The sequence below is a fragment of the Porphyromonas sp. COT-239 OH1446 genome, from assembly GCF_000768875.1.
Lineage (GTDB): Bacteria > Bacteroidota > Bacteroidia > Bacteroidales > Porphyromonadaceae > Porphyromonas.
This window is the reverse complement of record NZ_JRAO01000016.1, coordinates 1-93,247: the sequence shown is the minus strand read 5'-3', so window position 1 is coordinate 93,247 and position 93,247 is coordinate 1. Positions and strand designations below refer to the sequence as shown.

Annotated in this window: 76 protein-coding genes and 1 pseudogene; 25 read left to right on the top strand and 52 right to left on the bottom strand. The window is 55.5% G+C overall.

Annotated elements, in window-relative coordinates:
* The first annotated feature begins 402 nt into the window (after nucleotides 1–402).
* The 13 genes from nspC to HQ37_RS04615 are packed head-to-tail and all read left to right on the top strand — an operon-like array spanning nucleotide 403 to nucleotide 14,202.
* Nucleotides 403–1,542, top strand: coding sequence for a carboxynorspermidine decarboxylase (nspC, locus tag HQ37_RS04675; RefSeq protein ID WP_036881103.1), 1,140 nt, complete (start codon nucleotides 403–405; stop codon nucleotides 1,540–1,542).
* A 29-nt stretch (nucleotides 1,543–1,571) separates the two neighbouring features.
* Nucleotides 1,572–2,522, top strand: a complete 951-nt coding sequence (gene ftsY, locus HQ37_RS04670) for a signal recognition particle-docking protein FtsY (RefSeq protein WP_036881101.1) — start codon at nucleotides 1,572–1,574, stop codon at nucleotides 2,520–2,522.
* Nucleotides 2,519–3,826: a 30S ribosomal protein S12 methylthiotransferase RimO gene (gene rimO, locus HQ37_RS04665; protein WP_036881099.1), complete on the top strand. Its 1,308-nt coding sequence runs from the start codon at nucleotides 2,519–2,521 to the stop codon at nucleotides 3,824–3,826. Before ftsY ends, rimO begins: the two co-directional genes overlap by 4 nt.
* A 36-nt stretch (nucleotides 3,827–3,862) precedes the next feature.
* Complete coding sequence (locus tag HQ37_RS04660) at nucleotides 3,863–5,224, top strand: hypothetical protein (RefSeq protein ID WP_036881097.1); 1,362 nt, start codon at nucleotides 3,863–3,865, stop codon at nucleotides 5,222–5,224.
* 46 nt (nucleotides 5,225–5,270) lie between these two features.
* The gene (locus HQ37_RS04655; RefSeq protein ID WP_036881095.1) at nucleotides 5,271–6,263 is read left to right on the top strand and encodes a MoxR family ATPase; all 993 of its coding nucleotides are present in this window, start codon (nucleotides 5,271–5,273) and stop codon (nucleotides 6,261–6,263) included.
* 14 nt (nucleotides 6,264–6,277) lie between these two features.
* On the top strand, nucleotides 6,278–7,162 hold the full coding sequence (locus HQ37_RS04650; protein ID WP_036881092.1) for a DUF58 domain-containing protein: 885 nt from the start codon (nucleotides 6,278–6,280) through the stop codon (nucleotides 7,160–7,162).
* Between the two features lie 33 nt (nucleotides 7,163–7,195).
* Nucleotides 7,196–8,176 (top strand): hypothetical protein, encoded by a 981-nt coding sequence (locus HQ37_RS04645; RefSeq protein WP_152566794.1) that lies wholly within the window; start codon nucleotides 7,196–7,198, stop codon nucleotides 8,174–8,176.
* Nucleotides 8,173–9,159: a VWA domain-containing protein gene (locus tag HQ37_RS04640; protein WP_036881088.1), complete on the top strand. Its 987-nt coding sequence runs from the start codon at nucleotides 8,173–8,175 to the stop codon at nucleotides 9,157–9,159. The genes HQ37_RS04645 and HQ37_RS04640 overlap by 4 nt, the downstream gene beginning before the upstream one ends.
* Nucleotides 9,159–10,190 carry a VWA domain-containing protein gene (locus HQ37_RS04635; RefSeq protein WP_036881085.1) on the top strand — a complete coding sequence of 344 codons (1,032 nt, stop codon included), beginning with the start codon at nucleotides 9,159–9,161 and terminating at the stop codon, nucleotides 10,188–10,190. Before HQ37_RS04640 ends, HQ37_RS04635 begins: the two co-directional genes overlap by 1 nt.
* Nucleotides 10,180–10,929, top strand: coding sequence for a tetratricopeptide repeat protein (locus tag HQ37_RS04630; protein WP_036881083.1), 750 nt, complete (start codon nucleotides 10,180–10,182; stop codon nucleotides 10,927–10,929). Before HQ37_RS04635 ends, HQ37_RS04630 begins: the two co-directional genes overlap by 11 nt.
* A gap of 41 nt (nucleotides 10,930–10,970) precedes the next feature.
* On the top strand, nucleotides 10,971–12,701 hold the full coding sequence (locus HQ37_RS04625; protein ID WP_160215067.1) for a BatD family protein: 1,731 nt from the start codon (nucleotides 10,971–10,973) through the stop codon (nucleotides 12,699–12,701).
* The gene (locus HQ37_RS04620; protein WP_036881079.1) at nucleotides 12,702–13,469 is read left to right on the top strand and encodes a tetratricopeptide repeat protein; all 768 of its coding nucleotides are present in this window, start codon (nucleotides 12,702–12,704) and stop codon (nucleotides 13,467–13,469) included.
* Between the two features lie 19 nt (nucleotides 13,470–13,488).
* Entirely contained in the window at nucleotides 13,489–14,202 is a 714-nt protein-coding gene (locus HQ37_RS04615) for a phosphatase PAP2 family protein (RefSeq protein ID WP_052080764.1), read from the top strand.
* 133 nt (nucleotides 14,203–14,335) lie between these two features.
* Here the strand turns inward: HQ37_RS04615 and HQ37_RS04610 are convergent, their stop codons facing one another.
* The 4 genes from HQ37_RS04610 to mfd all read right to left on the bottom strand — a co-directional run bounded on the left by HQ37_RS04610 (nucleotide 14,336) and on the right by mfd (nucleotide 20,248).
* Entirely contained in the window at nucleotides 14,336–15,178 is an 843-nt protein-coding gene (locus tag HQ37_RS04610) for an FKBP-type peptidyl-prolyl cis-trans isomerase (protein WP_036881077.1), read from the bottom strand.
* A 63-nt stretch (nucleotides 15,179–15,241) separates the two neighbouring features.
* A complete protein-coding gene (locus HQ37_RS04605; protein ID WP_036881075.1) occupies nucleotides 15,242–16,042 on the bottom strand; it encodes an FKBP-type peptidyl-prolyl cis-trans isomerase in 801 nt (266 codons plus the stop codon).
* 10 nt (nucleotides 16,043–16,052) lie between these two features.
* A complete protein-coding gene (locus HQ37_RS04600) occupies nucleotides 16,053–16,637 on the bottom strand; it encodes an FKBP-type peptidyl-prolyl cis-trans isomerase (protein WP_036881073.1) in 585 nt (194 codons plus the stop codon).
* Nucleotides 16,638–16,906: 269 nt separating this feature from the next.
* Nucleotides 16,907–20,248: a transcription-repair coupling factor gene (mfd, locus tag HQ37_RS04595; RefSeq protein WP_036881071.1), complete on the bottom strand. Its 3,342-nt coding sequence runs from the start codon at nucleotides 20,246–20,248 to the stop codon at nucleotides 16,907–16,909.
* A gap of 586 nt (nucleotides 20,249–20,834) precedes the next feature.
* Between mfd and HQ37_RS04590 the strand changes: the two genes are divergently transcribed.
* The 4 genes from HQ37_RS04590 to HQ37_RS04575 all read left to right on the top strand — a co-directional run bounded on the left by HQ37_RS04590 (nucleotide 20,835) and on the right by HQ37_RS04575 (nucleotide 28,718).
* Entirely contained in the window at nucleotides 20,835–22,334 is a 1,500-nt protein-coding gene (locus HQ37_RS04590) for a Do family serine endopeptidase (RefSeq protein WP_036881069.1), read from the top strand.
* Between the two features lie 236 nt (nucleotides 22,335–22,570).
* Entirely contained in the window at nucleotides 22,571–25,582 is a 3,012-nt protein-coding gene (locus HQ37_RS04585) for a tetratricopeptide repeat protein (RefSeq protein WP_036881066.1), read from the top strand.
* Nucleotides 25,582–27,456, top strand: a complete 1,875-nt coding sequence (locus tag HQ37_RS04580) for a hypothetical protein (protein WP_036881064.1) — start codon at nucleotides 25,582–25,584, stop codon at nucleotides 27,454–27,456. The genes HQ37_RS04585 and HQ37_RS04580 overlap by 1 nt, the downstream gene beginning before the upstream one ends.
* A 23-nt stretch (nucleotides 27,457–27,479) precedes the next feature.
* Nucleotides 27,480–28,718 carry a Cof-type HAD-IIB family hydrolase gene (locus tag HQ37_RS04575; RefSeq protein WP_036881057.1) on the top strand — a complete coding sequence of 413 codons (1,239 nt, stop codon included), beginning with the start codon at nucleotides 27,480–27,482 and terminating at the stop codon, nucleotides 28,716–28,718.
* Between the two features lie 100 nt (nucleotides 28,719–28,818).
* On the opposite strand, the gene HQ37_RS04570 is transcribed toward HQ37_RS04575, so the two are convergent.
* The 16 genes from HQ37_RS04570 to HQ37_RS04500 all read right to left on the bottom strand — a co-directional run bounded on the left by HQ37_RS04570 (nucleotide 28,819) and on the right by HQ37_RS04500 (nucleotide 47,646).
* Nucleotides 28,819–30,594 carry an OmpP1/FadL family transporter gene (locus tag HQ37_RS04570; protein ID WP_152566793.1) on the bottom strand — a complete coding sequence of 592 codons (1,776 nt, stop codon included), beginning with the start codon at nucleotides 30,592–30,594 and terminating at the stop codon, nucleotides 28,819–28,821.
* A 100-nt stretch (nucleotides 30,595–30,694) separates the two neighbouring features.
* The gene (locus tag HQ37_RS04565; RefSeq protein ID WP_152566792.1) at nucleotides 30,695–31,888 is read right to left on the bottom strand and encodes a hypothetical protein; all 1,194 of its coding nucleotides are present in this window, start codon (nucleotides 31,886–31,888) and stop codon (nucleotides 30,695–30,697) included.
* Between the two features lie 510 nt (nucleotides 31,889–32,398).
* Entirely contained in the window at nucleotides 32,399–33,727 is a 1,329-nt protein-coding gene (locus HQ37_RS04560; RefSeq protein ID WP_036881051.1) for a UDP-glucose/GDP-mannose dehydrogenase family protein, read from the bottom strand.
* Between the two features lie 9 nt (nucleotides 33,728–33,736).
* The gene (locus HQ37_RS04555) at nucleotides 33,737–34,141 is read right to left on the bottom strand and encodes an HIT family protein (RefSeq protein WP_036881049.1); all 405 of its coding nucleotides are present in this window, start codon (nucleotides 34,139–34,141) and stop codon (nucleotides 33,737–33,739) included.
* 11 nt (nucleotides 34,142–34,152) lie between these two features.
* Nucleotides 34,153–34,623, bottom strand: coding sequence for a transcription elongation factor GreA (greA, locus tag HQ37_RS04550; protein ID WP_036881047.1), 471 nt, complete (start codon nucleotides 34,621–34,623; stop codon nucleotides 34,153–34,155).
* A gap of 344 nt (nucleotides 34,624–34,967) precedes the next feature.
* Nucleotides 34,968–36,122, bottom strand: a complete 1,155-nt coding sequence (locus tag HQ37_RS04545) for a sodium ion-translocating decarboxylase subunit beta (RefSeq protein WP_036881045.1) — start codon at nucleotides 36,120–36,122, stop codon at nucleotides 34,968–34,970.
* A gap of 4 nt (nucleotides 36,123–36,126) precedes the next feature.
* Entirely contained in the window at nucleotides 36,127–36,603 is a 477-nt protein-coding gene (locus HQ37_RS04540) for a biotin/lipoyl-containing protein (RefSeq protein WP_036881043.1), read from the bottom strand.
* A 32-nt stretch (nucleotides 36,604–36,635) separates the two neighbouring features.
* A complete protein-coding gene (locus HQ37_RS08420; protein ID WP_200879451.1) occupies nucleotides 36,636–36,806 on the bottom strand; it encodes a hypothetical protein in 171 nt (56 codons plus the stop codon).
* 22 nt (nucleotides 36,807–36,828) lie between these two features.
* The gene (locus HQ37_RS04535; RefSeq protein WP_036881041.1) at nucleotides 36,829–37,329 is read right to left on the bottom strand and encodes an OadG family protein; all 501 of its coding nucleotides are present in this window, start codon (nucleotides 37,327–37,329) and stop codon (nucleotides 36,829–36,831) included.
* A gap of 21 nt (nucleotides 37,330–37,350) precedes the next feature.
* Complete coding sequence (locus tag HQ37_RS04530) at nucleotides 37,351–38,904, bottom strand: acyl-CoA carboxylase subunit beta (protein ID WP_036881039.1); 1,554 nt, start codon at nucleotides 38,902–38,904, stop codon at nucleotides 37,351–37,353.
* Between the two features lie 139 nt (nucleotides 38,905–39,043).
* Complete coding sequence (gene mce, locus HQ37_RS04525; RefSeq protein WP_036881037.1) at nucleotides 39,044–39,454, bottom strand: methylmalonyl-CoA epimerase; 411 nt, start codon at nucleotides 39,452–39,454, stop codon at nucleotides 39,044–39,046.
* 227 nt (nucleotides 39,455–39,681) lie between these two features.
* The gene (locus HQ37_RS04520) at nucleotides 39,682–40,584 is read right to left on the bottom strand and encodes a DMT family transporter (RefSeq protein ID WP_036881035.1); all 903 of its coding nucleotides are present in this window, start codon (nucleotides 40,582–40,584) and stop codon (nucleotides 39,682–39,684) included.
* A gap of 88 nt (nucleotides 40,585–40,672) precedes the next feature.
* Nucleotides 40,673–42,361 carry an AMP-binding protein gene (locus HQ37_RS04515; RefSeq protein WP_036881033.1) on the bottom strand — a complete coding sequence of 563 codons (1,689 nt, stop codon included), beginning with the start codon at nucleotides 42,359–42,361 and terminating at the stop codon, nucleotides 40,673–40,675.
* A 181-nt stretch (nucleotides 42,362–42,542) separates the two neighbouring features.
* Nucleotides 42,543–43,289 (bottom strand): type II CAAX prenyl endopeptidase Rce1 family protein, encoded by a 747-nt coding sequence (locus HQ37_RS04510; RefSeq protein WP_152566791.1) that lies wholly within the window; start codon nucleotides 43,287–43,289, stop codon nucleotides 42,543–42,545.
* A 16-nt stretch (nucleotides 43,290–43,305) separates the two neighbouring features.
* Nucleotides 43,306–46,362, bottom strand: a complete 3,057-nt coding sequence (locus HQ37_RS04505) for a glycoside hydrolase family 3 N-terminal domain-containing protein (protein WP_052080762.1) — start codon at nucleotides 46,360–46,362, stop codon at nucleotides 43,306–43,308.
* 84 nt (nucleotides 46,363–46,446) lie between these two features.
* On the bottom strand, nucleotides 46,447–47,646 hold the full coding sequence (locus HQ37_RS04500) for an aminopeptidase C (RefSeq protein WP_036881029.1): 1,200 nt from the start codon (nucleotides 47,644–47,646) through the stop codon (nucleotides 46,447–46,449).
* A 455-nt stretch (nucleotides 47,647–48,101) separates the two neighbouring features.
* On the opposite strand from HQ37_RS04500, the gene HQ37_RS04495 reads away from it, so the two are divergent.
* The 3 genes from HQ37_RS04495 to HQ37_RS08080 are packed head-to-tail and all read left to right on the top strand — an operon-like array spanning nucleotide 48,102 to nucleotide 50,235.
* Nucleotides 48,102–48,458, top strand: coding sequence for a PadR family transcriptional regulator (locus HQ37_RS04495; RefSeq protein WP_036881027.1), 357 nt, complete (start codon nucleotides 48,102–48,104; stop codon nucleotides 48,456–48,458).
* Between the two features lie 25 nt (nucleotides 48,459–48,483).
* Nucleotides 48,484–49,119, top strand: coding sequence for a PspC domain-containing protein (locus tag HQ37_RS04490; RefSeq protein ID WP_081951763.1), 636 nt, complete (start codon nucleotides 48,484–48,486; stop codon nucleotides 49,117–49,119).
* 27 nt (nucleotides 49,120–49,146) lie between these two features.
* Nucleotides 49,147–50,235, top strand: a complete 1,089-nt coding sequence (locus HQ37_RS08080) for a PspC domain-containing protein (RefSeq protein ID WP_052080761.1) — start codon at nucleotides 49,147–49,149, stop codon at nucleotides 50,233–50,235.
* Here HQ37_RS08080 and coaE read toward each other — a convergent pair.
* Genes coaE through nusB form a run of 4 tightly spaced genes read right to left on the bottom strand, consistent with a single transcriptional unit; the run spans nucleotide 50,232 to nucleotide 53,340 of the window.
* Nucleotides 50,232–50,852, bottom strand: a complete 621-nt coding sequence (gene coaE / locus HQ37_RS04480; RefSeq protein ID WP_036881020.1) for a dephospho-CoA kinase — start codon at nucleotides 50,850–50,852, stop codon at nucleotides 50,232–50,234. The genes HQ37_RS08080 and coaE overlap by 4 nt on opposite strands.
* A gap of 13 nt (nucleotides 50,853–50,865) precedes the next feature.
* The gene (locus HQ37_RS04475) at nucleotides 50,866–51,879 is read right to left on the bottom strand and encodes a YbbR-like domain-containing protein (RefSeq protein ID WP_052080760.1); all 1,014 of its coding nucleotides are present in this window, start codon (nucleotides 51,877–51,879) and stop codon (nucleotides 50,866–50,868) included.
* 55 nt (nucleotides 51,880–51,934) lie between these two features.
* Complete coding sequence (gene yajC, locus HQ37_RS04470; RefSeq protein ID WP_036881018.1) at nucleotides 51,935–52,234, bottom strand: preprotein translocase subunit YajC; 300 nt, start codon at nucleotides 52,232–52,234, stop codon at nucleotides 51,935–51,937.
* A 56-nt stretch (nucleotides 52,235–52,290) separates the two neighbouring features.
* Nucleotides 52,291–53,340: a transcription antitermination factor NusB gene (nusB, locus tag HQ37_RS04465; protein WP_036881016.1), complete on the bottom strand. Its 1,050-nt coding sequence runs from the start codon at nucleotides 53,338–53,340 to the stop codon at nucleotides 52,291–52,293.
* 777 nt (nucleotides 53,341–54,117) lie between these two features.
* On the opposite strand from nusB, the gene HQ37_RS04460 reads away from it, so the two are divergent.
* The 3 genes and pseudogenes from HQ37_RS04460 (at nucleotide 54,118) to HQ37_RS04450 (ending at nucleotide 56,387) form a co-directional block, all read left to right on the top strand.
* Nucleotides 54,118–55,041 carry a magnesium transporter CorA family protein gene (locus HQ37_RS04460; protein WP_036881014.1) on the top strand — a complete coding sequence of 308 codons (924 nt, stop codon included), beginning with the start codon at nucleotides 54,118–54,120 and terminating at the stop codon, nucleotides 55,039–55,041.
* Nucleotides 55,042–55,069: 28 nt separating this feature from the next.
* Nucleotides 55,070–55,708: pseudogene (msrA, locus tag HQ37_RS04455) on the top strand (peptide-methionine (S)-S-oxide reductase MsrA); the annotation flags it as partial.
* A 118-nt stretch (nucleotides 55,709–55,826) separates the two neighbouring features.
* On the top strand, nucleotides 55,827–56,387 hold the full coding sequence (locus HQ37_RS04450) for a nitroreductase family protein (RefSeq protein ID WP_036881012.1): 561 nt from the start codon (nucleotides 55,827–55,829) through the stop codon (nucleotides 56,385–56,387).
* An 83-nt stretch (nucleotides 56,388–56,470) separates the two neighbouring features.
* Here the strand turns inward: HQ37_RS04450 and HQ37_RS04445 are convergent, their stop codons facing one another.
* The 18 genes from HQ37_RS04445 to HQ37_RS04360 form a co-directional block, all read right to left on the bottom strand.
* Entirely contained in the window at nucleotides 56,471–56,896 is a 426-nt protein-coding gene (locus HQ37_RS04445) for a hypothetical protein (RefSeq protein ID WP_152566789.1), read from the bottom strand.
* 37 nt (nucleotides 56,897–56,933) lie between these two features.
* The gene (gene bioA, locus HQ37_RS04440; protein WP_036881008.1) at nucleotides 56,934–58,220 is read right to left on the bottom strand and encodes an adenosylmethionine--8-amino-7-oxononanoate transaminase; all 1,287 of its coding nucleotides are present in this window, start codon (nucleotides 58,218–58,220) and stop codon (nucleotides 56,934–56,936) included.
* 11 nt (nucleotides 58,221–58,231) lie between these two features.
* Nucleotides 58,232–59,224: a biotin synthase BioB gene (bioB, locus tag HQ37_RS04435; protein WP_036881006.1), complete on the bottom strand. Its 993-nt coding sequence runs from the start codon at nucleotides 59,222–59,224 to the stop codon at nucleotides 58,232–58,234.
* Nucleotides 59,221–59,664 carry a hypothetical protein gene (locus HQ37_RS04430; RefSeq protein ID WP_036881003.1) on the bottom strand — a complete coding sequence of 148 codons (444 nt, stop codon included), beginning with the start codon at nucleotides 59,662–59,664 and terminating at the stop codon, nucleotides 59,221–59,223. Before HQ37_RS04430 ends, bioB begins: the two co-directional genes overlap by 4 nt.
* 22 nt (nucleotides 59,665–59,686) lie before the next feature.
* Nucleotides 59,687–61,669, bottom strand: coding sequence for a peptide MFS transporter (locus HQ37_RS04425; protein WP_036881001.1), 1,983 nt, complete (start codon nucleotides 61,667–61,669; stop codon nucleotides 59,687–59,689).
* 75 nt (nucleotides 61,670–61,744) lie between these two features.
* Complete coding sequence (locus HQ37_RS04420; protein ID WP_036880999.1) at nucleotides 61,745–62,818, bottom strand: DUF4831 family protein; 1,074 nt, start codon at nucleotides 62,816–62,818, stop codon at nucleotides 61,745–61,747.
* 168 nt (nucleotides 62,819–62,986) lie between these two features.
* On the bottom strand, nucleotides 62,987–63,607 hold the full coding sequence (locus HQ37_RS04415) for a YigZ family protein (protein ID WP_036880997.1): 621 nt from the start codon (nucleotides 63,605–63,607) through the stop codon (nucleotides 62,987–62,989).
* A gap of 31 nt (nucleotides 63,608–63,638) precedes the next feature.
* Nucleotides 63,639–64,991 (bottom strand): chromosomal replication initiator protein DnaA, encoded by a 1,353-nt coding sequence (dnaA, locus tag HQ37_RS04410; RefSeq protein WP_036880995.1) that lies wholly within the window; start codon nucleotides 64,989–64,991, stop codon nucleotides 63,639–63,641.
* Nucleotides 64,992–65,746: 755 nt separating this feature from the next.
* On the bottom strand, nucleotides 65,747–66,658 hold the full coding sequence (ribF, locus tag HQ37_RS04405; RefSeq protein WP_036880993.1) for a riboflavin biosynthesis protein RibF: 912 nt from the start codon (nucleotides 66,656–66,658) through the stop codon (nucleotides 65,747–65,749).
* Entirely contained in the window at nucleotides 66,643–68,097 is a 1,455-nt protein-coding gene (locus tag HQ37_RS04400; protein WP_036880991.1) for a murein hydrolase activator EnvC, read from the bottom strand. Before HQ37_RS04400 ends, ribF begins: the two co-directional genes overlap by 16 nt.
* A 1-nt stretch (nucleotide 68,098) precedes the next feature.
* Nucleotides 68,099–68,965: a DUF4292 domain-containing protein gene (locus HQ37_RS04395; protein WP_036880989.1), complete on the bottom strand. Its 867-nt coding sequence runs from the start codon at nucleotides 68,963–68,965 to the stop codon at nucleotides 68,099–68,101.
* Nucleotides 68,962–70,749 (bottom strand): tetratricopeptide repeat protein, encoded by a 1,788-nt coding sequence (locus HQ37_RS04390; RefSeq protein ID WP_036880986.1) that lies wholly within the window; start codon nucleotides 70,747–70,749, stop codon nucleotides 68,962–68,964. Before HQ37_RS04390 ends, HQ37_RS04395 begins: the two co-directional genes overlap by 4 nt.
* Nucleotides 70,750–71,145: 396 nt before the next feature.
* On the bottom strand, nucleotides 71,146–71,772 hold the full coding sequence (locus HQ37_RS04385) for a fumarylacetoacetate hydrolase family protein (protein WP_036880984.1): 627 nt from the start codon (nucleotides 71,770–71,772) through the stop codon (nucleotides 71,146–71,148).
* A 16-nt stretch (nucleotides 71,773–71,788) separates the two neighbouring features.
* Nucleotides 71,789–72,454 carry a redox-sensing transcriptional repressor Rex gene (locus HQ37_RS04380; protein ID WP_036880981.1) on the bottom strand — a complete coding sequence of 222 codons (666 nt, stop codon included), beginning with the start codon at nucleotides 72,452–72,454 and terminating at the stop codon, nucleotides 71,789–71,791.
* Between the two features lie 11 nt (nucleotides 72,455–72,465).
* Nucleotides 72,466–73,191 (bottom strand): superoxide dismutase, encoded by a 726-nt coding sequence (locus HQ37_RS04375; RefSeq protein WP_081951761.1) that lies wholly within the window; start codon nucleotides 73,189–73,191, stop codon nucleotides 72,466–72,468.
* A gap of 183 nt (nucleotides 73,192–73,374) precedes the next feature.
* Nucleotides 73,375–74,190, bottom strand: a complete 816-nt coding sequence (locus tag HQ37_RS04370) for a purine nucleoside phosphorylase I, inosine and guanosine-specific (protein WP_152566795.1) — start codon at nucleotides 74,188–74,190, stop codon at nucleotides 73,375–73,377.
* Nucleotides 74,191–74,237: 47 nt separating this feature from the next.
* Complete coding sequence (locus tag HQ37_RS04365; RefSeq protein WP_052080765.1) at nucleotides 74,238–75,545, bottom strand: amidohydrolase; 1,308 nt, start codon at nucleotides 75,543–75,545, stop codon at nucleotides 74,238–74,240.
* 87 nt (nucleotides 75,546–75,632) lie between these two features.
* Entirely contained in the window at nucleotides 75,633–76,997 is a 1,365-nt protein-coding gene (locus HQ37_RS04360; protein ID WP_036880977.1) for a dipeptidase, read from the bottom strand.
* Between the two features lie 547 nt (nucleotides 76,998–77,544).
* On the opposite strand from HQ37_RS04360, the gene HQ37_RS04355 reads away from it, so the two are divergent.
* Nucleotides 77,545–78,399, top strand: a complete 855-nt coding sequence (locus HQ37_RS04355) for a DUF3575 domain-containing protein (protein WP_052080758.1) — start codon at nucleotides 77,545–77,547, stop codon at nucleotides 78,397–78,399.
* Nucleotides 78,400–78,483: 84 nt separating this feature from the next.
* Here the strand turns inward: HQ37_RS04355 and rfbB are convergent, their stop codons facing one another.
* The 8 genes from rfbB to HQ37_RS04315 all read right to left on the bottom strand — a co-directional run bounded on the left by rfbB (nucleotide 78,484) and on the right by HQ37_RS04315 (nucleotide 86,884).
* The gene (gene rfbB / locus HQ37_RS04350; protein ID WP_036881107.1) at nucleotides 78,484–79,551 is read right to left on the bottom strand and encodes a dTDP-glucose 4,6-dehydratase; all 1,068 of its coding nucleotides are present in this window, start codon (nucleotides 79,549–79,551) and stop codon (nucleotides 78,484–78,486) included.
* Nucleotides 79,551–80,429 carry a glucose-1-phosphate thymidylyltransferase RfbA gene (gene rfbA / locus HQ37_RS04345; RefSeq protein WP_036880975.1) on the bottom strand — a complete coding sequence of 293 codons (879 nt, stop codon included), beginning with the start codon at nucleotides 80,427–80,429 and terminating at the stop codon, nucleotides 79,551–79,553. Before rfbA ends, rfbB begins: the two co-directional genes overlap by 1 nt.
* An 11-nt stretch (nucleotides 80,430–80,440) precedes the next feature.
* Nucleotides 80,441–81,580, bottom strand: a complete 1,140-nt coding sequence (locus HQ37_RS04340; protein ID WP_036880973.1) for a glycosyltransferase family 4 protein — start codon at nucleotides 81,578–81,580, stop codon at nucleotides 80,441–80,443.
* Complete coding sequence (locus HQ37_RS04335; protein ID WP_152566788.1) at nucleotides 81,577–82,764, bottom strand: hypothetical protein; 1,188 nt, start codon at nucleotides 82,762–82,764, stop codon at nucleotides 81,577–81,579. Before HQ37_RS04335 ends, HQ37_RS04340 begins: the two co-directional genes overlap by 4 nt.
* Before the next feature lie 100 nt (nucleotides 82,765–82,864).
* A complete protein-coding gene (locus HQ37_RS04330) occupies nucleotides 82,865–83,884 on the bottom strand; it encodes a glycosyltransferase family 2 protein (RefSeq protein WP_235264636.1) in 1,020 nt (339 codons plus the stop codon).
* Between the two features lie 32 nt (nucleotides 83,885–83,916).
* Nucleotides 83,917–84,294 carry a MerR family transcriptional regulator gene (locus HQ37_RS04325; RefSeq protein WP_052080757.1) on the bottom strand — a complete coding sequence of 126 codons (378 nt, stop codon included), beginning with the start codon at nucleotides 84,292–84,294 and terminating at the stop codon, nucleotides 83,917–83,919.
* A gap of 28 nt (nucleotides 84,295–84,322) precedes the next feature.
* On the bottom strand, nucleotides 84,323–85,309 hold the full coding sequence (locus HQ37_RS04320; RefSeq protein ID WP_036880967.1) for a type I phosphomannose isomerase catalytic subunit: 987 nt from the start codon (nucleotides 85,307–85,309) through the stop codon (nucleotides 84,323–84,325).
* Nucleotides 85,310–85,345: 36 nt separating this feature from the next.
* Nucleotides 85,346–86,884 carry a GH3 auxin-responsive promoter family protein gene (locus tag HQ37_RS04315; RefSeq protein ID WP_036880965.1) on the bottom strand — a complete coding sequence of 513 codons (1,539 nt, stop codon included), beginning with the start codon at nucleotides 86,882–86,884 and terminating at the stop codon, nucleotides 85,346–85,348.
* Nucleotides 86,885–87,413: 529 nt separating this feature from the next.
* On the opposite strand from HQ37_RS04315, the gene HQ37_RS04310 reads away from it, so the two are divergent.
* A complete protein-coding gene (locus tag HQ37_RS04310) occupies nucleotides 87,414–89,915 on the top strand; it encodes a TonB-dependent receptor (RefSeq protein ID WP_036880962.1) in 2,502 nt (833 codons plus the stop codon).
* Between the two features lie 94 nt (nucleotides 89,916–90,009).
* Here HQ37_RS04310 and HQ37_RS04305 read toward each other — a convergent pair whose 3' ends face one another.
* Complete coding sequence (locus HQ37_RS04305; protein ID WP_036880960.1) at nucleotides 90,010–91,401, bottom strand: DUF5723 family protein; 1,392 nt, start codon at nucleotides 91,399–91,401, stop codon at nucleotides 90,010–90,012.
* Nucleotides 91,401–92,981 carry a hypothetical protein gene (locus HQ37_RS04300; protein ID WP_036880958.1) on the bottom strand — a complete coding sequence of 527 codons (1,581 nt, stop codon included), beginning with the start codon at nucleotides 92,979–92,981 and terminating at the stop codon, nucleotides 91,401–91,403. Before HQ37_RS04300 ends, HQ37_RS04305 begins: the two co-directional genes overlap by 1 nt.
* Nucleotides 92,982–93,247: the final 266 nt, after the last annotated feature.

The following is a 93,247-nucleotide window of genomic DNA, read 5'->3' as shown; positions in this document are numbered from 1 at the left end:
TGTATCTGCTCAAAATGATAAGCGAAAAGCTAAGCGAGGGGTCATCCATGAATGACTCCTCGCTTAGCAATGCTTTTTAAGGGACGACTAAGTAGGATCTCACTCGAGGCTCAGATAGGACTTCACTTGAGCTCCTACTTGAGTCTCGGTGGAGGTATAAGTAGGAGCTCGACGGAGATCCTACCGAGGTCCTCGATGGTAATCTCCTAAGGATCTCAACAGAGAGCCTCCGAGGACGCACTAAAAGGCCTACCGAGATCTCAGCACCAGCAAACAGCCCCTCACCCCCACCCTCGAGAGACGAGGGTAAGCTACCGACAAATGCGAAGCATAGATGGCGAAGATATTGTGTAGGGTAACTCTTTCTCATTATCTTTGCATAATTACAAAGAGAAAATAAATATGAGCAAACATATTCCCTCCCCCTGCTACGTGCTTGAGGAGCGACTCCTGCGTCGAAACCTAGAGCTCATCCGAAGCGTTAGCGAACGCTCCGGAGCAGAGATCATCTTGGCATTCAAGGCCTATGCCTTGTGGCGCACCTTCCCCATCATCCGCGAATACATCTCGCACAGCACTGCTAGCTCCATCTACGAGGCACAACTAGCCTACGAAGAGATGGGAGCGGCAGCGCATACCTTCAGCCCAGGCTATACACTGGACAACTTCCCCACGATCCAACGCTACAGCAGCCATATCACCTTCAACTCCCTCTCCCAAATCGAGGCCATGCGTCCGCTGATGCATCGAGGTGAGGGGATCTCCTATGGCCTGCGCATCAACCCCGAATATTCGGTCGTAGAGACAGACCTCTACAACCCCTGTGCCCCAGGCTCTCGCTTTGGGGTAACGGCTAGCGAACTGGGCGACCGCCTCCCCGAGGGCATCGAGGGCCTACACCTACACGTGCTCTGCGAGGGCCATGCGGAGAACCTCGAGGAGGTACTCGGCATCGTGGAGCGTAACTTCCCCAAAGCCCTGGCCTCGGCCAAGTGGCTCAACATGGGCGGCGGACACCTGATGACCCGCAAGGGCTACAATGTAGAGCTACTGGTAAGCACCCTACGCAGTTTCGGCGAGCGACACCCTCACCTCAAGCTCATCCTCGAGCCAGGGAGTGCCTTTGCTTGGCAAACGGGCTACCTGCGTACGAGTGTCATTGACCTCGTAGAGCATCATGGCATTCGCACGGCGATCATCGATGCCTCCTTCACCTGTCATATGCCCGACTGCCTCGAGATGCCTTACCAGCCAGCCATTAGGGGGGCTCGTATGGCAGAAGCCCCAAGGGCCGAAGCCCATAGCTACCGCATTGGGGGCAATAGCTGCCTGAGTGGGGATTTCATCGGCTACTGGGAGTTCGACGAACCACTGAGCATCGGCCAGGAGATTATCTTCGAGGACATGCTACACTACACCACGGTCAAGACCAATATGTTTAATGGTATCCCCCACCCCTCGATCGCACTCGAAAGGCTGGATGGCTCTCTCGAGATGCTACGCACCTATAGCTACGAGGACTACAAGGGACGCATGGACTGATTACGACATAGATATTAAGGTAGGAAGTTATGGGTATATTTAGCTTTTTCTCCAAGAAGAAGGAGACACTCGACGATGGGCTCTCCAAGAGCAAAGAGAATGTATTCTCCAAGATCACCCGAGCCGTTGCAGGTAAGAGCAAGGTAGACGACGAGGTACTTGACGACCTGGAGGACGTCCTCGTAACCTCCGACGTAGGGGTAGAGACCACGCTCAAGATCATCCGCCGCATCGAGGAGCGAGTGGCTCGAGACAAATATGTTACCACAGCAGAGCTCACCCGCCTGCTGAGAGAAGAGATCGCTGCTCTACTGGCAGAGAACGGCGTTGAGGATGGCGAGAGCTTCTCTATTCCCGAGGGTACACGACCCTATGTAATCATGGTCGTGGGGGTCAATGGCGTGGGCAAGACCACAACCATTGGCAAGCTGGCACATCAGTTCACCAAGGCAGGCCTCAAGGTTGTCCTCGGAGCTGGAGACACCTTCAGAGCCGCTGCAATTGACCAGCTCGAGATATGGGCCGAGCGTGTGGGTGTCCCCCTGGTCAAGCAGCGCATGCAGGCAGACCCAGCTTCTGTGGCCTACGACACCCTCTCCTCGGCCGTAAGCTCCTCGGCCGATGTGGTGATCATCGACACTGCTGGCCGACTGCACAATAAGGTCGGCTTGATGAACGAGCTGAGCAAGATCAAGCGCGTGATGCAGAAAGTCGTCCCCGATGCTCCGCACGAGGTACTCCTCGTCCTGGACGGCTCTACGGGGCAGAATGCTTTCGAGCAAGCCAGGCAATTCACGGCTGCCACCGAAGTCAATGCCCTGGCAGTAACCAAGCTCGATGGCACAGCCAAGGGGGGGGTCGTCATTGGTATCTCGGATCAATTCAAGATCCCAGTCAAGTACATTGGCCTGGGTGAGGGAATGGACGACTTACAACTATTCCACAAGAAGGACTTCGTAAACTCTCTATTCGGCGAATGAGAAAAAATCAAGTAGATGTGATCACGCTGGGCTGCTCGAAGAACCTCGTAGACTCGGAGCACCTCATTCGCCAATTCCTCGCCAATGGCTACACCGTACGCCACAATCCAGACAATGTCAATGGAGAAATTGTCGTTATCAACACCTGTGGCTTCATCGGCGATGCCCAGCAGGAGTCGATCAATATGATCCTAGAGGTTGTCGAGAGGAAGAAGAGGAGACGTGTGGGGGCGGTCTATGTGATGGGCTGCCTGACAGAGCGTTTCATGGATGAGCTTCGGGCCGAGATCCCCGAGGTGGATGGCTACTATGGTAAGTTCAACTGGAAGAAGCTCATCAGCGACCTCGGCAAGGCCTACTACAACGACCCCATGGGAGGCAACCGAAGCCTAACCACCCCACCACACTACGCCTACCTCAAGATCTCAGAGGGTTGCGACCGAACCTGCTCCTACTGCGCTATTCCACTGATGACGGGCAGACATCGCTCCCGAGAGATGGACGAGATCGTCCAGGAGGCCCAGACCCTCATCGCCTCTGGGGTCAAGGAGATCCAGCTTATTGCCCAGGATCTTACCTACTATGGGCTCGATAGATATCATGAGCATCGCCTGCCCGAGCTGGTGGAGCGTCTAAGCGACCTACCAGGACTCGAGTGGCTGCGCCTACACTATGCCTACCCCAATGCTTTCCCCACCGATCTGCTGCGTGTCATGCGAGAGAGAGACAATGTATGTAAGTATCTAGACATCGCCCTACAGCACATCAGCGACCCCATGCTTAGGGCCATGAGGCGTAATATCACTAGTGCAGAGACTCGAGAGCTGCTTCAGCTCATGCGTAGAGAAGTACCAGGCATTCACCTGCGCACCACCATGATCGTAGGCCATCCAGGCGAGACAGAGGCCGATGTAGAGGAGCTGATCGACTTTGTCCGAGAGGTGCGCTTCGAACGCCTCGGGGCTTTCGTCTACTCACACGAGGAGGGCACCTACGCTTACAAGCACTACAAGGACAACATCCCCATCGAGATCAAGCAGGAGCGTCTAGATCGCCTCATGCACGTCCAGCAAGGCATCGCTAGCGAGATCAACGACAGCAAGATAGGTCAAACCCTGCGTACGATCATCGACCGCAGAGAGGGCGACTACTATATCGGTCGCACCGAATTCGACTCTCCCGAGATAGACCAAGATGTTCTCATCAAGGCCGATGAGACTGCCCCTCTAGCAACAGGGCAGTTCTACTGTGTAGAGATCACCTCAGCAGACATTTTTGACCTCTATGGTCGCATCATCAGATAAACTAAGTAGTTCCAACACACAAACACTTAAACGCTTATGGTACTCAAAGAAGAACTATGGATCGCTCGCCTGGCCGAGGAGGCACAGATCGAGACCGAGAGCAGTACAGCACTTTGGCGAGCATTATGCAACCAGATCGAGGCTAGGCTCTCTATAGGAGAAGCTGTAGCCATCGCTGGACTAGGACTACTACATCTCTCAAAAATCGAAGAGTACATCGGAGTACTACCTTCTGGAGATGAATGGCTTATTCCTCCTCGGATGAAGCTCTGCCTCGAGCCTATATCTGGCGAGCAGACAGCGACTTCCCTCGATGACTTGCAAAAGGCTCTCTCCCAGGCCACCTCTATCCGCCCCAAGGCCGTACAGCGATGGACTAGGTCCATCCCCAAAGTCCTGGGCGAACTCCTCGAGCAAGGGGTGGAGGTGCACCTCAGCGGGCTGGGCAACATTGAGCCCAAGCGAGACAGGAAAGGACGCCTACAGGGCTACCAGCTACATCTAGCACAGGAGCTAGAGCAGGCACTCAATAGACCATTCGCCATGTTCGTCCCCGTATCTCTACACCAGCGACAAGTCTATGAGCAACTCGATCGCATCCCCATAGCCTCTATCGAGGAGCTCCAGGAGAGCAGCAGGCTTCCTCTACCCTCTAAGCGAACAGCTACCCTCGCTACTGTAGTGGGGACAAAGCCAGCCTCCGCAGCAGAGCCAACCCCTGAGTCCCTCACCGAGGGGAAGCCTAAAGCCGAAGAGCAGCTAGAGGCGACCCCTGAGACAAAGTCTGCCGCCAGACACAGCAGCGAGCGTAGATCCTCAAGGCGTTGGGGGATCGTCCTGCTCATTGTCCTCATCCTAGGTGTTGCCCTCGGAGCTTACTACTGGGAGCAGTCCAGTCGCCAGACTGGTGCTCCAGCAATAGCCAAGGCAGAGTCGGTTCGTATGGTGAAGCAGACTACCTCGCAGGAGCAGGAGAGTGAGGCCGAGAGCATCGAGGATACAGAGCTTGTCGAGGAAGAGGTCGGCCAAGAGGAGGTCATAGAGGAGCAGGTGCAGCCAACAAGGCCAACCCCCCCTACCCCTCGTGCCCAGAGAGGACTAGACATCGCCCCTATTGCCTCGGGAGCAATCCCAGCGCATGCCAATGAGGCTGAGACCAAAGTAGTTCAATCGGGAGAGCGGCTAACTCTCTATGCCAAGCGTAAGTATGGGCACAAGGTCTTTTGGGTGTACATCTACGAGGAGAATAAGGACATCATCCGCAATCCTGACAATATCCCCATAGGCACGGAGCTGCGCCTCCCCCCCGCCAACAAATACGAGATCGACGCCTCGAATACTAATTCGCTCGAGCGTGCGTTTGCACTACATCAGGCCTTCAAGGACAAGATCCGTTAGGCCTCGAACGAGAAGCGACAACATACATACTTTTTACACAGAATAAATGGAAGCAGTAGACATCAAAGCCCTTACGCAAAAGATTGAGCAAAAGAGCTATATCGTAGACAAACTCCGCACGGGGATGAGGCAGAGCATCGTCGGGCAGGAGCACCTCGTCGATGCCCTCATGATCGGGCTCTTGGCCGACGGGCATATCCTCCTCGAGGGTATGCCTGGGCTTGCCAAGACGCTTGCCATCAAGACGCTCGCCCAGCTGATCGATGCCGACTACAAGCGCATACAGTTCACCCCCGACCTGCTCCCTGCGGACGTCGTCGGGACGCTGATGTACTCGCAGCGCCATGAGGAGTTTCAGGTCAAGCAGGGGCCTATCTTCTCCAACTTCATCCTAGCGGACGAGATCAACCGTGCACCGGCCAAGGTGCAGTCTGCTCTGCTCGAGGCCATGCAGGAGCGGCAGGTTACCATTGGCGAGACTACCTTCAAGCTCCCCACCCCCTTCCTCGTCATGGCCACGCAGAACCCCATCGAGCAGGAGGGAACTTACCCCCTGCCAGAGGCTCAGGTAGACCGCTTCATGCTCAAGGTGCTCATCTCCTACCCCAAGCGAGAGCAGGAGCAGCAAATCATCCGAGAGCAGATCGCAGCCGAGCGTCGGGAGATCCGCCCACTCCTCTCCATAGACGACCTGCTAGAGGCTAGAGAGACCGTCCGGGAGATCTACATAGACGAGAAGATCGAGCGGTATATCGTAGACATCGTCTTTGCCACCCGAGACCCCAAGGCTGCAGGGCTGGAGCGTTTGTCCAGCTTCATCTCCTTCGGAGCTTCTCCTCGTGCCTCCATCTCACTAGCATTGGCCGCTAGAGCCTTCGCCTTCATGCGGGGCAGAGGCTACGTCATCCCCGAGGATATCAGAGCCACATGTCACGATGTGCTACGCCACCGCATCGGCTTGAGCTACGAGGCTGAGGCCAGTGAGATCACAACGGAAGAGATTATCAAGGATATCCTCAACACCATTGAAGTACCCTAGAGAGGTAGCAACCTATGAAGCAGGCAACAAGCTCGACAGAGTTATCTGCTAGAGTAAGACGCATCGAGATCAAGGCCAAGGGCCTATCTGAGCAGGTCTTCGCAGGGCAATACCACTCGGCCTTTAGGGGACGAGGGATGGCCTTCAGTGAGGTGCGTAGCTATCAGGTCGGGGACGATGTACGAGACATCGACTGGAACGTTACAGCCCGCTATGCCTCCCCTTTCGTCAAGATCTTTGAGGAGGAGCGAGAGCTCACCGTGATGCTCCTGGTAGACCTGACAGGTAGCAGTACCTTCGGGACGCAGCGAGAGACCAAGAGAGAGCTGATGGGAGAGCTGGCTGCTACCCTGGCTTTCTCAGCTATTCAAAACAATGACAAGGTGGGGGCTATCTTCTTCACCGACCAGATCGAGCTCTTCATCCCAGCCCGTAGCGGACGCAAGCATATCCTCTACATCATCAGAGAGTTGCTGGGCTTCGAGCCCAAAAGTCGAGGGACGGATCTCTCCATCCCCCTAAGCTACCTCCACCGAGCTATGCGCAGACGCTGTACAGCCTTCCTCATCTCCGACTTCCTGCACTGGGGCGAGAGCTATCAGCTCCCTCTAAGCCTAGCTGCACGCAAGCACGACCTCGTGGCCATCCGAGCCTATGACCGAGGCGCAGAGGAGCTCCCTCGCATGGGACTCGTCCAGCTGGAGGATGCCGAGAGCGGAGGTAAATGTTGGGTCGACACCTCCTCGGAGCGAACCCGATCGGCTTATGCCCGTGCATTTCAGGAGCGTATCGAGCTCTCCCGAGATCTCTGTCGCCGCTCGGGGGTCGATGCCGTAGAAGTCGCCACGGGACAAGACTTCACCCCTGAGCTCATCAAGCTCTTCCGCAGACGTAGCTAAGAAGACCGACAAGGCTCTCACCGCTGTACTATCATGATGAAAATCAATCGCTATACGATACTTTCACTCCTCGTCCTTCTCCTGGGCACAAGCTCCCTAGAGGCACAAAGGCTCTCCATACAAACTCGCATCGACAAGACTGAGATGAAGACCGGAGAGCAGGCAGCCATATCGGTCATCATCCGCACCGATGACCTGGCTGGGACGCAGTATTACCTCCTACCCGACAGCACAGGGAGGGGATACCCCTTCAAAGTGCTTGAGTTTGCCGCCATCGATACAATAGATATCGACGAGCGGCTGAAGGAGCTTACGGCTAGGCTCTTAATCACCTCTTTCGACTCGACACTCATCACCATCCCCCCTATCGTAGCTGAGACAGCCACGCACCGAGAGCTCTCCCGCCCGCTAGCCCTCAAGATCATCCAACCAGAGGTAGACCTCTCCGACCCCACTCAGATCGAGGACATCAAAGCCCCATGGGACGAGGAGCTTACCTTTACTGATCTGATGAGCCTCATCTTTCAGAGTCCCATCACCTGGGCTATCGGCGGACTCCTACTGGCACTACTAGTCGCTTGGCTAATCTATCGAGAGATCAAGAGGAGGCAAGCTCTGCCTCCAGCTGAGCCTGAGCGTATCCTAAGCCCTCTAGAGCAGGCCCTCGAAGCCCTCAAAGCCCTAGAGCGAGAGGGCTATGCCACCCGAGGGCTCTACAAGGAGCACTTCACCCGTTTGACAGACATCCTTCGCCTTTACATAGAGCAGAGGCAAGCTATGCCAGCAATGGAGATGACCTCCTACGAGCTACTTGTGCTACACAGAGAGCGAGGGCTGACCTCTGCCCTATACAGACAGCTGGAGGAGATCCTGCGGCAGGCAGACCTCGTCAAGTTCGCCAAGTATAGCCCCGAGCAGGAGGATGCCTCAGAGGCTCTCGAGACAGTCCGAGTCTTCGTCCGAGCCTATGACCTCAACGAGGAGGAGAATATTAGACGTAATACAGAGCAATGACCTTCTTACACCCCAAGATACTATACCTACTGTTACTCCTGCCTGCCTGCCTAGCATGGTACATCTACCGCAGGCGAGAGGGGTATGGGACCCTACTTAGCCCCTCGATCACACCTCTTGAGGGCCTAGCTCCTGGCCCTAGGGTTTGGCTACGGCATCTGCCCTTCGCCCTAAGACTAGGGGCACTCACACTAGTCATCCTAGCTCTAGCGAGACCTCAGAGCCACAACGCCTGGAGTGAACAGGATGTCGAGGGTATAGACATCATGCTCACGATGGATATATCGACGAGTATGGAGGCGATGGACTTCGAGCCCAACCGTATGGAAGCCGCCAGGGCGGTCGCCCTAGAGTTCGTCAAGCATCGTACCTCGGACAATATTGGCCTAGTTGCCTTTGCGGGAGAGAGCTTCACAGCCTGCCCACTGACGACAGACCACGCAAGCTTGATCAATAGGCTTCAGGAGATAGCCCCTGGGATGATCGAGGACCGCACCGCCATTGGGCTAGGGCTCGTAACGGCGATTAACCGCCTCAAGGACAGTCCAACCAACAGCAAGGTCATCATCCTGCTCACCGACGGGGTGAACAATGCAGGGGAGATCTCCCCCCGCACAGCTGCAGAGCTGGCCGTTCCCTATGGCATTGTGATCTACTGTGTAGGGATGGGCTCTGCTACTGGAGCAGCCCCAGTACCCATGCCCTCTATCTTTGGGCCAGTAGTCCGCAATCAGCCCGTAGAGCTAGACGAGGACACCATGCGGCAGATCGCTGAGCTCACTGGCGGGGCCTACTTCCGAGCGACTGACAATGAGAGCCTAGGGGAGATCTACACGAAGATCGATACCCTAGAGAAGACCAAGCTGCGTACTCGCAGCTACCAAGCCGTTTACGAGCAGTACCAGCTCTTCGTACTGCTGGCTCTTGCTCTGCTATTGCTCGAGCTGGTTCTGCGCAATACGATCCTAAGAATACGCCCGTAATGAAGATCGAGTTCCAATCCCCCGAGGCCCTCTACCTACTGCTCCTCGCCCTCCCTCTACTGCTGCTCTCTCTCGGGGCACTGTGGCAGGGGCGTCGCTTGATGAAGCAGTATGCGACACGCAACCTTTGGCAGATACTAACGCCCGAGTATAGTGGGCGTAAGCACCTCTGGCGAGACCTCATCCTGCTACTGGGTATGGGCCTACTTGTCGTAGCACTGGCTCGCCCTCGCATTGCCAGCTCAATAAACTCGAGCGAGGAAGACCGCCTCGGCATCGAGACAATGATCTGCGTCGATGTCTCGAACTCCATGCTCAGCAGAGACCTAAGCCCTAGCCGCATAGACTTCGCTCGGCAAAGCGTCTCCAAGCTCCTTGAGCGTCGTCCCAACGACAAGAGTGGGCTCATCGTCTTCGCAGCCAAGGCCTATGTCCAGCTACCTATTACAACCGATCTCAAGACAGCCCAGCAGTATGTAGCCGATATCCATCCTCGAATGCTGAGTGCTCAAGGGACGGCCATCGCAGAGGCTATTCGACTGGCCAAGCAATCATTCTCCGAGCGTCGAGACATCGGCAAAGCCATCGTTATCTTGACCGATGGTGAGAGCCACGACTCAGATGCAGTAGAGGCTGCCCAAGAGGCTGCAGACCTCGGGATCAGGATCTACGTCATGGGCATAGGCAGCACAGATGGAGGGCCGATCCCGATGGGGAGTAGCTACCTCAAGGACGAAGAGGGCGAGACCGTCATCACACGCCTCAACTCAGAGATGTGCCGTTCAGTAGCCTCAGCAGGATCAGGGGCATTCATCCATGCCAGCAGCCTAGAGGAGGCACAGGAGGCCCTCTCAGCAGAGCTGGACAAGCTCCCCAAGGCTGCCCTAGAGCAGGTGCAGGGCTCAGGCTATATAGAGAAATATGAACTATGGGTTTGGGTAGCCCTAATGCTCCTCTTGGCTGAACAACTAATCTCTCGACGTAAGAACCGCTTCCTCTCGAAGCACAACATCTTCGGTAATGAACGCTAAGTACATCCTCCTCTCCCTCTCACTATGCCTCCTCGGGGCAAGCAGGCAGGGGCTACAGGCACAGGGGATCAAGTCCGACCTAAGAGAGGGCTTCGAGGCCTACAGTCAGAAGAAATATAAGCGGGCTGAACGCAGCTATCGCAAGGCTTTCCTCCAAGATAGCCTCTCAGTAAAGGCCAACCTAGGCCTAGGGAACTCACTCTACAAAAGGGAGCTCTACGACAAGGCCCTCCCCTATTATCGTCGTGCTGCAGAGCATGGCAAGCTGGAGGCCGAGCAGGCAGCGGCCTTGATGCATAATTTGGGCAATGCACTCTTCAAGCAAAAAGACTATAAGCAGAGCATCGAAGCCTACGAGCAGGCCCTCATACTCAACCCCAATGATGACGAGACTCGCTACAATCTAGTCAAGGCCCAAAAGCTACTGTCCAAAGAGCAGCAGCCCCCACAACCCCAACAGAAACCCGAGCAACAAAACGACTCTCAGCAGCAGAAGCCCGAGCAGCAACAGCAGCAGGGGGAGCAGCCCCCCAAGCAGGATCAGAAAGGACAAAATAAGCCTAAATCCCAAGATGCGAAAGCCCCTCCTACAGAGGCAGAAGGGAAGATCAGTAAGGAGCAGGCAGAGAAGCTACTCGAAGCTTTCAAGCAAGCAGATGACGATACCCGCAGACGTGTCGAGCAAATGAAGCGTCAGGCAGAGCAACAACAGAATAACAACAACAAACGCAAATGGTAAAGGACTGGAGGCCTCGTACGAGGCCTATACTTCGGCTACTATTGATCGCTACAATATGCCTTGTCGCCTCGCCCTCGCTCTGGGGACAGGCGATAGAGATAGATGTGCCGCCAAGTGTCGAGCAGGGCAAGCGTTTTAGGGTTGTCTATGCCGTCGAGAGCGAGCAAGTGCAGCTGACCCGAGGGCCTGAACTCACGGGTCTAGAGCTACTCTACGGGCCTGTAGAGGGCTACTCTCAATCCACCGTGATTACTAATGGTCGGATGGTGCAGAAGAGCTACTCTACCTACACCTACACCCTCGTAGCCCTCGGCTCGGGGACGGCCAAGCTATCGCCCATAGTCCTACTCGTCGATGGGAAGGAGGTCAAGTCCAAGGGAGTGAACATCAAGGTACTGCCGCCAGAGACAGCTGCCTCAAGCGATGCCCACTTCATGTACCAGGTCTCCACCCCCAATCGCTCGACCTATTACGAGCAGGAGGCTATACCTGTGAGCTATCGCTTCTATGGCTCTAGGGGGTATGAGTTCTACCGAGAGGTAAAGGCTCTAGAGTTTGAGGGCTTCCTCTCGCTAGACCTTAGAGACAATCAGAGTGTAACGCAGCTGGTGCACGAGCAGATCAAGGGGCGTAACTACCTCATGGCAGAGCTCAATAAGCTGCTCCTCTACCCTCAACGAACAGGAGAGCTAACCATCCCCAGCCATGGAATCCTCTTCCGTACACCCAAGCCCCCTACCCCGAGCGACCCCTTTGGCTCGCTAGAAACTAGACAGATCGCCAGCCAAGAGCAGAAGATCAAGGTCGTCCCCCTGCCCTCGGAAGGTCGCCCAGAGGACTTCACTGGTGCTGTAGGGCAATTCACCCTAAGCAGTCAAGTCAATACGAAGACCCCTCGCACGGGGGAGATCCTTGCCATCAAGCTCATCATCGAGGGCTCGGGTAACCTCAAAATAGCTCAGATGCCACGCCCCTCATTTGATCGAGCCTTCGAGAACTATGATCCTGAGGATCAGTATGAGTTTCAGATTGATGGAGGGAAGCTTCGCGAGCAGCGTACGATCACCTATACGCTCATCCCCCGCAAGGTGGGGGAATATATCATCCCACCGATCAAGTTCTCCTACTTCGACCCCTCAAGCGGACGCTATATAACCCGCTCGGGCGAAGGTTACCGCATTGAGGTCGCTCAGGGGAAAGAGACGCAGCAGACAGTCATCTCTACAGGCACAGATGCTGCAAGCGGAGTATCGGCTATAGCACTGCCACTCGACAGAGAAGAGGGGTCAAGGGTGTGGGCTGGAGAGATCCTCCTAAGGCTGATGATCTACCCTCTGCTCTATCTCGTACTGGCTCTCCTGGGCTATGTGGTCTACCTCCTGCTACGCAGACGAGATGCCTTCAGGGCTGATGGTGCTCGCTACCATGCCTCTCGGGCCAACGCTGTCGCTCTGAAGCGGCTACGCAGGGCCAAGCAGCTCCTCGATGTGGGTAGCGAGGAGTCCTTCTACCAAGAGCTACTCGCGGCCCTATGGGGCTATCTAGGGGACAAACTACAGCTCCCTCTCTCGGAACTGAACCGAGAGAGCATTGCCCAGATCCTATCGGCTCGGGGAGTACCCGAGGAGACGATCGCTGCCTGTACGGAGGTGCTGGACATGGTCGAATTCGCCCGCTTCGCCCCTGGCAGCGCAACGGACAAGATGCAGGAGGCCTACGCTCACGCTACTGAGGCCATTGCCTCGATCGAAGACTATAAATTTACCCTATAAATGAAGACCATTCGTCAGATAGCACTATTCTGTTGCCTCTATATGCTCATGCCCCTCGTGCTCAAGGGCCAAGTGCAGGCCACTGGGCAGCAATATTATGACCTAGGAGACTGGGTTCGCTCGGCTGAGAGCTTCGAGCTAGAGATCCGTGAGAGGGGGGCACGCTCAGATCTCTACTACAACCTTGCTCGGGCCTACCATCAGCAACCCCAGCTGGGGCCTGCTATCTTGGCCTACGAACGCTGCCTCGTCCTCGAGCCGACCCATAGTAAGGCTAGAGAAGGGCTTCGCCTGGCTAGAGCCGCCACCCGAGACGGCCTAGGCTCAGGGGGGAGCATCTTCCGCTCCATGGGCGACACGCTGGCCTACCAGCTGCCACTCGCAGGGTGGATCGTCGTGGCACTCTCAGCCTTTGTCGGGTGGATCGTGCTGATGATCTCCTTCGCCCGAGCCCGGGGGAGAAGGTGCAAGCGTCGTAGCTTCTACCTAGCTATGGGCTCTCTAGGGCTCTGCCTCGTGGCCAATGCCATGATCCTACACCAGTATCACTATCGCTCTGAGGCCCTACATCGTGGGGTACTGATGCGCTCGGTCGTGCCTGTGTATGAGCAGCCCAGCATTGGGGGGCTACCGATCTTCGTTCTACACGAGGGCACTAGCTGTTACCTCGACGGAGAGGCAGAGGATGGAGTCCAGCGTATCGTCCTGATTGACGGCCGACAGGGCTGGATAGCAGACGAGGCTATCACTCCTATTGCTTTGAACTAAATACAGACCTATCCTCATCATGTCTATAGACTTCGTCCCCGGAGAGCTGGATCTACTAGTATGGCTCAACTCGCTGCATACCCCGACGCTCGATGCCTTTATGTATATGATCTCGAATGTGCCAGCCTGGATCCCCGTTGTCCTCGTGCTGCTGTGGTATCTCTTCTACCGCCGTCCCTGGCAGGAGGGGGTGCTGCTCCTGCTGGCCGTAGGGATCTGCATCCTCATTTGCGATAGGCTCAGCTCGGGCATTGCCAAGCCCTACTTCGCTCGCCTCAGACCTACTCATATCGAGGAGATCCGAGACCTGCTGCACATAGTCTACGACTACCGAGGCAGACCCTTTGGGTTCTTCTCAGGGCATGCCTCCAACTTCTTCGCTGTCGGGACACTGCTCTCGCTCATCGTGGGCAATAGACGCTTCTCTATCCTCGTCTATATCCTGGTCTCCCTCGTGGCCTACAGCCGCCTCTATATGGCTGTCCATGCCATAACGGATATACTCGCCGGTGTGGCCATAGGCCTCTGCGTCGGCTACCTCGTCTATAAGCTCTACAGCTGGGTACGTAGACGCTATCTAGCCCCCAAGATCTATGGGGTATTGGGCAAGAAAAGCTCGGAGGTCTTCGCTGCCCGTCGAGAGGTCATCGAATGGGTGCTCATAGCCTATCCGTTGGTGCTGCTCTGCTTCTCTTGGCAGACGGCTCTTATCCTTGAACGAGTTGTGGCCTAGGCTGTCCAGGGAGGGGGCTGCTATAGAGCCTCTATTGCAGTCTCGATAAAGTACAGACCAAGCCCCTTATACGATCGGCGGCATCCTCCACCCAGGGGGATGCCGCCGATAATGTTTGAGAGCAGAGGGTCAATTACTTTGCCTCGCCCTTCTTGACTGCAAGCAGCTCGATCTCGAAGATGAGCGTGCTGAAAGGCTCGATCGAGTAGCTACCGCTGCTGCCATAGGCCAGGTCGTAAGGGATGGCTACCTTCACCTTGTCCCCTACCTTCATGAGCTGAAGCATCTCCGTCCAACCCTTGATCACGCCATTGAGCTGGAACTCTACACCGTCCGTATCCTTGTCGAACTCGCTGCCATCGACACGAGTTCCGATGTACTTCACCTTGACAGTATCCTCAGCCTTAGGGCTCTCACCCTTACCTCTATGGAGCACCTTGTAGGCGAGACCGCTCTCGGTGGTCTGTACGCCTTCTTCCTTCTTGAACTCTTCGATGAACTCAGCACCCTTCTTCTTATTCTCTCCGAAGCGTTGCTCGGCGAGGATCTCTCTGCGCTTCTGCTGGAAGACTTGAGCGATGTCGCGGGCAACCTCTTCAGTCATCATACGGCTTGCAGAGTCTCCCTGGATAGCAGCACGCAGACCAGCCATATAGAGCTTGGCATTGAGGGAATCCTGCTTGACCTGTGCGGCTATACCGACACCAGTCTGTCCTCCGGCATAGAAGGCGAAGCGAGTAGAGTCTGCCATGCCCTCCTCAAGACCCTTGATGAAGTCCTTGGTGTCGATCTTGTTTTCGCTCTGCATATTGAAGCTCTCGATGTTCTGAGCGATCTCACTTCCCTGGATAAGGCCTAGGGCATAGGCTGCACTATCGGCCTCATTCTTGGGTGTTGCACTGCCACCCGTAGGGCTGCAGGAGAAGCTGCCAAAGACTAGTGTAGCGGCAGCCAGTGTCATTGAAATCTTTTTCATTGAATGATTGAGTTAGTAAGAATAGTTAATATCTCTATTGTTTCTTCTCTTTTGACCAGGGGTTTACCTCATCTTTTTCTTAGCACGTCGCTTGGGTTGAGGTTTCTCTTCAGGCTTCGTCTCTATCTCTGCCTTGGGCTCTTGATAGGGACGGATCTCGAGCAGCTCAATCTCGAAGATGAGGGTCGAGTACGGGGCAATAGCCTCACCTGCCCCTCGCTCGCCGTAGGCTAGATGGCTGGGGATCATCAGTTCGTACTTAGCCCCAGGGCTCATCAGGGCAAGCCCCTCTGTCCAGCCCTTGATCACTCGACCGAGTGGGAAGCTGGTCGGCTCACCCCTCTTATACGAGCTGTCGAACTCTACACCATCGATCGTTAGTCCCCTATAGTGGACGACAACGGTGTCTACGGCCCGAGGCTTCGGGCCCTCTACAGGCGTGAGGATGCGATACATCAGGCCACTCTCGGTAGCCTGCGCTCCTGGGCGGTTCTTATACTCCTCGAGGGCAGCCTCGTTGCGCTGGCGACGCTCCTCGGTGAGGCGTTCATCCTCGGCCTTGAGGTATGCCATGTAGTACTGTCGAGCCTCGTCGATGCTCATCTCGGTGGGTTCGCCACTCAAATGGGCTGCGAATGCCTTGAGAATCATCTTCTTGCTGAGCTCCTTGGTACGAGGCGAAGCCTCGAGGCTCTGTCGGAAGCCCTCTGCATTGAGCAGGCCGAAGGCATAGGCCACCGAGTCTGCCTGAGAGGCCAGTAGCGAGACGGGAGCTTCTTGAGCGGGCGAACGCTTAGCTCCACAACCTGCGCCGAGGAGCACGAACCCCAGGGTCGCCATAGAGCGAACAAATAGGTGCTTCATCGCCTACAGCCTAGAGAATATCGAGCAATTCGATGATGAAGACGAGGGTGCTACCTGGCTGGATCATCTGCCCTGCGCCGCGGTCTCCATAGGCTAGGTCTGAGGGGATTGTAACACGCCACTTAGACCCTACGGGCATCAGCTGCAGTACCTCAGTCCAACCCTTGATCACGCCACTTAGGGGAAACTCTGCTGGCTCGCCTCGATCCATCGAGCTGTCGAAGACCACACCATTGATCAGCGTACCATGATAGTGGCAACGCACCGTCTGCTCGAGGGTAGGCTTAGCTCCAGTACCCTGATTGATGACCTCGTACTGTAGGCCACTCTCGGTGGTAACTACTCCACTCTTGTGTCCGTTGATCTTGAGAAACTCCTCGCCAGCCTCCTTGTTCAGACGCAAGTTCTTGGCCTGTAGCTCGACAAAGTACTGGTTCACGGTCTGCTTAGCCTCGTCGAAGGTCATGCTGGGGGTCTCGCCCTGCATGATGGTCCTGAAGCCTGCGAGGAAGTCTTCGAAGTTGATGTTGTCAAAGCCAGAGGTTACGAAGTTCTGGCCGACACTGAGCCCGAGGGCGTAGCTTACTTTATCCATTTGTTTTGATGTTGATGCGATTAGCTATCGAGTGATCGTCGCCCCGGCTCTAAGGCCGCAATTCTCTTAGGGGCAACTCGGCGCAAAAATAGCTATTTTCCACCGAATTAACACCCCCATACACTCCAGTTCGTTTTTTGCCCTTGGGCTTCTAGAGACCGACACTCTCGGGGCATACCCCTTAGCCCCTCTCTTGACGGTCTCTAAGTCTCTCTGCAGTGCCCCGAGGGGGGCTTGGTCGATCCCTCCTCGGGAGCTAAGCTATATCCCTAAGGCTCCACTGAGAGGATCTGCTGGCAAACAGCGATAGCACGTTCGAGGCTGGGGGTATCCTTGATCAAGATGATATGACGCCCCTGCCGCTGACGAAACTCACACTGCTTGTTGTGGTGCGCCACATAGTTCAGAAGGCGGCCAAAGACGGGAGACTTGAAGTAGGGGCTCTGCTCGTCGGCGATGAGGAAGAGGCTCATACGCCCAGCCTTGAGGATGATGCGCTCTACCCCGAGATGCTTACCCAGACGTCTCAAGCGAGGCACTTGGATAAGCCCAAGGGCTTGCTCGGGCAGAGAGCCGAAGCGATCCTCCAACCTCGAGCGATAGGCCTCGAGTTCCTCATCACTCTCCAGGTTGTCCAGCTCTCGATAGAGCAAGATGCGCTCGCTGTCTTGGGGGACATAGTCCTCGGGGAGACAGAGATCCAGATCGCTCTCGATCTGCGTGTCCGAGACGAAAAAGTCTGCCACCCGATTGACCTCGGCCTCCTCGGCATAGAGGTCAGCGAACTCGCTTGCCTTGAGCTCTCGGACAGCCTCCTCAAACACCTTCTGATAGGTCTCGTAACCCATATCAGTGATGAAGCCACTCTGCTCTGCCCCCAGGGCATTGCCTGCCCCTCGAATGTCCAAGTCTTGCAGAGCAATGCGCACCCCACTACCCAGATCACTAAAACTCTCAATCGCTCGCAGGCGACGGCGAGCATCCTCGGGTAGGGAAGCCAACGGAGGGCTGAGCAAATAGCAGAAGGCCTTACGATCGCTGCGGCCGACGCGCCCACGCAGCTGATGCAGCTCACTGAGCCCATAGCGATGGGCATCGTTGATAATAATGGTATTGGCATTGGGGACGTCGATCCCATTCTCGATGATGGTCGTAGCTACGAGGACATCATACTCATGGTTGCTAAAGTCAAGCAATATCCGTTCGATGTCCTTGGGGGACATCTGTCCGTGCCCGACAGCGACACGGGCGTCTGGCACCTCTCGGCGTACGAGGGAGGCGATCTCCTCGATATTCTGTACCCTGTTGTGTAGGAGGTAGACCTGCCCATTGCGGCTCATCTCGAAGTTGATAGCCTCTCGGATGTGCTCGGCGGAGAAACGCTGCGAGATGGTCTCGACAGGTCTACGATTGGGCGGAGGGGTGTTGATGTTCGAGAGGTCTCTAGCCCCCATGAGGGAGAACTGTAGCGTTCGGGGAATGGGTGTGGCACTCATGGTCAACGTATCGACATTGACCTGTAGCTTGCGTAAGCGTTCCTTGACGGCTACTCCAAACTTCTGCTCTTCGTCGATGATCAGTAGGCCCAGGTCTCGGAAAGCAACCTCCTTGCCTGTGAGCTTGTGCGTGCCGATGATAATATCGATCTTGCCCTCTTTGAGTTCGGTGAGAATGCGTTTGGTTTCCTTAGCACTCCGGGCACGAGAGAGGTACTCCACACATACGGGCAGGTCTCTCAACCTACGCTCGAAGGTGCGATAGTGCTGATAGGCCAGCACCGTCGTGGGGACTAGGACAGCGACCTGCTTGCCATCGGTGGCTGCCTTGAAGGCAGCCCGCACAGCAACCTCCGTCTTGCCGAAGCCCACATCGCCGCACAGCAATCTATCCATCGGATAGGGACGCTCCATATCGGCCTTGATGTCTGCCGTGGCCCGAGCCTGATCGGGTGTATCATCGTAGACGAACGAGGCCTCGAGCTCATGCTGTAGATAAGTATCGGGCGAGAAGGCGAAGCCCTCACTCTCCCGACGCTTGGCATACAGGCGGATCAGATCTCGGGCAATGTCTTTGACCTGCCGCTTGGTACGCTCCCTCAGACGTTGCCAGGCCCCCGAGCCCAAGGCACTGAGCTGTACCTGTTCGTTAGCATCCTTGGTTCGGTAGTGGGAGAGCTTGTGCAAACTATGCAGATTGACGTAGATCGTATCTCCATGGCGGTAAGAGATCTTGATGACCTCTTGAGTGCGTCCGCCTAGATCCATCGTGAGCAGCCCACCGAAGCTCCCGATACCGTGATCGGTGTGCACGACGAGGTCTCCGACAGAGAAGCTCTGTAGCTCCTTGAGCGAGAGGCTCATCTTACCACTGCGAGCCTTGTCGCTACGCAGGTTGTATTTATGGTATCGCTCGAAGAGCTGATGCTCAGTAAGGACAACCAAACGACACCGTTCAGAAACGAAGCCTGCGTGCAGCGTCTGCGCAACATGCTCAAGGGGGGCAAGACGCTCCCGACGCTCGGAAAGGATCTCCTCGATACGTTCGTACTGCGTCGGGACGTGGGTCGCCACACAGAGGGTATAACCCTCGTACTGCCACTGGGCCACTTGGGCGGCGAAGGCATCGAAGTCTCGGCGAAACTCTGGCTGCGCCCCAAGGCCCAGCTCCCACGACTGCCCCACTCGCTCGATGAGCAAGCAACGGGCCAGCCCTCCGAGAGCCTCGGCCAACACCTCGGGGCGTATGAGCTGCTGGCGTAGCTCATCGAGGCTCGTGAAGCCCTCTCCATCGTCGAGCAGAGGGGCTTCGTCGTAGATGAGGTGCGCCCGCTCGAGCGTGTAATGGCGGTCTCGGCTCAAGAGGAGAGTCTCTCGAGGCAGGAGCTCGAGGAGGTGGCTTCCCTGCTCACTGGTGCTCGTGGAGAGGTTCGGCACGAGGCGAGCCTCTGACACGAGGCGGATGGAGAGCTGTGTCTCTATGTCGAAGAGGCGAATGCTCTCGATCTCATCGTCGAAGAAATCCAAGCGGTAGGGATACTCCTGGGCGAAGGAGAATATATCGAGTATGCTCCCTCTCTGAGCATATTGTCCAGGTTCGTAGACATAGTCCACCCGCTCGAAGCCCCATCTGTAGAGCTGCTCCATGATCTGAGTCTGCTCGATCACCTCACCCTGCCTCAGAGGCAGGGACTCATGCTCGACAAGGGTGCTGCTGGCCACACGCTCACAGAGGGCCTCGGCAGTGGTGATGATGATGGGTGGATGCTTGCCCTGCTCCTTGGCCAAAGAGAGAGCCCCGAGTGTCATCGAGCGAAGGAGCTGCTGCGACTCATCTCTGTGTCCGTACTTGATCGCCCGACGATAGGACGAGGGGAAGAGCATCACCCGCTCTGCCCCAACGATAGCCTCCAAGTCGGAGTACAGATAGCCAGCCTCATCGACTTCGTCGGCGATGTAGACCACGGGGCGCATAGGAGAGAGTGCTGCCAGGATGAGGGATAGAGACGAGCCCTCACAGCCCAAGAGGCTACACTCACCCTGCAGCTGAGTGAGGGCCATGAGCTCGCTCCGATACCCCTCGGCAAAGCGACTACATATATCTGTCAGTGTCATTATCTAGCGTTATGAACCCTGCAAAGATACTTCAGTGAGGGCAAACGAGAGGTGCATTTGCCCACCGAATACCCCACAACTGCTCGCCCCGGCCTCCATTAGGGGAGGATCACTCGCAACCCAAGAGAGCCTAAAGAGCCAATCCATGCTGCAAGCGACAGGCAGCTCCCCTCAGAGACACTCGAGAGAGGCCCTCCAGAGTCTCGTGGAGCTCATATCTAGATCTCCATGTAGATTCAAATAGGAGTTCGACTGCGCTCCTACTTATGTCTCGACCGAGATCCTATCTAGACCTCTAATGAGGGTCTATCGAGCTCTCACTAGAGAGATCGTCTAGCAGCTCGGTCGAGCCTCTATCGAGGGCTCAAGCGCAGAGCCAATAGACCTAGAGCAAGGGGTGCAGGGGGGAATAGGCAGAGGCTGGCATGGTATTTGTATTAGCTTTTATCAGCACGGTCTATCTGGCCTAGCATAGCAGCACAATAATCTATCACGGAGCTGCGTTATAAGAGCAAACAGCAGCAGAGGGGTGGCCTCAACCCTCCCCGAGCCGCTTGGACAATATATTATACACAAACAAAATACAATGAACAGAATTTGGAAGAGAGTTGCCACCGCAAGCCTTGTCGTGGCTATGAGTGTAGCAGCAGCTGCTACCACCGTACATGTGATGCTGCCCCGAGGGGGCGAATATAGAGCCGAGGGCGTAGAGCAGGAGGGCTCTGCCTCGACGGGAGAATATGGCTTTCAAAACACTGCCCTTGCAGCTGTGGTCAAGCAGGTAGGCTCTGCCCCCGACCTGACTATTGCCGCCGAAAGCAGCATCAAAGCCGTCGTACATATCAAGACTCAGGGCGTGCGTCAGTCGAGCCGAGAGCAGATGATCGACCCATTTGAGCTCTTCTTCGGACGTGGTGGGATGCGCCAGGAAGCCCCTCGCCCCGTAGTGGGCTATGGCTCTGGGGTGATCATCAGCGAGGACGGATACATCATCACCAACAACCACGTCATTGACAACAGTCAGGAGATCAGCGTTACCCTCAACGACAACCGCACCTTCACGGCCAAGCTCATCGGCACAGATGCAGACAGCGATATTGCCCTGCTCAAGGTCGAGGGCAAGAACCTGCCCACCATCCCCTTCGGCAATTCGGACGCCCTACGCCTGGGCGAGTGGGTATTGGCCGTGGGCAACCCCTTCAACCTCAACAGCACCGTAACGGCAGGCATCGTGAGTGCAAAGTCTCGCTCGGCAGGGGGACGCAATCGTGTCGAGGCCTTCATCCAAACAGATGCGGCCATCAACTCGGGTAATAGCGGTGGCGCACTGGTCAATGCCTCGGGCGAGCTGGTCGGCATCAACACGATGATCTATTCGGATACGGGCAACTTCGCCGGTTACTCCTTCGCCGTGCCCATCAACATGGCTGCCAAGGTCGTCTCCGACATCAAGAAGTATGGGGCTGTGCAGCGAGCCTTCCTCGGCATCGGGGGGAGAGATATGGACGCAGAATTCGCCCAGCAGCAGGGGCTCAAGGTCAATAGTGGGGTCTATGTAGGCGAATTCTCCGAAATTAGTGCAGCCCTAGCCGCAGGTGTAGAGATCGGGGACGTCATCGTCGCCATTGGCAATACCCCTATCAACAACTTCGGGCAGCTGCAGGAACAGCTCAGCCGCTTCCGCCCTGGCGACGTCGTAGAGATGAAGATCGATCGCAAGGGCACAGAAAAAATCCTCAAGGTCAAGCTCAAGAACAAGACTGGTGGCTCGGGACTCATTCGCAATGAGGCGGGCAACTCCGCCAGCCTCGGAGCTGTAGTCAAGCCCCTCGACGAGGGCAAGCGTCGTAGCTACGGCATCTCCTATGGCCTCTTGGTCGAGCGAGTGAACTCGGGGGCTATGAAAGAGGCTGGCATCCGTGCAGGCTTCATCCTACTGACCATCAACGACACCCCCATACGCAGCACCAACGACCTCAGCCGCATTCTCGCCCAAGCTAAAGCTTCGGGAGCTAGGCGCATCGCCCTGAGAGGCTTCTACCCTCAGGAGGGAGAGATGTACACCTACTACGTAGAGGTTAAGTAACCCATCGCCTCACTAGAGGCTATCCAAAAACAGCGAGGGTGTGTCGTCCAAAGGCTATTCGCCTGGATGACACACCCTCGCTTCGCTAAGAACTTGCTATCTTTGTCCTACTGTCTTCCGCTATCCTCGGGATAGCCTCTCAAGGCCCTGCGGACACCTCCCCCGAGCCTCGGAGACAACAATAGGCTCAACCCAATAAACGACGTAGATCAAGCTACATCATGCACCCAACAAATATGAAACACCTCATCCTGTGCCTAGGGCTATCGGGCGCACTCTCATTGCCCACCCTAGCACAGCAGACAGCCCCCTCTGGCTCTGCCCTCATCATGACGCAGGCTCGGCACGACATCCTCGGGGGCAACTTCGTGGGCTATCAGCAGCAGGCCCTTCCGCTGCTGCCTCGCCTCCTGCCCCCCAGCTCCAGGGCTGCCTATGACCAATTGCTTGCAGGGCTCATCACCACGGGCCTAGAAGCCCCCGAGGAGGTACTCAACACCTTCCTCGAGCAGCATCCCAGTTCGCTCGATCGAGAGCGGGCCCAGCTGCTCATGGCCTCAGCCTATATCTCCAAGGGGCAGCTACTCCAGGCCAGAGGGCTACTCGAGCGCATAGACCTCAGGGGGCTCTCCGAGGCTGAGCAGGCCGAGAGAGAGGTTTACCTAGGCTACATTACCCTCTGCAAACCGACCCCACGACACCCCATCAGAGAGGCTCGCCCCCATCTAGAGCGGGCGATCATCAGCAACTCCCTCTGGGGCGAGCAAGCACTCCTGCTCATCGCAGCCCTCGAATGGCACGAGGACAATACCCCACAGGCTCAGCACCTCCTCTCCGAGAGGCGATGGAGCAAGGCCTTAGCTCCCGAGGTTGCCTACCTCAAGGCCCTCATCGGCTTCCAAACAAAATCGCCCGAAGAGGCCATCCAGCAGACCCTGCTGGCAGGGCTCAAGTACCCAGAGCTCCTCAAGCGTCCTCGCCTCATGGGCACACTAGGGCGAGCATACGAGCACGAGGGCGACGAGGCTGCAGCCCGAGAGTATCTGCTCCCCCTCTTGCAGCAAGGAGACCTCCTGCCCGAAGAGGCATACACCCTGGCTACCATTCTCTACAAGAGCAAGGACTACGACGGGGCTCGTAAGGCCCTCGCCCTAGCCACCAGCTCCACACACGAGGTCGGAGCTCTAGCACACATCCTACAAGGGAATATGCGCCTCGAGGCCGGAGAGCGATCGCAGGCTCTACTCGCCTTCGGCGCAGCAGCAGGCCACCCAGGGGCAACCCCACAAGCTAGAGAGTATGCCATCTACAACAGCATAAAGGCCTCCAGCGGAGGGGCTGCCTCGGACTTCGGGCACAGCCTACGCCTCTACGAGCAGTATCTCAAGGAGTTTGCAGACTCTCCTCGCCATAGAGAGGTCTACGACGAGCTAGCGGATCAACTGGCACTGAGCAAAGACTATGCAGCCTCGCTCGACGTGATCAAACGCCTCGACAACCCTCCGGCCTCCATCCTACACACCCAGCAGTACATCCTCTGCCGCCTAGGCGAGCTCTACATACAGCAGGAGAAGCCCGAGCTCTGGCAGCGGTATCTCAACGAGGCTATCAAGCTCGGTGATCAAGGCCTCTATTATACGGAGGCCCTTGCACTCTCGGCACGGATGCATCTCTCCCGAGGGGCTTATACCGAGGCGAGGGATGCGGCCCGCCTCGCCCTAAAGAAGGCACAGGCTTCTTCCCTCGGTCGAGGCATCCTCCACTACATCCTAGGCTATGCACAATATAACCTCGGGGCATACCCCGAGGCCGACAGAGCCTTCGCCCAATTCGAGACCCTAGCCACCGACCCCGCTCTGCGCTCCGACGCTCAGCTACGTCGAGGCGACTGTGCCCTCGTAGCCCTCGGCCCCTCGGCCGAGGCGATCCAGCACTACAGCAAGGCCAATGACCTCGTCGAGGGGGGCAATGCCGAGGCCCTTTACCGCTTGCAGCACCTCTACGGCCGCCGCTCCGACTATGCCCAGCAGATCTCGACGATCAATCAGCTCCTGAGCAAGCACCCTCGAGCCCCCTTCGTCGCCGAGGCTCTATACGACAAGGGGAGGGCACAGATACTCAGCGGGCAGAGCAATTCAGAGGCCGAAGAGAGCTTCAGAGAGATCGAGCGACGCTTCCCCCATAGCCGAGAGGCACGTCTTGCCAGCCTCGAGCGAGCCATGCTCCACTACAATGCCTCTAGAGCGGAGGAGGCCATCGCTATCTACAAGAGGGTCATCGCCGATCACCCCACGACCGCAGAGGCTCGGACAGCCTTGGCTGACCTCAAAAACATCTACACCGCACAGAGCCGCATGGATGAGTACATGAGTTATGCCGAAGCCCTCGGGGCTGGACTCAAGCCCTCGGACGAGGAGGCTGGACATCTACTCTTCCTCTCGGCTCAGAACCAGCATCTGCAGGGGCATGCCTCCTCGATCAGAGCCCTACAAGGCTTCGTCCAACGCTTCCCTTCGCATCAAGACACCGACAAGGCTCGACTGATGCTTGCCAAAGACCTGCTAGCTACAGGCCAAGCTACCGAAGCTCTCCCCCTACTCAGCCAGCTAAACCGAGCCGAGACCGAGGCAGCCCTCCGCCTCGAGGCCCTCGAGCTCTTGGCAGACTACCAATACAAGCAGGAGCAGGGCAGAGAGGCTCTAGCCTCCTATCGTGCACTCTATGCCTTCCCCGACCTCAGCCTGGGCGAGCGGCAGCGTGCAGGGCTGCTCGTAGCCCGACTGGCCCTCAAAGAGGGAGATCCAGCCCTCAGCGCACAAATGGCCGAGCAGACCCTAAACCTCAAACCACTCTCCCAAGAGATGCAGGACGAGCTCACCCTCATCCGAGGCAAGGCCTCCGAGGCACAAAACAAATCCAACGAAGCTGCTAAGATCTACTCGAGCCTAGACAAACGACTCGATAGCCCTTATGGGGCCGAGGCTTACCACAGCAGGGCACGTATAGCCTACGCTTCGGGGCGTGTCTCCGAGGCCAAGAAGCTCCTCGAGCAATTCATCGCCCAGGGCTCGACCCAGCAGTACTGGATGGCACGCTCCTTCATCCTACTCTCTGACTGCTACATGATGCTGGGGGATCGATACGCTGCCGAGCAATACATCTCCAGCCTCAAGGAGAATTACCAAGGAGACGAAGAGGACATCGCTCAAATGATCAATCAACGAATGCAACTATTTAACAAGCAATAATGAACACCACCCTCCCCCCCCTAGGCCGACTCCTCTGCCTCCTAGGGCTCATACTCCCCATCGCCCCTCACCTCGAGGCCCAATCACCACAGCGTCAGAGGGTCGATACCCTGCGCCGAGAGCTCACAGTCCACACAGACGAGGCCGTGAAGCTCGGCAAGCAAACCCCTCTACCCTTGAGCTTCGAGATAACGCCCATGCAAGCCATGCCTTCCTCTCGTGGTCATATGAGTGCGGCTCCGAGGCTATCTGAGGGCTTTGGCCTCTCCCCCCTCTCGTCTCTAGGCAGGCTAGTTGGGCAATTCGCCCCTAGTCCTATGCGGGGGTATATCAACCTCAGGGCAGGCATTAGCCCTCACTTAGGTCTGAGAGCAGGCTATCGGCCTATAGCCAGCGAGAGGGAACGTCTAGACCTCAGTCTCTCGACCCTCTTCTCGAGCTACACGCCCTATCAAGGACTCTTCAACGACCTGCATGCACGGGAGAATGACTTCCGTATCCATGGAGACTACAAGCGAAAGGCCACCTCTAGTCTATGGAGCATCGCGGCAGACTACCGCCACCATGGTTATAACTATTATGGGGCGGTGATAGAACCTCGGTTCTACACAGACAACCCGAACGGCCTAGACCGAGAGAAGCAACATCTGCTGGGCAAGGAGCACCTCTTCGGCCATTATCTCTCCACCTCTGTAGGGCTCAGTTCACTACCCGATCAGGGCAGTTCGTTCGCCTATGACCTCAGAGCAGGGCTAGACTACTCGAGCATCTCTCGCCGTAAGCTCCTCGGCAGTCCTGCCGTGAGCATCGGGGAGATCCGTCCCAGCTTGGAGGCGAATGCCCGTGTGGGGATCGGGGGCGACCACTCACTCGGGGCACACCTCGAGGTATCAGCTCTGCTCTATAGCCGCAATCTTCCTCCCGTCCTCATGGCTACACCCAGTGGGGAGAGGATCAATAAGACCCAAATCAGCCTCGCTCCCTACTGGCAGGTCGAGGGACAAAGCTGGCAAATTCGAGCAGGTGTAGGGCTATCGAACGACTCGTCGGTAGAGGGAGGCAGCCTCTTCCTCTGGCCCTACCTAGACGCTGAGCTCACCTTCGCCGAGACATGGTGCATCAGAGCTCAGGCCGACGGAGGCGTCGAAGAGAACCACTTGGCTCGTCTGGCTCAGCTGATGCCCTATCGTACCCGAGGGGTGATCGGAGGTAGCACTCAGGTGCGCCACCAAAGTCGTCTATCCCTCTCGGGCTCTATCGCTCGGGCTCTATCCTTAGAGCTCTATGCGGGCTACAGCCTACGTCAGAGGGATCTCAACTTCGCTGCTCAGACGCATGAGCATCTGACACCATATTACTCCTCCCCTACACTGATCGAGGGACTACCTCCGTATGAGATCTCTGGCGTCTCGCCACTGGATAGCCGCTCGATCTATGCGATCGAGTTCTCCCCCTACTATACCGATGTGCGCCATCTGAGCCTAGGAGGTCATCTAGGCTACAGCCATCATGGCCTCTGGAGAGCTCAGCTCTCGGCTTCCTACCACAACTACCAAGGTAAGAACGATGAGGTCGTATCGGGAAGGCCTAGCTGGGTCATAGATGCCTCGTATGAATACATGCCCGTCAAGGACTTCAGCCTCAAGGTCAGCTATGAGCTACGCTCGGGCATCCTCTACCGCTACCTCCCGAAGAAGAGCACCGAGGAGCTCGAAGCCATGCATCTGATCCATCTAGGCCTCGTCTACAAGGCCAACTCTCATATCTCCCTACAGGGTCAACTCAGCTGGATGCCTAACTCCAAGAGCACCCTCTACTATGGCTACCGCATGCAGCAAACCATGGTCTCGGCAGGGATCAACGTCAATTTCTAACCCCTAAAAACTACGACTAGAGTATGAAGTACAAGCTCATGGCCATCGACGTCGATGGCACCCTCGTCAATGACTCGGGCGAGCTAACAGAGCTCACCCGAGTAGCCCTGCTGCGTGCTCAGGAGGAGTTTGGCATTCGGCTCATCATCGCCTCTGGCAGGCCTCTAGCAGGTCTCAGGGGCATTGCTCAAGAGCTGCAGCTGGAGCGGTATAGCGGCTACCTGATGCCCTTCAATGGGGGCGAGGTCTACAACTGCCGCCTAGCCAACCCTATTGCTCAGGCAAGCCTAGGGAGCGAGACCATCGCCTCACTCTATGACCTAGCCCAGGAGCACGGGCTCAACATCTTGACCTACACCTCAGAGGATGAGATCATCTCTGAGTGCATTGATGACCCTTACTTGCAGCTCGAAGTGGGGATCACAGGGATGAAACCTAGACAAGTAGTGGACTTCGTTGCAGCCAATCCCTCGAGCCGCCCCAAGTGCTTGATCGTCGGCCCTAGCGAACGGATCGAGGCCCTTGAACCGATCGCACAGGAGCGACTAGCAGGGCGAGTCAACGTTTTCCGATCACACCCCTCTTTCCTCGAGCTAGTACCCTGGGGGGTGCACAAGGCTTCGAGTATCTCTCAGCTAGTCGATCGTCTCGGCTACACGGCTGAGGAACTAATTGCTGTAGGAGATAGCTTCAATGACCTGGAGATGATCCAGTATGCAGGCCTCGGTGTGGCTATGGCCAATGCCAAGGAGGCTATCAAAAGCTGTGCCGAGTACGTTACCCTAAGTAACAATGAGGATGGCATAGCCCACCTGCTGAACAAGTATATCTTCACCCCTCGAGAGGACGTCCCCTACACGATCGAGGAGATCAACTCGATCGTCCCCGGTACACTGATGGACTCGCTCGGCATCCGCTGCACAGCGATCTCCCGAGGCTATGTAGAGGGGACAATGCCCGTAGATAAGCGTACCCGCCAGCCCATGGGCATCCTGCACGGAGGGGCGAATCTAGCCTTTGCCGAGACTATGGCAGGCCTAGGCTCTGTGGCTCTGCTGGAGGAGGGAGAGATACAGGTCGGGATGCAGGTCAGTGGCAATCATATCTCCTCAGCCATTGAGGGGGATATGATGCGTGCCGAAGCTCGTATCATGCACCAGGGACGCAGTACGCACCTCTGGAGCGTGGAGATCTATTCGCTCAAGAGTGGTAAACTCATCCACACAGCACGCATCCTCAACAGCATCCTCAAGCGACGCTAAGGGATGAGGGTAGGCAAAGCCTGACAAAAAGGAACAAAGTAACGAGGGTGTGGCAGACAATCTGCCACACCCTCGTCGTATCACGGGATCAACCCTGGAGCTAGAAACGATAGCTCACAGAGAAGAGCATCTGACTGCGATCCTGTCGGTAATCAATTCCCTTGAGCCCCTTGAGCCAAGTAGCCCCAGTCTCTCGGGCGAGATCTGCATCGATTACATCAAAACCATCACGCAAGCCTCGAGCAATAGCATTTCGCTTAGCAGGATCGAGGATAGGGCCAAGATCAGCCATAGGGCTGAAGGCATAGACCTTGTCCCGAGACATCTGATGCACATAAGCTACATCGAGAGACCAAGAGGGCGAGAGCTTGTAGCCGAGCCCGAGGGAGAAGCTCTCCCGAGTGCCAGGTAGGGTAAAGTGCAGTACAGTGCTGGGAGTAAGGAATTCGACTGTAGGGCCAGAGATCCCCGAGAGGCGAGGATTCTTGAGCTTCTGCTCGGCTCTCGTATAGCCCGCTCTGAGCGAGAGGCGACGTGTAGCCATCCACTCAGCCCCGAGGCGTAGGGTGCTCTTGCCACCGAAGTCCTGGCTGATAGCATCGTTGTCCACCTCGTAGGGGTTGGTCTTGGAGGGTCGTACGCCGTAGGCATCCCTCGCCTCGTCGAGACGAGTCCCCCCGAGGCTACTATACTCATAGTCCACGCTTACGAAGCCCTTATGTGCGAAGACGTAGGCTGCGCTCAGACCAAACCGCCAGGGAGTGCGCAACTCGAAGCTATTGGCTGCATTCTCAGGCCGCTCGCTCTGATAGAATTTGCCGAACGAACTTAGCCCATTGGCCAGCGGGGCAAAGTCATGCTTGAGGCTATAGACCGTAGGGCTGTAAACCGAGGCTCCGAGGCGTAGACCTCTCAGGGGCTCGACGAGCACTCCCAGTCCAATCCGTGCGCCACCGCCCGAGATAGAGACAGAGTTGTGCAGACCTAATCCGTGGCGACGGCCATCAGTGAAGCGATCGTAGCCCTCTGAGTAAGTGGAGGAGAGCTCGTAATCAAGATGCACCAGGGTAAGCGTTGCCCCGAAATTGAATATATCATTGACTCGCATCCCGAAGGCAAAGTCGAAGTCCGACACTGCCCCACGCTCGTCAATGCGCAACCCTGCATCGTAGGGGCTATAGGTTTCGAGCCCCCCCCCTGCTGTGGGGTAAGTGAAGGCCGAGTAATATCTCCCGCCTAGTGGGTCATTGGAGGTAATCCAACCCGCTTGATAACCCAAGATCCCAAGCCAAGGTAGATGACCACGGCCATAGGCAGCGACTCCATCCATTTGGGAGTGTGGGATGAGGGGTGGCTCTTGCGTCCCTCCTCGGCCGTACTGCATCCGGTTGAGTACGGCGGCACTGATGTCGGCCAGCGAGGTAGCTCCTAGCCCCTCGAGAGCTGCATGTGCCTGTAGGCTTCGGTGAAATCGCCCGCCACTGCGCATCCCCACGCCAGCCGTAAAGCCGAGCTTGCTGCCAGTATTCCAGCTGGACATGAAGCTCAGCTCATCGAAGTTGAAGAGGTTGCCTTGGGTGGTTAGTCGTTCGTTGTACCAGTCGGAGCGACCACGCTGACGGGTATAGCCCATCGTGGTGCTGACCTTATTGCCTCGGCGAAAGAGGGCTAGACTGGCGGGGTTCTGATTGACTGCAGAGAACTCTGCCCCGACAGCACCCATAGCTCCTCCGAGGGCCTGATAGCGGGCCGAGCCACGCTGCTCGTGCGCATCGGCTAGAGAAACGGCGGTAGACTCGGACTGAGCCCAGAGATCAGGGACGGAGAGGAGGGCTAGGCTCAAAAGCCCAGCTCCTAGGACTATCTTCTTTCTCATGATCGTATATATCTATTAGACGACTAGGGGAGCGATGGGGGCAGGATCGTGCACACATCACCCCTCCAGTCTATACTGATGAAAACTATATCTGCACCTATCAGCGTCTACGTGTAGGAGCATCGTAGCGTCCAGAGCCCGATGAGCCTCCACCGCTACTACGGCTGGGAGAGGAATAACTTCCTCCACCGCTGCGAGAGCTTGATCCGCTCTCTTGAGAGGAGCGGCTGCGGCTCTCGGAGCCATAACTATCGAATGAGGAGCGGCTGCGACTCTCCGAGCCCCTGCTCGAATCATAGCTACTGCGAGAGCTTCCCTGACTCTGGTAGCCGTCGTAAGAGGAGATGCCCCCTCGAAGCGGACGCGAGCGATCGTAGCTAGAGCGACTGCGTCCTCGACCCTCGAGAGTCTGAGCACTCTTGTAAGCCCCATAGGCTGTACGCTCGGACATATAACCTCGGCCTTGGCTGTACGATGAACGCCCCCCATGGCCGTAGGGATTGCGGTAGTAGTGATCGTCGTAGGCACGGGCATGACGGCCATCGTAGTAGCCAGTCCCATAGCCTCCATAATAGCCCCCATAGTAGCCTCCGCCATAGTAACCCCGGTAATAACCTCGATAGTAGGGATCGAACCAAGGATCATAGAAGCCGCCACCCCACCAATAGTCGGGGTAAGGCCTCCAGGGGCGATAATGCCAAGAGGGATAATACCCGTAGCCATAGTACCAGGGGGCATAGTGATGCCCATAAGAGTACCAGGGATACCAAGAGTCGTACCACCAGGGATTACCTATGGTAAGCCACATACGGCTAGAGCCCCACGAGTCATGGTAGCGTAGCTGACCATTGATGTAGACTGCATCGGGATCGTTGATGATGACCGTCCCATCAGTATGGAAGCGCAGGAGGCGATCCGAATAAGGGCCATAGACAGACACCTCTACATCACCTTGTTTTCGAGACGAAGTAGCGTTCAGTAATTGTGCTATCTCCTCATCGAGCAAAGCATTCTCTTCACTCTCGTGCCCATTGTAAGCATCTATCTCTCTCTGTCTCTTCTTGCGCTTATACTCGGCCATGAGGGCAGCCTGCTTGGCCTCCCACTCTCGGCGGGCCTTGATAGCAGCCTCACGACGTATCTGAGCCTCATGACGCTCACGCTCACGCAGACGCTCCATGTCTCGGCTTGAGAGATAAGCATCGTCGAGATACTTATCATCGTTTTGTGCCCACGCTCCAGAGCTAGTCGCCAAGACCAGGATGCCCAGGAGCAAAGCTTTGTTTCGTTTCATAGCCCAAAATGTATTAACTATTGAACATATGGCCTCCGCCCTCAGCCAGCAAGTCTTCACTTGCCTGGTGTGCTTCGTCGAGAGGCCTACTCTCGTTAAGCAAAAATAATGAATTAATATATTATTACAAAATTCTCTACTCACCATCCTCAGCATTGCCAGGGTCAGGAGGGCAGTGGCCAAGAGCCTCTGCAACGATCCCAGTAAGATCTCGATCGAACTCCTATCTGAGCCTCGAGTGAGATCCTATTAGGATCACACTTGAGACCCTATCTGGACCTCGAGCGAGGTGCTACGGGGGAGATCGATCGGGCTACTACCGAGAGCTCATCGCACCTGCTACCGAAGGATCTCTTCTCCCACCTCTATCTATATAATGCAGGGAAAGACAATATATTGCATCCCTCCTCCCTCTCTACGAGCAGACAGCTATGGGCTAGATACAACAAAGGCTGTATCAGAGTATCAACTCTGACACAGCCCTATCGCAAAGATCTCAACCCTGAGGTTCTAGAGCCCATCTCGCTCCGCGACACCGATGCTGAGCTTGCGGATGCCAGCCTCCTCGGGAGCTTGGTCGAAGACGTTACGCCCATCGATCAAGAGAGGCGAACGCATGGCTTTTTGGATGACTTCCCAGGCAGGCATTCGGTACTCCTTCCACTCCGTTACATGAAAGAGGACATCCGCCCCGAGAGTGCTCTCATAAATATCTCGTGCATACGAGACCCGATCTCCCAGCACACGGCGAGCCTCGGGCATCGCCACGGGGTCGTAGACCGAGACCGTACAGCCAGCCTCCAGGAGACGATCGATCAGCACCAGCGAGGGAGCTTCTCGGATGTCATCCGTACCAGGCTTGAAAGCCAAGCCCCAAACGGCGGCATGCCGCCCCTTGACCTGACCGTTGTAGAAACGGGAAAATCGCTCGAAGAGCACCTCCTTCTGCGCCCTATTGACCTGCTCGACAGCCTCAAGGATGCGCATCTGACAGCCATGACTATGCGCCGTATGGATCAGGGCCTGCACATCCTTGGGGAAGCAAGAGCCCCCATAGCCACAGCCAGCGTAGAGGAATTTGCTTCCGATACGGGTGTCTGTACCGATACCCATGCGTACCATACCGACATCCGCCCCCACACGCTCGCACAGGAGGGCGATCTCGTTGATGAAGCTGATACGCGTAGCCAGCATGGCATTAGCCGCATACTTGGTCATCTCGGCCGAAGCGATGTCCATGAAGAGCACCCGAAAGTTACTCAGCAACATAGGTTTATATAGACGAGTCATCAGTTCCCTTGCCCGAGGGCTGTCCACCCCGACAACGACACGGTCGGGCTTCATGAAGTCATCTATGGCATTGCCCTCCTTGAGGAACTCGGGGTTCGAGGCCACATCGAATTTGATGCTCACACCCCGCTCCTTCAACCCCTGCTCAATGGCCTCCCGCACCAGTCGAGAGGTACCCACCGGGACGGTGCTCTTGGTAACGACCAAACAGTATCGCTCTAGGTGGCGACCAATGCTATGGGCAACCTCGAGGACATAGCTTAGGTCTGCAGAGCCATCCGCCCGAGCAGGCGTGCCAACAGCGCAAAAGGCAATCTCAACCTCGGGCAGTACCCGTGCTAAATCGGTCTCGAAGATCAGGCGGCCACCCTCGAGCCCTCGGCGCACAAGCTGCTCAAGGCCTGGTTCATAGATAGGGATGCGCCCCTCTCTTAGCCCCTCGATCTTGTCTCGATCTACATCGACACAGTAGACCACAGCCCCCAGCTCTGCAAAGCAGGCTGCGCTCACCAGGCCTACGTACCCGATCCCAACGACGGCAATATTCATCCCTCAGATCTATAGGTACTCCTTGGGGACGAAGGCTCGTATGCGTACAGCCATCTCCTGCAGCTCCTGGCCACTCATCTCCACCTTGTGCTTGAGGTTCATGTCTCCCAGCTCGTTGAGGGGGATCAGGTGCACATGAGCATGGGGCACTTCGAGGCCCACAACCGAGACACCGACCTTGATGCAATGGGTAGCAGACTGTATCGCAGAGGCGACCATACGGGCAAACTCCATGATCCCCGAGAGGCTCTCGGGGCTTAGATCGAAGAAGTAATCGACCTCCTGCTTGGGCACAACCAAGACATGCCCTGCCTGCACGGGGTTAATATCGAGGAAGGCATAGTAGGCCTCACTCTCAGCGACACGATACGAGGGGATCTCTCCCGAGATAATGCGACTAAAGATCGTAGCCATAGTCCCTCCCCTTAGAAGGTAATCTCTAGGATCTCAAAGCTCACCAGCCCACCAGGGGTCTGTACCTCAACGACATCGCCAACCTTCTTGCCCATGAGGCCCTTGGCGATGGGGGTATTCACCGAGATCTTAAACTCTCTGAGATTAGCCTCAGAGTCTGATACGAGGGTATAGCTCATCTCAGCTCCGTTCTTAGTATTGCGGATCTTGACCTTATTGAGGATCTGCACCGAGTCCGTACCCAGTCGGCTCTCGTCTATGATGCGGGCATTGCTCAGAATCCCTTTGAGCTGAGCGATCTTGCTCTCGAGCAGCCCCTGAGCCTCCTTAGCTGCATCGTACTCGGCATTCTCAGAGAGGTCGCCCTTGTCTCTAGCCTCAGCGATCTGTCGAGAGATCTCCGGACGCTGCACCGACTCTAGCTCGGTGATCTCGGCTACTAGCTTGTCGTAGCCGGCCTGGGTCATATAGTTATATGCCATAGTGAGGTAATTGTGTTTGATGTTTCGTCTGTAAGTATAAACAATGTGAATGCTAGCCCTATACAAAAAACAAGTCCGAAGCAACTACAAACCCATGAACGGTTCAAAGGCATATCTATGACCGACCCATGCGCTTATACGAAGTCTCGGATACTCGCTTATATACTCGCCATGCTCTCGCAGGGAGATCCCTGCCGAAGCATCACAGGACAAAGATACTAAGTTTTTGGTTTGGTTGTATTTCTGTGTATCACCCCACCTAATCAAAAGAGCAGTGGGTGCACCGAGACTTCCGTCTCCGCACACCCACTACCGAGGGTTCGCTATAGCACACTCTCTCCTGATTAGGCCAGGAAGCTCAGCAGGATACCTGCCGCAACAGCAGAGCCAATTACCCCTGCCACGTTAGGCCCCATGGCATGCATCAGCAGATAGTTGCGGGGGTCATACTCGAGCCCGACCACCTGAGAGATGCGTGCTGAGTCGGGGACAGCAGATACACCTGCATTCCCGATCAGAGGGTTAATCTTGTTCTCCTTGCTGAGGAAGAGATTAAACAGCTTAACAAAGAGGATACCACAGGTCGTAGCGATCATGAACGAGAATGCCCCCAAGGCAAAGATCTTCACCGAGTCTCCAGTGAGGAACTCCGTGGCCTGCGTAGAAGCCCCGACCGTTACCCCTAGGAGGATCGTAATCGTGTCGATCAGAGGCCCCTTAGCCGTGTCCGCTAGACGCTTAGTAACACCACTCTCCTTGAGCAGATTACCAAAGAAGAGCATCCCCAGTAGAGGCAGAGCCGAGGGGACTAAGGTACAGGTCAAGAGAAGCCCTGCGATGGGGAAGATAATCTTCTCCGTCTGAGACACCTCACGAGGACGCTTCATGCGGATCAAGCGCTCGTTCTTGGTCGTAAGCAGCTTCATAAAAGGAGGCTGGATAATGGGTACTAGAGCCATGTAAGAGTAGGCCGATACCGCAATAGCCCCCATGAGCTGAGGAGCGAGCTTGGACGAGAGGAAGATAGCCGTAGGGCCGTCAGCACCACCGATGATCCCAATAGCCCCTGCTTGACTAGGAGTGAACCCAAGCTGCAGCGAAGCCATATAGGCCGCAAAGATCCCAATCTGGGCGGCAGCACCGATGAGCATCAATTTGGGGTTGGAGATCAAAGCCGTAAAGTCGGTCATTGCCCCTATACCCAAGAAGATGAGCGGTGGATACCATCCCTGTTGCACACCTTGATAGAGGATATTGAGCACAGAACCCTCCTCGTAGATCCCGATGCGGAGACCTTCACTGAAGGGGATATTGCCAATAAGCATCCCAAAGCCAATGGGGATCAAGAGCAGTGGTTCAAACTCATACTTGATGGCCAAGAAGATGAAGAGGATTCCGATACCCAGCATGACGAAGTGCTCGGGCAGAGCATTCGCAAAGCCAGTGTATTGCCAGAATGTCTCTAGGTTCTTGACCAGGAAACCACCGAAGAGCAGCATAGTACTAGCCGATAATCATGATTTCAGAGCCCTCGAGGATGCTATCCCCCTTGGCTACCTTGATTGCGGCCACTACGCCATCACACTCGGCATTGATGTTGTTCTCCATCTTCATAGCCTCGAGGATAGCTACAGTCTGACCAGCCTTAACCTGATCGCCTACATTCACCTTGAGATCTAGGATGACGCCAGGCAGAGGGGAGAGTACAGCCGTACCCTTGGCAGCAGCTGGAGCAGCCGCTGGGGCGGGGGCGGCAGGGGTTGGAGCAGGTGCGGCTGCAGGAGCAGCAGCGGGAGCAGGTGCGGCCGCAGGAGCAGGCTTGGCGGCCGCAGGGCGTGGAGCAGGTGCAGCTCCCCCCTCGCTGAGGATGTCTACCTTGTACGATGTACCATTTACTTCTACAGCAGCAGTGTTGCCTTCGAGATCGATGATGGCTACGGTGTACTCGTTGCCATTGATGCTATACTTATATTCTTTCATGATGGGAATGAAGTTTTCTAGTGATTAAATAATTATTGGCGTGTCGGTAGCACGCGCATTGCCTGCGTCTTGAGGCTCCAGGTCGAGGGCGTACGCTTGATGGTCAGGACAAAGGACTCCTGATCATGATCGTACTTGCCGAGGGCCTCATGCAGCGCATAGGCAATAGCTGCGAATACCTCCTTGTTGATGTCTGATTTCATCTCTGTGTCTAGGGTAAGATGATTAGTAATTGTACTGGCGCATACCCAAGCTACGAGCATTCCACGCTGTCCGCCGATAAGGGTTGAGCGTGAGCACGAAGCTCTCCTGGTCATGCTGCTGCTCTAAATAGGTGCGCAGAGCCATAGAGATCGCAACGACAGTCTCGTCGCTGGCCTCATGGCGGGCCGCATCTAGAGCCAAAGCAATGGCGACCATCGCCTCCCCATTGGGGGCGGCTGAGGAGCTAGAGGGTGAACATCCAGCATGAGTGCTGGACTTAGAGTCCTTCGCCTTACGCTGAGAGAGCCGATGCATCAGCCTTCCTGTCAGAGAGAAGACAATCACCAGCATCACCAGTGCAGAGAAGACTACCAGCACCGCAGTACTCGTCAGGATAAAGCCATTGGCATCATTTACGAGCAGCTCATCGGCTCTAGAGCCCTGAGCCCAGACCACCTGAGGCAGAGCTGCTACAAGCAGCAGCCCTGCGGCCAGGCGACCAGTTTTGCGATGGATATTCATAACTGAATACTATTACATCAATTAGAGAGGCAGGTTGTCGTGCTTCTTAGCAGGGATCGACTGCTTCTTCGTGCGCAGCTGCTCAAGGGCACGGATGATGCGGAAGCGAGTATTACGAGGCTCGATTACATCATCCATGAAGCCATAGGAGGCAGCGTTGTATGGGTTGGCGAAGGCCTTGCGGTACTCTTCCTCTTTCTGCATAGCAGCCTCGGCGGGGTTCTCTGCAGCAGCAACCTCCTTAGCGAAGATCACCTCTACAGCACCACTTGGGCCCATAACGGCAATCTCTGCGCTTGGCCATGCGTAGTTCACATCCGAGCGTAGATGCTTCGAGCTCATTACGATGTAAGCACCACCATAGGATTTACGCAGCGTAACAGTGATCTTGGGCACAGTAGCCTCCCCATAGGCGTAGAGGAGCTTAGCACCATGTACGATCACACCATTGTACTCCTGACCCGTACCTGGGAGGAATCCAGGCACGTCTACTAGCGTTACGAGAGGGATATTGAAGGCATCACAGAAGCGAACAAAGCGAGCAGCCTTGCGAGAGGCATTACTATCGAGAGCACCAGCCATCACGAGAGGTTGATTAGCCACGATCCCCACGCTTTGGCCGTTGAAGCGCGCAAAGCCAATGATGATATTCTTGGCATAGTCTCTGTGGATCTCAAGGAACTCTCCATTGTCCACGATAGCACCGATCACCTCGTACATATTGTACCCACGGTTAGGCTGATCAGGGATGATCTCATTGAGCAGATCCTCTACACGATCGATAGGGTCTGTGCACTCAGTCATAGGAGCATCCTCCATATTGTTCTGGGGGATGAAGCTGAGGAGATGACGGATGAGGCGGATCCCCTCGTCCTCATTCTCCACGGCGAAGTGGGCTACACCACTCTTGCTGGCATGTACACTAGCACCACCAAGCTGCTCCTGAGTAACATCCTCACCCGTTACAGTCTTCACGACCTTAGGGCCAGTGAGGAACATGTAGCTAGAGCCCTTGACCATGATATTAAAGTCGGTCAATGCAGGAGAGTACACAGCACCACCGGCACAAGGGCCGAAGATCGCTGAGATCTGAGGCACTACCCCAGAGGCCATGATATTATTTTGGAAGATGTCGCCATAGCCCTGCAGCGCATTGATACCCTCCTGGATACGAGCACCACCCGAGTCGTTGAGGCCAATCACAGGAGCACCCTGCTGCATGGCCAACTGCATGACCTTGCAGATCTTGGATGACATCATCTCAGAGAGAGCACCACCAAAGACGGTGAAGTCCTGAGCGAATACATACACGAGGCGGCCATCGATCGTACCATAGCCAGTTACCACGCCATCGCCGAGGAACTTAGTCTTATCAATCCCGAAGTTGGTACTGCGGTGCAGCACAAAAGTGTCGATCTCCTCGAAGCTCCCTTCGTCAAGCAAGATAGCAATACGCTCACGGGCGGTGTACTTGCCCTTGGCGTGCTGACTATCTATACGCTTCTGACCACCACCCATGTGTGCTGTGGCACGGAGCTGGATGAGCTCCTTAATCTTTTCTAACTGAACGCTCATAGTTCTTTGTTTATATTGTTTGTTGATTGTTCAATACCCCAAAACCCCATGCCCCACCCTCACTGTAGGAGAGGCACAAAGTAAGAGAGACCGTAGAGGCCTTTGTATTTATGGCCTCTATGGTCTCTGCACATAGCGATTACTTTTGCTTGCAGTCGCAGAACTCTGTCAGTACACCTCGAGAGCTCTTGGGGTGGATGAAGGCAATGTTGAGCCCCTCTGCCCCCTTACGAGAATGCTTGTCAATCAGCTGGACACCCTTTGACTCCATCTCACGAAGAGCCTCGTCCGTGTCGGGTACAGCGAAGGCGATGTGGTGGATGCCTTCCCCACGCTTCTCGATGAACTTAGCGATCGTACTCTCGGGGCTAGTAGCCTCCAGCAGCTCGATCTTTGTCTGACCGACCTTGAAGAAAGCAGTCTTGACCTTCTGGTCTTCAACCACTTCGATGTTGTAACACTTCAAACCCAAGATCTCTTCGTAGTAGGGAAGAGACTCCTCAATGCTCTTGACAGCAATCCCTAGATGCTCAATGTGCGAAAGGTTCATAGTTCTCTATTTGTTCAATGAATTAAGCGGTACAGCCTAGGTATCTCCCAGGCCTTATCTCCGACAAAAGTAGGAAATATTAAGGTAGATAACACCAAACCCTTATAAAAAGATTAGCCCCTAAGGGTAGTCTGCTGCAAAAGATCGACTTAATCCCCCTCGCTAGCCAAGACTAGAAGAGCTCGGCTGTTAGGCCTGGATCTAGAAGGTAAAGGGATAGCTCTCCCCTAGCCTCTCGAACCGAGATAGAGGAAGACCATCCCGATCAAGATGAGTAGGAGATCTAGAGCCTTAGCCTTTAGGTTCTTCTCTTCCAATACCCAGGCTCCACAGGCGAACGAGACGACTACGCTACCTCGGCGGATCATGGAGACAACCGAGATCATCGACTCGGTCTCTGCAAGGGCCATAAAATAGGCGAAGTCGGCCAGTGAGAGGAAGATCGGGATCAGGATGATCGCAGGATGCCAAGAGAGTGGAGTCGAGCCTGCCCGCTTGTGCCAGAGGGACCACAGCAAGGGGCCCATCAGCAGGACTTGATAGAGGCTATACCAGGACTGTACGAGCATCGGAGGGAGCTCCCGGAGCAGATAGCGATCATAGAGGCCGCTGGCAGCCCCAAGGAGGGCAGCCCCGAAGACGCAGATGATCCACCTATTCGAGGTGAAGCTCACCCCCTCGCGCTTGCCTGAGAGGCTCAGCAGCCAAAGGGAGAGGAGGGCACAACCAACCCCTATCCATTGGTAGAGGTTGAGCCGCTCACCGAAGAGGAGCATAGCCCCAAGGAGCACCATCACGGGGCGAGTCGCATTGATCGGGCCAACGAGGGTGAGGGGCAAATGCTTCATCCCTAGGTAGCCCAAGAGCCAAGAGCTCAGGACGATGATGCTCTTGAGGAAGATCAGCCCATGGGCCTCTAGCCCTGCGCTAGGGACGTAGAGTAGCCCCTCAGGGCCTAGAGTCTCAGGACTCAGCCTAGAGATCAAGATGAAGGGCAAGAAGATCAAACTCGACACCAACGTGGTAGCAAAGAGTACAGGAATAACGGCATTCTCCCTCAAAGCGACCTTTTTGCTGACATCATAGAGGCCCAGGAGGGCGGCGGAGACAAAGGATAGAACCAACCACATAAGGACGAGAAATAAAAGGGCAATAGAGTAGCCCCACAAATACCTCTCATCGGCATTCGTGGGGCTTTGGGGGGATAGAGATCTATATCTACTTGTAGAGGAAACGCTTGATGCTCATCTTGGGGGTCTTCTCGAAGGGTTCGTCCCGACGCTCAAAGCGTTGAACCTTCTCATAAGAGCCTAACTGATCATTGAGCATAGCTCGGTGATCGGCAATGACCTCCCAGGCCTCCTCCTCACCAATCCCTGCCGAGGCAATAGCCTGGGTATTGGGCACGATGATGGCCTCGAGACGGCCACGGCGCATCACGACGAGGCTCTCTAGGACATAGGGGATCATACTGATCTTGGACTCGATCTCCTCGGGGTAAATATTCTGCCCATTACCACTGAGCAGCATAGCCTTAGAGCGGCCTTTGATATAGAGGAAGTTGTCGGCGTCCATGCTGCCGAGGTCCCCTGTGCGCAGCCAGCCATCTTCAGTGAAGAGAGCTTGGGTATGCTCCTCGTTTTTGTAGTACCCGAGGCAGACATTCTCCCCTCGAACCTGGATTTCTCCCACAGGGAGGGCATGCCCCTTCGAATAGCTCTTACTCTGGGACATATCGTGCTCCCCCTCGAGTGGGGCAATACGGGCCTGCATGAAGCCCTCGAGCACCTGCCCACAAGAGCCTAGACGCCACTCTCGAGGTGGACAGTAGGAGATCAGCGGAGCACACTCGGTCATACCATAACCTACCGTGATGGGGAAGCCTATACGCTTGAGGAAGCGACCGATCTCGGGGTTAAGGGCAGCCCCACCGACGATTATCTCGTCGGCAGCTCCACCAAGTCCCTCAATAAGCCTTGTCTTGATCTTACGATACACAAGGTTACGCACTAGAGGAATGCTGAGCATGAGGCGAACCTTGGGTGTGGAAATAATGGGTGCAATAGCATTGTGGTAGATCTTCTCAATAATCAGAGGGACACTAACCACAATACGAGGCTTAATATCGGCGAGGGCTCTGCGCAAGATAGTGGGTGTAGGAGCCTTGCCTAGCAGGATAACATGCACTCCTTGGGCCAAAGCCAGCTGAATATTAATCATACAGCTATAGGTATGAGCCAGGGGCAAGAAGCAGAGCAGACGCTCATGGGGCGAGACAATCCCCTTACCCATACAAAAGCTAACATTACCAGCCATATTATTGGCCGAGACCATGACCCCCTTGCTGTAGCCCGTAGTACCCGAGGTATAGTTCAGCAGGAGCAGCTCGCTATTGGGCGTGTGATAGTAGCGAACATCCTCTCGAGAGAAGTCCGAGAAACGGAGGCCTAGACGAGCCTGGAGGGCCTCTCTGAGGGGCTCAATGCCCCGACGGTCATAGAGGGGCTCGGCGGTCTGCAGATCGATGACCGAGCGTACCTGGGGGATCGCTGCGGGGTCGAACTGCTGCCATAGATCGTGGTTGATGTAGAGCAGCTTAGCCTCCGAATGGTCGATGATGCTCATGGCATCGGCAGGGGCAAAGTCTTGCAGGACAGGCACAATCACCGCCCCGTAGGTGATACTGGCCAAGAAAGCGATACACCACTCAGCTGTATCCTTGGCCATGATAGCGATCTTGTCTTGAGGCTCAAGGGAGAGCTCTTTGAAAGTAATATGCCACTGAGCAATCTGATGCGCTAGGCTCTGATAAGTATAGGTGGCTCCTTCGTAATTGCTCAGGGCAGGATGCTCCCAGTACTTGCGAAAGCTCTCCTCGTAGAGAGAGATAAAGTTCTTGCTGATCATGAGTTGAATATCTTGCGAGTGTGCTGCCCATCTATCCAAACCGCAATCAAAAGCAGCACACTATAGCTATAGGTGTGCAAAGATATATATTTTCATCGATGCACTCTAGCTCCAAACATTTTTCTCGGTGAAGCCAAAGCTGCTACATCCTCTATAACCCCAGCCATTACCCTAGAGATATCTAGGAGAGTAAAAGGGTGGGTAGGATACCTATAGCATTGTTAATCATGTGCATCACTAACCCTCTAGAGAAACCGTAACGGCAACGCATGAAGCCATAAACAAAGCCATCAAGGAGCTGCGGGAAGACCACGATGGGCCAAAGGAGCAGCTGCTCTTCAAGGGGCATATCATAGTTGAAGATATGAACGAAGCCAAAGAGCAGAGCCTGGGCATAGACCACAAAGGTCAAGCGGCGACCGTGCAGCTCCTCCGCCCCCGAGAGGCAGCGAGATCGCCTCGAGAACCAGTGAGAGAGAAACCCGATCAAGAGCCCGAGGGCCAGGGGGATGAGTAGCCTGGGCACGAGGGCTGTGCGCAGCTCGAAGTTGCCCACCCCATAGTAGCCCCGGGTGAGGATGTAGTAGGAGAAGACAGCGGCCGAGAGACCAAGCCACAGAGGCCGAGGGCGTAGGGGGAGGCGGAAGGCAACCTCCTCGATAAGCGGAGCGACCCCGACAACTAGGAGTACCATGAGCCAAGGGGCATAGCTCACGACCTCGGCTAGACCCCTATTCACTGCCGCAACCATGAGGGTCGAGGCGAAGACGACTGCGAACGAAAGGAGATATTTGAAGGGGAAGAGCACCCCCATAGCCCTATAGGCCGAAGGGACAGTTAGGGGACTAGGGCCGATACTGGGGCGACGAACAAAGAGGGCGAAGTCTCGCACAGGTGTCCAAAACGAAGGCTTAGCAATCTGTTGCATAGGCAGATAGAGATGATTATCTAGAGCGAACAAGCTCGTAGGCTAGCTCGTGCAGCATGGGGCGCAGGCGCAGGTCAATGATCTTGCTATTGCCACGGCTAGGGTAGGTACGGTTGGAGAGGAAGACGAAGATCAGCTCCTGCTTGGGGTCGATCCAGATACAAGTCCCAGTGAAGCCTAGATGCCCGTAGGTCTGTAGCGAGGCAGACTCGGCCGTCGGGGTTGTGCCTCGGGGGCGTTGTCGGTCGAAGCCCAAGAAGCGTGTCTTCTCGGTATTGCTCGTCGTCGTGAAGCGACGCACTACGGAGCGGGGGATGACCTGTTTGCTCTGCCACTTGCCCTGCCTCAGCAGCAGCAGGCACATCTTACCGACCTCGGAGGCATTGCCGAAAAGGCCTGCATTACCTCCCACCCCTCCGAGGCAGGCAGCCGTCTCGTCGTCGACATAGCCTCGGACGATCTGTTTGCGCAGGAAGCTATCCCTCTGTGCTGGAGCGATACTCTCTCGAGAGAGCCCCCTCTGGAGCGGATTGTAATAGAGGGCCGCCCCGACGGGGGAGAAGAGGCTACGCTGAACGAACTGATCCAGCGGCTCGCCACTCACCCGCTCGACAATGAGTTGCAACAGAAGGAAGTTGAGGTCGCTATAGCGGTAGCGTTTGCGGCGGCGCACCTCGGCCTCAGCAAGCCGCTCGATCATCTTGTCCCGAAAGTGTGCCGAGAGATAGAGCCCCTCGGCCATCTGTAGCGGATATTCGGGGCTAGGCCGCCGGGCAACAAAGGTCGAGTCGAAGCGAAAGTTGGGGTTACCCCAAGCTCGACCTACCAGGGGAATCCCGCCGTCGAAGGGGCGATAGCGCAAGAGAGCCCCCTCGTAGCTATCGGGGGCGATGAGGTCAGTGTAGAAATTGATCCCTGGTGCAAGGCCCGACTGGTGCAGCAGTAGCTCTCGAAGGCGAATAGCCCCAACAGGCGTATGGGCAAACTCGGGCAGATAGCTCGATACTCGACCCTCAAGGCGCAGCTTGCCCTGACCAACGAGCAGCATCACAGCTGGTGTGGTGGCAATGGCCTTGGTAACGGAGGCGAGATCGTAGACCGTACTGAGCTCGACAGCAGGGCTACCCAGCTCGCCCGTCAGCGTCCCGAAGGCTTTGTTGTAGACCGTCCGCCCTCGGTGCCAGATGAAGATCTGACACCCAGGGTAAGCCCCCTCCTGTATGCCCTCCAGGGCAAGGCTGTCGATACGCTCGGGATGACTGAGACCGAAGCTCTTGGAGAGTGCCCTCTGATCGGCCTCTCGCCTCGGCTTGGCACTCTCGGGCAATGCCCCTGGCATCTGAGCCGTGGGGTCATCCTTGTCCTCTACCCTGGTGGGGCTCTGTGCCCTCGTCTGGGCTGGGGTTGCGGGGTCTAGCAGAGATACTACAGCCTCGGCGGCCTCGGGCACAGCCTCGTAGGCATAGATGAAGCCCTTACTCTTGGCGAGCCAAGGGGCTGAGGCCGAGAGACGATAGGGAGAAGCGAAGTAGGCAACTACGACGGGGGTTGTAGCCATGAGCCTCGAGAGCGACTGGGTGGGAATGCCCTGAGAGCTATAGAGATGGACGAGCACTAGAGGGTAGGAGCTGAGGCGAGCCATCACCTTGGCCTGCTCGCTCGTCTGGCTAGGCCAGGCGATACGCTCGAGGCGAATGCCCGAGGCGGCCAGGGCCTTGAGGCTCGACTGGGGGGCGATGCTCTTGCCGACCTCCAGCAGGGCCACACGCTTGTAGCCCTTGCGCTCGATCTCCTCGAAGGTCTTGGCATCACGGATCGCAGCCGTGAGGGAGGCACTCCACAGACTGCTCTGCAGCTGCTCCGCCTCACGAGTCCAAATGAGCTGCTTGATCTCGGCGGCCGAAGCCCGCTCGTCCCTCTGAGAGATGATAAGGCGATATTTGTAGTAGAGTACCTTGAGGCACTTCTGACGGATGAGGTCGGCCGAGAGATCTCCTCTTCGGACTGCCTCGGCAATGCTCTGGAGCATCGCATCTGGGTCGCTAGGGCCGAGCAGGATGTCATTGCCTGCTCTGAGGGCAGCCACGCCTATGTCTACCGTCTTGCCGCCGAATACCCCCTTCATCTCGAGACCATCGGTGAAGGTCAACCCCGAGAAGCCCATCTCCTCACGGAGCAGCTGCGTACAGATACGCCCACTGAGCGATGAGGGGATCGGTTCGGGTTCGTAGGCGGGCACTCTGAGGTGGGCCGTCATGATGCCCCCGAGCCCTGCCTGTATGTACTGGGCGAAGGGGAAGAGCTCCACCTCCTGCATACGCTCTCGGGAGGCTGAGACGAAGGGTAGCGTCTTGTGCGAGTCCTCATTCGTATCGCCATGCCCTGGGAAGTGCTTGGCCACCGAGAGGATGCCCCCATCCTCCAGCCCCAGGGCATAGGAGAGGGAGAGGGAGGCCACCCGCTGAGGATCTTCGCCGAAGCTGCGAGTGCCGATCACGGGGTTCTTGGGGTTGATATTCACATCGACATCAGGGGCGAAGTTGATATGGATGCCCACGAGGCGGCACTGCCGAGCGATCTCTCGTCCATAGTCATAGAGGAGGCGACCGTTGCTCTGCCTTCCTAGGCCCATATTACGAGGATATCGAGGAGCATCCTTGAGACGCATATAAAGCCCCCACTCGCCGTCCAGAGCAATGAGCAGGGGGATGCGGCTCTGTCTCTGTAGACGATGGTTCATCACCACCTGCTCTCGCAGCAACCCCTTCTGATAGAGGATGCCGCCCCAGTGTCCTCGTGCCATACGCTCCTCGACATGCCCGATCTGTAGGCTATCGCTACTGGGGTAGATGATGGGCATGATGAGCTGTCCGATCTGCTCCTCTAGGCTTAAGCTCGAGAGGACGCTGTCGGCCCATAGGTGCATCTGTAGAGTGTCTACCCGAGCAAATAGATGACTAGGCAGATGCAGGCTATCTTGGCTCACGCATAGGCTATCCTGAGCCTCGAGAGGAGCAGGAGTCGAGAGGAGGGCGCAGAAGCCCAGGAGGAGGCCTTGCAAGACTTTTTTCATAGTGCTTTAGTTGCAAAAGCAAGGCGGATGGAGTGCCACCACCCCATCCGCCTTATATATGTATGTACTATGTAGGGGTTGGTACTACTTGAGTCCGAGCTTCTTGGCAATGGCTTCGGGGATAGCATCCTTGTGTAGGACGATATTCATCGTACGTCCCTTGGCATAGTTGTAGGAGACGTACCATACACCCTTGTACTCACCAGTCTCACCCCAGCTGTTCTTGACCATGAAGAACTTACGTCCGTTCTGATTCACAGCCTTACCATAGATCGTCATCCCATGGTCGTCGGTGAGCTGGTAGTTGTCGTAGCCCATCTGGCGATAGGCCTGTGTGGGTTCGATCTCGGGGCAGTCAGCACGACGGATGATCTTGTCGAGGGCAGCCTTCTTGTCCGAGCCGCTACCGAACCAGCGAGCGAAGTCGCTCCCCTTGCTCTGTACCTCGTCCAGGTCGGCCAGCACACCGAGGCCATCACGGGTGAAGCCCTTCTCGGTAACGTCTGCACCCCAAGCGAAGCTGTAGCCATGATCGATGGCAGAGTCCATCACCTGCATCAGCTCGTCGATGGGCAGGTTGTAGCTCTCACTCCAACGCCAGTTGTCCTGGATCTCGAGGGCAAACTTGCTGTAGAAGGGCTGGTGTGAGTACGAGGTCAGAGAGACGTAGTCATCGGGGTTGATGCCCATCTCTGCGGCGTAGCTCTTGGGCGTGTACTCCTTACCATTCCAGTTGAACTTCTCAGGCAGCTCACCCAGATAGCTGTCGATGATGCCCGTATAGGCAGACCACCAAGCGGTAGAGAGCTTGCCATTGGGGTTCTTGATCACAGCATTGAGGAAGGCCTTTGAGGTCTCGGCCAGCTCGTTGTGAGCATTGCGGGTAGTACCATAGTTGAGCCCAGGCATGACTGAGCGGGGCACTGCACCGTAGTGCTTAAGGACGTAGAGGACATCGTAGAATGAGCCCCCCTGCTCGTAGTTGAGGAAGCCATGCAGACGAACGAACTTGCGGGCCTTGTCTCTGTACGAGTGGCTCACAACGAACATCTCACTCAGATCATACTGAGGCTTACCGATACGGATCAGCTCCTCCTCGATGAAGCCCTGGCCAGAGTAGCTCCAGCAAGTACCCGAGTTGGCCTGGTCCTTGATGCTTGAGCGTCCAAGCTCTTTGACCACGGTAAATACATTCTTCTCATTAGGGTCCTTCTTCTTGGACTTACTTTGTCCCCAAAGGGGGGCAACGCACAGCAGGGTTGCCAGCAGTAGAATCTTTTTCATATCGTGTCGCTAAAGTTTGAATAATGCTAATGAATGCAGGCTCTACACCGAAGGGGATAGCCCTCTCGCCTTGCAAAGCCAGCCAAATATAGGCATAAATCCCGACACCTCGTCATTCGAACGCAGCTAATTGCCCAAGGACTCGACACTATACCACGACAACGGCCTCGATAGGATCGCCATCGAGGGTTAAATAGGGGGGCAATAGAGACTCAAGTAGGATCTCGATTGAGGTTCAAGTAGGATCTCAACTGAAGTCTAAGTAGGATCGTCATAGAGACTCAAGTAGGACCGCAGGTGAGGCTCAAGTGAGCACTCAGGGGACTGTCTACCGAGAGCCCACCCGAGAGCATATCGAGGTCTCTATCGAGAAAACACAAGAATGTACTTTGTATGGCAAGATTAGAAAATCTTTGCTTACCTTTGCAGTGTCAAGGTTTCATTAGATCAAGATTATGGACATCAAGACAGAACTCAATGTAGATAATATGAAGGCGCAGATGCGCAAGGGGATTCTCGAATATTGTATCCTCCTGCTACTCAAAGAGCAGGAGCGGTACGCTGCGGATCTCATCGAAGCATTGCGCCAGGCAGATCTCATCGTCGTCGAAGGAACCCTCTACCCACTCATCCTAAGACTGAAGAAATGGAATCTGCTCGTCGTCCGCTCGGTGGAGTCGAGCTTCGGCCCACCACGCAAATACTACAGCCTCTCCGAACAAGGATACATCTTCCTCGAACAGCTAGAGCGTAACTGGACCTCACTCGAGAGCACTGTAAACAAGATCAAACAGGGACATACTGCCCAGTAATAATCACCACAACACCCCTATCCCTATGAAGAAAAGCATCAACATGAACCTCTCAGGGCAGATCTTCCACATCGACGAAGACGCTTACAAATTGCTAGAGGCATACCTCGAGGAGCTACAGGGGCACTTCTCACGCTCAGAGGGTGATCCTGAGATCATCACCGAGTTCGAGGAGCGCATCGCTGAGCACCTCGTCAAGCTATCACCCTCAGGCTCTCGACTGGTAGACATCGCACTGATTAGCCGTGTCATTGAGCTCATGGGTCGGCCCGAGGAGATCTTCGACCTCGAGCAGGAGGCCGAGCAGAGCACTGCCGAGGAAGTGCAAGCAGCCTCCCATCTAGAACTCGAGCCACAGATCACCACCGAGGAGGCTCAGCCTCAGCACAAGCTCTACCGCAACCTCCAGGGCGCATGGCTCTGTGGCGTCTTCAATGGCCTGGCAGACTATCTAGGCTGGAGCGTAGGGGCTATGCGCATCGTGTACCTCCTCCTGTGGATTCCATTCATAGAGCATTTGATCCTCGTTCCTCCATTGGCCTACCTCATCGCTTGGATGGTGATCCCCGTGGGCACTAGGGCATCCACCGAGTCTCAGAGGGTGTGGGGTGCGATGCGTCGCAGGATAAACCGCTCAGGTCAGGCACAGACAACGAAGTAGATAACCACCTAACTCCCATACATCCCTATGAAGAAGAGCATCAACATGAACCTCTCGGGCCAGATCTTCCACATTGACGAAGATGCTTACAGACTCCTGGAGGAGTACTTGAAGAACCTACAGAGGTACTTCTCTCGCTCGGGTGGCGACCCAGACATCATGCAGGACTTCGAGGAGCGCATCGCCGAGCACCTCATCGAGCTATCCCCCTCAGGCTCTCGTGTAGTCAATCTGGCCCTCATCACCCACGTGATCGAGCTTATGGGCCAACCCGAGGAGATCTTCGATCTCGAGCAGCAAGCTCCCTCAGAGAGCTCCAAGCAACCTCCTAGCAGAGAGTCGCCCGCCAACGCAGCCTCAGCCCTCACCCACGAGCCAACAAGCACGAAACGCAAGCTATACCGCAACCTCGAAGGAGCTTGGCTCTGTGGTGTCTTCAATGGCCTAGCCACCTATATGAACTGGAGCGTAGGGGCTCTACGTATCGTCTTCGTGCTGGCCAGCCTCTTCTTGCTAGAGAACTGGATCATGATCCCCCTACTGCTCTACCTCGGAGCATGGATGATCATCCCTGCCGCACAAACAGCGACGCAGAAGCTCGAGATGTATGGCCACCCCGTCAGTGCAATCACCATAGGAGAGCGCATTCGCTACGATGCCACACAGATCACAGAGGATCATTCGGGCAAGCGTGTTACTGGCTGCTGCTTGGGTGGATGCCTAGGCTCGATAGGTTTGCTTGTCCTGCTCGTAGGCTTCTTCGCAGTCATCGTGCGCATCATTACAGAGCTAGAGGCTGGGGGGGTCTATATAGAGGATGTACATCCCCTAGACTGGTCTTATACCTGGGTGGGCTATTCATTTCCCTTACTCGTACTCTCTGCCATCCTGCTGGTAATCATTCCCCTCTTGTCTTGGGTTCATTCCTCTACGTGGGGTAGTAAGCAGAGAGGCAAGGAGATCCCAAGCTGGGTGCGTATCATCGGTATTGTCATTTGGATTGTGGCCGCGGTGTATGTCTCCTACTACTTCGTCGATGCTTTCATCTACAATCAGGAGCATGGATGGAAGCTATTTCAGATCAACCAGCATGGGATAAGGATCTACCATCCCTAGGCCGAGGAGGGCTTAACCCCGACACTGTGGATCTGCTCGAGCAGATCCCACAGCTGTGGCAATAGAGGGCGATGTGGTTCGTTGTACACGACTGCATCGCCCCTCTCTATAAGCTCCTGCTGCGACAGCTGATGTGCCATGCGCTGACGGATGGCCTCCTCAGTGGTTCGATCTCGAGCCGCAGCCCGCTTGAGGCGCAGCTCTAGTGGGGCTGCAACCACGACAAGGCGATCGATCATCTGCTCGAGAGCTTGGCCAACGAGGATGGCACTCTCGAGGCCACAGAGCGTATAGCCCTCAGCCTCTTGCCTCCTACGCCAATGGTCGAAGTCTCGCCGCACAGCAGGGTGCACCAGCGCATTGACTCGAGCCAGCAGGGCAGCATCGGCGAAGATGCGGCTCGAGAGTAGGGGGCGATTGATCCGCCCGTCGGGGGTGTCATAGATCGCCTCCCCGAGGAGGTCGATCATCCCCTCTCGTAGCTCCTGGCTCTCATCATAGAGGGCCTTGGCCCGAGAGTCGCAGTCGTAGACAGGCACGGACATAGACGTCAAAGCCCGAGAGACAACGCTCTTACCCGAGCCGATGCCCCCCGTGATGCCGATGGTCTCGATCATATAGCTATGCGGTTTAATAGGCAGGCGTAGTGCGTTCGATCACATACTGCACGGCCTGCGGTTCGATACGGTAGTGCTTCACCCAGTCGGGGTGCTTGCTCAGCCGCACCTCTAGGGGCTTGTTGGTCGTATGCTCACCCTCGAGGCGAGGGAAGGCTACACTGAGCTCGAAGTCCGTATCAACGAGTTCGTTGTAGCGAGATCGAGGGATGGTAATGCGCAGCTGCGCTACACTTGGCAGGGGTAGGAGGCGATAGCCTCGCCCCGCTCCAGATACCGAGATAGGTAGGGTGAAGAGGTGCTCTGTGTACTCCTCCACATCGATGTGCATCTGCACCTGCGTGTGCTCGGAGATCACCCCCGAGGGAAGCTTGAGCTGTAGCTTGCTGGTGAGCGTGTGCTTGAGTTCCTCGACCTCGAGGTCTTCTGTAGCGATGTACTCCAGGTCAGCCAATAGATCTGCTGAGCCATAGACGGTAATGCTATCGGGAGTAAATACAGGAGGATAAGCCATATAGCCTGGAGCAGGAAATGGGAGGAACTCTGCTACTATTGGCAACCGCTTGCTCGCTCTACGGAGAAGAGGAATACGGATCTCTTGAGGGCTCATATCACCGATGTATGCAGTCGGAGAGAGACGTGCAACGACCTGGTCGTGCAGTTCCTTGCTCCCCATCAAGAGGACAGGATCTGCCTGAATGCCCTCATGGCCTACTCGGATGGCACTCAAGCCATAAATCGAATAATTGATCTGTTCGAAGCCAGTATCTTCTACCTGTACGACGATATAGCGAGGCAATTCGGATGAAGGGACTAGATCCGAGGGAATGCTGTCATAGACAACAGGGATATAAACCTTGCGAGTAAAGTCTCCCTGCATACTCTGAACGAACCAGAAGGCGAAGGAGATGAAGAGAAAAAACAAAAAGGACAGGAGCGAAGAGCGCCCCCCTCGAGGGCTACCCTTTGCGCCTGCACCTTTCTTTTGTTGGCTACCAGTCTTGCCTTGTCCGAGTTTGAGCCTCATGGTTGGGATCGTTGGGGGGGCAGTGGTAGGGTTTATATTCGGTCTTCGGGGAGAACTACTTAGCTGTCTCGGTAACAGCGTAGACCGAGCCCTTATCGATGCGCACGCGCACTCCATCGGAGATCTCGATCACGAACTCGCGCTCCTTGACATCCTTAATCACGCCATGGACTCCACCAGAGGTAATAATGCGGTCGCCTGACTTGAGAGCCTTACGCTGCTCCTCGAGAGCCTTTTGCTTCTTCTGCTGAGGGCGGATCATAAAGAAATAAAAAACCACGAAGATGGCAGCCATCATGGCTACAGTGCCCCAAGGGCTAGATGCAGCAGAGGCCTGCAGAAAGATTGTGTTCATTGTCTTGTTGTTTGCTTAATATGAATGATATAATGTGCGGGGAGGGGCGGGGGGGATTAGGCCTTGATGATGCGCCCCGACTCTTTGAGCGATCGGGCCACAGCGTCCAGCACCCCGTTGATGAAGCTAGAGCTCTTGGGTGTCGAATAGGCCTTGGCCAGCTCGACATATTCGTTGATGGATACATGAGTAGGAATGCCTGGGAAATGGAGAAACTCCACGATACACATCGACATGATGAGCACGTCAAGATCAGCTAGACGCTCCTTGTCCCAGCTCTCACTGATGTGGGTCTCGATGAGCTCTGTCAACTCGGTGTGCTTGAGCAGCAGCTGACGCAATAGGTGCGAGGCGAAGGCTTCGTCGTCCTCGTCCTTGAAGAGCGGCAAGAGATGGCTAGAGAAGTCATCCTCGGCCGTGGCACGGCGAAGACTCTTCACCACAAAGTCCTTGACGATCTCGACGGCACCAAGCTCGAGTGGATGGGCAGCATACTGCTGGGCCTGGCGAGCCTCCTCGACAGCCTCCTCGATCTGATCCCAGGCGGGGTGCTCCTCGCACTCGATCTTCTCAGTGGCGGTGAGCTCATCATCCCAGTAGATGGATTGCTGCTCAAGGTACTCGGCGAGATCCAGGTCGGAGGCGATGATGCTATGGAAAGCATCGACCCAAAACTGCTTGTCGCTCTCCCAATTCGTCTCCTCTGCATTCATGTAGCTCTCGAAGAGCTCGCTACGCTCGATGCGCTCGAGCAGATGGCGCAGCAGTCCCTCTTCGGCTTGCCAGTTCAGGGGGAAGGCATTATACCAAGCCTCCAGGTCAGCCGTATTGTGGATCTGCGCCGAGAGGGCGTTGTCCGCCAAGCGAGTATTGGGGTTTAGATCACGGGCAGTGGCCAGGTGCTTGCGCCGTCTGAGTTCGAGGCGATACGCATGGAGCTCCGTGAGAGAGGGGATTAGTCTTAGTAAGAAGAGATACAGGTCATGCGTGCGCACGAAGCTCTGCTTGAGCTCTTGCTCAGCTTGGGTTAGCTTCTGCTGCTCACGATGGTAATGCGCATAGGCAACCTGCATTACACGGGTACGTATGAGTAGTCTATTGATCATATTGCGAAAGGACACTCCTCCTCGGACTGAGTAGCTCACGTCCATCAAGAGAGTATGCAAAGATACAAGGAATAATCGACAGCTACACGATCCCCCCACCCCCTTCGGGCACAGGACGCAACGCAGAGCCTCGGCGAAGGCCTATCGAGCCCTTGAGTGTGCTCCCCTCTAGCCCCTAAGTCGAGAGGCTAGAGGGGGGGGAGGGGATGAAGGTTCAGATAGAAGGGTGGATGAGGTATCGGTAGAGTTTCAACGGAGATCTAAATAGGATCGAAGCAGAGACTCAAATAGGATCGAAGCAGAGACATAAGTAGGAGCTCCATCGAGATCCTACTAGGATCTCAATAGAGACTCAAGTAGATCGTGGTGGAGATCTAAATTGGGAACTCATTCAAGATAAAATTAGGTGTTCGATCGAGATGCAAATAGGGACGTAGAGAGCGGTAAGCGTGGGCTGCAGCAAAGGAGGGGATGGACTATGGGTAGAGGGCTGCTCGAAAGAGTCTCAACGCTTTACTGAACAATGATTTGCAAAATAATTGTAAGGAAGAGGCAGCTTCATCCCTCTTTTTTTCGTACCTTCGCAGGCAATCAATTCAAAAATAGTCATCACCATTATGGACGAAGCCATCCCTCCGAGTACTGAGCCCCGAGAGATCAGCTGTCGTCTCGCAGACTAAGATCATCGTCAGCTACGCTGGGCGTAGAGAGCGAACTGGTAAGCATCTGTGAGGCGGCAGATAGAGCCTAACGTATATACGGATACTTACACAGACGATGAGAAACTTCCTCAGCCTTGAGCCGGGATTTTCCCAGCTCTCAGAGTTTACAAATAAGTGTTGGGTGCATGTAGAGTGCCCAGACGAGGACGACTTCTACTTCCTGACCGAGGAGCTGGGAGTGCCCGCCGAGTTCTTCTCCGATATATCAGACGTGGACGAACGTCCACGCATCGAGCGTGAGGAGGAGTGGCTGCTCACGATCCTGCGTATCCCGCTGGAGAGCAACATCCAGGGCCTGCCCTATATGACCATCCCCCTAGGGATCATCACGGGCGAGCGGGCAACCATTACGGTCTGCTCTCGCAAGACGCAGCTCATGCCCGACTTCATCAACCACATTCGGCGCAAAAACATCACCATCCAGTCTCAGCCTGACTTTATCGCACGGGTGATCTATTCGTCAGCAGCCTGGTTCTTGAAGTACCTCAAGCTCATCTACCTCGAGATCAATCGAGCGGAGAAAGAGCTCGAGCAGAGCATCCGAAACGAAGACCTCATGCGCATCATGCGCCTACAGAAGTCGCTCGTCTACTTCAACACCTCGATCCGAGGCAACGAGGCTATGCTCGGCCGACTGCGCACCGCAGCCCGAGCAGGACAGGTAGACCCCGACCTCATTGAGGACGTAGGCATCGAACTACGACAAGCCTACAATACCCTTAATATATATACGGATATTGCTACGAGTACGATGGACGCCCTAGCCAGTATCATCTCGAACAACGTCAATACGATCATGAAGCGCATGACCAGCCTCTCGATCGTGCTCACGATCCCAACGATGATCGCCAGCTTCTATGGGATGAATGTCAATGTATATTTGGATCGACTACCCTATGCTTTCCTCTTGATCTTCGGTGTGTCGATCGTTGTCTCGGCAACGGCCTTCTTCATCTTCCGAAAGATTAAATGGTTCTAACCCACCCCTCGGCCCCTCTCTCGACCTCATGATGAAGCGAACCCTAGGGCTAGGCCTAAGCCTTCTCCTCCTGTTAAGCTCCTGTTCGGGCTGTGCAAGCACCTCTGCTCCTCGCACAGCTCGAGGCAGCGACACCCATACCCAACCCACATCTATGGACAAACGAACGATTTATCTAGCTGGCGGATGCTTCTGGGGCACAGAGCATTTCGTCAAGCAAATACGAGGCGTAGTCAGCACACAAGTCGGCTATGCCAATGGTACTACCGAGCGGCCTACCTATCGAGAGGTCTGTACAGGTACGACGGGACATGCCGAGACTGTCGAGGTTATCTACGACAGTTCCGTACTCGACCTCAAGCTCCTACTTGAGCTCTACTTCATGACCATCGACCCCACCTCGCTCAACAGGCAGGGCGGAGACATAGGCACGCAGTACCGCACAGGGATCTATTATGACCAAGAGCGAGATCTGCCCATCATCCGAGAAGCACTAGCAGAACTACAAAAGAAGCATCGGATGCTGCTGCGTATCGAATGCAAGCCGATCAAGAACTTCTACCCCGCCGAGGACTATCATCAAGATTACCTCGAGGCGAACCCTGGGGGCTATTGCCACGTCAGCCTGGATCTCTTCGAGTATGCCCGCAAGGCCAATCCTCCCAAGCCCTAAACAGCTCGCCTTCTCCTCCTACCCCAGCGGGGGAAACTATTGGCTCGGATTGTTGGTTATTCGAGTGAGAGGCATTCTCCCGTCAAAACTTAACTAACATCACAGCAAGTCAATGAACAAGCCCCAACTAATCGATGCGATCCGCACCCGCCGCAGCATCCGCATCTATCACCGAGACAGAGACGTATCGGCCGAGCAGTTAGAGCCCATCCTCGAGGCAGGGCTGCGCGCCCCCTCATCGATGAACAAGCATACGACCCAGTTCCTCATCATCCGAGATCGGGCCAAGCTAGAGGCTCTCAGTCATCTCAGAGAGAAGGGTTGTGCCTTCCTAGCTGACGTGCCTGTAGCCATCGCCGTACTGGCTTCGCCTCAGGAGTGCCGCCACTGGATCGCAGATGCCTCCCTGGCCGCAGGCTATATGCAACTACAGGCTTGGCAGCAGGATCTAGGGACTTGCTGGGCCGAGGTGGACGGACGCTTCACCGCCGATGGCGAGGACTCTAGCATCTACGTGCGCCGCATCCTCGCCCTGCCTGAGGATCTCGAGATCGTCTGCATCCTAGGCATTGGCTACGTCAATGGAGATGCCCCCGAACGCCCAAGGGAAAGTCTCAAATGGGACAAGGTACACAGCGAAACCCTCGACACCCCATACGAGCTATTACACTAGCCTCGGGCCAAGCGGAGAAGGCAGTAATAAGCCGCCCCTTGAGATCTTACAGGATCTCAAGGGGCGGCTTCCTATTTGGGACACTAGAGCGCAGGGCTAACGAGCCAAGAGCCTTCGTCGAGACCGAAGTACCTCCTCTTCCGTTCCGCCCACAGCTCCCCCGAGAGGTGAGCATAGGCCGCTAGGGAGAGGTAACGCTCGACCGTGCTCCGAGGGAAGCCGATCACCTCCCAAGCCTCATCGAGCACCTTGAGCTCCACCTCGACAAAGAGGAGCTCTGCCTCAGACTGCATCGGATGTGCCTCGAGACGGTAACGGACTTCATTATCAAGCTCCCAAGCCAGCGGTAGGAGCAGTCCACTGATCTGTGTATAGAGGGCATGGGCTCGGTCGCTCGTCATCATCACCTCTGGGTAGGGAATCGCAAAGCCATAGTCTCGGCAAAGCTCCTTCCAGGGGAAGTGGCGGATGAGGAGGTTCAGGTCTATCGTCCCTGATTCTTTGATCATATTCATAGTTATTCAGTTAAGTAGGTTGATAGGGCTTCTAACGATCAAGCTCTTCGAGGATGTGCACGAGACGGGAGGCCAGCGTCCTGAGATCCGTCTCCCCGATCACGAAGGGGGGCATCAGATATACCAAGCGGCCGAAGGGGCGCACCCATATCCCCGCCTCGACGAAGCGGGCCTGCAGAGCTCCCATATTCACTGGCTCTCTCATCTCTACAACTCCGATAGCCCCGAGGACACGCACCTCGGCCACACTGCCGAGGCGGCTCAGCGGACTGAGCTCTTCGGTGAGGATGCGCTCGATGTTCCCGACACGCTCCTGCCAGGGGCTCTCCTTCAGGAGGCGTAAAGAGGCCGTTGCCACTGCACAGGCGAGTGGATTGCCCATGAAGGTCGGCCCATGCATGAAGCAGCCAGCCTCACCCGAGCAGATCGTATCGGCAACCTCTCGGGTGGTAACGCAGGCCGAGAGGGTCATGTATCCCCCCGTTAAGGCCTTACCCAGGCAGATAATGTCGGGCAGTACGCCCGCATGCTCCATAGCGAAGAGCTTACCCGTGCGGCCGAAGCCCGTTGCGATCTCGTCGAAGATCAAGAGCACCCCAGCCTCACGGCACAGCCTGCGGGCCTCGACGAGGTAGCGTGGGTGGTAGAAGTACATCCCCCCTGCACCCTGCACCACTGGCTCTAGGATCAGGGCTGCGATCTCACCTGCATATTGCTCGAGGAGCTCCTCGAGGGGCTTCATATCCTCGGGATGCCATTCCCCCCCGAAGCGAGAGGAGGGTCGAGGCAGGAAGTGCTGCACAGGCAATGCCCCACCGAAGAGACCATGCATACCGGTCTCTGGGTCACAGACGCTCATGGCGTGCCAGGTATCTCCATGGTAACCATTGCGCAGCGTGGCAATACGATGACGCTGCCCCTGGCCCAAGGACTGCTGATATTGCAGGGCCATCTTGAGGGCCACCTCGACAGCCACCGAACCCGAGTCGGCGTAGAAGATGCACTCCAAAGCCTGGGGCAAGAGGCTAAGGAGCTCCTCAGCCAGCTCTACAGCAGGCTCATGCGTAATGCCGCCAAACATCACATGGGCCATCTGCCCGAGCTGACGGGTAAGGGCCTCATTGAGCCTGGGGTGATTGTAGCCGTGCACGGCTGCCCACCACGAGCTCATGCCATCGATCAGCTCTCGCCCATCCTTGAGGTAGAGGCGCACTCCCTCAGCCCGCTCTACAGGGTAGACGGGTAGCGGATTGATCGTTGAGGTATAGGGGTGCCACAGGTGTCTGCGGTCTATCTCTAGCATTCTTTGTTCGTCCATAGCTCTAGGTTTTAGAAGTCGTAGCTTACCTCCCAATCGACAGAGCGGTTCACCTTGCCACACTCCTCGATCATCGCCATATCGTCCTTGGCCTGCTGCCCAATGGTCGTGAGCAGGTCGCCTGTGATGGCGGAGTTGACCCCTACATAGATCGCCTTACGCTGTAGCTCAGCACTCAGCTGAGCTCGCCCTCCTGAGAAGCGCAAGAAGGAGCGGGGATTGATCAGTCTAAAGAGGGCAATCGCCGTGAGGATCTCCTCCTCTGTCAAGGGCGTAGTGCCATACAGAGGTGTGCCGAGGATGGGCTGTAGAATGTTGAAGGGGATGCTCTCCACCCGTAGGCTCTTGAGATAAAAGGCCAACTCAATGCGCTGCTCGGCCGTCTCGCCCATCCCTATAATACCTCCGCTACAGATACGCATCCCGACCCGTCGAGCTGCCTCGAGGGTCTCCTCCTTGTCCTGCTGGGTGTGGGTGGTGCAGAGGTTTGCAAAGTGGCTCGGAGCAGTCTCCATATTGCAGTGATAGGTCGTTACTCCACTCTCGAAGAGCTTGCGTAGCTGATCCTCTCGCAGCAGACCCAGGGAGGCGCAGCACTTGAGGCTGGGGTTAGCCTTCTTGATCGCCCGATAGCTGATGCTCAAGAGGTCTATCTCCTTGTCCGAGGAGCGGCGACCGCTGGCCACGAGGGAGAAGCGGCCTATACCCTGCTTGTGGTTGTAGGTCGCCTGCGCCACAGACACGCTGGGGCTTACGAGGGCATATTTCTCTGCTGAGGTGGCATAGTGTCCACTTTGGGCACACCATTTGCAGTCCTCAGGGCAATTGCCGCTCTTGGCGTTGATGATGGAGCAGGTGTCGAAGCTGTCCCCCATGAAGTGCTCCGTGATCTCATGGGCGGCCTCATAGAGCTCGTCCTTGTCGGGGGTATTCAGCAGAGCAAGAGCTTCCTCGTGGGTGATCTCACCACCAGAGAGGATGCGCTCTTTGATCTTTGTTATCATTCAGATTTAAGTGATCGTAGAGCATACCGTCCAAGAGGGTCGGTATGCAAAATCCCCCACCCTGGACGGGCCTGTCTAGGCTCGCTCAAGGTAGGGGGTAGAGATAAGTAATAGGCCTTGCCCGAGAGAGGGCAGGCTCGAGAATTCGTTTGTCTACAGTCGAGAGAGAGCAGAGCAGCCCCTAGGGGGGAGAGTAGAAGCGAGGCTTCGTCTTCGTCCCGCTCATCATCCAGCCGAGAGGCCCTCTGAGCCAAGGGCTGAGCCAGAGCATCCTCCAGGGCCAAGGTACGGCTCTTACGAGCAAGGCTCGAGAGTACTGAGGCGGAGAGGTGACCAATACGCACAACCCAGCCGAGGGAGCGGAAAGCAGCTGCCCTGCTGCGGCTCCATCGAGAGAACCGCAGCAGGGCAATGCCATGTCGAAGTACTTGCCTTCGCATCGTCCTTAGATCTGCGAAGCGACTACTGAGTTACACGCTCTAGACGCTTCATCACAGAGAAGATGAAGGCGGCAGAGAGCAGACAGCAAACCACCAGTACACTCCAGAAGGCCACTAGAGAGAGCTCCTCCCAGAAGGTACCCATCACGCCGACGAGGAAGTTACCGATGGCAGTAGCTGCCAGCCAACCGCCCTGCATCAGACCACTGTACTGAGGGGGAGCAACCTTGGAGACGAAAGATAGACCCATAGGGCTGAGGAAGAGCTCGGCGATAGTCAATACGAGATAAGTACCGATCAGCCAATTGGGCGACACCAGTACATCCGAAGTCCCCTGCAACGAAGCAGGGTCAGGCAGACCGATAGAGGCTAGAGCAAGCACCACGAAGCCTACAGCTGCGATAAGCATCCCGATACCGATCTTACGAGGGGCAGAGGGCTCCTTACCCTTGCGGCCCAAGTGCGTGAAGATCTCAACGACGGCAGGCGTGAGGATGATGATGAAGAACGGGTTAAACTGCTGGAAGATCTGAGGAGTGATCTTGATGATCTCCTCACTCTGAGACACATTGGTCAGGTAGTAGGCCACGAGTGCTGCCAAACCCGAAACCATGAGGAAGATCCCAGACTTAGGATCCTTGCGCCCCCCAAAAAGGCCAATGAAGGTCAGATAGATACCATAGAGGAAGACCACTACGGGCAGGAGGGAGAGCAGGGAGAAGAACATGTTCTCCGCAGGGGAGATGCTGCTCATCGTATAGTCTCGGGCGAAGAAGGTCATACACAGACCATTCTGGTGGAAAGACATCCAGAAGAAGATCACCACAAAGAAAACGAGGAAGAGGGCAATCATACGCTCACGCACCTCATGGGCACTCATTTGGGGTACATCGGCAGTGCTGGCGTGCTGCTGGCCCTTCTTCTTGATCTTCACGTCAGCCTCGCTCCAGGACTTGCGCCAGAAGAGGAATACCAAGATCGAGATGATCAAGCTAATGCAGGCCACACCGAAAGAGTAGCTGTAGGAGGAGGAGAGAGACTTGCTCACATAGGCCGAGCCAAATCGCTCTGCAAAGAGCTTATCACTACCCTCCTCGGCGAAGAAGCCTGCGAGAGCCTCCTCTGGAGTAGCATTGACCTTATCGATCACAGCCTGCTTGGCGGCCTTGTCCTCCTGACTGCGGCTCTCAAGCAGCTCATACTCCTTCTGCGAGAGCTGATAGTCTACGCCTAAGAGCTTGCCCGATCGGCTAATCTGATAGAGCCCTGCTGCCTTGAGGTTGAAGAGCACCTGCTCCTTATCCTCGGCAAAGATCACCCCATCCTCACTCTTCTGCTTCTTCAAGATCTGTGCCTGCTTCTTCTCCGTTTCGGTAGCAAAGCTCTCGTGTGAGGCCATGAAGTCTGCTAGGTAAGCCGTCTTGTCTACGACCTGATTGTTGAGGGCTACGTAGTTGTTGGGGATGTTAGCATCGTAGACGAACTGCGACTTCTCGAGGACATTGTTGTTGATGAAGTTCGCCATACTGGGGGCGAAGAAAGCACCAATATTGATGAACATGTAGAAGATCGAGAAGGCAATATCTCGTGAACCCGAATACTCGGGCTTGTCGTAGAGCTTGCCCACGAGAGCCTGTAGATTTCCCTTGAAAAGACCCGTACCCGCAGAGATGAGGAAGAGCGAAGAGAACATGATCATCTTGCCAAAGAGGTTGTTCTCCGCAGGCATGGCTAAGAGGAGGTAACCACTAAACATGATGATCACCCCCAAAAGAATGGTCTTACCATAACCGAGCCATTTGTCGGCGATCAGGCCACCCAAGATAGGGAGGAAGTAAACAAGGGAGAGGAAAGCTCCGTAAATGATACTGGTCTCTCCGGAGGAGAACCCGAACTTGGCCTGCATGTAGATGGCCAGGATGGCTAGCATGGTGTAGTAGCCAAACCGCTCTCCCATGTTGGTCAAAGCCAGGACTAGTAGTCCTTTGGGGTGATTGTTGAGCATAGCTGATTGAGTTAAAGAGTTATACTTTTAGATTGTTTACAAGTTGTCTGTAGCTGAATGGATCTCGTATGAAGGTTATTCCTGTCGAATGCTGACAATTGCCCCGCTATGAATGTCGAAGTAGACGGATGGGCCAGTCTTATCCTTGACGTTGAACATCTTCTTGGTCAGGGACTGCATCCCTCCGGCTTGAGTCAGAGAGATACGCTCGCTCGAGAGCTCCTTGCCCAGGAGCGAAACGCTCACGACGGCGACCCCAGGGACGTTGTACATGATGCCCTCGATCTTGGCGAGCTTCTTGCGCTCCTTCTCGCTCAGCTCGGGTGCACGCTCGATGACCTTGAGGTTCAGCAAAACGGGATCGCCTGAGAGGTCGTCTCCGTCCACGATCCCCCAGTCGGGAGAGAAGCGAAAGAGTATGCGAGACTGAATATCGTTGCCATCAGGGCTGATGCGTAGGGTATGCGTGATGGTTCGTTGAGTGGTATCTCCCATGAAGAGACGTAGGGTGCGACGCTCCTCAGCCTTCAGCTGGTCGAGTACCAGGCGCATAGCCTCGCCATCCTTAGGCATCTGCTCAACCTCACCCGTAACCACACCCAAGAGCCGTTCGCGGAGCTCATAGAGGTGAGAGGCAGCTACCTCTGCCTGCTTGTTCACACTCCCAGCCTGGGCATATTCTCGCGGCAGGGAGGGGAGCTTGCGGTCAGGCTCTGCGAAGACGAGCGGCTGAGCCTTAGTCTCCGAGCATGGGCCTTCGCCCGCATTGATGGAGTGTAGAATATTGTCTTGGGTGAGCTTGACAAAGGGGGCAACCGTACGCTTGTCAAAGGTTACGACATAACGCTTAGTGGTATCGGGCAAACCAATCCCCTTGATCTTGAGGCTCAGGAGACTATACTGCTTGGTCTGATGCTGGCCCGCTGGCTGAGCAAGGTATTTCTCAGCATAGGCACGTAGAGGGCCAGGCATATAGACATGCTCGAGGACAGTCGCCTCGATCTCGATCTCGGTGCGTGGGAGTGTATAGACAACGCCGTAGCCCGTCTCGGCGGTCGCCTCGTATCGGAAAACCTCGGTCTGAGCCATAAGGGCGGAGCTAGAGCCGAACAAAAGTGCGACGGCAATGCTCATGAGAGTAGTACGCATGGTGATTGTATCCGACTATTATATCGATTGGACAAATCTACAAAAAAAATCGGACAAACCTCATACACCACAGCAACGCATTGTCCTACTGGAGAGGCACGGAGGGCTGAGGATAGATAATAAGACTCATGGCAGAGAGGCCCTAGGGGGTCTCGACGGGGGTTAGGGCTACTCAGAGCCAAGGAGCTCAAGGCCGTAGAGTCGCTCGAGGCGAGCCCGCAGTGCTGCGACATCACCTCGACGAATGGAGAGCCTGAGGCGGCAACTCTCACGCAGATCCTGCTCCAAGACCCTTGCTCCGCTATCCTTCACCGCACGCATGACCTCACCCATGAGGCCATAGCCGAAGGCCACGCTGAGCTCCTCCTCGATGACGCACTCTAAGGTCTCGGCCTCAGCCAGGACAGCTATCGTAGCCTCCCGATAGGCCTCGATGAGGCCGCTGGTGCCGAGCTTAATCCCCCCGAAGTAACGGACAACTAAGACAATGATATTGGTCAGATCGGCCGAGACCAATTGCCCGAGGATCGGTTTCCCCGCCGTACCCGAGGGTTCGCCATCATCATTGGATCGGGTACGTTCCCCCTCGTGCCCTAGGCGATAAGCCCAGCACACATGTCGAGCATCGTAATACTCTTGTCTGAGGGCTGCTACCCGCTCAAGTGCCTCAGCCTCGGTCTCGACAGGAAACGCAAAAGCGAGAAACTTGCTTCGCTTCTCGCTATACTGCGCCTCGGCCTTGGCGGAGATAGTGTAGTAGGTGTCTCGACTCTCAGGGCTGGTACTCATCCTCTTGGGTATGGGGCTGCTGCTCGCTAGATCAGCCCTGGGTGATGGCTTGCTCGAGCGAAGTGATGCTCTCGGCAAAGACAGGATCGACACTCATGCGGTCGGTGATCGTCTTGACCCCGTGCATCACGGTCGTATGATTGCGTCTACCGAGACGCTCAGCGATAGCACTATAGGAGTGGCTCGTGTACTTCTTGGTCATGTACATGACGATCTGTCGAGGCAGAGCCACCTCGGCCCTACGGGTGCTCCCATAGAGGAGCTTAGGGTCGATGTTGTAACGCTCAGAGACAAGCTGCTGGATGTACTCCATAGTGATCTCGGGCTTGTCCATGACGATACTGCTGCTCATCACCTGTCGGGTAAGGTTCATATCGATGGTACGCTTGCCATGCTGAGAATAGGAGATCAATGTCTTGATCGTACCGTCTAGCTCACGCACATTGCGCCCCATACGCTCGGCGATGATCTCGACGATCTCGTTGCCGAGCGAGACACCGCTCTCGGCGACCTTGGTCTGCAGGATCTTACGACGCAGCTCAATATCCGGGCGTTCGAGCTTAATGACCACTGAGCTCTGAATGCGAGTGATCATGCGCTCCTCCATCCCAATAAAGTCCACTGGGGGCACATCCGAGGTCAGCACAATCTGCTTACCGAGCAGATAAAGGTGGTTGAAGATCTCGAAGAAGGCCTTTTGCGTACCGGTCTTACCGATGAGCCCCTGGATATCGTCGATCAAGAGGACATCCATCTGCTGATAAAACTCGATGAAGGAGGTCTTGCCCCTCTGACGAGCATCACGGGTGTATTGGTTCTCGAACTTGGCACTGGACACATAGCACACACGCAGACGAGGGTGCTCCTGCTGGATATGCTGGCCGATAGCCTGGCAGAGATGGGTCTTACCCACCCCGCTAGGGCCGTGAATAAAGAGCAGGTTGAGCGGAGACTGTCCAGGGCAAGTGGCAACTGAATAGGCCAGCGTACGAGCCATACGGTTACACTCGCTCTCGATGAAGGTGTCGAAACGTAGGGATTGGTTCAGGTAAGAGACATAGTTGCCCGATGCCATGGCTCTATCAACCTGCGCCACCTCCTCTGTCTGAGCCTGTGCGGCCTCCCCTACTCGGGGAAACTCAAACTCAATGTCAGCACTACGGCCTACGAAAAGCTGTAGCATGACCTCGATCTCCTTGCGCATATGCTGCTCCAGATAATCGCAGAAGTGCTCCGAGGGCACCCAGAGTTTGAGGACAGAATCCTCTAAGGATATGGGTCTGATCGGATCGATCCAATTCCTCATCGTTTGCTCATTGAGCGTCTGAGAGAGGAATGCACGGCACTTCCCCCAGAGCTCGTTGATATGACTAGCGTCGGGCATAAAATCTAGTAGTCGTTTACCTTATATCAATGCTTTTTGTTCTGTTTTCCACATGAGCTCGGAGACACCAATGAGGCTGCCCAAAGAGCTTCGAGAATGGAGTACAAAGTTGAGCAAATAAAGGGTAAGAAAAAAACGTCCGAAGGGTTGTTTTTTTCATTCGGACTATATCCAGTTTGTTTCCAGCCATTTACCATTGTCAGTAATGCACATCCAACGGTGCATAGCTATTTCACTATAAAACAAATCATTACTAAAATAGGAACAGCTTATACACACAGTTATGCACATCGAAGAGAAGTCAATAAGGGTCGATCCTATAAGGACTTATGCACTGGACACAAACAATCTTTACACAGCCCACTAGGAGGCTATAATGCCTAGGGAGGAGCTTGCAGGCAGGGTTAAATAGAGGGATAATATGCAAAAAAGTGCTCGTCAAAAGGAGGTTCTTCGGCGTGTGCCTACGCTTCGTCGATCTCAATCCAATAGGCTCTCTAACGAGGTGCTACCAGATCCTGTGCAGAAGCCTAGATAGCCCCCCTGGGGAAGTCCTATCTACACCTCCACAGAGACATAAGTAGGAGCTCGGGTGAAGTCCTATCTGAGCCTCGGTAGTGATCCTATCTAGACCTCAATAGAGGCTATAGACGAGAGCTCGATCGAGAGCCTACCGAAGTCTCGATCGACTGTCTCTGGAGAGTGTGGCTGAGGGGCTCACCGAAGATGTGAAGGGGGCTACGAGAGGCGAGAGCTTAATCTGCTAGCCGATCGAGGTGCGCTCGACAGTGCTGCTCATCGAGCGAGAGCTGCTGGCGCAGGGCCTCAAGAGAGGCGAAGTGGCTCTCGCCACGGATATAGGCCAGGAGTTCAACCTCTATCTCTCGATCATAGAGATCGGCACAGTAGTCGAAGAGATGCACTTCTACAACCTGCCCCAAGCCATCAACCGTAGGCCGAGTACCGATGTAGAGCATTCCCCCAAGGGAGCTCTCCTCGTGCTCGAGATAGACCCGAACGGCATAGACACCGCTCGAGGGGAGGAGCTTGCCCTCATCCTCTAAGATAATATTGGCTGTGGGGAAGCCAATCGTTCGTCCGATCTGTTGCCCTCGCCCGACCTTGCCTCTGAGACGATAGCCGTAGCCGAGCAACTGATTGGCCTGCTCTATCCCCCCTGGGACAGCGAGTGCACGCCGAATGCGGCTCGAGCTCACGACCTCTCCACTGCGGGCAATATCCTGAGCCTGTCGCAGCTCGATGCCCAACCTCCGCCCGATAGCAACCCGCTCATCGAAACTCGACAGCCGATCTGAGCCGAAGACATGATCGTAGCCTATGAGCAGTACATCGACCCCATAGCGACTGCGCAGGATATCTCGCATGAAAGTCTCGGAGGTCATCCGTGCTAGATCGGCCGAGAAGGGCAGCACAACGACCTCATCCACCCCAGCGGCGTAGAGCCGCTCACACTTCTCCGCCAGGCTAGTGAGCAGACGGGGAGCCTCCTCAGGGTGCAGTAGGGCTGCAGGTAAGCGGTCGAAGGTGAAGACAAAGCTTCTCCCCTCGAACTCCTTGGCGAGCTGAAGCAGCTCGCCAAGGAGTTGCAGATGCCCTCGATGCACCCCATCGAAGCTCCCGATCGTAGCAACTATCTTTTGAGCCATAGTAAAGGGTTCTGCTTGGTTCGTTCACGCCAGAGCTGGAAGTGCAGCGTACCTGCCCGATCGCCCATGCCAGCTGTGGAGATACTGCCGAGGACGGCTCCGGCCTTGACCTTCTGTCCCTGGCGTACATTGATCGAGGAGAGATTCGAGTACGAAGTGAGATAGTCTCCATGCCTTACGAGAATAGATGTGCCATAGCCAGGCGTTGCGAAGATGCTACGCACGACTCCATCGAAGACAGCATAGGCCCTACGATCACTAGAGGGGCGGATATCGATCCCACCACTGCTGACCTGTACACGGCTATGTTCGTTATGCTTCTGTAGGCCGAAGAAGCGAGTAATCGTATAGCGTCCACGTACGGGCATGGGAAGGCGTCCCTTATTGCGAGTGAAGCTGCCCGAGAGCTTGATCTCCATCGCCTCCGATGCCTCATACTCGGCAGCCTCTCGGGCTGTGGCCTTAGCCCTGCCTCTAGAGCGGCTCTTCGTCGTGCTGGCCTCCTCGGCTGGGCTGGTCTCTTCCTCGAGAGTCTCCTCCCCGACCTCGGTAGGGCTCGCTGGTGTCGTCGCAGCATGACGACGCTCCTCGGCTATGCGTTGGGCCTCTGCCTTGCGTCTAGCCTCTGCCCGACGCTTAGCCTCTGCTCGGCGTCTAGCCTCTGCCCTACGCTTGGCCTCCGCTCGGCGACGCTGCTCTTGCTCTATCTCGTAGGCGATTTGCTCCTCGATCTTCTGCTCGAGGGCTGTGGCCTCGGAGCGTTGCTTCTTGAGCTCTTGGGCCAGGGCCTCCTCCTTACCCTTGAGGGTGCGGATCTGAGAGGAGTGCATGTGTTCCTCGCTCTCGAGCTTCTTTCGCTCTCGGTCTCTTAGGGCGAGCAGACCCAGCTTGCTCTCATGGTTGGTGGTGAGCTCTCTTTGCTTGGCCTCTATCTCCTCTCGCGTCTCATGCAGCTCCTGGGCCGTGCGTCTGCTGCTAGAGGCATAGCGAGAGAGGAAGTGCTTGCGCTGCAAGCCCTGCTCTAGGGTAGGCGAAGAGAAGATGAAGAGCAACTGATCCTCTCGCTGCATCCCTTGCCCCAGGGCAAGGATCGACCTCTTGTACTGCTCGAGCAACTGCTGCTCTCGACTGTGCAGCGAGCGCACCCGGGACGCCAATGAGTCTATATCTCCCTGTAAGGCGGCGATCTCTACGCCGAGATGGCGCAGCATAGCCGTGCGCTGAGCCTTTTGGCGGCGTACAAGCTCGAGCTGACGCTGCTCGGTACGGGCATTGTGCTTGATGTTCTTGAGTTGCTTGTCTGTGCTCTCGATCTGCTTGAGCATCTTATTTCGCTCCTGCTCCAGGGCACGGACACGTGCTGACTTCCTCGTCTGCGCCTCTGCGCTCCAGAGTGGGACGAGGCAGAGGATGAGGGCGATACACTTGCGTATTTGCATGCTAACTAAATCTCTTGATGAGCTCTATGATCTTATCTATCCCTATGCGACTATAGCCCGAGCGCACGTTGGGCTGGATGTTCAGCTCCTCGGGCTCTACGATCGTGGTTCTGCTCCACTGGACCTCAACCCGAGCTCGGGGTGCAGCTGTAGGGGTATGCCCCATGAAGCTGTAGATCGCCTCACCAGGCAGCATAGATCCAACCTCGTCGAGGGTGTTGTGCCTCGAGTATTCGACCCTCAACAGCTCTGAACCTGATCTTAGGAGGCTGGAGGTGTACAGCAGAGCTCCCTCGTCGAGAACGAAAGCGTACTCGTACCCCCCTCGTGCTCGATAGCTCAGCTCTGCACCCGCGGGAGCTAGTGGTTTGAAAGTAAGCCTTCTCAGGGGGCTCGTCCCCGTACCCTCAGGGGAGAAGACCCGACCGAGGAGTAGGGCTTCGATCTGCTCGTAGGTGATCTTGAGACCGAGCATGCTAGAGAGTGTCTCGTAGCTTTCCTGAGCATAACGTCTGCCGATCAGATCGACCAAGATCACCTCCTCCTCGGTAAACCAAGCTCGAGCTGCCTCGATCAGGGGGAAGGGCATTGCACTCATACGAATACCCTTACCTCTAATACAATGCACACTGACACGAGAACTGACAGAGCGTTGGCCTAGAGAGAGCTGCATCTGTAGCGAAGCTCTCAGGCCCTGCCAAGAACCCGCCTGACGCTCTAGGGCGGTGAGTATGGCTGCCTTCTCTTGGCGCACACTCGCCGAGGGGGCTTGAGCTCGACGCTTCGTACTACAAGCCCCTAGGGTCAGCAGGAGGACGATTAGGGCCACAAAGAGGCTGCCTAGGCGGAGGATGGGGAGGGATCTCATTTACTTTTTCCTTTTTTCTTGTCTTTGCTGGGCTTGCTTTGCTTGAGCTTACCCTTTAGCTTGTCAGAGACCAGCTTGGCCTTCTCATGCTCTCCCTCTTGGGTGTAGAGCTCTAATGCCTTGCCCCAGGCCTCACGGGCTGCCCCGATGTCGCCTAGGGCGTGTTTGATGTCCCCCATGTGGTCGTAGAGCACAGGAGAGGCGTCCTTACCTGCCACTGTAAGAGCCTCGGTCTGATAGAGGCGGGCCATGGTGTAGCGACCCTGCTTGTAGTATATCCAGGCGAAGGTATCTAGGGCATTCACATCCTTGGGCTGTAGGCGCACGGCATTGGCGGCCATACGCTCAGCCTTGTCGAGGTCTCCATCTCGCTCGACGAGGGCATAGGCGTAGTTGTTGAGGACGGAGGGATTGTTGGGTTCTAGCTCTATCGCCTCCTCATAATGCTTGAAGCTCTCCTCGACCCGGCCCTGTTCGAGGAGATAATCACCCAGCAATCCAAGCAGGATGCTGCGACCCCAGGTCTCGGAACTGGGGAGCTCTTGTAGCCCTCTACGGGCCAGGGCCATAGCTTGCTCGGGCTCTTCTCTGAGCCCAATGCAGGCAAAGAGATAATACCGCCAATTGGTCTGTATGTGCTCGATGGCCTTGAGCGAGAGCTCCTCGACGAGCTTGTTGTCCTCTGCCGAGACTGCATCTCCAATGATGCCGTCCCACAGCTCGACATTCTGCGGCTCGACCTCTACGAAGGGAAGCTGTACCTGAATGGCTTTACGATACTGGGCCTGCTGTCTCAGGATCTTAGCATAGCCCAGCACAAGACGTAGGTCTTCGGGATGCAAGGCCAATAGACTATCGAGGTGATGATTGTACTGCTGGGGGATGAGGAGGGTCTTACCCCTCTGCTCTTGGAGGAAGGAGTACCAGATATTGATCTGATCTCCCCCCGAGGCCAGGTGCTCTCGGTCTATGCGCTTGAGTACCTGTATGGCCGAGTCAGGATGCTGAGCAGCCGAGTAATAGGCGATCTGTAGGAGGGCTAGGGGCATGGCCTCGTAGTCCTCCTGCTCGAGGGTCTTGAGCAGCTCGGGCAGCTCGCTCAGCATTCTGCGCTCAAGTAACTGAGAGGCGTACTGAGCCTTGGGCTCTAGCTCATGGGGGAAGGTCTCGACGACACGTCTGTATTCACCCATCGCCTCCTGATCTCTCGAGGCCATACCATGGATGCGGGCCTTGATATAGGCCAGGCGCATGAAGGCAGGTAGATCCTTCGTTTTGGTCTGCTGAAGTCTATTGTAAACGCGGATTGCACTATCGATCGTACCCGAGTTGAGGTAGGCCTGCCCGAGCCGCATGGAGATATATTCGTCCTCGGGATGCTTTGAGAGCCAGTCTCGAGCGATCTGAATAGCCTCTTCGTTGGCATGACTGGCTTCGAGGCCCATCATAAGGCCCTCAATGTAGTCTCTATTTTGGGGCTCAAGTCTGTGGGCCTTGCGCAGCAGCTCCAATCCTCGCTGTAGCTGATCGAGGGCCATGCACACCCGTCCGAGCTCGTACATGGTCTCAGTGCTCGTTGAGTCTAGGCGGTAGCTATAGTCTAGGAGGCTGTGCGCTTCGTGCCACCGCTCTTGCTTGGCTTCGAGCACACCCTGATAATAGAAGGTCTGCGCCTTGAGCTGATCCTCTGTTAGCTGCTTCGTTTGGGCATAGAGTGCAGCTATGCCGCTCGTCCCAACGAGGAGGAGCAGGCCTAGTTGCCTGATAACACTATTGATCTTCATCTGTATGGGGTAATATGGAGGCTTTGTCCGTCTCCTAGGCAAAGGTACTTATTCTCCGCCAAACTAAGTCCTGGTAATCCCCCCTTGAGCTCCTACCTAGATCTCGATGGAGACTCAGATAGGATCGTAAGTGAACTCCTATTTGGGTCTCAAGTGAGATCCTATCTGAGCCTCGAGAGAGCATCTGCCGAGACCTCGGCTGCGGCCCTATTGGAGGAGAGAGAGAGGCCCTATATAGGAGCTCGGGGGAAGTCCTCCCGAGAGCTCAGCCCAGGCCCTCCCGAATGCGCATCTGCACATACGAGGGAGGGGGGAATAGATGAAGTAAGGCGAGGTAAGAGACCTCTCTCGAGGTCGCCTAGACAGGAACTTCGAGCTCTCGGACGAACCCCGAGGTCATTTGACTGGGATCTGTAGGACACGCCGCTCCCCGATATAGCCCTCGAGCAGCTGGCCAATCCTCACCTCACCAACACCACTAGGAGTACCGGTAAAGATCAAATCGCCCATCTTGAGCGTGTGAAACTGACTGACGTAGGCAATGACCCGATCAATGCTATAGAGCATCTCTGCACTGCTAGCCTGCTGCACCACCGCCCCATCTACCCGTAGGGAGAAGGGGATAGGCTGCTCGGGATAGCCAAGCTCCTCTTTGGAGATCCATTCGCCTACGGCTGCAGCATTGTCGAAGGCCTTAGAAAGCGTCCACGGCCTCCCTTGGGCAATGGCCTGCAGCTGTAGATCTCTTGCCGTGAAGTCGATCCCGAGGGTGATCCGCTCGTAGTAACGATGAGCAAATCGCTCGGCAATACACTTGCCCACACGGCTAATCTGCACAACGAGTTCAGCTTCGTATTCGATGCGAGAGCCAAAGTCGGGTAAGAAGAAAGGCATCCCCCGACGCAGCACCGAGTCGCCCTTGTGGAAGATGATCGGCTCCGACATATCTGAGGGGAGCTCTTGACTATGCGCCTGCTCGTCTCGGTGGCTGGGATAGTTGAACCCTACAGCTAGGATCTTCATCGTGGAGGACGGAGGCTTAGGGTTGCGAGAGAGCCTGAGCCGTGGAGATGCGGCTAAACATGACGGCCAGATGGGCGTAGAGCGAAGTGTTCTGCACCACGAGGGGCTCGGGGACTTGGATACGGACTGGGGTGAAGTTCCAAATGGCCTTAAAGCCCAGCTGGGTCACCTTGTCCGCCATCAATTGAGCTTGACCGATGGGCACGGTCAGGATCGCAATCTGTGCCTCCTGCTCGGCGATCATCTCCTCTAGGGCGTCGATGTGGTACACAGGCACATCGCTAACGACCTGCCCCACTACAGCCTCAGAGACATCGTAGGCCGCTACGATCTCTAGGCCAAACTGCGCTAGACCCTTGTCCGCCAACAGAGCAGCACCCAAGTTACCCACTCCGAGTAGCACAGCTCGGTGCTCGATGGTGAAGCCCAAGAAGGCTTCCAGCACCTCCACCATCTCCTCCACCCGATAGCCTACACGGGTACGTCCCTGTAGATTAACATAGGAGAGATCCTTGGCCACCAGGGCTGCATCGACCCCAACCCCACGGGCGATGCGGGTCGAAGAGACGAGGGACTCCCCTTGCATTCGTAACATCTTGACGAAAGACAGATACCAGGGCAAGCGTCTGAGAGCTGGCTCGGGGATGATGGACTTGTTTGCTTTCTTCTTGGAAGAGGTCATAGAGCTAAGGCTTAGTTAATCCCGCAGGAGGTGTTAGAGCTCTGGTAACGCAGCTCGATGATCTCCCAGTCGATGATCTGCCAGAGGGCCTTGATATGATCGGCACGTCGATTTTGGTAATCAAGGTAGTAAGCGTGCTCCCAAAGGTCGAAGCCGAGCAGAGGATTCATCCCTCGAACAATCGGGTTGCTCCCATTGGCCTCGGTAACGACCTCCAGCTGCCCCTCTGTATTGACCACAAGCCAGAGCCAGCCCGAGCCGAAGAGTTTCCCCCCAGTCTGCTCCATCACTTGACGTAGAGCAGCGAAGCCACCCCACTGACGCTGGATCGCTTGGGCGAGCCTACCGATGGGCTGGCTGTGGCGAGGCTTGGGGGCGAACTGAAGGAAGTAGAGGTTGTGGTTGAGCGTCTGACCAGCATTGTTGAAGATGCCGCCCTTGCTCTTGCACACGATCTCCCCGAGAGCCATTCCCTCAAACTCCGTCCCCTTGATGAGACGATTGAGGTTGTTCACATAGCCTGCTAGGTGCTTGCCGTGGTGCAGCTCGATCGTAGCCTTCGAGATCACTGGTGATAGGGCATCAGTGGCATAGGGCAGTTCGATGAGCTTGATTTGCTTCTCATTACGTCCTCCAGTTACAACCTCGTCCGAGGCTTTCTGAGCATGAAGGTCGAGGGCGAAGCTACAGGCGATGGTGGCCAGGAGAGCTACAGAGCGATATAGTACACGTATCATAGAAACACAGATTTGAAGTGATTAAAAGAAATTTGTCTGCAAAAGTAACCATCTTTACCCATGTATCGGTTCATTTACTTGCAAAATCCACTTGCGCTGCATCCGTAGGGAACTTGGGCAACGAAGACGCCCCTGATCCTCCTCTCAGGAGAGATCAGGGGCGTATAACACGCTCGACAGCCCTTAGAGCTGACGGACTAACTCAGAGAAGATACGTCCCATACGCTCACTGGCAGCATTGGCAGCATCGATCACATCCTGAGCATCATTGACGAAGTCATCGGCGAAGTGATAGCCCTCGTTCGTGATCACCGACATCCCGAAAACTCGAATGCCAGCATGACGGGCAACGATCACTTCAGGCACAGTGCTCATGCCGATAGCATCACCGCCCACCTTGCCCCAGAAGAGGTATTCGGCTGGGGTCTCATACGATGGGCCGGTCAGCCCTACATACACGCCCTCCTTGACTGGGATGCCCAGTTCCTGAGTAATGGCCTTCGCCTTGGTGATGAACTCTCTGTCATAGGCCCTCGTCATGTCGGGGAAGCGAGGCCCGAACATCTCCATATTAGGCCCAATGAGCGGATTGGGCATGTTGTTGATATGATCACGGATGATCATCAGATCGCCGACCTTGAAGCTGGTATTGATCCCTCCAGCAGCGTTCGAGACGAGTAGATTCTCGATACCCAGGAGCTTCATGACGCGCACGGGCAGGGTTACCTGCTCCATGCTATAGCCCTCGTAGTAGTGGAAGCGTCCCTGCATCGCCAGTACGGGGACTCCACCGAGAGTACCCGAGATCAAGTTCCCCTTGTGCCCTACAGCAGTCGAATGAGCGAAGTGGGGGATTTGAGTATAGGGGATAACGGTACTGTCCTTGAGCATCTCGGCTAGATTGCCCAGTCCGCTGCCTAGGATGATGGCAGTCTTGGTCTCTTTGGGAATGCGTGAGGCAAGATAAGAGGCTGCCTCGTGGTAATGTTGTTCTTGCATCATAATGTTTATTGCTTAGTCCCCCAATAGGATCGGGGAATGAATGATTACTCTTGTGGGATAATGCGGCGAGCGACCTCTCTAGCCTGAGCCAAGATCTCCTCCTCGCCAGGCACATGCCCCCCTCGCATCAGGATACGTCCGTCTACGATAGTCGTGTCTACGCAGCTACCCGAGGCAGAGTAGACGAGGTTCGAGGTGAGGTTTGTCAGAGGGGTCATCTCGGGACGATTTAGGTCTATGAGGCAGAGGTCTGCTAGAGCTCCCTCTGCGATGCGACCCGCCTCTATCGAGAGAATATCTGCCCCTATGCTCGTTGAGCTGGCAAAAATATCCGCTGCACTGACCGCCGTACTGTCAAATCGCCATACCTTGCCCAATAACGAGGCCAAGCGCATAGCGTGAAACATATCTAGATTGTTCGATGATGAGCAACCATCTGTCCCTAGCCCTAGACGAATGCCTCGCTGCTTCATCTCCTCATACTTGAAGGCATAGCCGCTGGCTAGCTTCATGTTAGAGGCGGGGTTATGCACGACGGCCACATCGTACTTGGCTAGTAGATCCATCTCCTCATCATCTACCCAAACGACGTGGGCGAGGATTAGGTTTGGCCCGAGGATGCCTAGACGCTCGAGGTAACGAACCGGCGTTGTGCCATGCAAGCGAAGACATTCCTCTACCTCGCCCTGAGTCTCGGAAAGATGTAAATGGATCTTGACCCCATGCTTTTGGGCAAACTCGTGGCAGAACTGTAGCTGCTCTCCGCTCACCGTGTAGATGGCATGAGGACCAAGATTGAAGCTAATCCTATCGCTCAGCGTAGAGAAATACTCGAGATATTCGGCACTGCGCTGACGATCAAGGGCTGCACGCTCGGCATTACCCTGATCGAAGAGGGTGTAGGAGATCATGGCCCTGAGACCCATCTCTTCAGCTGCACGAGCGGTCTGCTTGGGGTGCATGTACATATCGAGGAAGCAGGTTGTCCCGCTCTTGATCATCTCAAGGCAAGCCAGCCGAGCCCCGACATAGACATCGAGCTCGGTCATCTTCGCCTCTACGGGCCAGATGTAGTCCTCGAGCCAAGTCATCAGCGGGAGGTCGTCCCCGTAACCTCGGTGCAGCGTCATCGCCGCATGGGTGTGGGTATTGATCAGCCCTGGGATAACGGCCATCCCCTGAGCCTCGATAACCTCTGCGGGCTCGTCTTCGAGCTCGATACGAGGGGCAATGCGGCTGATACGATTGCCTTCGATCAAGATGTCTGTGTTTGTCCCCTCGTGGTAGGCTCCACGGATGAGGATTCGCCCGAAATGAGTGCTCGGATGCTGCTCCTGCCCTAGACGTACCATACGGCTACGCTCGACTTCGAAGTCAGCTTGCTTGCTATTATCCTGTTGGTAGGCGTTGCGTACTATATCTTTAATCATAGTGAGGGGTTAGCGTAGGGGGAAACGACGGTAAAACTCTGCCACAGCCTCGATCCCCTTGCGGAAGAAGTCTAGGCGCATATTTTCATTCGGTGAATGAATGGCATTGCTCTCCAGCCCAAAACCCATGAGGATCGTCTTGATACCCAACACACGTTCGAAGACAGCAATAATCGGAATGCTTCCACCACGACGGACGGCTAGGGGACGCACTCCAAAAGCCACCTCGACAGCCTGCTCTGCAGCTTGGTAAGCGGGCAAGTCGATGGGGCAGAGATAGGCCTCGCCTCCGTGCATGGGCTGCACCTCTACTCGGATATGCTTGGGAGCGATGCTATGGATATAATCGACGAAGGCCTGGCTGATCTTGTGATGATCCTGCGCAGCCACGAGGCGACAGCTGACCTTGGCATAGGCCTTGCTAGGCAATACCGTCTTAGCCCCCTCGCCTTGATAACCGCCCCAGATACCGCAAACATCGAAGCTCGGACGGCAGCTATTACGCTCGAGGGTATGGTAGCCCTCCTCGCCCCACAGGGCATCAACATCAATGCTTGCACGGTACTTAGCCTCGTCAAAGGGGACTTGGGCGATCATGGCCCGCTCCTCATCCTTGAGGGGGATCACATCGTCGTAGAAGCCAGGGATGGTGATGCGACCACGCTCGTCCTGGATCCGAGCGATCAGCTTACAAAGCTCGTTAATGGGGTTAGCCACAGCCCCACCGAAATGCCCCGAGTGCAGGTCTCTATTCGGCCCAGTAACCTCGAGCTGCCAATAGGCCAGGCCTCGAAGTCCGGTCGTGAGCGAAGGGGTCTCGGCACTAACCATACTCGTATCCGAGACGATGATCGCCTCGGCCTGGAGCATCTCTTTGTGCTCATGGAGGAAGGCCTCGAGGTGTGTCGAGCCGATCTCCTCCTCTCCCTCGAAGAGGAACTTAACATTGCAACGTACGAGTCCGAGCTTGAGTGCCGTCTCGAAGCCCTTGACCTGTATCATGGACTGCCCCTTGTCGTCGTCTGCCCCTCGAGCCCAAATATGACCATCACGGATCTCTGCCTCGAAAGGGTCGCTGTGCCACAGCTCCAGTGGCTCGACAGGCATCACGTCGTAGTGGGCATATACGAGTATGTTGGGTAAACTAGGGTCTTGTATGTACTCTGCGTAGACGATCGGGTGGCCAGCGGTGGGATAGACTTCCGCTCGTGTTGCTCCTAAAGCTAGGAGATGATCTCGCCAATGCTCTGCGCAGCGAAGCATATCGCCTCGATGCTCGCTCTGAGCACTGATACTGGGAATGCGAATAAGATCGAAGAGCTCGCTGAGGAAGCGATCTTCGTTTTGGGCAATGTAGGATCGTATCTGACTCATCGTGATAAGGTGTTTACTGTTAATACAGCTAGTGAAATTGTATGGTAAATATACGCTTTTATTCTATTCCCTTGTATGCAGACTGGATAAATATCTTCAATAGAGCTGGATGTAACTCCTCGACTGAGGGTCTATCGGGCACTCGATCGAGATCTAAGTAGGATCTCAATCGAAGTCTAAATAGGATCTCACTTGAGGCTCAAATAGGATCGCCGTAGAGACCTAAGTAGGATCGTAGAAGAAACTCTATCGAGGCTCAGTAAAGAGTCTTCCGAGAGCTCGATCAAGAGCCTCTCAAGCAGGCATGGGGGGGGGGAGCTCTACAAGAGAAGAATTGGCCCTTTTCTCTAACTCATCTCAAGGCTCTGCACCCTCTACAAATCAACAAAACAGGTACGAAAGGCACAAAGCCAAGAGACTAAGCAAGGCAACTGATAGCACTATTTAACAAAAACACCACTCGTAGTATAGGAGATTAAAAAACTATCTACTATCTTTGCCTTATACTTACGTTTAGCGTTTCGACAACTCTTTGAGACTAGAGAATATGAAGAAAAGACTACTACTCATGCTCTGCCTGGCATTCGGTGCAATGCAGGCACAGGCACAGGAGGACTCAACCTTTGACAAGATCCTCAGAGACCTAGATGAACCTAAGGACGTCCCTGCTGTCTCTAGCTTCGACTCAAGCCTCCTCGGAGGGAGGACTATTGTCAAGATGAACCTCACTGGAATTGCTCTGCGCAACTATAGTTTCTCCGTAGAGCAAGTCCTCGGCAAGAGGCTCTCCGTGCAGCTCGGGGGGAGCATCATGCCCACAGGTTCATTCCCCTTTGCCAAAGAAATCGACAAGAGGATTCCAGAGCTCGCAGGCTCAACTATCTCCTCGAAGATGATCACCCCCGAGCTGCGCATCTACCTCGGCAAGGGCTACGGACAGGGCTTCTACATCGCCCCCTACCTACGCTACGAGAGCTACCAGGTTGCTGGGATGCACTACACCACTATGGTAACCACAACGATCGGAGGGGTGTCCGTCAGCAAAGAAGCTAAGCTCGACCTCAATGGCAACCTCAACTCCTTAGGAGCTGGTCTGCTCTTAGGGGCTCAGTGGCAGTTTGGCTCTAAGAAAAACTTTGTCATCGACTGGTCTATCGTTGGTGGACACCTAGGTCAAGCGAAGGTTAACCTAAATGGTAAGATCTCTGGACTTCCTGCGGGGATAGAGCCCAGCGATGAGGACATTGCTAACCTGCGCCAGCAGATCGACAAGTCCATCGACAAGCTCCCCTTCAAGCCTACGGAGAGGGATATTGTCATCACTAAAAAGGATGGTAAGCTATCGGGCAAGATGCCCTTCGGCTTCGTCCGCATGGCTGTATCCTTCGGGGTACGCTTCTAAGAGATAGCCCCTACACAACAAAACACCCCACTAAGGTTGACAACCTTAGTGGGGTGTTTATATATCCAGGCTGATGGCCAAGCCTTAACCATATACCGACTGGTAATACTCCCCGTACACGCCCGAGGTAATATGCTCCACCCAATCCCGATGCTCCAAGTACCAGCGCACAGTGAGCTCCAGCCCTTGAGCGAACTGCAATGAGGGCTTCCAGCCTAGCTCCTGCTCGATCTTCGAAGCATCAATCGCATAGCGCAGATCATGCCCTGCCCGATCCTTCACATACGAGATCAAGCCCTCGGAGCTACCGACTGGACGCCCGAGTAGACGGTCAGTCGTCTCGATCAGGAGGTGCACGAGGTCGATATTGCGCCATTCATTGTGCCCTCCGATGTTATAGGTCTCCCCTACTCTGCCTCGGTGGAGGACGACATCAATGGCTCGAGCATGATCTTCGACATAGAGCCAGTCCCGGACATTCTCCCCTCGACCATAGACGGGCAGGGGTCTTCCTTGGACGATATTATTGATGAATAGAGGAATGAGCTTCTCGGGGAATTGGTAGGGACCATAATTGTTCGAACAATTCGTGATCACAATCGGTAGACCATAGGTATCGTGAAAGGCCCTTACAAAGTGATCACTCGAGGCCTTACTGGCCGAATAGGGACTATGCGGATCATAGCTCGTCTGCTCGGTAAACATCCCACCATCTAGAGGGAGAGCTCCATAGACCTCATCCGTCGAGACGTGATAGAAGAGCTTGCCTCGATATCCCTCTGGGCTCTGCTCCCAAACCCGACTACAGGCCTGTAGCAGGCTGAGCGTCCCCATGACATTAGTCCGAGCGAAGGTAAAGGGGTCTCTGATACTGCGATCTACATGGCTCTCAGCAGCTAGATGGACAACACCATCGACCTCATAATGAGCTAGGAGCTCAAGCATACGCTCATGATCACAAATATCTGCCCGCACAAAGGTATAGTTGGGCAGCTGCTCCACATCCCGAAGGTTCTCTAGATTACCTGCATAGGTCAGCTTGTCGAGGTTAATGATGTGGTAGTGAGGATAGCGAGTCGCCAAGAGACGAACTACATGAGAGCCAATGAAACCCGCCCCACCCGTGATGAGGATCTTACGTTCGTAGTGCATCATCTGCGATCTATGAGTTTGAGTAGATATTGCCCATACTGGTTCTTGATCATCGGGGCAGCGAGCTCACGGAGCTTCTCCTCGTCGATCCATCCCTTGCGGTAGGCGATCTCCTCAAGGCAAGCGACCTTCAGCCCCTGCCTCTTCTCTATGACTTCGATGAAGGTAGAGGCTTCGCTCAGAGCCTCATGCGTCCCCGTATCCAGCCAGGCAAAGCCTCGCCCCAGGGTCTGCACCTGTAGCTCTCCCAGCTCTAGAAAGGCTTGATTGACCGAAGTGATCTCGAGCTCTCCTCGCTCCGAGGGACGTACTTCCTGGGCGATTTGCACGACCTTGTTGGGGTAAAAGTACAGCCCCACAACAGCATAATTGCTCTTGGGCCTTTGAGGCTTCTCCTCAATCGAGAGGCATTGCCCCTGAGCATCGAACTCCGCTACACCATAGCGTTCGGGATCATTGACCCAGTAGCCAAATACTGTGGCTATAGCATCCTCCTCAGCCTTACGAACGGCCTCGTGCAGCTGGGCAGAGAAGCCCGTTCCGTAGAAGATATTGTCCCCAAGCACCAGGCAAACAGCATCATCACCGATAAACTCTCGCCCGATGATGAAGGCCTGTGCCAGGCCATCTGGCGAAGGCTGCTCGGCATAGCTAAGGTTCAAGCCATAGTCCAAGCCATCCCCTAGAAGGCGTTTGAAGAGAGGCAAATCCGTCGGCGTAGAGATGATGAGGATCTCCCGAATTCCCGAGAGCATCAAAACCGAGATCGGATAATAAATCATGGGCTTATCGTAGACGGGGAGCATCTGCTTGCTTACCCCTCGGGTCATCGGATAGAGGCGAGTCCCCGAGCCTCCTGCCAGTACTATTCCTTTCATAGATCTATCATTCAATTCTTTGAGATTCGAACGAGTGCCTCGAAGAGCTCCAGCCACTGAGGCATAACCGTCTGCATGCGATAGCGGCTCGAGGCCTCGTGGGCGGCTCGGCCCATGTCTCGCCGCAGCTGTTCATCAGCCATCAAGAGACGAAGCCTTGCGGCGAACTCTTCCTCTCTACCCTCGGGCACGAGGTAGCCATTCACCCCATCCGCGACGATATCCCTCGGACCACAAGGACAGGTATAGCTCACAATAGGGAGGCCAAGGGCTTGGGCCTCCAGGAGCACCATGGGCAGGCCCTCGTAGCGAGAGGTCATCACATAGATTGAGCTCGAGAGATATTCTCGCATGATCTCTCGGGTAGGTGGATGTAGCGTTAGAGATTCGCCGAGGCCGAGGCCCTTTAGACGCTCCTCCAAGAGCGACCTCATAGGGCCATCACCATAAATATCCAAACGCCACGCAGGGAAATCCTTGTGAATCATGGCCCAAATATCTAGAAGAGCCTCAAAATTCTTCTGGTAGTCATACCTTCCTGCCGCAATGATGCGACAAGAGGTCGTATCTGCCTGCTCTTGAGGTTCGAAAGGAAGGGGATTGGGGATAACACAGATATTCGGGAGCTCTCCCCAAAGAGCTCTATCCTCCTCTGTCAAGACGACAAAGCGGTCGTAGCCCTTGACGGCCTCAGCATCCTTACGTGTGCGCCAAAGGTCCACCCATCGCCAAAGACCTCGACGGCCATACTGTAGCCTCTTGAGCTTGGAAAAGTGGTATTCGAGCACCTTACGAGAGCCATCCTGGATCTTTGTCAGGAAAAAGGCCTCCTCCCCAAACATAGAGACCACAACGTCCGCCCTGAGGCGCATAAGCAAGGCCTTCAGACGCTTCTCGTGGCGGTAACGCTTGAGAGGATAATCTCGAAGTTTGAGCCAAAGGCCCTGCCCATTCTGCTCTTCGTGGTTAATATCTAGATTATATAGCTGGACGCGATCATCTAGGTTGAAGAAGGGCTTCCTCCCTCTCTGATCCGTTGTGATGATATGCAGGTCGTACCCTTGATCTACTAAATAGTTGGCCTTGAGCGTCAATACCCGCTCCATCCCCCCTGAGTTGTAAAGGGCTGGGATACAATAAACTATCCTCATGCTGCTTCTAGGACTTCGATGTTTGCCTCTCGGCCACTGCCTAGCCACTTCTCCCTTTCATCCTCAAAGGCTAAGAAGAGGGCATAGATAAAGAAAAGGTCTGTAGCCACCTTGATCCAAATGAGAAAGCTAAGAGAGAGCAAGACAATAAACATGTACTTATATCTTCTATACTTACGGGCAAAGAAGAATGCACAGTATAGAAACAAAGAAGAGAAAGTGATGAAGCCTACCAAGCCCGAATAGAGAATTAAGCGACAATAGCCAATATCGGTAGAGAAAGAGAAGAAGCCGAAAGTCCCATAACCAATCAGCCAACCTCTCAGATCCTCTGGCCAAATCCACATGGTGGTGTTTAGCTTCTCTGTCGAGTCTGTTTTCCATTCCCCTTGCTCCACCCAACTGAAGAAGCCCTCAAAACCATATCGGAGCTGATCATGGAAGAATTGGTCAGTATTATATAGATAGATCATAAGAGCTGTTCCAAGTATGGCAACAGAGGCAAAGATACGGTATGACATCAAATTATCTCCTTTGATCATCAGACGATGTAAGCCTGAATGCAAAACAAAAGGGAGGAAAGACAGCAGTAACCCTACCGTCGTGGTACGGGACATCATGTTACCCAACGTCGCCATAATCCCATAGCAGAGTAACAGGGTTATATTTTGAAGTTTATTCCGCTTTACCTCTTCATCCAAAACCAGGACAAAGCCAATCATGATTAGCACAACCGCAAACCTAGTCCCCGCAGGGTCAAGCGAAGCCCCGATACCATAGAGACGGTTCACTTCATTGAGAAAATGAGCTCCTTGGAAGATCCACCTATCGACAAAAAGCTTGACCATATCATTACGATCGATGATAATGGCAATGATGCACTGAGCGGCACAAACTACCGAGAGATATAAGGTCAGCAACCTGATCGTAACCTGTCCGTGCATCTTGCGGATCATCGCAACGACAGATATAGCCCCAAAAGCCCAAACAAAATAGGAGGTAATATAGTTGGCATAGCTATAGTCCAAGGTATCATTAACCTCGATCGTTACCAGGTTGATGACCGAATAGAGGGCAGCGATAAAGGCGGAGACTAGATATTCCTTACGAACCTCATACTTACGAGTATTGATCACCTGAAGCCCAACGATGACTAGACCAGCCAGGGCTAGTACCATCTTCATATTGACACTTGGGGCGAAAGTAAAGGCAAAGGGAAAATAAAAACAGCTTACAACAACCCCGGTGGAGAATATCCCTAATGCTTTGAGCATAGACAGTCAGTTATCGGTAAAGTATTTTATAAAGGATGCCCGTGATGAGCCTTCGATACAGCCTAACAGCCCACCATTGCCTGCGAGCCGCAGCCATCTGCAAAAGCTTGGTACGTAGAGGTAAGGCATCGTTGCTCCAAATGTATGGATTAGCCTCAGGGTACCACTCCGACCAGCGTACCAGGTCTGCATCGTCGTTTGAGAGGAGCAGGGGGAGCTTGAGCGAAAGTTTGAGATACTGCAAGAGCTGCATAGCTCCTGTCCCCTGGGTATGTCGCACATACTGCTCCAGCTCTCTAAGGTTGGCATCCACCTGCGCCCACTGGGCAGCAGTATAATGCTGAGTTTGCGCCTCAGCATTGGTCTTGACGTAATGATAGAAGGGCTCATGGATGATCGACACCTTTTCTGCTCTCAAAAAGACCTTGCCCATAAACATCATATCCTCACCCATATTCCTACCGGGGAGGAAGCGTAGAGGCTCACCTCTCTCGATCAGAGAGCGGCGAATGAGGAAGAGCCAAAGATTCCATTTCAGTCGTCCCTTACACATTTGGGTATAAGCCTCCCTACCCGAACAGACATCAGCTTGATGCAATCTGCGCTCCGAACTGTTATAGGTCAAGAAGCATTCACAGCCAATCACATCCGCCTCGATACGCTCCGCCTCCTGTACCATACGCTCAAGAGCATCGGGTTCAAGGAAGTCATCAGCATCCCACGAATATAGGTACTCTCCCGTAGCATGTTCGAGGGCTGTATTTCGGGCTTGGGCAACGCCTCGGTTCTCTGCGTGGCGCAAGAGAAGGACTCTCATCCCGAGCTGCTGCAATGCCTCTCGATGCGCCTCCACAATCAAAGACACCTCGTCAGGGCTGGCATCGTCCACGAAGATCAGCTCCAAATGCCGATGCGTCTGCCGACAGATCTGCTCTATGCAGAGAGGCAGCAGGGAGGCTACACGATACATCGGGATAACAACCGAGACCAAGGGCATGACGTATGCTTTGTTTTGAGGGGTTAATGACACTTCAAAGATAGTTAATCTCCGAGATACAAAGACTACACACCCTGCTCGGGATGCTCAGATACATGGGATTGCTGGAGGAGGGTGGAGCGGGCCTCGAGGAGGCGATCCCGCAGGCGATAGAGCCGCTCGAGGGTTTGCTCTCGGGTCTCGAGGCGTTTGCCCTCGAGGCGAAGGGCTTCCTGAGCCCCCAGGATCGTGAGCTTCTTGTCTCGGAGCAAACGCTTGATCGTGCGCAGGATCTCGAGATCTCGGGCGGCGTATTGCCTCGTTCCTCCAGGGGTTGTCCGAGGTCTCAGCTGAGGGAACTCCTCCTCCCAGTAGCGCAGCGTAGAGACACTCTCCTGGAGCATCTCCGAGACTTCCTTGATCGAATAGAAGTGCTTGGGGCTGTAGGTTTTGAGCCTAGGCATAGGGGAGGAGGAGGTCAGCTCTCGAACTTTAGGGGACGAAGGTCTCCATCAGCTTGCACTCACCCTCTGGACGGAGGGTAATCTGCCGTGCGGAGGCAGGGACTAGGACGCTCTGCCCCTGCTTGAGGCTAAGGCTGTAGCCCCTGTCATCTGCAAGGGTGAACTGGCCCTGCATGCAGATATAGATGACGAAGCTGTCAAGGTGAGCGAAGTCCCGCTCGAGGGGCTTAGTGAGCTCGAGCAAATTCGTCTCGAAGTAGCGGCACTGCACTAGAGGGACGACCTCGTCCTGGGCAGGGGTGTAGCTTGTGCGGTAATCCTCGTGCAGTGTGTAGTCGATAGCATCCTTGGCCAGATCGGTGTGGAGCTCTCTCCTATTGCCCTGGGCATCGGTACGGTCATAGTCATAGATGCGGTAGGTAACGTTGGAGGTCTGCTGGATCTCGGCGACGAAGCATCCTGCTCCGATAGCATGCACTCGCCCAGCGGGCAAGAAGAAGACGTCGCCAGCCTTGACCTGATAGGGCTGTAGGGCATCCATGATCGTCCCCTCCTGGATGCGGCGAACGTAGTCCTCGGGCGAAGACTGCTTGGCAAAGCCACTATAGAGCATGGCCTCGGGCGAAGCCTTGACAACGTACCACATCTCGGTTTTGCCGAAGGAGTTGTGCCGCTGCATCCCGAGCGTATCATCGGGGTGCACCTGGATGGAGAGGTTGGCCTGGGCGTCGATGAACTTAATGAGCAGAGGGAAGCGGTCGCCGAAACGCTCACGCACCGAGCGGCCAACGAGCTGATCGCCGTAGAGGCTCATCAGTTCGTCAAGGTTCTTACCCTTGAGCGGGCCTGCATCGACGACAGAGTAATTGTCGGGCACATGAGAGATCTCCCAGCTCTCGCCGATGGTGCGGTCGTCTGGGGTTAGGCCCTTGAAGGGGCGAATGTCTTGTCCTCCCCAAATGATCTCCTTGAGCATGGGCTCGAAGGTAAGGGGATAAAGCTGTTGCTGATCCATTGGAATATAATAATGATAAAGTAGTTGCGAAGGTCTCTACGCCTGCTGAGGTATCATAGCCAGGAGGTCGTCGAGGTATTTGCGGTTGTTGCTGAGGCGGGGCACCTTGTGCTGCCCGCCGAGCTTGCCTTGCTGGGCGAGCCAATCGTGGAAGAGGCCTCGAGGGGCAGGCGTGATGCACAGCTCTCGAAGGGTCATATCCATATAACGCTTGGCCTCATAGTCTGAGTTGAGCTGACGCAAATGGCCGTCCAGGATGCAGGCGAAGCTCTCTAGAGAGGCTGGGGCCTGCTCGAACTCGATGAGCCAATCGTGCCGTCCCTTGCCCTCCTGCATGAAGAAATGAGGCGCAGCCGTATAGTCAGACACCCGAGCACCCGTCTCGGCGCAGGTCAGGGCGAGGGCTTTGTCGGCATTGGCGACCATGAGTTCCTCGCCGAAGGCATTGATGAAGTGCTTGGTTCGGCCCGTGATCACCAGGCGATAGGGATCGCAGGAGACGAAGCGTACAGTGTCGCCGATCAGATAGCGGTATAGCCCGCCAAGGGTGCTGAGCAGGATGGCATACGAGCGGCCCGCCTCAACCTGCCACAGGGGCACGGCCGCCTCCGGGGGGCAAATGGGGCTCTGCGTCTCGTCGATGAGCTCGACGGGGACGAACTCGAAGAAGATCCCATAGTCCAACATCAGAAGCATGGCCTGTAGACTAGGATCGTCCTGGATAGCAATGAAGCCTTCGCTGGCGTTGTACGTCTCCTCGTAGCGCATCCGAGGGTTGCCGATGAGCTCTTCGTAGGCCTCTCGATAGGGGGCGAAGCTAATCCCTCCATGGAAGAAGACCTCAAGGCTAGGCCATACCTCGGCGATCGTCGAGGCCTTGGTATAGGCGAGGATCTCCTTGAGCAGTACCATCAGCCACGAGGGGACGCCCGAGATGCTGCCAACCTTGGCATGGGCAACCTCCTGGACGATGGTGCGCATCTTGGCCGTCCATTCGCCCATCAGGAGCGTCTTCTTGCTGGGCACTCGGAGCATCGAGCCGAGGCTGGGCATGTGCTGCACGAGGATGGCACTCAGGTCTCCCGCCGAAGAAGAGCTATTGAGCGACATCGGGGCATGGCTGCCTCCGAGCACGAGGCCCTTGGTGGCGAAGAACTGTGTATCGGGATAATTGCGCATATAGAGCCAAAGGGCATCGCTCCCACCTCGGTAATGGCAATCGTGCAGGTGGAGATAGGGCACGGGGATGAACTTGCTCTTGTCATTGCTCGTCCCGCTGCTCTTAGCATACCAGCGGCAACGTCCTGGGACAAGGACGCCTGCCTCGCCTGCGACCATACGCTCGACGTCGGCCTTGACCTCCTCGTAGCTCTGTACCGGGGTGCGCTCAGCGTACTCCGTGTAGCTCATGCCGGCGGTCAAGCCATGGCGACGGCCAAACTCCGTCCGAGACGCTTGCTGTAGCAGCCGTCTAAGCTGGCCAAGCTGAATATCCTCAGCCGCACCCCGATAGGCTTCGATGGCCTTGATCCGTCTCTTAGCGAGCTGATAGACGAGCTTTGATCTTATATCCATAGTTCAAAGGGCAATGATTCGTTGGCACAAAGGTAGTCAATCGCCTAGACTTCCTGATCACCTGCCTCGAGGGGTGGGAGGGCTGGCCGAGGGCCTCTGAGGGGAGGCCATCCGCCCACATATCCGCCTATATATATGTAGGAAGAGAAGGGGGCGAGGGGGCACAAAATGGGGTCAATACGCCCTCGATCCGAACGGCGTGCGGAAGCCCCAAAATTTCTGTGCGCAAGGAAATAAATTTTCGTGCGCACGAAAATATTTTTTCTTGCGGAAGAAAAAATATTTTCTTCCGCAAGAAAATTTGGCCCTCTCCGCAAGGGGATGTATATTCGCCTATAACAGCGAGTTAGCTCATTGGCTCGAAACGCCCCTCCAAGGCCCTCAAAAGGAGGCCTCAGAGAGGGGCTAAGGCCTCCCCTTCACCGTCCGGGGGATCACCATTTGTCGGTATTTTCGTCAGGATAGGATCACAAACCATAGAGAACAAGGACATTTCGGTATCTTTGCGCCATCAAAATATTCAAATCCTATGAGATTTCTAAAACATTTTTCCCTGCTGACAGCCCTCATTGCGTTCTTTTCGCTGGGGAGCGTCCAAGCACAAACGTCGGCCCAGGCCCGCCTGGTCGGCACAGTCATTAACCATCAAACTCAGGAGGTCATCCCCTTCGCCGTCATCAAGATCAAAGGGACGACGCTGGGCACCTCGACCGATGCCAACGGAGCGTTTCGCCTTACGGACATCCCAGCCGGGACGTACACGGTAGAGGCCAGCAGTCTCGGCTTCGCTCCCGTCGAGCAGCGTGTCCGACTGGAGGCTGGCAAGACGCGCCACCTAGACCTCTACCTCGACGAGCAAGCCCTCGAGCTCGACGGGCTGGTCATCACCTCAAATCGCCAAGAGACTCGCAGACGAATGGCTCCAAGCCTCGTAACGGTACTCGGTAGAGACCTCTTCGCCAAGACTCACTCGGAGAATCTGAGCCAAGGTCTGCGCTTCCAGCCAGGTCTACGCATCGAAGACAACTGTCAGAACTGCGGCTTTAACCAAGTTCGCATCAATGGCCTCGAGGGGGCTTACTCCCAGATCTTGATCGACAGCCGTCCTGTATTCAGTGCCCTAGTGGGTGTCTATGGGCTCGAGCAGATCCCAGCCTCGATGATCGAGCAGGTAGAGGTCATGCGAGGTGGTGGCTCGGCCCTCTTCGGTTCGAATGCGATTGGTGGCGTGATCAACATCATCACGCGCGAACCTCTGCGCTCGGAGGCACAGCTAACGCAGACATTGACCACCTATGACCGCAAGGTGGGTGGTTACTCAGGGCCTCAGAGCACAACCTCCTTCAACGTCTCTCTCGTCTCCGAAGACCATCGTGCCGCTATCATGGCCTTCGGTCAGCAGTCCGCTCGTGCTGGGCATGACTACGATGGCGATAGCTTCACCGAGCTGCCCGAGCTCCGCAACCGGGCCCTTGGCTTCCGTGCCTATTACAAGATGGGGCTTTATAGCAAGCTCTCGGCCGAGTTTCGCTCATTACACGAGCATCGCCGTGGGGGCGACAGGCTAGAGCGACCACCCTTTGAGGCACAAATCGCTGAATACCTCCAGCACTTCATCAACGGTGGTAGCATACGCTACGATTTGGGTTCAGAGGACGACCGCTATCGCCTGAGTGCATACGCCTCGGCACAACAAGTCCACCGACACAGCTACTACGGCGGAGGAGACCTCGTCGATGGGCAACTCGACAAGCTACGCAAGAATCCTGCCAACGATGCCATCAAGGACGAAATCTTAGCCAGCCTGACAGCCTACGGACGCACGAAGGGGCTAGATGTACAGACGGGGGCGACTTGGCTCTATCGCCTACCCATCAAGCTAGATCTGACCCTAGGGGCAGAAGCAACCTTCAGCTCAATCAACGACCAGAGTGGCTTCCGAGCCAAGGGAATCGATCAGCTAAGCAAGACCTACTCACAGTTCACGCAGCTCGAGTATCGCTCGGATCGTTGGACGTTCTTATTCGGCGGTCGCCTCGACTATGTGCAGATGCTACAGGCAGGCAAGCAGTCTATCGACCCACTGCTCATCCTAAGCCCACGAGCCAACCTACGTTACAATCCGATCAAGGATCTGAGCCTGCGCCTGACCTATAGCGAGGGCTTCAGAGCTCCTCAGTTCTTCGACGAAGACATGCACGTCGAGCTGGCAGGGGGCGAGCCCGTGTCTCGTGTCCTCTCCCCCACGCTGCGTGAAGAGCGTTCGCGCAGCTTCAGTGCCTCGGCAGACTGGTACTTCACCAGTGGCTCTTGGCAATATAATCTGATGCTCGAGGGCTTCGCCACCTTCCTGCGCAATCAGTTCATCGCCTCGCCCATAGAAAAGGAGGTCGATGGTGTACGCCAACGTACGATCGTCAACGACAGTAAGGGTGTTGCCAAGGTCTTCGGCACAACACTCGAAGCAAAGATGGCCTATCGCCGCCTCTTCGAGGTGCAGATGGGTATGACCCTACAACGCAGCCGCTACGGCACACCACGAGTATTTGTCGACGAAGATGTTACCATCGGGCAGAGTGAAGTCAGAAGCCAAGACTACGACCGCACCCCCAACCTCTACGGCTATCTCTCGGCTACACTTCGTCCGACTAAGCGTCTGAGTCTAAACCTCTCAAGTACCTATACGGGGCCGATGAACGTCCTGCACGAGGCCTACGAGGGGATCGAGACTATGCCTCAGCACGATGGCAAGGGACACTTCGACATCGTGGAGGATGGTCAGCGTATGCGAGGCGTACTGCCAGGCTATGCGCACATCGCTCGCAGTAAATCCTTCTTCGACCTGAACCTCAAGCTGGGCTACGAAGTCCCTCTGACCTCAACCATCACGCTCGACCTCTCGGCCGGAGTACAAAACATCCTGGACGCCTACCAGAAAGACACCGATATGGGCCCAGGGCGAGCCTCCACTTATGTGTACGGGCCAACTCTGCCTAGACGTGCCTTCGTCTCGGCCACGCTCCGCCTATAGGCCTCCTCGAGCGACAGCTCAAAAGTAAGGCCCAAAAGATATGTCCCCGAACCCTCATTGCTGGGTTCGGGGACATATTTGTACTTAGCACTCCTTAGAAACGCAAGGAGATACCAGCCCGAGCGTGAAAGAAGTGTAGGTAGAGCGGATTGAAGGCGAAGATATTGTCGAAGGCTGCATAGACCTGAAACTTCCGTCCCAAAACAAATCCGAACCCCAGGTTGATTGGCGAACCATTCATAGAACCCAGGCTCACATGCGTGGCGAAGCCCCTACTGGGGCGCAACCCTGCCGAGAGGGAAATATCGGGTCGCCAACGACCGAGCATGCGACTCGTACCGAACATCGTCCCAAGGGTCAGCCAACCAAGAGGTTTATACTCTGCCGTGGCATGGATCTTGGCCTCAAGACCCGAGACGAGCGAACGAACCCTACCCTCTGAGAAATTATCCTGGAGTGATCGACTGATCATCTCTAGGGCACTATTGATTCCCCTGTCAGCGCCATCAGGCTTCTGGACGAGGACTTCGGACACATCCACCCCACGGTAGACAATGGCCTTGTCGCCCCTAAGATCCTCCTCGAGGGTGTGGCTCTCGCCCCAGCGAACAAAGCCGAGATCTCGGACAGAGAGCCCCACACGCCAGCGGTCATCGATCGTATAGATCGCCCCCAGGTCGAGCCCCAAGCCATAGTTACCAAAGGGGTCAAGACCTACAGGGATAGGCCTGTCCCAATCTATTCGGCCATCCTTCTGTGGCAGGGCTCGACCTGTATGTACATAGAGGATTTGGTGCGCCTCGACCTTGAGCTCGTCCCCCGTGGGAGAGGTGTAGAGGCTTACCCTACTCTTGGCGAGCTCAGCATAGGTAAGACCCATGAGGACCTTCAGGCGAGCACCTAAGCTTAGGCGACGGCTCTCTAGGAGCATATCCGTCGAATAGCCCAGGGCGAGCTGCCCTAGGGCAAAGCCTCTAGAGCGGCCCAGCTCGAAGTGCCTCCATTGCCCCAAATGACCTCCATTGCCCTCTAGGAGTAGGTCAGCGAAGCTCCCATCGACCTCACTGAAGACCTCACCCCGCAGGCTTAGCCCCATCGAGAAGAAGCCTATGCGGGTGTGCAGCCCCAGGTGCAGCAGGCCAAGCTGATACGACGCCCCAAAGGGTTTGTCCTTCATGCCCTGCAATAGCCGATCATAGTGCAGGTGGTAGGGCGAGCCTGGCGCACCAGGGCGAGAGAGTGCGCTGGCTAAGGAGAAGGGGGAGGAGAGCGAGAGACCCGTCTCGCCCAGGGGAAGGCCGATCACAAGACGAGCATCCTCGGGGGTATAGGCGGGATTGAGGTCTATGCGGGAGAAGTCCGCCCGGGAGGTCATCAACGTAGCCTCGGAGATCTGAGCATCGGCCCTCTGTAGAGAGAGCCCCAGCATGAGGATAAGGCCTAGGGCTATAGGACAAATCCTTGAGGATATGGTCAGGGGGTACATTAGGGCTTCTTATTTAGAGAGACAACGACTTTGAACTGTATATCTTGGCTAGCCCTGAGCTCCACCCACTCACCTGAGGACTGGGCGTAGCCCTCGAAGCGGATATAGCGAGCATCGGGCAGGAGGCGCAGCTGTCGGGTAGTAACTCGGATACTGAGCTGACTATCCTGCGGCTGCACCCCATCGGCACTGGGCTTGAGGTCGAAGTCCAGGGGGATGAGGCCATCGCTCAGCGGCTCACGCTTGGCATTGAGTAGCATAAGGCTCGAGATCTTGAAGCCTATAGGCAACTTCGAGCGCACATCGAGGTTGATGAAGCAGCTCTCCAGGAGGCCCTGCCCCTGGTTGTCCACCTCTGCCCCTGCGTTCAGCTTAGGGATCGGGAGGTTAAGCTTGATGGGCAGGCGGTCGAACTTCATCCTCAGTGGCACATCCAGCACGAGAGAGAGGTCGATGAAGCTATTGCGATCGAGGTATATCGCCGAGCGAGAGTAGTCGAGGGTAATGGAGTTGAGCGAGAGACCCGTCTTCGACAGCCCTCGCAGCATATCGTCGAGCTGCTCGGCATCGAAGGAGAAAGTCTTGGAGGCCTCTTGGTCGATCGAGTTGAGACTGACGAGCGGCAAGGTGGGACGTAGACGCAGGGTCTTGCCCTTCTTGTTCGTTAGGCTGATGTCCGCCGTTGCGCTAAGGCCCATTCGCCCCCTATGGCCCAGCTCGAGGCTGAGACTGCTACCCTGCAGGGCTAGATCCTCCAGGACGCCCCACTCCTCGAAGTCGAAGACGATGGGCTTGGGCAGTCGGATCTCCGCCTTTTTGCTGAGCCGCCCCTCGAAGAGCTCGACCTTGAGCTCCCCCAGGGAGAGCTTGAGCGAGGCGATCTGTGGCAGGACTTGCCCCTCCTGCTTGATGCCTATGATCTCTGGTGAGATCCGCCACTTGAGATGTAGCCGCCCTGAGGGCTGCTTGCCCAGGAGGATGTAGGGGAGCTTATAGCTCGCCTCCAGACCATCACGCTGGGTATCGAGGGTGATCTGTATAGGGTTGCCCAACTGATCTTTAGCTCCGACAAACTCGATCTTGTAGCGCAGGTACAGGGGTAGATCCCCTGCCTCAAGGGCGAGATCGAGACTATAGGCCAATTGGTTGATCGTCTGCACCTCCTCGGGCAGGGCGACCTCGACCTCGATAGTACTGGGAGCGAGACCACGCTCCTGGGCGATCACCTCGGGCGAGACGGGCCGACCAGCCTCCGAGAGAGGCCAGGAGATCACCTGCCCCTGCTGCTCACCTCGGGGCTGAACGAGCTCGAGCAACTGGGCTCTGTAAATCGAGGCAAACCGCTGGTGTAGCCTCAGCAAGCCATTCGGGTCGGCTTGTATCACTTGACTGCGCTGGGCGTCTTGCCCGATCAGTATATCTCTAAGGTTAGCTGTGCCATGCACTGCTGGCACGACCCATCGAGGCGGCTCATCAGCCACGAGCTGCAGGCCATCCTTGAGATCCGTAGGGCTGTAACACCCAGCAAGCATCGCCACAAGGAGGAGGGCGATGAGGGAGTAAGGAGCTTTTCGCTTCATAAGGAGCAGGAGTATAGAGAGTGAATACTGGGGGCTGAGGATCTTCCTACGAGCTTATCGGGCGAATCCTATCCAACTGTCCACAAAGGCCATAAGCTCATGTCCTCCAAGCCCTATCGAGACAAAGATAAGAAAAAGCGGGTTCGCTACACGACAGTACAAAAGAGCAATGCCCTAGTGCAGGTTCAAGTATCAAGTGCAAATTTACTTTATAGCAGCGAAGAATACTTTTGCTGGGGATTTGAAACCCAACTTTTCTCTAGGCC

Excerpts from the sequence above, each read along its gene's own strand:
- nspC (WP_036881103.1), top strand. The coding sequence starts at position 403 with ATGAGCAAACATATTCCCTCCCCCTGCTACGTGCTTGAGGAGCGACTC.
- ftsY (WP_036881101.1), top strand. The coding sequence starts at position 1,572 with ATGGGTATATTTAGCTTTTTCTCCAAGAAGAAGGAGACACTCGACGAT.
- rimO (WP_036881099.1), top strand. The coding sequence starts at position 2,519 with ATGAGAAAAAATCAAGTAGATGTGATCACGCTGGGCTGCTCGAAGAAC.
- HQ37_RS04660 (WP_036881097.1), top strand. The coding sequence starts at position 3,863 with ATGGTACTCAAAGAAGAACTATGGATCGCTCGCCTGGCCGAGGAGGCA.
- HQ37_RS04655 (WP_036881095.1), top strand. The coding sequence starts at position 5,271 with ATGGAAGCAGTAGACATCAAAGCCCTTACGCAAAAGATTGAGCAAAAG.
- HQ37_RS04650 (WP_036881092.1), top strand. The coding sequence starts at position 6,278 with ATGAAGCAGGCAACAAGCTCGACAGAGTTATCTGCTAGAGTAAGACGC.
- HQ37_RS04645 (WP_152566794.1), top strand. The coding sequence starts at position 7,196 with ATGATGAAAATCAATCGCTATACGATACTTTCACTCCTCGTCCTTCTC.
- HQ37_RS04640 (WP_036881088.1), top strand. The coding sequence starts at position 8,173 with ATGACCTTCTTACACCCCAAGATACTATACCTACTGTTACTCCTGCCT.
- HQ37_RS04635 (WP_036881085.1), top strand. The coding sequence starts at position 9,159 with ATGAAGATCGAGTTCCAATCCCCCGAGGCCCTCTACCTACTGCTCCTC.
- HQ37_RS04630 (WP_036881083.1), top strand. The coding sequence starts at position 10,180 with ATGAACGCTAAGTACATCCTCCTCTCCCTCTCACTATGCCTCCTCGGG.
- HQ37_RS04620 (WP_036881079.1), top strand. The coding sequence starts at position 12,702 with ATGAAGACCATTCGTCAGATAGCACTATTCTGTTGCCTCTATATGCTC.
- HQ37_RS04615 (WP_052080764.1), top strand. The coding sequence starts at position 13,489 with ATGTCTATAGACTTCGTCCCCGGAGAGCTGGATCTACTAGTATGGCTC.
- HQ37_RS04610 (WP_036881077.1), bottom strand. The coding sequence starts at position 15,178 with ATGAAAAAGATTTCAATGACACTGGCTGCCGCTACACTAGTCTTTGGC.
- HQ37_RS04605 (WP_036881075.1), bottom strand. The coding sequence starts at position 16,042 with ATGAAGCACCTATTTGTTCGCTCTATGGCGACCCTGGGGTTCGTGCTC.
- HQ37_RS04600 (WP_036881073.1), bottom strand. The coding sequence starts at position 16,637 with ATGGATAAAGTAAGCTACGCCCTCGGGCTCAGTGTCGGCCAGAACTTC.
- mfd (WP_036881071.1), bottom strand. The coding sequence starts at position 20,248 with ATGACACTGACAGATATATGTAGTCGCTTTGCCGAGGGGTATCGGAGC.
- HQ37_RS04590 (WP_036881069.1), top strand. The coding sequence starts at position 20,835 with ATGAACAGAATTTGGAAGAGAGTTGCCACCGCAAGCCTTGTCGTGGCT.
- HQ37_RS04585 (WP_036881066.1), top strand. The coding sequence starts at position 22,571 with ATGAAACACCTCATCCTGTGCCTAGGGCTATCGGGCGCACTCTCATTG.
- HQ37_RS04580 (WP_036881064.1), top strand. The coding sequence starts at position 25,582 with ATGAACACCACCCTCCCCCCCCTAGGCCGACTCCTCTGCCTCCTAGGG.
- HQ37_RS04575 (WP_036881057.1), top strand. The coding sequence starts at position 27,480 with ATGAAGTACAAGCTCATGGCCATCGACGTCGATGGCACCCTCGTCAAT.
- HQ37_RS04570 (WP_152566793.1), bottom strand. The coding sequence starts at position 30,594 with ATGAGAAAGAAGATAGTCCTAGGAGCTGGGCTTTTGAGCCTAGCCCTC.
- HQ37_RS04565 (WP_152566792.1), bottom strand. The coding sequence starts at position 31,888 with ATGAAACGAAACAAAGCTTTGCTCCTGGGCATCCTGGTCTTGGCGACT.
- HQ37_RS04560 (WP_036881051.1), bottom strand. The coding sequence starts at position 33,727 with ATGAATATTGCCGTCGTTGGGATCGGGTACGTAGGCCTGGTGAGCGCA.
- HQ37_RS04555 (WP_036881049.1), bottom strand. The coding sequence starts at position 34,141 with ATGGCTACGATCTTTAGTCGCATTATCTCGGGAGAGATCCCCTCGTAT.
- greA (WP_036881047.1), bottom strand. The coding sequence starts at position 34,623 with ATGGCATATAACTATATGACCCAGGCCGGCTACGACAAGCTAGTAGCC.
- HQ37_RS04545 (WP_036881045.1), bottom strand. The coding sequence starts at position 36,122 with ATGCTGCTCTTCGGTGGTTTCCTGGTCAAGAACCTAGAGACATTCTGG.
- HQ37_RS04540 (WP_036881043.1), bottom strand. The coding sequence starts at position 36,603 with ATGAAAGAATATAAGTATAGCATCAATGGCAACGAGTACACCGTAGCC.
- HQ37_RS08420 (WP_200879451.1), bottom strand. The coding sequence starts at position 36,806 with ATGAAATCAGACATCAACAAGGAGGTATTCGCAGCTATTGCCTATGCG.
- HQ37_RS04535 (WP_036881041.1), bottom strand. The coding sequence starts at position 37,329 with ATGAATATCCATCGCAAAACTGGTCGCCTGGCCGCAGGGCTGCTGCTT.
- HQ37_RS04530 (WP_036881039.1), bottom strand. The coding sequence starts at position 38,904 with ATGAGCGTTCAGTTAGAAAAGATTAAGGAGCTCATCCAGCTCCGTGCC.
- mce (WP_036881037.1), bottom strand. The coding sequence starts at position 39,454 with ATGAACCTTTCGCACATTGAGCATCTAGGGATTGCTGTCAAGAGCATT.
- HQ37_RS04520 (WP_036881035.1), bottom strand. The coding sequence starts at position 40,584 with ATGTGGTTGGTTCTATCCTTTGTCTCCGCCGCCCTCCTGGGCCTCTAT.
- HQ37_RS04515 (WP_036881033.1), bottom strand. The coding sequence starts at position 42,361 with ATGATCAGCAAGAACTTTATCTCTCTCTACGAGGAGAGCTTTCGCAAG.
- HQ37_RS04510 (WP_152566791.1), bottom strand. The coding sequence starts at position 43,289 with ATGCAACAGATTGCTAAGCCTTCGTTTTGGACACCTGTGCGAGACTTC.
- HQ37_RS04505 (WP_052080762.1), bottom strand. The coding sequence starts at position 46,362 with ATGAAAAAAGTCTTGCAAGGCCTCCTCCTGGGCTTCTGCGCCCTCCTC.
- HQ37_RS04500 (WP_036881029.1), bottom strand. The coding sequence starts at position 47,646 with ATGAAAAAGATTCTACTGCTGGCAACCCTGCTGTGCGTTGCCCCCCTT.
- HQ37_RS04495 (WP_036881027.1), top strand. The coding sequence starts at position 48,102 with ATGGACATCAAGACAGAACTCAATGTAGATAATATGAAGGCGCAGATG.
- HQ37_RS04490 (WP_081951763.1), top strand. The coding sequence starts at position 48,484 with ATGAAGAAAAGCATCAACATGAACCTCTCAGGGCAGATCTTCCACATC.
- HQ37_RS08080 (WP_052080761.1), top strand. The coding sequence starts at position 49,147 with ATGAAGAAGAGCATCAACATGAACCTCTCGGGCCAGATCTTCCACATT.
- coaE (WP_036881020.1), bottom strand. The coding sequence starts at position 50,852 with ATGATCGAGACCATCGGCATCACGGGGGGCATCGGCTCGGGTAAGAGC.
- HQ37_RS04475 (WP_052080760.1), bottom strand. The coding sequence starts at position 51,879 with ATGAGGCTCAAACTCGGACAAGGCAAGACTGGTAGCCAACAAAAGAAA.
- yajC (WP_036881018.1), bottom strand. The coding sequence starts at position 52,234 with ATGAACACAATCTTTCTGCAGGCCTCTGCTGCATCTAGCCCTTGGGGC.
- nusB (WP_036881016.1), bottom strand. The coding sequence starts at position 53,340 with ATGATCAATAGACTACTCATACGTACCCGTGTAATGCAGGTTGCCTAT.
- HQ37_RS04460 (WP_036881014.1), top strand. The coding sequence starts at position 54,118 with ATGAGAAACTTCCTCAGCCTTGAGCCGGGATTTTCCCAGCTCTCAGAG.
- HQ37_RS04450 (WP_036881012.1), top strand. The coding sequence starts at position 55,827 with ATGAACAAGCCCCAACTAATCGATGCGATCCGCACCCGCCGCAGCATC.
- HQ37_RS04445 (WP_152566789.1), bottom strand. The coding sequence starts at position 56,896 with ATGATCAAAGAATCAGGGACGATAGACCTGAACCTCCTCATCCGCCAC.
- bioA (WP_036881008.1), bottom strand. The coding sequence starts at position 58,220 with ATGGACGAACAAAGAATGCTAGAGATAGACCGCAGACACCTGTGGCAC.
- bioB (WP_036881006.1), bottom strand. The coding sequence starts at position 59,224 with ATGATAACAAAGATCAAAGAGCGCATCCTCTCTGGTGGTGAGATCACC.
- HQ37_RS04430 (WP_036881003.1), bottom strand. The coding sequence starts at position 59,664 with ATGCGAAGGCAAGTACTTCGACATGGCATTGCCCTGCTGCGGTTCTCT.
- HQ37_RS04425 (WP_036881001.1), bottom strand. The coding sequence starts at position 61,669 with ATGCTCAACAATCACCCCAAAGGACTACTAGTCCTGGCTTTGACCAAC.
- HQ37_RS04420 (WP_036880999.1), bottom strand. The coding sequence starts at position 62,818 with ATGCGTACTACTCTCATGAGCATTGCCGTCGCACTTTTGTTCGGCTCT.
- HQ37_RS04415 (WP_036880997.1), bottom strand. The coding sequence starts at position 63,607 with ATGAGTACCAGCCCTGAGAGTCGAGACACCTACTACACTATCTCCGCC.
- dnaA (WP_036880995.1), bottom strand. The coding sequence starts at position 64,991 with ATGCCCGACGCTAGTCATATCAACGAGCTCTGGGGGAAGTGCCGTGCA.
- ribF (WP_036880993.1), bottom strand. The coding sequence starts at position 66,658 with ATGGCTCAAAAGATAGTTGCTACGATCGGGAGCTTCGATGGGGTGCAT.
- HQ37_RS04400 (WP_036880991.1), bottom strand. The coding sequence starts at position 68,097 with ATGCAAATACGCAAGTGTATCGCCCTCATCCTCTGCCTCGTCCCACTC.
- HQ37_RS04395 (WP_036880989.1), bottom strand. The coding sequence starts at position 68,965 with ATGAGATCCCTCCCCATCCTCCGCCTAGGCAGCCTCTTTGTGGCCCTA.
- HQ37_RS04390 (WP_036880986.1), bottom strand. The coding sequence starts at position 70,749 with ATGAAGATCAATAGTGTTATCAGGCAACTAGGCCTGCTCCTCCTCGTT.
- HQ37_RS04385 (WP_036880984.1), bottom strand. The coding sequence starts at position 71,772 with ATGAAGATCCTAGCTGTAGGGTTCAACTATCCCAGCCACCGAGACGAG.
- HQ37_RS04380 (WP_036880981.1), bottom strand. The coding sequence starts at position 72,454 with ATGACCTCTTCCAAGAAGAAAGCAAACAAGTCCATCATCCCCGAGCCA.
- HQ37_RS04375 (WP_081951761.1), bottom strand. The coding sequence starts at position 73,191 with ATGATACGTGTACTATATCGCTCTGTAGCTCTCCTGGCCACCATCGCC.
- HQ37_RS04370 (WP_152566795.1), bottom strand. The coding sequence starts at position 74,190 with ATGCAAGAACAACATTACCACGAGGCAGCCTCTTATCTTGCCTCACGC.
- HQ37_RS04365 (WP_052080765.1), bottom strand. The coding sequence starts at position 75,545 with ATGGTACGTCTAGGGCAGGAGCAGCATCCGAGCACTCATTTCGGGCGA.
- HQ37_RS04360 (WP_036880977.1), bottom strand. The coding sequence starts at position 76,997 with ATGAGTCAGATACGATCCTACATTGCCCAAAACGAAGATCGCTTCCTC.
- HQ37_RS04355 (WP_052080758.1), top strand. The coding sequence starts at position 77,545 with ATGAAGAAAAGACTACTACTCATGCTCTGCCTGGCATTCGGTGCAATG.
- rfbB (WP_036881107.1), bottom strand. The coding sequence starts at position 79,551 with ATGCACTACGAACGTAAGATCCTCATCACGGGTGGGGCGGGTTTCATT.
- rfbA (WP_036880975.1), bottom strand. The coding sequence starts at position 80,429 with ATGAAAGGAATAGTACTGGCAGGAGGCTCGGGGACTCGCCTCTATCCG.
- HQ37_RS04340 (WP_036880973.1), bottom strand. The coding sequence starts at position 81,580 with ATGAGGATAGTTTATTGTATCCCAGCCCTTTACAACTCAGGGGGGATG.
- HQ37_RS04335 (WP_152566788.1), bottom strand. The coding sequence starts at position 82,764 with ATGAAGATGGTACTAGCCCTGGCTGGTCTAGTCATCGTTGGGCTTCAG.
- HQ37_RS04325 (WP_052080757.1), bottom strand. The coding sequence starts at position 84,294 with ATGCCTAGGCTCAAAACCTACAGCCCCAAGCACTTCTATTCGATCAAG.
- HQ37_RS04320 (WP_036880967.1), bottom strand. The coding sequence starts at position 85,309 with ATGGATCAGCAACAGCTTTATCCCCTTACCTTCGAGCCCATGCTCAAG.
- HQ37_RS04315 (WP_036880965.1), bottom strand. The coding sequence starts at position 86,884 with ATGGATATAAGATCAAAGCTCGTCTATCAGCTCGCTAAGAGACGGATC.
- HQ37_RS04310 (WP_036880962.1), top strand. The coding sequence starts at position 87,414 with ATGAGATTTCTAAAACATTTTTCCCTGCTGACAGCCCTCATTGCGTTC.
- HQ37_RS04305 (WP_036880960.1), bottom strand. The coding sequence starts at position 91,401 with ATGTACCCCCTGACCATATCCTCAAGGATTTGTCCTATAGCCCTAGGC.
- HQ37_RS04300 (WP_036880958.1), bottom strand. The coding sequence starts at position 92,981 with ATGAAGCGAAAAGCTCCTTACTCCCTCATCGCCCTCCTCCTTGTGGCG.